Below are 113,158 nucleotides of genomic sequence, written 5' to 3'. Positions count from 1 at the left end.
GTCGTGATGGGGGTCGTATTCCAGGCTCGACAGGCCGCAATCGAAGCGGACCTCGGGATGCTGCCGTGGAGAGAAGCGATAGAACTCGCGTAGCTCGTCGACCAGCACCAGGTTGCCATGCTCGTTCACGGTGTAATGCGCGCCCACGACGCGGCACACGTATTCGAAATCCTCGTGCGAGCGCCCCTGCTCGCGGACACCGAAGAGCAACAGCCCGTCGCCACGCTCGCCGGGCACCGCCGCCAGCCCCTCGATCTTGTAATACGGCTCGCCGATGGCGCCGTCCAGCTTGTTGCGCAGCTCCAGCGAGCCTTCGACGCCATCCCGCGGGTCGGGGTCGACCACCTGCACTCGCTGCGGCTCGCCCAGCGGCCAGATCAACAGATGGTTGTACGCGTTGAGCGCGTGGCTTTCCATGTCGATGCGGTCGAATCCCGTGGTCGCGAGCACATGGCGCCCGTCGGCGGTCAGCGCGAAATCCTCGTACTTGACGGCGCGCTTGATGGCATCGGCGGTCAAGTAGTCGAGCTGGCTGTCGTCGGGACCGGCATCGGTCATGGGAACGGAGAACACCGCCGAGCGCGCCTCGCCGGGAATCGGCTTGTCGCTGGCCAGGATCAGGCGCCGGCCGTCGTAGACCACGGCGGACACCTCGACGTTGACCAGCTTGCCCGCCTCGTCGCGCAATCCGGCGGGGAAGCAGTGCAGGGTCCCTTCTTGCAGAATCTCGGCATGCGGCATGGGGCGACCTCCTCGATCGCGTGACTCATGAACGCATGCAGCGTAACCCGAAATCCGTCCGCGAGGCGACGCATGCGGATGGCTTGCGCCGCCGCGACTAGCCGCAGGTGAGCTCGACGATACGCTGTCGGTCGTCGAGCTTGACGTTGAGACGCTGGGCCCGGTAATCCATCGTCACCGCCTGGTTGGGACCGACGACGCGCACGCGCTCGGCGTCGCTCTCCTCCTCCAGCCGCGCCAGCGTGCTCTCGGTGGCACGCCGTCCCTGATAGTCGTTCAGCGCATCGGCGCCACAGGCATCGCGTTGCGACGTCGATGGCGGCGTGGGCGCCTCGTCCGGCGTCTGCCCGACGCTGCAACCCGCCAGCAAGAGCGTCAACAGGGCACCGCCCAAACCGATTCTGTACATGCTGCCTCCGTGTCGTCGCATATAGGGGAGCAGCGTATCCGAGGCCGACACTTGTCGCCAAGCGCATTCCCTCTCGCCGCGCAAGCCGAGAATGCTAGACTCAAGGTTCGAATCGTCGCGACCCGTCATTTCCAAGGAGCCAGGAATCATGCCCGGAACGTTTCAACACCTCGCCACCCGCGTGCTTGGCCTGGCGGCCGTCACCGCGCTGTCGATATCGCCGGTCTTCGCCGCCGACCCGGTACGGGTATCCTCGAAGATCGACACCGAGGGGGCCTTGCTGGGCAACATGATGGTCCAGCTCCTGGAGCATGCCGACATTCCCGTGGAGGAAAACCTCCAGCTCGGGCCCACCAACATCGTGCGCAGCGCCCTGCTGGAAGACGAGATCGACCTGTATCCCGAGTACACCGGCAACGGCGCCTTCTTCACCCAGACTACCGATGATCCGGCCTGGAAACAGTCCGAGGCGGGCTACGAGAAGATCCGTGCCTACGACAAGCAGCACAACGATCTCGTCTGGCTGACACCCGCACCGGCCAACAACACCTGGGCGATCGCCCTGCGTCGGGATATCGCCGACGAACACGATCTCTCCACCATGCAGGACTTCGCGGCCTGGGTACGCGACGGAGGCGAGGTGAAACTCGCCGGCTCGGCGGAGTTCGTGGAGAGCGATGCTGCCCTGCCCAGCTTCCAGCGTGCGTACGACTTCACGCTCGACCAGGAGCAACTGCTGGTGCTCTCCGGCGGCAACACGGCCGCCACCATCCGCGCGGCGGCCAACAACACCAGCGGCACCAACGCGGCGATGGTCTACGGCACCGATGGCGCGATCGCCGCGGCCGACCTCAAGGTCATGGACGATACCCAGGGCGTACAGATGGTCTATGCGCCGGCGCCGGTGATCCGCCAGGCGACGCTCGACGCCTACCCCGAGATTCCGGAGCTGCTCGGCCCCTTGTTCGAGGGACTCGACCGCGAGACGCTGCAGACCCTCAACAGCCGCATTCAGGTGGATGGCATGCCGGCGAGTGACGTCGCACGCGATTATCTCGAATCGCAAGACCTGCTCGACTAAGCGCCGCGCGTGACGTCTCCCGCCGTTTCAACGATCGGCGCCGGCCGCCTGCTCGCCAACCGCGTGCTCGTCACGCTGTTGATCGCGGGGCTGGCCGCGGCGTGGCTGCTGCCCTTTGCGTCGATGTCGCCCAATCGCTTGGCCTCGGGCCAGTCGGTGGCGCTCGGCGGCGCCCTGACCATATGGCAAGCCGCCGGCATGCTCGTGCTGACCGTCATGCTGGGGCTGGCGGCGCTGCAGCGTCCATTGTCGCGCCGGTTAGCGCATGGCGTGACGCTCACGGCGAGCCTCGCGCTCCTGCTGATCACCTTGTACGCGCTGGGCGATTATGCCCAGCGCACGCTTGCCGAGCGCTCGCCATCGGCGCGCGTCTCGCAGGGGGCCGCTTTCTGGGTCATTGTGTTCTGCTGTGCGCTGGCGGCCATCGATACCTTGCAGCGCCACGCCAGCGGCTGGATCACACGCCTGGGATACGCCGCGCTGGCGGGCGGCGCAGTGGCATTCCTGCTGGCCAGCGGCCATTTTCGCGATCTCTCGATCATGCGCGAGTATGCCAACATCCGTGACACCTTCAGCGACCAGCTGCTCACGCACCTGGGGCTGGTGGGCGCCGCGCTGGGACCGGCCTTGGCGATCGGCGTGCCCCTGGGGCTGCTGGCGCACCGCAGCGCCCGGGTGCGGGGGACGCTGTTCAGCGTGCTGAACGTCTTCCAGACGATTCCTTCCATCGCGCTGTTCGCCCTGCTCGTCGCTCCCCTCTCGGCACTGGGCAATGCCTTTCCGTTCCTCGCCGAGCTGGGCATCAAGGGCATCGGCGCGGCACCGGCCATCATCGCCCTGGTGATGTACGCCCTGCTGCCCGTGGTGCGCAACACCCATGCCGGCCTCAAGGGCGTGCCGCCGGCGACCGTGGAAGCCGCGCGCGGCATGGGCATGACGCGGCGCCAGGTGCTGTGGCGCGTGGAAATCCCGCTGGCGCTGCCGGTCATGCTCTCGGGGCTGCGCATCGTCACCGTGCAGGCCATCGGCCTGACCGTGGTGGCGGCCCTGATCGGTGCCGGCGGGCTGGGTGCCTTCATCTTTCAGGGGCTCGGCCAATACGCCATCGACCTGGTCCTGCTCGGCGCGATCCCCACCATCGTGCTGGCGGTGATCGCCGATTTCATGCTGCAGATGCTGGTCGCGCTGAGTCAGCCGGCCGGTACTCGCTGACAGGTAGTACAGATGATCGAACTTCAGGGACTGACCAAGCGCTATGGGGACACGCGGGTCGTCGACGACATTTCCCTTACCGTCGAGCAGGGAGAGTTCTGCGTGCTCATCGGCCCCTCGGGATGCGGCAAATCGACCACGCTGAAGATGATCAACCGCCTGATCGCGCATAGCGAGGGGCGGATCCTGGTAGGCGGCGAGGATGTCACCACCCTCCCGCCGGAGCTTCTGCGTCGCCGAATCGGTTACGCCATCCAGTCGACCGGGCTGTTTCCCCATTGGCGCGTCGCCGAGAACATCGCGACCGTGCCCAGGTTGCTGAAGTGGACCACGTCACGGATCAACGCCCGTGTCGATGAATTGCTGGCGCTGTTTCAGCTCGACGCCGACGATCTGCGCGACAAGTACCCCCACCAGCTCTCGGGCGGGCAGGCACAACGCGTCGGCGTGGCCCGTGCGCTGGCCGCCGACCCCGATGTGCTGCTGATGGACGAGCCCTTCGGCGCCGTCGACCCGCTGACGCGCGACGCCTTGCAGGTCGAGCTGGCCCGCGTGCACCGTCAGACCGGCAAGACCATCGTCTTCGTCACCCACGACATGGACGAGGCCCTGCGCCTGGCTTCCCGCGTGGCCCTGCTCAATGGCGGCCGGCTCGTGCAATACGATCGCCCCGCGGAACTCCTCGTCGACCCCGCCAACGATTTCGTCCGCGACTTCATCGGGCGCGCCGACCTGGGGCTCAAGCTGCTCTCGCGGCGCCGGGTCGAGCAGTACTATCAGCCCGCCCAGGGCACGCGCGATGCCACGATCACGCAAGCGGCCACCACCCACGCACGCCCCACCTGGCAGGTGGATGCCGACAATCGGCCCCTGGCGCTCATCGGCGGGCGGCTGGAAGAGCCCGCGACCGTACGCACCGACGTCAACGGCGAATGGACGGCCACGCCGGACATGTCCATGAAGGAAGCGCTGTCGCGCATGGTGTGGTTTCGCGTCACGGCCCTGCCGGTGCTCGACGACCAGGGACGCTTGCTGGGCGAGGTGACGATGGCCGGCGTCATGGGGCATCGCCCATGACACGCCGCACGATGCCACATCTGGCGCCGCGCAGCGTGCTGCTGATCGTTCTCGGCGTATTGCTGGTGACGCTGGTACTGGGCATGGAGCAGTTGGCGCCCTTGTTCCGCGCCTGGTTTCCCGACCAGAACCCGGCCATGTACGAGCGCGAGAGCTTCCTCAACCTGACGCTGGCCCATGTGGCACTGGTCCTGGTGTCCTCGCTCATTTCGGTGGGCGTGGGCGTCGGCGCGGGTCTGTTCGTCACGCGCCCGGCGGGGCGCGAGTTCGCTCCGCTGGTCTCGACGCTGGCGGCCATCGGCCAGACGTTTCCCCCGGCAGCGGTACTCGCCATCGTCGTGCCCCTGGCGGGTTTCGGCTTCGTACCCACGCTGGTGGCGCTGGTCCTCTACGGGCTGTTGCCCGTGGTGCAGAACACCGTTGCTGGTCTGGGCACGGTGCCGCCCCAGACCCTCGAAGCGGCACGCGGCAACGGCATGAGCGCCTGGCAGATTCTCTGGCACATCGAGCTGCCGCTGGCGATGCGCGTCATCGTCGCCGGCGTGCGTGTCTCGGTGATCATCAACATCGGCACGGCCACCATCGGGTCCACGGTGGGCGCCACCACGCTGGGTACCCCGATCATCGCCGGCCTGGTCGGCAACAACCTGCCGTACGTGATTCAAGGCGCGTTATTGGTGGGCTTGCTCGCCATCGTCACCGACCTGGCATTCGAACGCCTGGAACGACGTTTTTCGTTCGGCGCGAGTGGCGCGACACCGTAGCTCGGAAGAATGGGATAGACGGAAAGGCCAGCAAACGGCCTGGGAAGATCGCGAGGGAGGAATGGGGCAGAAGGACGGGAGCGCCTCGGGCACAGGCCAATCGCCGCCCCTGTCGGGGCGGCGATTGCAAGCATCAATCTGCGGCTTCTTGCACTTCTTCGCCGCCTTGCTCGATGTCTTCACCTGCACCCTCGAAAGTGTTGCAGCCGCTGATTGCGCCAGCGGTGAACATCAGCAGCAGGGAAAAAGCCAGCATCCGTTTCATTGTCGTGTCTCCTTCACGTCATCAAGCGGGAAAAAGTCCCGCCGGTCCATGTACCCGTTTGCTCGGGCAACGCTATCCGCCGACATGGCGGTTCGCCCACAACGTAGCAAAGCTGGCGCCGCCATGCACACTTTGAGCGACATCGGTTCAGGAAGCGGCATCCTGAACCGCTTCACCGCCACGCTCGATATCCTCACCCGCGCCCTGGATGGTATTGCATCCACTCAGCGCCACCAGCAACAGCAAACCCAAGATCGCAACCGTTGTACGCTTCATGCCTTTCTCCTGGAATCACCCTGATCTAGCGGAAACACGGCCTCTTGCCGTGTAACCTAACGTTAACATAGCCAGCACACTTTATGACGATTTTCAGGAGCGCTCGCATGACCGACTTCTCGCTGCACCCTCGCCTGGCGGCGGACTCTCACCATGTCGTCGACCTGCCGTTGTGCCAGGTACGCCTCAACGACGATGCCCGCTATCCCTGGCTGGTGCTGGTGCCACGTCGTGCCGATATCCGCGAGGTCTACGAGCTGTCCGGCGACGATCAGGCCGCGATGTGGCGCGAAGCCAGCGAGACCGGGCGCCGCCTGATGGCCCACTATCGCGGCGAAAAGCTCAACCTGGCCACGCTCGGCAACCAGGTCGCGCAGCTGCATCTGCACGTGATTGTACGCCATGCAGCCGATCCTGCCTGGCCGGGCCCGGTATGGGGGCACGCCGCACCGCATCCGTACACCGCCGACGCGCTTGCCTCGACGCTTGCCGAGCTGCGCGGCATGCTGGCCTCGCTCGATCCGGCGACGCCGTGATCCGGAGCGCGCCTCAGGGCGACTCGCCGAGTCGCGCCTGGATGTCGACGAGCAGCGTATCGAAGACGTATGGCGCCACCGGTTGCCCGCCACGCCGGCCCGACAGTGCGATACGCGTGCCCGCCGGCGTGGCTTCGAGGCGATAGCGCACCGTCAATGGAGGACGCGACGCCAGCACGGCCTCGACGTCGCCGAGTTCGGCATCGGCGCGTCGAATCACGAAACCACGCGACGCCAGCATCGCCACGCCGGCCTCGAGGGCCGCCTGCGGCTCGGCACGCACGACGATTTCCCGCGGCTGCGGCGGCTGCGGCGACGTCGCGCAGCCCACCAGCCCCAGCATGACGATCAGCGTTGCGATCAGTCGCATCATGACGTGGCTCCTTCTTCGCGCAGGCGCAGGTCGATGGCCTCGCGGAGCGAAGCGCAGAAGGCGGCACTGTTGTCCGGCCGGGCATCGATCAGGTACCCGTCGATATCGACCACGCGCGAGTCGCGCGTGACCCTCACGACGTCGTCGGCGGCCACCACCGAGACCCGCTGGATACGCACCGGATCGCCGCCGAAGCGCTGTGCATACCCCAGTGAATACCCGTGGCGACTCCCCATGCCGTAGTAGCCCCAGAACCCGCTGCGGCCCCAGAACGGGCGATCCACGGCCCCCAGCCCCGGCTGTGCCGCGCTGCGCTCGGCACTCACCAGCCCCAACGCGACCTCGGTGGTCTCGACCCGATAGCCCTGCGCCTCCAGGGCCTCGACCGTGGCCCGCACCCGGGCCGTGGCATCAGCCTCCGCCGGCCACTGACACGCTTCGGGCAATGGCGAACCGACATCGCGCCCCAAGGGGTCATAGGCCGCCATGTTTTGACAACCACCCAGCCCCGCTACCAGCAACAGCCACCAAGGTTTCATCTTCGCGTTCTCATCCGATGTGCCGCCATTCACCAGCCAAGACGCTGACGCGTCCGGCGCCTTCACTGCTTTCACACGCCCTCTCGAGAGCGTAGCCAACCCCATGGCTTGCGTCAGTGTGGCAGGTTCGGCGGATTCCCGCGTCGCTTCGCATGCGCTAGGCTGGCATCGCAGGGTGCAGCACGTTGCATCTTATCTTGTCATCCCCCGCCGCGGCGGAGACCACTGAAGAGGCCGACCCATGAAGATCGTCATTGCCCCGGATAGTTACAAGGATGCCCTGTCGGCCCGCGACGCCGCCGCCGCCATCGCCGCCGGCTGCGCCCGGGTCGTGTCCCGCGACAGTCTGGTGGAGTGCCCCATGGGTGACGGTGGCGAAGGGACCCTGGATGCCTTGCTGGCGGCCACGGGCGCCGAACGCCGCAGCGCCCAGGTCCACGATGCGCTGGGTCGGCCGACCGAGGCCGCCTGGGGATGGCACGCCGATAGCCGTACGGCCTATGTGGAACTCGCCGAAGCCAGCGGCCTGCAACCACTGCGCCAGGACGAACGCAGCGCGCTGCACAGCACGACGTTCGGGGTCGGCGAGCTGATCCGTGCCGCCCTCGACACCGGCGCCGAACGCTTGATTCTCACTCTCGGCGGCAGCGCCACCAACGACGCCGGTGCGGGCATGCTCGAGGCCCTGGGCGCCCGCCTGCTCGACAATGAGGGCCATCCCTTGCCGCCGGGCGGCGCGGCCCTGGCATCGCTCGCCCGGCTCGACCTGAGCGGACTGGACCCGCGTCTAGCCTCGCTGGCGGTGGATACCGCCGTGGATGTCGACAACCCCCTGCTCGGCGAGCGTGGCGCCAGCGCGGTCTTCGGCCCCCAGAAGGGCGCCACGCCCGAGGACGTGGCACGTCTCGACGCGGCCCTGGCGCATTTCGCCGAGCATGCCGCCGACGCGCTCGGCGAGGATCACCGCACACTGGCGGGTGCCGGCGCCGCCGGGGGCATGGGATTCGCGGCCGCCGCCTTCCTTGGCGCCCGCTTGAAACCCGGCATCGAACTGGTCATGGAACAGGTCGGCTTCGATCGCTTGCTGACGGAGGCCAGCCTGGTCATCACTGGCGAAGGCCAGCTCGACGGGCAGAGCCTGTCCGGCAAGACACCGGTGGGCATCGCCCGCCTGGCGCGCCGCCACGGCGTGCCCACCGTCGCGCTCGCGGGGCGTCTCGGCGACGGCTGGCGCGCCGTCCACGACGAGGGCATCGAAGCCGCCCTCGCCCTGGCCGACGGTCCCCTGTCCCTGCCGGACGCGCTCGCCCGCACCGCGTCATTGCTCGCCGACCGGGCCGAAACCCTCGTCCGGCTCTGGCAGCTCGGCTACCGACACGGGGTTCATGCCTCCCCGGACTAGCGGAATGCCGGACCAGGACACGATGCCGCACCCCCTGCCCTTGAAAAAACCGACCATCAGGGGCATTTCATGTACAGAGGCTATTCCGTCGATGGGAAAGATTCGTTACCCAATCCCAGGTCGACACTCTACACTTTGCCCATTGCCTACGAGGAGGTGCTTCATGTCCGACATCAACGCCATCGGTCTACACGAGAACAGTGCCAACCAGCTGGCCGAGAAGCTCAACGAGCTGCTGGCCAACTACCAGATCTTCTACATGAACGCCCGCGGCTATCACTGGAACGTGAAGGGCCCGAACTTCTTCGAACTGCACACCAAGTTCGAGGAAATCTACACCGATCTGCTGGCCAAGGTCGACGAAGTCGCCGAGCGCATCCTCACGCTGGGTCATCAGCCGCTGCATGCCTACAGCGACTACGCCAAGGTGTCGCGCATTCAGGAAGCCACCAACGTGCACGATGGCGCCGAATGCGTCCGCGGGCTGGTGCAAGGCTATCAGGCCCTGCTCGAGCTGCAGCGCGAGATCAACTCCATGGCCGCCGATGCCGACGACGAAGGCACCGCATCGCAGATGAGCGATTACATCCGCGAGCAGGAAAAGACCGTATGGATGCTCAGCGCCTATCTGGGCTGATGGCCCCGTTGACGGCACGACCCGCACGATGACGACGCCCGGCCTCGCGCCGGGCGTCGTGTTTCAGGGGTCGGCGGCCGTGTCGTCGCGCGCGGTCCCCGGCGCGCGCGCGTCATCCGCACCGCCCGGCTCCCCCGCCTCGTCTTCCGAGACAGCTTCCGGATCGTCGTCGTCGACGCCCTGCGTCAGGTGTTCGGGCAGGTCACGCTTCATGCGCACCCCCAGACGCTTGAGCATCAACGCCTGGCTGACCAGGCTGCCCTGCCCGGTGGAGAGACGTCCCATCGCTTGCCGGTAGCTGCCATCGGCACGTTCCAGGTGACGCCCGACTTCCTCGAGGCTGTCCACGAAACCGCGAAACTTGTCGAGCAGCTTGCCCGCTCGCTCGGCGATGACGCGGGCATTGTCGTTCTGACGCTCCAGCGTCCACAGGCTGGCCACGGTTCTCAGGCTCGCCAGCAGCGTGGTCGGCGTGACCACCACGATGTCGCGGGCAAAGGCATCGTGGAAGAGGGTTTCGTCATGCTGAAAGGCGACGGCAAACGCCGGTTCGACGGGCATGAACAGGAACACGAAATCCGGTGAATTGAGTCCCGGCAACCGTGGATAGTCACGCCCCGACAGGGCTTCGATATGCCCCCGCACGGCCTGCACATGGGCCCGCAGGGCCTGCGCGCGCGTGGCATCGTCCTCGGCGTTGACGTAACGCACGTAGGCATTGAGCGAGACCTTGGCATCGACGATCAGGTGGCGCTGGTCGGGCAGGTAGATGACGGCATCGGGACGCTGACGTCCCGCATCGCCCTCGATCGACACTTCGCGCTTGTATTCGATGTCGCGGCGCAGGCCGGAGCGCTCGAGCACCGATTCGAGCATCACTTCGCCCCAGTCGCCCTGCATCTTCTTGTCGCCCTTGAGAGCCCGCGTCAGATTCGAGGCCTCCTCGGTGATCTGGCGGTTCAAGGTTGCCAGATGCTCGATCTGCGTCTTGAGGGAAGAACGCTCGCGGAGCGACTGCCCGTGAATTTCCTCGAGACGCGCCCGAAAGTCGCCGACCTGTTCGCGAAACGGCGCCAGCAGGGTCTCGAGGCTTTCACGGCTCTGCGCGCTGAAGGCCTGCTGGCGCTCCTCGAAAATGCGTCCCGCCAGGGCCTCGAAATCCTGCGTGAGCCGTGTCCGCGCTTCCTCGAGCAGGGCGAGTTTTTCCGCATGGTGCGCGTGTTCCTGCTCGCGCTGTGTCTCCAGGCGACCATGGCGCTCGCGCAGCGCCGCCAGTTGCTCCTGGCGATCGCCGAGCTCTCGTTCGCACTGCGCCAGACGGCGCTGGGTCTCCAGTCCCTGTTCGCGTGCGGCATCCAGCTGGGCGTCGCTCTGGGCCAGCTCACGCTCCAGTCGGGCGCGGGTCGCGTCATCCTCATCGAGGCGGTGCCGCACGCTTTCGGCTTCTTGCTCCGCCGCCACGCGGCGCCCTCGCTCGCGCCGCCATGCCACGCCGAGCGTCAACGTGGCGAGCGCCATCAGCCCCGCGAGGGCCAGAAGGAAAGAAGGGGCAAGAACTGTGCTGGGCATGACATGATACCGACGGTTGCAGACGCGCGAGGAAAACGATCGATCAACGACTTCGCGCGTCACCTTCCCCCACTCGGCGCGACGACGCAAGCAATCGGGGCTTGAAGTCCCGCCTCGATGACCCAAACTGGTGAACTGAGGCCGTCGATGCCGGACCGGGAATGTCCGGGGGCGGTCGCCCACTCATGGAGCATCACGACCAGGAGGTCACGATGAGTCAAGCACAGTCAGGCAAGCGCGTCGCCATTCTCGCCACTCACGGTTTCGAAGAGTCCGAACTCTCCGCACCGCGTGCTGCCCTGCGCAGTCAAGGCGTCGAAGTACATGTGGTCTCCCCGGACGGCAAGGGCATTCGTGCCTGGGCAGAGACCGACTGGGGCGATACCTACGAGGCCGACAAGGCATTGAGCGATGTCGACTCGACCGACTATCACGCTCTGGTATTGCCCGGCGGGCTGTTCAACCCCGATGAACTGCGCCTCAACGACCAGGCTCTCGATTTCGTCCGCGGCTTCTTCGAAGCCGGCAAGCCGGTAGCGGCGATCTGCCACGCGCCGTGGATCCTGATCAATGCCGGCGTCGTCGAAGGACGTCGCATGACCTCGGTCGCCTCCGTCGCCCAGGATCTCAAGAATGCCGGGGCCGAGTGGGTCGACGAGAAGGTCGTGGTCGACAACGGGCTCGTCACCAGCCGGACGCCCAAGGACCTGGACGCCTTCAACGACAAACTGATCGAGGAGTTGGCCGAAGGTCGCCACAGCGGACAACACGCCTGATGGCAGCCCATCGACGCCAATCGACGCCCGCCTCGCAAGAGGCGGGCGCTTTGCGTGCGGCCTCCGCCGCGAGTGACGTCGGCTCCCGGGGTGGCATGGCGCGTGTCGGGCGACGCCTGCATGTCATCGCCAAGAGTCTGTTGCGTCTGTTCGCGCGTCCCATGAAGTCCGACCGGGGCGAAGGCGGGCCGGTCGTTCACCCGTACCGGGGGTACGGCTCGCACCATGAAGCCTTTCTGATGGGGCGCGTCTTTCGCCAGGTCGGTCTGGCACGGGTGATCCCACGACGCGGCGCGCTGCGCGATGCCGCCGACGTCACCCGCCGTCTCGCCCGGCGCGGCTTTGCCGACGCCGAGGTGCGCATCCGCCTGGGCGAGAACAGCGCCACCGTCACCACCGACCACGACGGATATTTCGATGTGCGCCTGCCACTCGATGTCCCGCTCGACGAGCATGTTTCCTGGCATCGCGCGGAACTGGAAGTGATCACGCCGGATCGGGAAAACGTGCGCACGCGTGCCGACGTCTACATCCCGCCGCCCAATACCGACCTCATGGTGATCAGCGATATCGACGACACGGTGATGCACACCGGCGTCGCCGACAAGCTGCGCATGCTGTATCGCCTGTTCGTGGAGAAGGCGCACCGACGCACGGCCTTTCCCGGTGTCGCCGAGTTCTACCAGGCCCTGCACGCCGGCACGGCGGGTGACGCACGCCGCCCGATCCTTTATGTCTCGCGAGGCCCCTGGAGCATCTACGAGGTCCTCGAAGCCTTCTTCCAGCTCAACCACATACCGGTCGGCCCGATCCTGTTTCTGCGCGAATGGGGCATTTCCTGGCGTCATCCCTGGCCGCGTCGCGCCGAGGACCACAAGTACGACCTGATCACGCAGATGATCACCCTGTTCGGCGACCTGCCCTGCGTGTTGATCGGCGACAGCGGCCAGCACGACCCGGAGGTCTACACCCGCATCGTCAAGGAAAACCCGGGGCGGGTGAAGGCGATCTACATTCGCCGGGTCGACCGCAAGACCGATCGCGAGACGGCCATCGCGCGCCTGCGCGACGAGATCGAGCATACCGACTGCGAACTGCTGCTGTCCGACGACAGCGCCGCCATGGCGGCGCATGCCCACGAGCGTGGCTATATCTCCGAGACGGGGCTCCACGCGGTGCGGCAGGCATCACGCTAGGCCTGCCGGATGCTCCTGTGGCTCACGCGGCCCGCGCCGATGCCAGATCCTCGATGATAGCGCGCAGCACTTGCCAGAACTCGGCCACCGAGTCGATCTCGACACGCTCCGCCGGCGAATGGGCGCCGCGAATCAAGGGGCCGAAGGAAATCATCTCCAGCTGAGGATACTTGCCACCGAGAATGCCGCATTCCAGTCCGGCATGGATGACCTTGACGTCCGGGTCGACGCCGGTGCGCTCGAGATGCAGGCGCCGAAAACGCGCCAGCAGGGTGCTCTCGGGCGCCGGTGTCCAGCCGGGATAGGCGTTTTCGACGCGCGTTTCCGCGCCGATCAACGAGAACAGTGCCCGAAAGCGATCGGCGAGATCCTGCGTGGCGCTGTCGCGCAGCGAACGCACCAGGGCACAGAGATGGAAACGCCCTTCGTCGAGCTTGACCACCCCCAGATTGTTGGAGGTTTCCACGACCCCGGGCACTTCCACGCTCATGCGTTCGACACCGCACGGCGCCACATGCAGGGCCGCGATCAAGAGACGGCTCGCGGCGCCGGTCAACGGCGCGGCGGACTCGGCAGGCTCCAGGGCAAGCTGCACGTCTTCGTCGACGCCCGCCAGTTCAGCGGCAAGCTCGGCCTGCAACTCGGCCAGGCGCGCGACGACGGCCGCCTCTTCGTCGGCGGGCAACGCGATGCTGGCGAAGGCTTCGCGCGGCAGCGCATTGCGCAACGTGCCGCCCTGATAGGCCACCAGGCAAGCGCCGAAGGGCTCCAGGGCACGGAGCACGCGCACCAGCAAGCGATTGGCGTTGCCACGCCCCTTGTGGATATCGATCCCCGAATGGCCGCCCACCAGGCCGGTCAGGGCGACCTGCCGAACCACTTCGTGCTCGCCGAGGTCCCGCGTCGGCAGGCGTGCCTCGACCACCACGTCGGCGCCGCCCGCACAGCCGATATACACCTGCCCCCGGTCCTCGGAATCGAGGTTGAGCAGATAACGCCCCTGCAGCCAGTCCGTGTCGAGCTCCAGAGCGCCACGCATCGAGGCTTCCTCCTCCAGCGTGAACAGTGCCTCCAGCGGACCATGGCGCAGCGTCTCGTCCTCGAGAATGGCCAATGCGGCGGCGACGCCGATGCCGTTGTCGGCACCCAGTGTCGTCTCGTGGGCATGCAGCCAGCCTTCCTCGACATAGGTCTGGATGGGGTCGCGGGTGAAATCGTGGGGATGCTCGGCGTTGGCCTGGGCCACCATGTCCAGATGGCCCTGCAGAATGACGCCGGGCAACGCCTCGCAGCCCGGCGTCGCCGCCTTGCGGATCAACAGGTTGCCGGCGGCGTCACGCTCGTGCGTCAAGCCGTGGGCGTCGGCCCAGGCCGTCAGCGTGGCGATCAGGGGCGCTTCGTGACCGGAGGGGCGCGGCGTGTTGCACAGCGTACGAAAATGGCGCCACAGCGGTTCGGGAGAAAGTTGCAGAAGATGATCGTTCATGAGAAATCGTCCTGTTGGGAGCCGCCGGCATCACGTGCCCCGTCTCCCGGTAACGACGCGCGATCAAGGGAGCGCGACGCGGCACGTGCCGGGCGTCATGACACCTTACGCGCTGCACCGTGCAACGCAAGTCCGCCAGTCGCGACACTCAGGCCGTCGCCGTCAGGCGACGGTGCAGCGCCGCGGCCATGTGACGCCAGTGCGCCAGCCGTGCCTGCCGGCCGCGCGAGGGCGTCGTCTCGGCATCGCGCCCCTGGAACAGCACGCTGGCCCACTCGCGCAGCGCCCGCGTCTCCTCGCAGGGCGTCTCGTCATCGACTGCCGGCCGTGCACGCCACCAGGCCAGCCACGCCTCGCACAGCCATGGGCGGGCGAGCGACAACTCTCCTGCGCCGCGCGCATAGTGCGCCAGCCGTGCGACGAGCGCCGCTGACACCACCGGTACCGGGCCTTCGCGCAGCAATGCCGTCGCCACCTCCCCTTCCAGCGCATTCAGCTCGAAGGCGAGCAACCCCGGCAAGGCGTCTTGCAAGGCATGCGCCCAGGTCTCGAGCGACCCATCGCCCGCCCCCGCTGGCGAACGCCCCATCATCAAGGCGTGCTCGCCGCTCGCCGCGTCGCGGGTCAGCCCCAGGCGCAGCGAGACGAAGCCCTGGCGGTGCCAGAAGGCGATCAACGACGCCTCGGCACCAAAGCTCACGCCCAGCCGATCGATGCCCGCCGCCGGCGCTGCCTCCGCCACCGCCTCGACCAAGGCGCGCCCGATGCCGCGACGTCGGGCGGCGGGGTGCACGGCGATGCGCATGATGCGCCACCAACGCGACGTCAGGGCCGCTTGCCAACCGCCGTGCGCCGCCAGCGACTGGGCCAGCAGATGCCCCCGCGGCCGACGCTCACCGAGGACCACGCGCTCGGCCAGGTCCTCGGGAAAACCACCTTCCGCCTGTACCTGGCACACGCCGAGACAGGTCGTGCCGGCGTAGGCCACCGCAAGGCGCACGTCGGGACCATCGAGCAATTGGCGCAGATCGCCGGGCGTGGTGCGGTAATGGGCCTGCACCAGCAGTCCGAACAGTGCCGCCAGCATCGACTCGTCCTCGGCCAGCGCCGCCCGGTCCAGCCAGCGAATGTGCACTGGCGAGGCCGCCAGCGCCGCCGTGGCCTCGGCATCGTCGGCCGGCGCGGCATCGAGCAGCAGCATGTCACGGGTCAGGCGCTCCAGAGGATCGCCCTCGGCCCAGCGCACCGGTGCCGCGAGACGAACCTCGCGCCAATCGGGTGTATCTCGGGACAGGCGTGCGTAGAACCGAATCTGAAAGCCACGCCCGGTGCCCTCGTATCCGTGCACGGTGGTGGCGAACGCGAGACGGGGAAAGGCCTCCAGCCAGCGAGCGAGAAGCGGTGTGGGAATGGCAGCGGCCTCGTCGACGAACAGGGTCGGCGGCGCGCGTCGGTCGACGTCCGGTGCGCTCAAGGCCTCGATCACGGCATCCGGGGCCAGAAAGCGCACTTCGCACGCCCGCGACGCCAGTGTGACCTGAAAGCGTCCTTCCGCCCGGTGTCCGTGCGGAAACAAGGCCGCCAACCGCGCGAACAGCGGCTCGACCGAGGCGCGACGCGGCGCGGTGACCCACAGCAGCGTCTCGCCCGCCTGCAAACGCCGGGCCGCGGCAATGCCCAGTGCCGCGGACTTGCCGCGGCCACGATCGGCACTCAACACCACGGGGCGCCGGCGACGCAGCCGTGTCAGGCGATGCACGGCGGCGGCCTGGTCGGCGGTCACGCAGGCTGTGTCGTCGGGTCGCGGCGGCGACGCCTCGCTCGAGGGCAACCGTCCGGGGCGCGGCATACGCCGCTCGGCGGGCCAGTACCAGACCCCGGCGTCGCGATGCAGCACGCGCGCCAGGCGGGTCAGGTAGTGCACGCTCAAGGAATGCGCATCGTGCGGCCAGTGCGCCAGGCGTGCGTAGTCGTTGTCGGGATGCGCCGTGCCGGTGGTCCATTCCGCGGGCGTCAGCACGACCAGCAACCCGCCGGCCCGCACGGTGCCGCTCAGCGCGCCGAAGGCATCGGGATCGAAGCCCGAGCCTGGCGTACGGGCATCGAAGATCAGCAAGTCGTGTTCCTGCCCCAGACGCGAGCGCGCCTGACTCATGGGCAGCCGGTCGATGGCCGGCATGTCCGCCCCGGGCTCGCCCTCCCCGACCCACAAGGGCGCATGCCACTCGCGCGAGCGGTGGATGGCGCAGGCCCTGGCCAGGGCCTGCTCGCCAGGCGCGGCGACCCACACCACGCCGCGATGATCCTGCGCCTGACAGGCCTCGACGAGCGTGGCGAGCCAGGTCATGGAGGCCGCCGCGTCATCGCGCGGAACACGCATGCATCACCTCCCGTCGGTTATCGCCCTCCCACACACGCCAACGCCCGCGAATCGCTTCGCGGGCGCGGTCGATGCCGGCATGTGCATGCGGCGAGCCGTGATCACTCCAGGCCGTCGAGATAACGCTCGGCATCGAGGGCCGCCATGCAGCCGGTCCCCGCGGAGGTGACCGCCTGGCGGTAGACGTGGTCCATGACGTCGCCGGCGGCGAAGACGCCCGGCACGCTGGTCATGGTGGCATTGCCCTCGAGGCCGGACTTGACCCGAATGTAGCCGTTGTTCATCTCCAGCTGCCCTTCGAAAATGCCGGTATTCGGCGAGTGGCCGATGGCGACGAACAAGCCCGGCGCCTGGATTTCCCGTGACGCCCCGTCGACGGTGGAGATCAGGCGCACGCCGGTCACGCCGGTGTTGTCGCCCAGCACCTCCTCGAGCGTGTGGTTCCAGATCACCTCCATGTTGCCGTTCTCGACCTTCTCGAACAGCTTGTCCTGGAGGATCTTCTCGGCACGCAGACTGTCGCGGCGATGCACCAGCGTCACCTTGGAGGCGATATTGGAAAGATACAGGGCTTCCTCGACGGCGGTGTTGCCCCCGCCGACGACCACGACTTCCTGGCCACGGTAGAAGAAGCCGTCGCAGGTCGCGCAGGCGGACACGCCCTGCCCCATGAACTTCTCTTCGGACGGCAGGCCCAGATAGCGCGCGCTGGCCCCGGTGGAAATGATCAGGGCATCGCAGGTATAGGTGCCGTTTTCGCCCTTGAGCACGAACGGGCGCTCGCGCAGCTCGACCTCGTTGATATGGTCGAACAGCACTTCGGTATCGAAACGCTCGGCATGGCTACGCATGCGCTCCATCAGCTCCGGTCCCTGCACGCCTTCGGCATCGCCCGGCCAGTTGTCCACATCGGTGGTGGTCGTCAACTGGCCGCCCGCCTGCATGCCCGTAATCAGCAGCGGCTTGAGATTGGCGCGTGCCGCATAGACGGCCGCCGTGTAGCCGGCGGGGCCGGAACCGAGAATGATCAGTCGTTCGTGACGCACGTCGCTCATGGAAAACCTCGCTTACTGGATACGCTGACCGGTGTGAGGGCCGAAAAAACGGGTTGTGGGATGAAGGCCTCGTCTGCATCCCACAAGCCGCTTGTCGCTACGGCAAAGGGCGGCCGTTTGGCCGCCCTTCGCTGCACAAGCGCCGGTACTTAGAGTTCGTCGGAGTGAGAACCCAGGTACTTGGCGACGCCTTCGGCGGTGTCCTTCATGCCTTCCTGGCCTTCGTCCCAGCCTGCCGGGCACACTTCGCCGTTCTTCTGGTGGAACTTGAGGGCCTTGACCATGCGCAGCATCTCGTCGACGTTGCGGCCCAGCGGCAGGTTGTTGACGACCTGGTGCTGGACGACGCCGTCTTCGTCGATCAGGAAGGACGCGCGCAGCGCGACGCCGGCTTCCGGATGCTCGATGCCGAAGGCCTGCGTGATCTCGTGCTTGACGTCGGCCACGATCGGGAAGCCGACTTCACCGATGCCGCCCTTGTCGTGGGGCGTCTTGCGCCATGCGTGGTGAGTGAACTGAGAGTCGATGGACACCCCGATCACCTCGACGCCCAGCTCGCGGAACTGCGCCAGACGGTTGTCGTGGGCGATGATCTCTGACGGGCAGACAAAGGTGAAGTCCAGCGGCCAGAAAAAGACGACACGCAGCTTGCCGTTGGTTTCGGACAGCTTGAAGTCTTCGACGATGGTGCCATCGCCCAGAACCGCTGCCGCTTCAAAATCGGGTACCTGACGTCCAACCAATACGCTCATTCATGTCTCCTGAAAAGTCGGGTGGATGACTGTAATGAAACCCTGCCAAGGCTAACGGCGGGTTCCCATTATGCCAATTTGATTGCCCCAATGGATGGTATAGGCACTTCCTATCGGGTCGATAACCTGACGCGTGCCCTGCACGGCCAGGGGCCGCGCATGACACCGAGATGCTCAAAAGACGTCGTCGTCGCGCCCCAGCGTGACATCCTCGAGTTCACCGCTGAACTCGGACACCGAGACCTGCACTTGAATCGGCGCACAGCACCGAGGACAGTCCTCCCATGTCTCGTGGCTGCCCGCGCTACTGTCGATCAGCAGATCGAACGCCGTATCGCAGTAGGGACAGGTCGCCGGCCAGGGAAACAGCATCTCTTCGTTCATCGCGACTCCTCGCGTGCGGCATACGCACCTGAACGTCTATGCTTCAGGCACGTCATGCTCATGAATGTCGGGACGATACATCGTCCTTTCAAGCCGCGCACCGAGATTCTTCGATATCACGGCCGGACGCCCGGTGCCGACCAGGCCTGTCGCCTGCCACCTTGGTGACATGGGAGTGCTTGAAATAAAGGCGTATCATGACCATGTCATCGCTATCGGCGAGTCTCGCGAGATCGCCGAAGGAACCTGACTCGCGGCGAACCGGGCCGCTGGATTGTCCCTCGGCCTATGCGGCACAAGAAGACGCAGGGTGGTTCGGCGTTCGCCATGTAAAATCGTCCAGCATGAGGAGGAGGGCCCCACATGTCCGAAGCTCCACAGAATACGTTATCGACACTCGATGTCGGCGATCGTACCTACCACTACTACAGTCTGGACAAGGCTGCCCAAGCATTCGGCGATGCCTCGCGGCTTCCCATGACGCTCAAGGTGTTGCTCGAGAACCAGCTGCGTTACAGCGATGATGAAAGCGTCTCCCCCGAGGACATGCAGGCGCTCGTCGATTGGCAGAAAGAGGCACGTTCCACCCGCGAGATCGGCTACCGCCCGGCCCGTGTTCTGATGCAGGATTTCACCGGTGTCCCCGGGGTCGTGGACCTGGCCGCCATGCGCGATGCCGTCAAGCGCCTCGGCGAGTCGGCCGACCGCATCAACCCGCTGTCGCCGGTGGATCTGGTCATCGACCACTCGGTCATGGTCGACCATTTCGGCGATCCGTCGTCGTTCAAGGACAACGTCGCCATCGAGATGGAGCGCAACCGGGAACGTTACGAATTCCTGCGCTGGGGCCAGCAGGCATTCGATAACTTCCGCGTCGTGCCGCCGGGGACCGGCATCTGCCACCAGGTCAACCTGGAATACCTGGGCAAGACGGTGTGGACGAAGGAAGAAGACGGCAAGACGTTCGCCTATCCGGACACCCTGGTCGGCACCGACTCCCACACCACCATGATCAACGGCCTGGGCGTACTCGGCTGGGGTGTCGGCGGCATCGAAGCCGAAGCCGCCATGCTCGGCCAGCCGGTCTCGATGCTGATTCCCGAGGTCGTCGGCTTCAAGCTCACCGGCAAGCTGCGTGAAGGCATCACCGCCACCGACCTGGTGCTGACGGTCACGCAGATGCTGCGTCAGAAGGGTGTGGTGGGCAAGTTCGTCGAATTCTACGGCGACGGCCTCAAGGACCTGCCGCTGGCGGACCGCGCCACCATCGGCAACATGGCGCCCGAGTACGGGGCCACCTGCGGGTTCTTCCCGGTCGACGAGGAAACGCTCAACTACATGCGCCTGACCGGCCGTGACGAGCACCAGATCGCGCTCGTCGAAGCCTATACCAAGGCCCAGGGCCTGTGGCGCGAACCCGGTGCCGAGCCGATCTTCAGCGACACGCTGCATCTCGACATGGGCGAGGTCGAGTCCAGCCTGGCCGGCCCCAAGCGGCCCCAGGACCGCGTCGCCCTGACCGACATGAAGTCCACCTTCGAGAAGATCCTCGAGGACCGCAAGCCGGATGCCGCCCCGACCGAACAGGGCAAGTGGCTCTCCGAGGGCGGCCAGACTGCCGTGGGCAACGAGGAAGGCGCCGAGAGCGGTGATAGCCAGGCGTGCGAAATCGACGGCGAGAACTTCCAGCTCGATCACGGCGCGGTGGTCATTGCCGCCATCACCTCGTGCACCAACACCTCCAACCCCAGCGTCATGCTGGCCGCCGGGCTGTTGGCGCAAAAGGCCGTGGAAAAAGGCCTCACCACCAAGCCCTGGGTCAAGACCTCGCTGGCGCCGGGTTCCAAGGTGGTCACCGATTACCTGGATGCCAGCGGCACCCAGAACGATCTCAACGAACTCGGCTTCAACCTGGTCGGCTACGGTTGCACCACCTGCATCGGCAACTCCGGTCCGCTGCCCGAGGCCATCGAGAAGGCCATCGACGACGGCGATCTGACCGTGGCCTCGGTGTTGTCCGGCAACCGCAACTTCGAAGGCCGCATCCATCCGCTGGTGCCCACCAACTGGCTGGCGTCACCGCCCCTGGTCGTGGCCTATGCCCTGGCCGGCAACATGCGCATCGACCTCTCCAAGGACCCGCTCGGCAACGACCGTGACGGCAACCCGGTCTATCTGAAGGACATCTGGCCGAGCCAGGCAGAAATCGCCACGGCCGTCGAGCAGGTCAGAACCGAGATGTACCGCAAGGAATACGGCGAGGTCTTCGAGGGCGACGAGATCTGGAAGTCGCTCGAAGTGCCGGAAAGCGATGTCTACGCGTGGAACAAGAATTCCACCTACATCCAGCACCCGCCATTCTTCGAAGGCATGGGCAAGGAGCCCGCACCGCTGGAAGACGTCAAGAACGCCAGCGTGCTGGCCATGCTCGGCGACTCGGTGACCACCGACCACATCTCGCCGGCCGGCGCGATCAAGCCGGATAGCCCTGCCGGTCGCTACCTGCAGGAAAACGGCGTGAAGCCCAAGGATTTCAACTCCTACGGCTCGCGTCGCGGCAATCACGAGGTGATGATGCGCGGCACCTTCGCCAACGTGCGCATCAAGAACGAGATGCTCGATGACGTCGAGGGCGGCTATACGCGCCACGTGCCGTCCGGCGAGCAGATGGCGATCTACGATGCGGCGATGAAGTACGCCGAGGAATCCACGCCGCTCGTGGTGGTCGCCGGCAAGGAGTACGGTACCGGCTCGTCGCGCGACTGGGCCGCCAAGGGCACCCGGCTGCTCGGCGTACGCGCGGTGATCGCCGAATCCTACGAACGTATCCACCGTTCCAACCTGATCGGCATGGGCGTGCTGCCCCTGCAGTTCCCCGAAGGCGAGGATCGCAAGTCGCTGGGCATGACCGGCGATGAAACGATCTCCATCGAGGGCATTGCCGATATCGAGCCCGGGGGCAAGGTCACGGTGACCATTGCATCCAGCAAGGGCGAGAAGAAGATAGAGGCGCTGTGCCGCATCGATACCGCCAACGAAATGGCCTATTACCGCCATGGCGGCATCCTGCACTACGTGCTGCGCAGCATGCTGTAATGTCGCGCTGAGCTGGCATCCGCCAGCGGCATGAAAAAACACCCCGCCGGCATTGCCGGCGGGGTGTTTTATTGTGCCTCGAGGCCACCCATGGCGCCACGTCAGGCTGGCACCCTTAGAAGGCGCGGCGACGATAGGCACGGTAACGCGGGTACCAGAAGTGGCGTTCGATGGCATCCCACAGCACCTCGTCGCTTGAGGCCAGGGCCACGTCTTCTTCCTGAGCCTGCTTCGCCACGGCGAAGGCGATTTCCTTGCTGATCTCGCGAATGTCCCCCAGCGAAGGCAGCAAGGCGCCCTTTCCGGTCTTGACGATGGGCGCGCCCTGGGCCAGGGCATTGGACGCCGCCATCAGCATCTTGTCGGTCACCCGGGAGGCGTTGGCCGCCACCACGCCCAGGCCGATGCCGGGGAAGATGTAGGCGTTGTTGCACTGGGCGATCGCGACCTCGCGTTCGCCGACACGTGCCGGCTTGAAGGGGCTGCCGGTGGCCACCAGCGCCTCGCCCCCGGTCCAGTCGAGGATATCCTGAGGCACCGCCTCGACCTTGGAGGTCGGATTGGATAGCGGCATCACCAGCGGCTGCGCGCAGCCCGCATGCAGGGTCTTGATCACCTCTTCGGAGAACAGGCCGCGCTGCCCGGACACCCCGATCAACACGCTCGGCTTGGCGTTACGCACCACATCCAGCAACTCGCGCGCCTGGGTGTCCCAGTCGCTCAGGCTGGCGGGGTCGTGGGCCAGGCGCTGCTGGAAGTCGTAGAGCGCTTGCATCTCGGTGGTCAACAACCCGTGACGATCCACCATGTAGACCCGGCGACGCGCTTCGGCTTCGCTCAAGCCCTCCATGGTCATCGCCACGACGATCTGCTCGGCGATGCCGCAGCCTGCCGAACCGGCGCCGAGGAAGGCGATGGTCTGGTCCTTGAGCGCCTCGCCCTTGGCCTTGCAGGCCGCCAGCAGCGTCGCGACGCAAACCGAGGCCGTGCCCTGGATATCGTCGTTGAAGCAGCACAGTTGATCGCGATAGCGCTCGAGCAACGGCATGGCGTTGGTCTGGGCGAAATCCTCGAACTGCAGCAGCACGTTCGGCCAGCGACGCTGCAACGCCGCCATGAACATGCCGATGAACTCATCGTATTCTTCCTGGCTCACCCGCGGATGACGCCAGCCCATGTACATCGGGTCGTCGAGCAGCGTCTGGTTGTTGGTTCCCACGTCGAGCACGATGGGCAGCGTGTAGGCGGGACTGATGCCGCCGCACGCGGTGTACAGCGAGAGCTTGCCGATGGGAATCCCCATGCCGCCGATGCCCTGATCGCCCAGTCCCAGGATGCGCTCGCCATCGGTGACCACGATCACCCGCACCTTGTCCTTGGTCGCACTGCGCAGGATATCGTCCATGCGGTGCCGGTCGGGATACGAGATGAAAAGCCCGCGATGGTTGCGATAGATCTTGGAAAATTCCTCGCACGCCTCGCCTACCGTGGGCGTGTAGATGATCGGCAGCATCTCTTCGAGGTGCTCTTCCAGCAGCCGGAAGAACAACGTCTCGTTATCGTCCTGGATGGCACGCAGATAGATATGCTTGTCGAGATTGGTGGCGCACTTGGCGTACTGCGCATAAGCGCGCTGCGCCTGCTCCTCGATGGTTTCCACGTTCTGCGGCAACAAGCCCAGCAGGTTGAAACTGACGCGCTCGTCGAGCGTGAAGGCGCTGCCCTTGTTGAGCAACGGCATCTCCAGCAGTGAAGGGCCGGCATAAGGGATATAGAGGGGACGCTTGGATGTTTCGCTCATCGTTTGCCTCGCGCGGGTGACGGTTCTCGGAGCCAGTGGCGGCTCCGCACGGCGCTCAAGGGAGCTACTATATCACGCCGATTTGACACCCACGCATACGCCATGACGACAAACGGCGCTCCAGGGAGCGCCGTCGATCATGGCGAGGGCAGCATGCCGCTCAGCAGCTGCGGGCCGCCGGACGCGCCGCCCCCGGGAAGAACAAGGGCCGCAAGCGCACACCCAGCATGTTGCCGGCGAAGGCCGCGACCAGCCATAGCCAGCCGTGCAGGCTGCCCGAGGCGATACCGCCGAAATAGGCGCCGATATTGCAGCCGAACGCCAGCCGCGCCCCGTACCCGAGCAGCAGTCCGCCGATGGCCGCCGCCACGGCCGAGCGCAACGGGATATTGAACTTGGGCGCGAAACGGCCCGCCAGCGCCGCGGCGGCCATCGCCCCCAGGATGATGCCGATGTTCATCACGGTGGTGATGTCGCTCCAGACGCTGGCCTTCAAGGCTGCCGCGTTGCCGGCCGCCTGCCAGTAGCCCCAGCCACTGACATCGCCGCCCAGCGCCTCGAACCCTTTGGCGCCCCACAGCGCGAAGGCCGAGGTGATCCCCCAGGGACGCCCGGCGAGTGCCAGGGTGATGAAGTTGAGTACCGCCAGTCCCACGGCACCGGCCAGCAACGGCCAGGGGCCCTGCAGCCACCGTGCGCGGCCGGCTTCGACCTGCGGGGCGCGCTCGAGCTGGCCGTGGCGACGCTTCTCCATGATGACCGTCAATGCCGCGATCGCGATGAACAGCCCCAGGCTCACGACGATCCCGCCGCCCACACCGAACAGGCCATGCAGCGATGTCGGCTGGAACGCCGGCAACGTCTGCCACCAGGCGAAATGCGCCGTACCGATCAACGAGCCGATGATGAAGAACGCCAGGGTGATCACCATGCGCGCATTGCCGCCGCCCACCGTGAACAAGGTCCCCGAGGCGCAACCGCCGCCCAGCTGCATGCCGAGTCCGAACAGGAACGCCCCGACCAGTACCGATACACCGATCGGCGCGATATAGCCGGCGACCGGCGTACCGAACAGGGAGCCCGCTCCCAGCGCCGGAAAGAACAGCACTACCGCCAGGGCCAGCATGACCATCTGCGCGCGCAGCCCACGCCCGCGCCACTCGGTGATGAAGACCCGCCAGGCCGAGGTGAAACCGAAGGCCGCATGGTAGAGCACCATGCCGAAGGCGCCCCCGACGACCATGAGCCACCCCTTGGCGGCACCGAATGCCACCCCGACGGCCAAGGCCGCCAGCAACAAGACCACCGCCGATGCCAGCGCCAGTGGCGGCAAGCCACGACGCGGTTCGGCGGTGGCAGATGAAACGCTGGACGCGTCACGCATCGCAACCTCCCGAAAAGTGTTCGAATGGAAATTGTTGGCTATCTTAGCGTCTGCCCGATCCTTTTAAAAATTCATAAAGACCATTTCTGCTATAGCTTATGGCAATATAAAAACATGGGGCCCGTGTCATCGCGACACGGGCCCCAGGGAAAACGGGCAGGCAAGGCGCCGGTTACACGAAACGGCCCAACCCGACGACTTCACGCAGACGCTCCATGAGAGGTTGCGCCTCGGCGCGGGCCTTGTCGGCCCCCTGCTGCAGCACGCGCTCGATATGCCCCGGATCCTCGAGCAGAGCGTTGTAGCGCTCGCGCGGTTCGCGCAGATGCTCGTTCACATACTCGAAGACCCGATTCTTGGCGTCGCCCCAGCCGATGCCGTTCTCGTAGTCGGCGCGCATGGCACGCGTCTCCTCCGGCGTGGCAAAGGCCGAAAAGATCTGGAACAGGGTGCAGGTGTCGGGATCCTTGGGCTCGCCCGGCTCCAGCGAGTTGGTCTTGATCTTGCGCACCAGTTTCTGGAGCTTCTTCTCGGAGACGAACAGCGGAATGGTGTTGTCGTAGCTCTTCGACATCTTGCGGCCGTCGAGCCCTCGCAGCACTTCGACGTTCTCGTCGACCACTGCTTCGGGCAACGTGAAATAGTCGCCCTTGTAGATGTGATTGAAGCGCCCCGCCATGTCGCGCGCCATCTCGATGTGCTGAATCTGGTCGCGGCCGACCGGCACCTTGTTGGCCTTGAACATCAGGATGTCCGCCGCCATCAGCACCGGATAGCCGAACAGCCCCATGCTCACGCCCTTGTCCATGTCCTGATTGCCGAGCGCCTCGTTGTCGGCCACCGCCGCCTTGTAGGCATGCGCGCGGTTCATCAGGCCCTTGGCGCACACGCACGACAGCAGCCACGTCAACTCGGGAATCTCGTGAATGTCCGACTGACGGTAGAAGACCGCGTTGTCGGTATCCAGCCCCAGGGCCAGCCAGGTCGCGGCGATCTCCAGGCGCGACTGCTGAACGCGTCTGGGGTCCTGGGCCTTGATCAGGGCATGCAGGTCGGCGAGGAAATAGAAGGATTCCACGTCGGGCGTCTGGCTGGCATGAATGGCAGGCTTGATGGCCCCGACATAATTGCCGAGATGCGGGGTGCCGGTCGTGGTAATACCGGTCAGAACGCGTGTCTTGGTCATGAAATTGGGCTGATCGCAACGAAATGTGAGAATTCGTCCAGTGTACAACGACGCCCCGGTCAAGGCGACCGGGGCGCGCGAGGTCCGCTGGTCACAGCGAAGTGACTATGACAGCAGTGTGCGCGGGTCGACGGCCTCCAGAGCGAAGGCCTTGGCCACCGCCGGGTGGGTGATGCGTCCGGCATGCACGTTGAGCCCCTCGAGGAAGTGAGGATCTTCCGCCAAGGCGCCCTGCCATCCCTTGTCGGCCAGGGCCAGCACGAACGGCAGGGTGGCATTGGTCAACGCCTGGGTCGAGGTGCGCGCCACGGCGCCCGGCATGTTGGCGACGCAGTAGTGCACCACGCCATCCACCACATAGGTGGGGTCGGCATGCGTCGTCGCGCGGCTGGTCTCGAAACAACCGCCCTGGTCGATGGCCACGTCCACCAGCACGCTGCCCGGACGCATGTCGGCGAGCATGTCGCGCGTGATCAGCTTGGGCGCCTGCGCACCGGGCACCAGCACCGCCCCGACGACGATGTCCGACTCGCGCACCGCCGTCTCCAGGGCATCCGCCGTCGAGTACACGGTATTCAGACGCCCCTGATAACGATGATCGAGCACTTCCAGACGCGCCAGCGACTTGTCGAGCACGGTCACCTCGGCACCCAGCCCCAGCGCCATGCGCGCGGCGTTCTCGCCGACCACGCCGCCACCGATCACCGTGACCTTGGCCGGCGCCACGCCGGGCACCCCGGGAATCAGAATGCCGGCACCGCCCTGGGCCTTTTCCAGGCTGTGCGCCCCGGCCTGGATCGCCATGCGGCCGGCAACGCGGCTCATCGGCGCCAGCAGCGGCAACCCGCCCTGGTCGTCGGTGATCGTCTCGTAGGCGATACAGGTGGCTTCACTGTCCATCAACCCCCGGGTCAACGACTCCTCGGCGGCCAGATGCAGGTAGGTGAACAGGGTATGCCCGGGCTTGAGGCGCTTGACCTCCTCGGGCTGGGGTTCCTTGACCTTGACGATCAACTCGGCGTTGTCCCACAGCGCATCCAGGTCCTGCTCGATACGCGCCCCCGCAGCGGCATACTCGGCATCCGGGAAGCCGGCACCCTCGCCCGCCGATGCCTGCACGGCCACGGTATGGCCGCGCGCCGCCAGCTCTCGCACCACACTCGGCGTCAGAGCGACGCGATACTCATGATTCTTGATTTCCTTGGGTACGGCGATTTTCATGGCGCCTCCGCTTCACGATGGGGTCAATGTAGGCTCGATGCCTACCCATTACAGCACACACACCGGAATCGAAGGGGCAACGCGGAAAAAACAAAACAACGTGCTGAACAGACCCCGCCGGACAGAAAACCTTGCGGTCACACGGCGCGATACCGAAAGATTTACGCCGACTAGCGCGGACGCTCCCGGTTGCACTGCCAGCAGGCATCGAACGCGCCCTCCAGCCATTCGCCGCACGCAGGGCAACGCCAGTCAGGCGCTGGCTCGGCAGGACCGTCGAGTGCCTCCTCGACCAATGCCTCGGCGCGCAGACGATGGCCGGCCGGCACCCAGACCTCCGGCTCGCATTCGCCTGGCGGCAACTCGCCGGCGCCACCGCCCAGGGTCATGTTGCGCAGCGTGGGAACCAGCCCCGCGCTAGCCAGCACGTTATGCACGTGGCTGACCAGTAACGCGTTGGGGTGTCGAAAGACACGTACGTCGTCGCCCGTCATGCCTGCCTCAGTTGCGGAAGACCCGCACGCCAAGCGCCTTGAGATAAGCGGTCTCGGGAATGGCCGGGTGCACCGGATGGTCCGGGCCCTGGCTACCCTGGTAGATGACCTGTCCGTGGCGATCCTGATGACGCACCGCGCCGCGCACGCATTCCATCAGGCGGTCGGGCGCCAGGTGCATCGAACAGGACGCCGAGAGCAGCAGGCCATCGCGCCCCAGCAGGCGGATCGCTTCACGGTTGAGCCGTGAATAGGCGCGCTCGCCGTTGGGAATGTCCTTGCGTCGCTTGATGAACGCCGGCGGATCGAGCACGATCACGTCGAACTGCTCGCCTTCCGCCTTGAGCGCCGCCAGTGCCTCGAAGGCATCGCCTTCACCGATGGCGACCTGTTCGGCCAGACCATTGAGCGCGGCGTTCTCGGCCACGTGCTCCAGCGCCTGGGCGGAACTGTCCACGCACAGGACGTCACTGGCGCCATGCGCCGCCGCCTGGATGCCCCAACTGCCCACGTAGCTGAAGACATCCAGCACGCGCTTGCCGGCGACCAGGCCGTTGAGCCATGCCCGGTTGGGACGGTGGTCGAAGAACCAGCCGGTTTTCTGTCCATCGAGCACCGGCGCCACGAAACGCACGCCATTCTCCTCCAGCAGGACCTGATCGGGCAGCTCGCCGTAAGCCACCTCGACTTCCTCGCCGAGCTGCTCCTGGCGACGACCGGACGAGTCGTTCTTGAAGACGATGGCGCGCGGCGCCAGCACCTTCTCGAGCGCGGCGACGATCTCGTCACGCAGCCGATCCATGCCCACGGTGTTGAGCTGCACGACCAGCACATCATCGAAGCGGTCGATGATCAGCCCCGGCAGCAGATCGCCCTCGCCATGCACCAGGCGATAGAAGGGCTTGGCGAACAGCCGCGCGCGCAAGCTCAGCGCCTGCTTGAAGCGATGCACCAGCAGTGAACGATCGAGACGCACGTCGACGTCGCGCGAGACGATACGCGCGCAGATCAATGAATGCGGATTGACGTAGGCAACCCCCATCGGCTTGCCGTTGGCCGCTTCGATGACCGCCTGGCCACCCGGCTCGAAATCTTTCAGCGGCGTGGCATCGGTATCGATTTCGTTGGAATAGAGCCACAGGTGACCCGCCTTGAGACGGCGATCGGCGTTTTTCTTGAGGCGTAGACGTTCGGTCACGGAAAACCTCTTGGCGATGACATGGCGTGGCGCGAGGCGCTCAACGCTGACAGTGAGGACAGAAGACGCTGGCACGCTGACCCAGCGTTACCAGGCGAAGAAGCTCGCCGCAACGCCGACAGGGGGCATCGTGCCGTCCATAGACGTTGAGGCGCTGAGCGAAGTAGCCGGGTTCGCCGGTGCCGCTGACGAAGTCGCGCAAGGTCGTGCCACCCTGGGTGATCGCCGCCGCCAGCACGTCGCGCGCCGCCTCGGCCAGACGTTCGTAGCGCTCGCGCGAGATACGCCCGGCCGCGCGCCGCGGATCGATGCCCGCGAGAAACAGCGCTTCGCTCGCGTAGATGTTGCCGACTCCCACCACCACCGCGTTATCCATCAGAAACGGCTTGACGGCAACGCGCCGCTTGCGCGACAGGCGGTAGAGACGCTCGCCGTCGAAGTCGGGCGACAACGGCTCGGGCCCCAGGCGCGCCAGGCGTGGATCGTCGAGGGGAGACCCCTGCAGCCAGTCCACGAATCCGAAACGGCGCGGATCGTGGTAGCGTAGTATCGCACCGCCTTCCAGCACCAGATCGACATGGTCGTGCTTCCTGGGCAGATCGCCGAGGCGCGCCAGGCGCAGACTGCCGGACATCCCCAGATGCCACAGCAAGGTGCCTGCGCCGACCGGCATCAACAGGTACTTGGCGCGCCGCCCGAGTTCACCGATGCGGTGGCCGACGAGGGTGTCCGCCAGATCGTCCGGCACCGGCGTGCGCAGGCGCGGCTGGCGCACGATGATCTCACGAATTTCACGCCCCTCGACATGCGGCGCGATGCCTCGGCGCGTCGTCTCGACTTCGGGAAGTTCAGGCATGCAGGCACCTCGCCACGTTCTTGCCGGCATAAAAAAACCCGGAGCGACCCGGGTTTTTCGAACAGGTGAACATCACCTGTGGCGCAGGAGGACCAAGATCACTTGATCTTGGCTTCCTTATACATCACGTGCTTGCGGACGACCGGGTCGAATTTCTTCATTTCGAGCTTATCCGGGGTGTTCCGCTTGTTCTTGTCGGTGGTGTAGAAATGGCCGGTACCGGCGCTTGACACCATCTTGATCTTGTCACGCATGACTCGTTACTCCCTGATTAAACGCGATCGCCGCGCTTGCGGATGTCGCTGAGCACTTCTTCAATGCCCTTCTTGTCGATGATGCGCATGCCCTTGGAGGAAACGCGCAGCTTGACGAAGCGCTTCTCGCCTTCCACCCAGAAACGATGGGTGTGCAGGTTCGGCACGAAGCGACGGCGGGTCTTCCGCTGGGAGTGAGAAACGTTGTTACCAGTCACCGGGCGCTTACCGGTAACCTGACATACTTGGGACATGGAAGCCTCCAACCACTGGCGAGTTGTTCAAAACCTGTCGGGCAAACCGGGAATGGCAGGCTACCGCCTTCTGCCCTGATTCAAAGGGCGTACTTTATACCAGACGTCAAGTATTGCCGCAAGCTCGCGGCAACATGACGGACGGGCAACCTGGCACGGCGGATACGACATTCAAAGCCATCCGCGTTCGGCGAACGATACTACCTCACCATCGCCGACGACGAAATGATCCAGCACGCGAATGTCGAAAAGTCCCAGCGCGTCGCTGAGACGCTGCGTGATGCGGCGGTCGGCGTCACTCGGCTCGGCCACCCCCGACGGGTGGTTGTGCGCGAAGATCAGCGCACCGGCATTCAGCGCCAGCGCCCGCCGCGAGACCTCGCGCGGATAGACGGACGCACTGTCGAGCGTGCCTTTCGAGAGCGTCTCGAAGCGAATCACGCGATGCTGCGTATCCAGAAACAGCGCAGCGAACGCCTCATGAGGCAAGTGACGCAATTGCGACGTCAAAAAACGCCGCACCAGCGTCGGCGAGGTCAGGGCCGCGCCGCGCTCCAGCAGGCTCCCCAGATGCCGCCGAGACAGCTCCAGCGACGCCTGCAGCTGCACGTACTTGGCCTCGCCCAGCCCATGCTCGGCGCAAAAGCGCGCCAGGTCCGCCTCCAGCAACGGCCGCAACCCACCGAACGCCAGCAGCAGGTCACGCGCGAGATCCACTGCCGAGCGCCCCTTCACGCCCACGCGCAGAAAAATCGCCAGCAACTCCGCATCCGAAAGCGCCGACGCCCCCAGGGCCAGCAGTTTTTCGCGCGGCCGCTCCCCTTCCGGCCATTCGTGGATCGCCATTCCCAACGGCTCCTCGTGCTCGTGTCTTGCGTGAATCCAGATTGATATCGGCAGGTCAATATAAGCCAATTCGAATAAAAGCGTAACATTTCGACCAAGGTCTGACCGACCAAAGTGTCATCGCGCACCACCCTGACCCAACTACCATACTAGTCAGACAACGAAACGAGGCAGGGTTTTCACATGACGCCATCGCTGCTCGCACTCTGGGAGGAACAGCCCGACGGCAACGTCCGCCAACGGCTTTATGCGGTCCTGCGCCAGTCGATCATCCGCATGACGCTGGCTCCGGGGCAGGCGCTGTCGGAGAAGGAGATCGCCGAAACCTTCGCGGTCAGCCGCCAGCCGGTCCGCGAAGCCTTCATTCGTCTCTCGGAGGCAGGCCTGGTCGAGGTGCGCCCCCAACGTGGCACCTACGTGGTGCATATTTCCCAGGCCGCCGTCATGGAAGCGCGCTTCGTGCGCGAGGCCATCGAGATCGCCGTGGCCCGCGACGCCGCCGAGCAGGGGCTCGACGCGGCCATCCACGACGAGCTGCATGAACTCATCGCCCGCCAGCAGCGCTGTATCGAATCCCAGGACCACGACCGTTTCTACCGGCTCGACGAGGACTTCCACCGCACCCTGGCGCTGGGCACCGGCCACGATGCCGCCTGGCGCGTGACCCAGGAAGTCAAGGCGCAGCTCGACCGGGTGCGTTACCTGAGCGTGCCGGACGCTACCCCCATCACCAAGCTGATCGACCAGCACACCCGCATTCTCGAGGGCATCGTCGCGCGCGATGCCGATGCCGCCGAACGGGCCGTGAAGGAACACCTGCGCGAGATCCTCAGCTCGCTGCCGGCCCTGGTCGAGCGCTTCCCCGACCTTTTCGAAGCCGCCGCGTCCAGCGGTCGTCGACCCCCGCTGCCCTCTGGAGTCAGTGCATGAAGATTCGCGACGCCTACACCATCGTCACCTGCCCCGGCCGTAACTTCGTGACGCTCAAGATCGTCACCGAGTCAGGCACCCACGGCATCGGCGATGCCACCCTGAACGGCCGCGAGATGGCGGTGGCCGCCTATCTCGACGAACACGTCGTGCCGGCACTGATCGGCCGCGATGCCGGCCGCATCGAGGACACCTGGCAGTACCTCTATCGCGGTGCCTACTGGCGGCGCGGCCCGGTGACCATGACCGCCATCGCCGCCGTCGACATGGCGCTGTGGGACATCAAGGCCAAGGCCGCGGGCATGCCGTTGTACCAGCTCCTCGGCGGCAAGAGCCGCGAGCGGGTGATGACCTACGCCCACTGCACCGGGCAGACGATCGAGGATTGTCTCGGGGAAGTCGCTCGCCACGTCGAGCTGGGCTACCGGGCGGTACGCGTCCAGGCCGGCGTGCCGGGCATCGAGACCACCTACGGTGTTGCCAAGACGCCCGGCGAGCGCTACGAGCCGGCCGACTCGTCGCTGCCCGCCGAGCACGTATGGAGCACCGAGAAATACCTCAATCACGTACCCAAGCTGTTCGCCGCGGTGCGCGAGCGTTTCGGTGACGACCTGCACGTCCTGCACGACGTCCACCATCGCCTGACGCCGATCGAAGCGGCACGACTGGGCAAGGCGGTCGAGCCCTATCACCTGTTCTGGCTGGAAGACTGCGTGCCGGCCGAAAACCAGGAGAGTCTGCGCCTGATCCGCGAGCACACCACCACGCCGCTGGCGATCGGCGAGGTGTTCAACTCGATCCACGACTGCCGCGAGCTGATCCAGAACCAGTGGATCGACTATATCCGCATGCCGCTGACCCACGGCGGCGGCATCACCGCGATGCGTCGCGTCGCCGACCTGGCGTCGCTGTATCACGTACGCACCGGCTTCCACGGCCCCACCGACCTGTCGCCGGTATGCCTGGGCGCGGCGATCCACTTCGATACCTGGGTGCCCAACTTCGGCATCCAGGAGCACATGCCGCACACCGACGAGACCGACGCGGTGTTCCCCCACGACTATCGCTTCGAGGATGGCCACTTCCTGGCCGGCGAGAGCCCGGGACACGGCGTCGACATCGACGAGGAGCTCGCTGCCAAGTATCCCTACGAACGCGCCAGCCTGCCGGTCAACCGTCTGCAAGACGGCACGCTCTGGCACTGGTGATCCCGTCTTCCCTTATCCAGAGCGGAGTCCGTCATGAAAGCATTCGAGGTTCGCGCCCCTCACGACTTCGGCATCGTCGACATCGATGCCCCGCAGGCCGCCGCCGGCGAGGTGCTGGTCGGCGTCGCCTTCGCCGGGATCTGTGGCTCGGACATGCACATCATCCACGGCGATAACGCCTTCGTGCGGTTCCCACGCATCACCGGCCACGAGTTCGCCGGCATCGTCGAGGACATCGGCGACGGCGTCGAGGGCCTCGCGGTGGGCGACCGGGTGTGCATCGACCCGGTCATCAGCTGCGGCGAGTGCTACCCGTGCCGCATCGGCCGTCCCAACGTCTGTACCCGGCTCGCCGTGATCGGCGTGCACCGCAACGGCGGCTTCGAGCAGCGCGTCAGCGTGCCGGCGGACAACGTGCACCGCCTGCCGGCGAACGTCGGTCTCGACCAGGCCGCGCTGGTCGAACCGTACACCATCGCGGCCAATGTGCTGGAGCGCATGCAGCCGCATGACGGCGACGCCCTGCTGATCCTCGGCGCCGGCGTGATCGGCCTGACCATCCTGCAGGTCGCCCGCGCCAAGGGGCTCACCGACATCACCGTCTGCGACGTCATCGACGACCGCCTGGATGTCGCCCGCTCGCTGGGCGCCAGCCACACCGTCAATGGACAACGACAGGACCTGGAGGCCGTGATGAGCGAGCGCAGCGACGGCGAGGGCATTCCGCTGATCGCCGACGCCGCCTGCGTGCCGGCCCTGTTCCCGCAGCTGGCGCGCATCGCCTCGCCGGCCGGGCGCATCGGGCTGCTGGGTTTCAACGCCACGCCCAGCGACCTGGTTCAGCTCGAGGTGATCAAGAAGGAGCTGACGATCGTCGGCTCGCGCCTCAACAACCGCAAGTTTCCCGACGTCATCGAGATGCTCGCCAGCGGGCGGCTCGATGCCTCGGCGCTGGTCAGCCACCGGCTGCCCTTCGCCGAGATGGGTGAGGCGATCCACATGATCGACCATCACCCGGAACGGGTGCGCAAGGTGCTCATCGAGCTCGGTGCCTGACGCATCGCGCGATGCGCCTCGCGCTCCACAACGCTGGATTGCCGGACACTTCAATGCTCGACAACAACAGCCATCAATCGAAGTCAGGAGCAACGTCATGTTCAAACAGCTACTCGCCAGCGCCGTCATCGGCTCGAGCCTGCTTGCGGCACCGTTCGCCACGGCGGCGGACTACACCCTCAAGTTCGGTCACCTGGCCAACGAGGAACATATCTGGAACAAGGCCGCCGAACGCTTCAAGGAGGTCGTCGAGAAACGCTCGGACGGCCGGATCGAGGTACAGATCTTTCCCAACGAACAGTTGGGGAACGAAATGGACGTCATCAACAGTATTCAGCTCGGCACCGCCGACATGACCATTACCGGTGAAAGCCTGCAGAACTGGGCCCCCAAGGCGGCGATGATGGCCGTGCCTTATGCCTTCAGCGATTCGGGGCAGATGCGCAAGGCGGTCGAGGGCGACATCGGTGAGCAGATCGAAGCGCAGATCGAGGAGAAGACCGGCCTGGTCCCGATCGCCTGGTTCGAGCGCGGTCCGCGTGAGCTGACCTCCAACCGGCCGATCAAGGAACCCGCCGATCTCGACGGCCTGCGGCTGCGCGTACCCAACGTGCCGCTTTTCGTCGATACCTGGCAGGCGCTCGGCGCCAAGCCCACGCCGATGGCCTTCAGCGAGGTATTCACGTCGCTGCAGCAGGGCACCATCGATGCCCAGGAGAATCCCCTGTCGCTGATCGAAAGTGCCAGCTTCGACGAGGTGCAGGATTACGTGAACCTGACCGACCACGTGCGCAGCTGGATCTACGTGGTAATCGGCAAGCAGAAGCTCGAATCGATGCCCGATGACCTGCAGAAGGTCGTTCTTGACGCCGCCGACAAGATGCAGAGCTACGAGGAAGAGCTGTTCGCCGAAGATCAGAAGCGACTGCGCAAGACGCTCGAGGAAGCCGGCATGGAATTCGTCGAGGTCGACCAGCAAGCCTTCGCCGAAAAGGCCCGGCCCGCCGTCGAGGCCTCGTTGAACGAAGAACAACAGGCCCTCTACCAGGCCATTCAGGACCTCTGAATCGAGGCGCTCCGGGTCGGCGATACCCCGCCGCCCCGGAGACTTCGCTCATTCACCGCAGGCTTTCAAGCAAGGGATTCCCATGCGTGAACCCGATTCAGCCTCTCCCGACGCCCTGCACGACATTGCCGCGATTCCGCCCATGGGCGGTGCGTTCGGCCGCCTGGTCACCGGACTGGACAGACTGTTCGCCCTGCTCGCCTCGCTGGCGCTGGTCGGCATCGCCGCGGTAGTGATCCTGCAGATCGTCGCCCGCACGGCACTGCCCAGCTCTCCCGCCTGGACCGAAGAGCTGTCGCGCTACCTTTTCATCTACATGGTGGCGCTGTCCGCCGGCCTGGTATTGCGTCGCGACCGCCACGTCAACGTCGAGCTCTTTCAACAATACCTCGGGCGTCGCGGTCAGTGGCTGTATCGCGCCCTGATCTGTCTCGCGGTAGGCAGCTTCGCCGCGATGATGCTGCCCTACGCCTGGCAGTATGCGCAGATCGGCGCCTTCCAGACCTCGCCGACCCTGCGCCTGCCCATGCGCTACGTGTTCTTCTCCACCGTCGTTCTCTTTGGCTTGACCGCCCTCTATGCGGTGATCGGCGTCATCGAAGCCGGCGTGGCGATCAAGCGCGATGCATCCGCCCAGCGTCAGGAGCCTCACTGATGGAAGTCTTCATTCTCTTCAGCGTATTCATCGTGCTGCTGCTGATCGGCATCCCCATCGCCTTTTCCCTGGGCATCGCCTCGCTCTCCTATCTCCTGCTCGCGGACATCTCGCTGACCATCATCCCGCAGCGAATGTACGGCGGCATCGACACGTTCGTGCTGCTGTGCATCCCCGGCTTCGTGCTGGCAGGCAACCTGATGAACGTCGGCAACATCACCGACCATATCGTGCGTTTCTCGAACGCGCTGGTGGGGCACATCCGTGGCGGCCTGGGGCTGGCCAACGTGGGGGGCTCGATGATCTTCGGCGGGATCTCCGGCACCGCCGTGGCCGACGCGGCGAGCATCGGCTCGGTGATGATCCCCGGCATGTCCCGCGCCGGGTACGACAAGCCCTTCGCCGCCGCGGTGACCGCCGCCTCCTCGACGGTGGGCCCGATCATCCCGCCCAGCGTGCCGATGATCATCGCCGGCTCGCTGTCCGGCGTCTCGGTGGGACGCATGTTCCTGGCCGGCGCCATCCCCGGCCTGCTGCTGGGCCTGGCGATGATGATCACCGTGTACATCCTGGCGGTGAAACGCGGGTACCCGCGCGAGAAACGCTCCACGTTCCGGCAACTGGTGCTGGAAGGACGCAGTGCCTTCTGGGCATTGCTGATGACCTTCATCATTCTCTACGGGATCGTCGGCGGCGTTTTCACCCCCACCGAAGCCTCGATCGTCGCCAGCCTGTATGCCCTGGTGATCGGCATGTTCGTCTACAAGGGCATCACCTGGCGCAATCTGCCGCAGATCGTCATCGACACCGTCCTGACCTCGGGGTCGCTGATGATCCTGGTCGGCCTGGCCAACCTGTTCGGCTGGATCCTCACCAGCCAGCAGATTCCGCAGATGATCGCCGACCAGATCCTGGCCATCAGCGACAACCCGCTGGTCGTGATCCTGATCCTCAATCTGATCCTGCTGGTGGTGGGTACCTTCATGGAAACCATCGCTGCCCTGATCATCCTGTTCCCGGCGCTGCTGGGCGTCGCCACCGGGGTCGGCATGGATCCCGTGCACTTCGGCCTGATGGCGGTGCTCAACCTGATGATCGGACTGACCACACCGCCGCTCGGGGTCTGCCTGTTCGTGGTCGCCGGCATCGGCAAGCTGCCCATGCTGCGCGTGGCCCGTGCCATCGTGCCGTTTCTGATCTGCAATCTCGTGGTGCTGCTGCTGGTCGCATACATCCCCGCCCTGTCGCTCTGGCTACCCAACCTGCTGCTCGGGGAGTGATCGTTCATGACACCGACATCGATACCCAGCGTCCATGCGCCAGCCGAGGTGGGCATCGTGCATCTCGGCCTGGGTGCCTTCCACCGCGCCCACCAGGCGGTCTACCTTGAGCGCAACCTGGCCCGCCACGCTGGCGGCCCGTGGGGCATCGCCAGTGCCAACCTCCGCTCCAACCGCCGTCTCGTCGAGCTGATGCGCGAACGCGGTCAGCACTATCACGTCGCCGAGTACGCCGACAGCGACACCCTGACGCTGCGGGAAATCACGGCGATCCGCGAAACCTACTATGCCGGCCCCGACGGCGAGGACCTCGACGCCCTGCTGGAGCGCATGAGCGAACCCGATGTACGCATCGTCACGCTGACCGTGACGGAGAAGGGCTACCACCTTGATCCGGCCGACGGCCGACTGCGGCTCGATGCCGAGCCGATTCGCCACGATATCGCCTCGCCCGCGCGGCCCTGGACCGCCCCGGGCATGCTGGTCGAGGCGCTGGCCCGGCGCCGGGCGGCCGGTACGCCACCTTTCGCGGTACTCAGTTGCGACAACATGCCGGACAACGGCAAGCGCGTCCGTCGCGCGGCAATCGAGCTGGCGCGCCATCGCGACGAGCGGCTCGCCGAATGGATCGCCGATGCCGTCGCCTTCCCCTGCAGCATGGTCGATCGCATCGTCCCGGCGATGAGCGACGATGCGTTCCAGCGCCTGAGCGCCCTCGGCATCGACGATCCAGCAGCGGTGGTCTGCGAGGCCTTCAGCCAGTGGGTGATCGAGGACGACTTCCCACAGGGTCGCCCCGACTGGGAGCACGACGGGGTACAGATGGTCGCCGATGTCGCGCCCTTCGAGACCATGAAGCTGCGCATGCTCAACGGCAGCCACTCGCTGCTCGCCTATCTCGGCGCGCTGGCCGGCATCGAGACGGTGGCAGAAGCCGTCGAGCGCCCTGAATTCGTCGCTCTGCTGCGCCGCTACATGCGGGGTGAAGCCGCACCGACACTCGCCATGCCGGCCGGCATCGATCTCGAAGCCTATGCCGACCGCCTGATCGAACGCTTCGCCAACGACAGCCTGCATCATCGCCTGCAGCAGATCGCCATGGACGGGTCTCAGAAACTGCCCCAGCGCTGGCTCGCCGGCGCCCGGAAACAGCTCGACACCGGCGGCGAGATCGGCTGCACGGCGCTCGGCGTGGCGGCCTGGATCCGCTATACCGCCGGCAACGACCTGGCAGGCGCGCGCCACCCGGTCGACGATCCGATGGCCGACACCCTCGCCACCCTGCATGCCGACCATCGCGAGAGCGAGGCGCTGATCGCCGCCTTTCTCGGTCTCGACAGCGTTTTTCCGCGCGACCTGACCGACGATGCCCGCTTCTCACATGCAGTGCTCGAGGCCTACCGCACACTGGACGAAGGTGGCGTCGAGAGGTCGCTGACCGACCTTGACGCACGCACACGATAGGAGACGACCATGGAACACACCTGGCGCTGGTTCGGGCCCGACGACCCGATCACCCTCGACGAGATTCGCCAGACCGGAGCCACCGGTATCGTCACCGCCCTGCACGAGATCCCCAACGGCGAAATCTGGCCGGAAGCGGCGATCACCGAACGCAAGCGCCTGATCGAGGCCTCGGGTCTTGCCTGGTCGGTCGTCGAAAGCGTCCCCGTGCATGAAGACATCAAGCAGGGGCGCGGCGACTGCGAGACCCATATCGCCCGCTACCAGCAAACGCTGCGCAACCTGGCGGCCTGCGGCATCGACGTGGTCTGCTACAACTTCATGCCGGTGCTCGACTGGACGCGCACCGATCTGGCCTGGCCACTGCCCGGCGGGGGCACGGCGCTGCGTTTCGATCAGACCGCCTTCGCCGCCTTCGACCTCTATCTGCTCGAGCGTCCAGGCGCCGAGGCCGACTACGACGCCACCGAGCGCGACGCCGCACGCGCCTATCTCGACGGCCTCGACGAGAGTGCCCGCCAGCGGTTGACCGATACCATCATCGCCGGACTGCCCGGCGCCGAGGAGCACTACAGCCTGGCACGTTTCCGCGAGGTCATTGCCGAGTATGCCGAGATCGATGCCGAGCGCTTGCGCGACAACCTCGGCCACTTCCTGCGTGCGGTGGTGCCGGTGGCCGAGGAGGTCGGCATCCGCCTGGCGATCCATCCCGACGATCCCCCGCGGCCGCTGCTGGGTCTGCCGCGGGTGGTCTCGACCCCCCGTGACGTGCAATGGATTCTCGATGCCGCGCCCAGCCCGGCCAACGGCCTGACCTTCTGCACCGGCTCCTACGGTGTCAGCGCGTCAATCGATCTGGTGGCGATGGGCGAGCGTTTTGCCGAGCGCATCTACTTCGCCCACCTGCGCGCCACGCAGCGCGAGGACGACCCCCGGAGCTTCCACGAAGCGGCCCATCTCGACGGCGACGTGGACATGGTCGGCGTGATCAAGGCCCTGGTCGGCGAGGAACGTCGCCGCGAACGCGACGGCGGCCCGCGACTGCCCCTGCGTCCCGATCACGGTCATCACCTGCTCGACGACCTGAGTCGCGACACCCGCCCCGGTTACCCCCTGATCGGTCGGCTCAAGGGGCTGGCAGAATTGCGCGGGGTCGAGACCGCGATCAAACAACTCGCGATCTAGCGCTCCCAGGAGAGGGACGGGTCATACGCAGCTAGCTGACAGAATGGTAGTATCATCGCTGGAGCCTCCCAGGGATGAGCCACCATGTCACAGTTGAGTCCCATGCCACTGGCGGGCAAGCGCGTCTTGCTCGGTATCAGCGCGGGTATCGCCGCTTATAAAAGCGCCCATCTCGCACGCCTGCTGAAAAAGGCGGGCTGCGAGGTGCGGGTGGTCATGACCGAAGGGGCGCAGGCCTTCATCACGCCGCTGACGCTGCAGGCGCTGACCGGAGAGGCGGTACGCACGTCACTGCTCGACCCCGAGGCCGAAGCCGGCATGGGCCATATCGAGCTGGCGCGCTGGGCCGAACTGATCCTCGTCGCGCCGGCCACCGCCGACGTGATGGCACGCCTGGCCCACGGCCATGCCGACGATCTGTTGACCACGCTGTGTCTGGCCAGCGACGCCGAGTGCATCATGGCACCGGCGATGAACCAGGCGATGTGGGCCCATCCGGCGACCCAGGCCAACGTCGCGACACTCCACCGCCTGGGCTGGCGCTTGCTGGGCCCCGACGGCGGCGAACAGGCATGCGGCGATGTCGGCCCCGGCCGCATGCGCGAGCCGGAGGCGCTGCTCGCCGAGCTGACGGAGGCACCGGTCGTGCGCGATGCCGAGGCGTTGCGGGTGACGATCACCGCCGGGCCTACCCGGGAGGCGCTCGACCCGGTGCGTTACCTCTCCAATCACAGTTCCGGCAAGATGGGCTACGCCCTGGCCGAGGCCTGGGCCCGGCGCGGTGCCCAGGTACGCTTGATCAGCGGACCGGTCAGCCTGGCGGCGCCCACGAATGTCGAGCGCGTCGATGTCACATCAGCCAGCGAGATGCTGAGCGCCGCCGAGAAATCCGCCGCCGAGAGCGACATCTTCATCGGCTGCGCGGCGGTCGCCGACTACCGTGCCGACACGGTGGCCGAGCACAAGCTCAAGAAGGCCGACGCGAGCGATACCATGACGCTCACCCTGGTCAAGAATCCCGACATCGTGGCGACCATCGCCGCCCGTTCCCCGCGTCCGCTGGTGGTGGGATTTGCCGCCGAGACACGGGACCTGGAGCGTTACGCTCGCGACAAGCTCACACGCAAGGGCATGGACATGATCGTCGCCAACGATGTCTCGAGCGCGGGGCTCGGCTTCGGTGCCGACGACAACGCCGCGCTCTTGCTCTGGCACGCCGACGACACCATCGAGCGTCAGGCGCTGCCCGCGCAAGCCAAGACCGACCTGGCCGACGCCATCGTCGACCGGGTCTTGAGCCTTTACGCCAACCGCGCCGCCACGGCGCACGACTGACGGACCGATTTCCCATGTCAGAAGCTTCGTTGTCCGCCGACACACGCCTGTCGGTGAAGATACTGGACGAACGCGTACGCGACTTCCCCCTGCCCAGCTACGCCACCGCCGGCAGTGCCGGCCTGGATCTGCGCGCCCTGCTCGACGGCCCGCTCACCCTGGCGCCCGGCGACTGCGAGCTGGTACGGACCGGCCTGGCCGTGCACATCGGCGACCCGGGGCTGGCCGGCATGATCCTGCCGCGCTCCGGTCTGGGGCACAAGCACGGCATCGTGCTGGGCAATCTCGTCGGCCTGATCGATTCCGACTACCAGGGCGAGCTGATGGTGTCGGTCTGGAACCGGGGACGCGACGCCTTCGTCCTCGAGCCGGGCGAACGCCTGGCACAGTACGTGCTTGTACCTGTGGTACAAGCGACCCTCGACATCGTCGAGGATTTCGCGGTCAGCGAACGCGCCGCCGGTGGCTTTGGCCATTCCGGCCGCCACTGAGTGCGGGCTGGGCGGCCAACGCCCCCGTCCCGATGTTCACGGCCACACGGCCACCGACTTGAAGGGATTCAATCATGAGTCAGCAAGCTTCCATCAGCGCTTCCATCTTCCGCGCCTATGACATCCGCGGCATCGTCGACGACACCCTGACCGAGGAAGGCGTCGAGCTGATCGGTCGCGCCATCGGTGCCGAAGCCGCCAGCCGCGGCGAGTCCACGGTGGTCGTCGCACGCGATGGCCGGCATTCGGGCCAGCGCCTGCAGGCCGCCTTGATGCGCGGCCTGCGCCGCGCGGGGCGCGACGTCGTCGATATCGGCATGGTGCCCACGCCGGTTCTCTACTTCGCCACCCACACGCTGGACGGCACGCGCTCCGGCGTCATGGTCACCGGCAGCCACAACCCGCCCGACTACAATGGCTTCAAGATCGTGCTGGGCGGCGAAACCCTGTCCGGCGAGGCGATCACCGCACTCTACCAGCGCATCCAGGACGACGCGCTCGGCGATGGCGACGGCGGCCTGCGGGAGATGGATGTACGCGATGCCTATCTGGAACGCATCCTCGGTGATGTCGTCCTGAACGGACGCATCAAGGCCGTGGTCGACTGTGGCAACGGCGTGGCCGGCGAGCTGGGGCCCAAGCTGATCGAGCGCCTGGGCGCCGAGACCGTACCGCTGTTCGCCGAGATCGACGGCGACTTCCCCAACCACCATCCCGACCCCGGCAAGCTCGAAAACCTCGAGGACCTGATCCGCACCGTCAAGGAAACCGGCGCGGACATCGGCCTGGCCTTCGACGGCGACGGCGACCGCCTCGGCGTGGTGACGCCCGCCGGCGAGGTGATCTATCCCGACCGTCTGATGATGGCCTTCGCCGAGGACATGCTCGAGCGCAATCCCGGCGCCCGCGTGATCTTCGACGTCAAGTGCACCGGCAACCTGGCCCAGGTGATCGAAAACGCCGGCGGCACGCCCGAGATGTGGCGCACCGGCCACTCGCTGATCAAGGCGCGCATGAAGGAAACCGGCGCGGCATTGGCCGGCGAGATGAGCGGCCACATCTTCTTCAAGGAACGCTGGTACGGTTTCGACGATGGCCTGTACGGCGCCGCGCGGCTGCTGGAGATTCTTGCCAGGCAGCGCGCCGAGCACGACCTGGACGCCGATGCCTTCTTCGCTCGCTTTCCGCAGGACCTGGGCACGCCGGAAATCAACGTCAAGGTGACCGACGACAACAAGTTCGACATCGTCGAGAAACTGGCCCGCGACGGCGATTTCGGCGACGACGGCGTCAAGACCACGCTCGACGGTATCCGTGTCGACTTCGCGGATGGCTGGGGGCTGTGCCGCGCCTCCAACACCACGCCGATGCTGGTGCTGCGTTTCGAAGGCAAGAACCAGGACGCCTTGTCGCGCATCCAGGCCCAGTTTCGCGCCGCCCTCAAGCAGGTCGCCCCCGAGGCCGATCTCCCGTTCTGACCCCCGCGGCCGGCGCTACGCGCCGGCCGTAGCCAATGGAGACAGCGCTCATGAGCGAAAACGCACGCGACCCGCGTCTAGTGGTCGAGATCCTGTCCGAGGCGCTGCCCTACATCCAGCGCTTTTCCGGCAAGACCGTCGTGGTCAAGTACGGCGGCAACGCCATGACCGAGGACACCCTGATCGACTCCTTCGCCCGCGACATGGTGTTGATGAAGGAAGTCGGCATCAATCCGGTGGTCGTCCATGGCGGCGGGCCGCAGATCGGCGAGCTGCTCGAACGCTTGAACATCGAGTCGCGCTTCGTCGGCGGCATGCGCGTCACCGACGCCGAGACCATGGATGTGGTCGAGATGGTGCTCGGCGGCCTCGTCAACAAGAGCATCGTCAACCTGATCAACCGCAGCGGCGGCAAGGCCATCGGCCTGACCGGCAAGGATGGCGCGCAGATCACCGCGCGGCAGCTGCGTGTCGAACACCAGACGCCGGAGATGACCGCGCCGGAGATCATCGACATCGGCCATGTCGGCGAAGTCGAGCATATCGCCACGGATCTCATCGAGATGCTCGCCGCCCGCGACTTCATTCCGGTGATCGCGCCGATCGGCGTCGATGCCGAGGGTCACAGCTACAACATCAACGCCGACCTGGTGGCCGGCAAGGTCGCCGAGGCCCTGGGCGCCGAGAAGCTGATGCTGCTGACCAACGTCGCCGGGTTGATGAACGCCGAGGGCGAGGTCATGACCGGCCTCTCCACCGCGCAGGTGGACGCCATGATCGGCGACGGCACCATTCATGGCGGCATGCTGCCCAAGATTCGCTGTGCCCTGGAAGCCGTCAAGGGCGGCGTGGCCAGCTCGCACATCATCGACGGACGCGTCCCCCACGCCACGCTGCTGGAGATCTTCACCAACGCCGGTGTCGGTACCCTGATCACCGACACTGCCAGCGACGTGAGCCCCGAGGACTGACATTTTCTCGCACCCGGGACGGTGCACCGGGAGTGCCGACGATTTGTCGGTATCCCGGCTGCCCATTAGGATGGGCTAACACGATTCCAATAGAAGAATATCGATGACGCAGGAAACACCCAAGCAAACACGCCGGGAGCAGATCCTCCAGGCGCTGGCGCTGATGCTTCAGGAGGATAGCGGCAAACGAATCACCACCGCCGCGCTGGCGCGTCAGGTCGGCGTCAGTGAAGCCGCTCTCTATCGACACTTCCCCAGCAAGGCCAGGATGTTCGAAGGGCTGATCGAATTCATCGAGGAGACCCTGTTCGAGCGCATTCGCCGCATTCTCGAGGAAGAGGAACACGCCCAGGCACGCTGCCATCATATCCTGACGCTGCTGCTGGGCTTCGCCGAGAAGAACCCGGGGCTGTGCCGGCTGCTCGGCGGCGACGCCCTCACCGGGGAGACGGCGCGTCTGCGCGTGCGCATGACGCAGCTCTTCGACCGCCTGGAAACCCAGCTCAAGCAGATCCTGCGCGAGGCCGAGATCCGCGAGGGACTGCGCACCACGCTGCAGGTCTCGGCCGCCGCCAACCTGCTGCTGGCAGCGGCCGACGGCCGCATCACCCAGTACGTGCGCAGCGACTTCCGCCGTCTGCCCACCGAACACTGGGAAGACCAGTGGCAAATGCTGTCCGCGCGTCTGCTGGTCGCAGCCCCGCACCCCGCTCAGGTCTGAACGCACCAACGAAAACGCCCGGCACAAGGCCGGGCGTTCGCGTGTTCCACTTCTGAATCTGTCTCAAGCAGCCAGGGTATCGCCCAGTTGCTGCTTGATCTTCTTCATGGCGTTCTTTTCGAGCTGACGAATGCGCTCGGCGGAAACGCCATACACATCGGCAAGCTCGTGCAGGGTCGCCTTCGACTCGGCGAGCCAGCGCCGCTGCAGGATGTCCCGCGAACGCTCGTCGAGTTCGCCGAGCGCCGCTTGCAGACGGTGCGTGGAATCCTCTTCCCAGTCGGCGGCCTCGAGCTGCGCGGCGGGATCGAAACGTTCGTCGTCGAGGTAGTGTGCCGGCGCCTGGTACCCCTGGTCTTCTTCCTCGGACGGCGTGGCATCATAGCCAGCATCGAAGGCCGACAGGCGCCCTTCCATTTCGCGCACGACCTGCGGCTTGACGTCGAGATCCTTGGCGATGGCATCGACCTCGTCGTTGTTGAGCCAGGCCAGACGCTTCTTGGCGCCCCGCAGGTTGAAGAACAGCTTGCGCTGCGCCTTGGTGGTGGCGATCTTGACGATGCGCCAGTTACGCAGCACGTACTCGTGAATCTCGGCCTTGATCCAGTGCACGGCAAACGACACGAGGCGCACGCCCTGCGTCGGATCGAAACGCTTGACGGCCTTCATCAGGCCGACGTTGCCTTCCTGGATCAAATCGGCCTGGGGCAGCCCATAGCCGGAATAACTGCGGGCGATATGCACCACGAAGCGCAAATGCGACATGACCAGACGCCGCGCGGCTTCGAGATCACCTTGTTCGTAGAGGCGGAACCCCAACTCGCGCTCCTCCTCGGAGGACAGCACGGCAATGCGATTGACGGCCTGAATGTAGCCATTCAGGTCATGACCGGGAGAAAGATGACCCACGGACTGAAGACTGGTGCTCATGCAGATGTCTCCATCGGTTGTTCGCCCTGCGTGCGGTACGACGACCGGCACGGCGAAGGAATCAATGTGCCTGAAGACACGGATGACCCATTAGATTGCTAACCTGAACGAAAGTTCAATACATGTCTTCAGGCTTGTCAAGCCTAGCGGGGCTTGATGTCGGCGAGATGACGGCCGACGGCTAACCAGGCACCCGCCAAGCCGAGTAGTGTACTACAAAGGCACAACAATGCCGATCCCCCGAGCCCCAGCCGGGGCATGCTGAAATGCGCACCATAGCTCTCCGCCAGCGCGCTCACCGGCGCCGACAGCCATTGTCCGCCCAGGGTCAGCAGGAGAATCGCCAGGATCCCGCCCCCGAGACCGTACCAGGCGCCGCTGTACAAGAAAGGGCGTCGCACGAACGCATGCGTGGCACCGATCAGCGTCACCACTTCGATTTCCTGACGACGGCTTTCCACCGCCAGGCGAATGGTGTTGCCGACCACCAGCAGGACCCCGAGGCCGAACAGGCCGGCCAGCGCCAGTGCCATGCGCTGCCCGAGCTCGGCCAGACGGCGCAGGCGCTCCAGCCAGGCGAGGTCGACGCGCGCCTCGGCGACACCATCGACCGCTTCGAGATTGCTCGCCAGCACGCGGACCGCCTCGGGCCGCGTATCGTCGGGCGTCACCACCACGGCGGCGGGCAGCGGATTGTCCTGAAGCTCCGACAACGCATCCTCGAGGCCCAGGCCTTGCTGGAACTCGGCCAGCCCCTCGGCAGCGGTCACCAGGCGCGCCCCTGCCACGGGGGACTGCTCCCGCAGGCGCGCGGCGACATCCATGGCCTGACGCTCGTCGAGACGTGTGTCGAGATAGACGGTCACGGTCGCGCTCTCGTCGAGTTCGGCATCCAGCAGGCGGGCGCTGTCCAGTGCCAGCCACAGGCCGCTGGGCAGCACCAGGGCGATGGCGATGGCCAGCATGGTCAGCAGGCTGCCCATCGGACGCTTCGCCAAGCGCCAGGCACTGTCGACGCACATGGCACGGTGGTGGCGCAGCCACGCCCGCGTGCGACTCTCCAGCCCCACCTGGGACGTCCTGGCGCCGCGCCGCGTCGGACGCTGGCGCGCCTGGGTGGCCGTGCGTCGCGTCATGCCGCCTCCTCGTCGCCGACCAGGCGCCCCTGGCGCAGGCGCAACACGCGGTGATGCAGACGCGCGATCAATGCCAGGTCGTGGCTGGCGACCATGACGGTGGTGCCGATGCGGTTGAAGTCCTCGAACAGACGCATGATGTCGGTGGAAAGCTGGGGGTCGAGATTGCCGGTGGGCTCGTCGGCCAGCAGCAGCGACGGCTTGTTGACCACCGCGCGGGCGATGCCGACCCGTTGACGCTCGCCGCTCGAGAGCTCGATGGGCAGCGCCTTCTCGCGATGCAGCAAGCCCACCTTGTCCAGTGCGGCGCGAACGCGACGCGCCGACTCGCGCGGTTCCACGCCCTGAATGTCGAGCGGCAACGCCACGTTGGCGAACACGCTGCGGTCGAACAACAGCTGGTGGTCCTGGAACACCACCCCGATCTGGCGACGGTAGTAGGGAATCTGGCTGAGATGCAGACGGTCGAGGTCATGACCGGCGACCAGAACCCGCCCCCGCGAGGGCTTTTCCAGCCGCATGATCAGGCGCAGCAGCGAGCTCTTGCCGGCACCGGAATGCCCGGTGAGGAACAGCATTTCGCCCCGCCCCACGCGGAAATTGACATCCGCCAGGGCCTCGAAACGTCCGCCGTAGCGCTTGCCGACATGCTCGAAAGCAATCATGACGCTATGCGTCTCCGCCGGTATCGCGTTCGAACAAGGCCGAGACGAAATCCTCGGCGGCGAAGGGCCGCAAGTCGTCGAGCGTCTCGCCGACGCCGATGAAACGAATCGGCGTGCCCAACTGCTTGGCCAGGGCGAAGATGATGCCGCCCTTGGCGGTGCCATCCAGCTTGGTCAGGGTGATGCCGGTCACCGGCACCGCCTCGTTGAAGGTCGAGGCCTGGGAAAGCGCGTTCTGCCCGGTGCCGGCGTCCAGTACCAGCATCACCTCGTGGGGCGCCTGCTCATCGAGCTTGGCCATCACGCGGCGCACCTTCTTGAGCTCCTCCATGAGGTGGCTCTTGTTGTGCAGGCGGCCGGCGGTATCGGCGATCAGCACGTCGACGCCACGTGCCTTGGCGGCCGAGAGAGCGTCGTAGATGACCGAGGCGCTGTCGGCCCCGGTATGCTGCGCGACGACCGGCACATGGTTGCGCTCGCCCCATACCTTGAGCTGCTCCACGGCGGCCGCGCGGAAGGTGTCCCCCGCCGCCAGCATCACGCTGCGCCCTTCGCGCTGGAAGCGCTGCGTCAACTTGCCGATGGTGGTGGTCTTGCCGACGCCGTTGACGCCGACCATGAGGATCACGAAAGGCCCCTGACCCTTGGGCGGCAACGCCAGCGGCTGGGCGACGGGATCGAGCAGATCCTGGAGCTCTTCCTGCAGGGCCGAATACAGCGCCTGGGGATCCTTCAGTTCCTTGCGCGACACCCGCTCGGTCAGGCGATCGATGATCTCGGTGGTCGCCTCGATGCCCACATCCGCCATCAGCAACTGGGTCTCGAGGTCTTCCATCAGATCGTCGTCGATCTGCTTCTTGCCCAGGAACAGCCCCGCCAACCCTTCGGTGAAATTGGCGCGCGTCTTGCCGAGCCCCGCCTTGATGCGCGCGAACCAGCCCGCCTTCTTGGGACGCTCCTGAGGCTGCTCCCGAGGCGCGGCAGCGGCGGCGTCATCCTCGGCACGGGCATCGTCCTGCGCGGCGGGCGCTTCAGGCGGCACGTCGCGCGTGTCGTCAGCGACAGCGTCGGGGCGAGGCTCGGGCTCGGGCTCGGGCTCGGGCTCGGGCTCGGGCTCGGCAAGCGTCGTCTCCTCGCCGGCGGCCGGAGAAGATGCCCCCTCGGAAGAAGGCGACGCGGTTTCCTCGCGGGGCGGCGCGGCATCCTCGGCCAGCGCCTCGGCATTGGGGTCGAGCGGATACGCCTCGCCCATGGCGCCGTCTCGCGGCGTCGCTTCGGGCGTGTCCAGGGCCTCGCGGGCTGCCTCGGTCTCGTGCGGTGCCGGGTCGAATTCGGCCGCCTGGCTCGACTCGGGGTCGACCGTTTCGACGGCACGGCGCGCCTCCTCTGCGGACGGCTCAGCACCGTCGCCGGTGGTGTCTTCATGATCGAGCGCGGCATCCTGACGCGACTCGTCGACCTCCTGGGCGGGAGACTCTTGCTTCTTCTTGCGCTTTAAAAAACCGAACATGGGCGTGATCTACGTCGCGATACACGGACGGCGCGCGCCGCACCTCCCCGACCGTGTCGAGGACGACGCCCGGCGTCCTGAAGTGTCTGATGCGCCACATCCTATCACTGTGCGACGGGTGGCGGTACAATCCGCCGATCATGAATCGACGACGCTCCTCTTCCACCCGGCGCCCGGCTCGCGGCACTCGCCGCCGCGAAAGCGCGCCGCGCGCGACCGGACGCCTGCGCCTCATCGCCGGGACCTATCGCCGCCGCCAGTTGCCCGTCCTCGACCGTCCCGGCTTGCGTCCCACGCCGGATCGCATTCGCGAGACGCTCTTCAACTGGCTGACCGGCGAGCTCAGCGGTGCACGGGTGCTGGACCTCTACGCCGGGACCGGCGCCCTGGGGCTGGAGGCTTTGTCGCGAGGCGCCCGGCAGGCCTGCTTCGTCGAAGCCGACAGTGACGTGGCTGCCTGCCTGGGCACCAACCTCGACACCCTGGGCGCCAACGGCCGCGTCCACCGGCAAGCCGCGCTGGACTTTCTCGCCGGCGCTCCCGAGACGCCCTTCGACCTGGTCTTCCTCGACCCGCCGTTTCGCCAGGGGCATGCCGACGACGCCTGTCGGGCACTGGAGGCACGCGGCTGGCTCGGTGAGCAGGCGTGGATCTACCTGGAAGTCGAACACGAGCTGACCCCGGCGGTTCCCGACCACTGGCAACTTCATCGCGAGGTGCGTGCCGGTGACGGTATCGGCCGTCTCTATCGCCGCCACGCCAGCGCTCGGCCCTGATGCCTGTCGGCGCCCGGCGACGCTTGTCGCGCGCGCGCCGCGCGCGTACGCTGACCGCCAGCGGGCTCGGTCGACCGCATGCCGACCGCACCGTCCCATCCACCGTGTAGGAGAAGTCCATGAGCCTCGAACTCTTCAACCAGCTCGAGCAAAAGGTGCAGAACGCCGTCGAGACCATCGAGATGCTGAAAATGGAGGCGGAAGAGCTGCGCGAGGAGAACACGCGCCTCAAGCAGGAGCGTGACGAGTGGGAGCGCCGCCTGAACGGGCTCCTCGGCAAGTTCCAGGAAATCGAAGACGGCAACGGCGAGACGTCCCAGACGCCTTGACGCCGCGGGGCGCGTCGCTAGGTGGACGCGCCCTCGGCCAGCGGATACGACATCAACACGGCCGTTTCCCGCTTCCCGGCGCTGGCGTCGGCCGGCGGATAATAGCCGGGGCGCCGTCCGTCCTCGCGAAAGCCGAGCTGGCGATAGAGGGCCAGCGCCGGGGCATTGCCTTCCCGTACCTCCAGCAACAGTCGCTCGGCAGCGAGGGCCTCGGCACGCGTCACGAGATGTCTCAGCAGGTCATGGCCGACGCCCTGACGACGCGCCTCGGGCCTGACGGTCAATGCCTGCAGCTCGACCTCGAAGGGCAGGCGCGCCAGCACCGCAAAGCCCAGCAAGGTCTGCGCTCGCCACGCCCCCCAGACTTCCAGCATGGCATCATCGAGCGCCCGGGCCAGCGTGTCGCGCGTCCAGGGATGTGTCTGCCCGAGACGTTCCACCTCCGCCACGGCCTCGAGATGCGTCGCTCCCAGGCGCTCAAGATGCATCGCCGCTTCCGTTCCAGGCATTGCGCCAGGCGACCAGGCGTGGCCAGAGGGCCCGCTTGGCGTCGGCGGACGTCATCAGTGTCGCGAGCGACGGCAACCGCCAGCAAGGCAGGTCCAGTGTCTCGCTGTGCGCTTCGTCGACCGCCAGTACGGTGGTCAGCGTTTCATCCTCGCCGAACACCATCAGGCGCTCGGGACGCCAGCCGCGTCGCGCCTGGCCATTGAGATAGGCCCGCAGGCCATCGCGCGCTTCATCCAGCGGCGCGGCGACCGGCGCGTTGTCGACGAGTGGCCATTGAAAGCTCTGGAAGGCGGGCTCCGTCGCCGCCTCGATTCCGGCCGTGCGCAGCAGATTGACGAGCAACTGACGCATTCGCGGGTCAGGGGCCTGAGCCTCGGGCAGCAGCAGCAACCAGCGCCCGTCGAGCGCCGCGACCTGCACGGCATAGCGCAGTGCTTCGCGGGGAGCCTGACCGGTCGTTTCGGACGCCGGCGCGGCGGGTGCGGCCTCGGACGGCGTCTCGCTGGCTGCCTCGCCCAGCAGCAAGGCACGAGCGCGCGACCCCGCAGGCTTGTCGGCGGGCCCCTTCTCGGGGGCTGGCGCCGGCTCGCGCGCGGGCGACGTCGATGGCGCGGCAGGCGCCGCCACGTCGTCGAGCAGGGCCTGCAGCCGCGCACCGTGATTCGGGGTCGTATCGGGTTGCGCCGGCATGTCCCACTCGCACTGCGGCGTGGGCCGCGCATTGGGCAACCGGTAACGGCTGGTCCAGGCGCCCAGCCCCATGGCCTCGAGATATTGCAGCCGCTGAACGTCGCCTGCCATATCAGTGCGCGCCGCCGCCTCGGCAATTGGGGGAGTCGGGACGCGCCGCGCTACGCTGGCGCCACTCATCGGGGGTATAGAGGTGCAGGGCCAGGGCGTGCACCGGGCCGGAAAGCTCGTCTGCCAGCAGTGCGTAGACCTGTTGATGGCGTTTCACCGGCATCAGCCCCGCGAAGCGCTCGGCGACCAGCGTCACCTTGAAATGCGTGGCGGAGTCCGGCGGCACATTGTGCATGTGGCTTTCGTTCTCGACCGCCACATGCTCGGGGTCAAGTGACTGCAGCTTCTCTTCGATACGGGCCTGAACACTCATGGCGCCTTCCTCCTATGTCGGATGCGCTTCATTGTAACGTTTTCCCGCGAGGGGGAATAAGCCTCGGTCAGGCGCGGACGCGGGCCAGCGGGATGCGCCACACGCTGAGCGCCAACGCCGCCACCACGCTGACACAGCCGAGCCATAGCGCATGCGTCAGGGACGCCGCCGGGAGCGCCAGCATCAGGCCCACGGAGGCCGTGCCCAGCGCCTGCCCGAAGGTGCGAACCGATGCCAGCACCCCCGAGGCATTGGCACTATGGGCCAGTGTCACGCTGCCGATCATCTCGCGATTGTTGGGCGCCTGGAACAGCCCGTAGCCGACACCGCACAGCACCGCACGCCAGCCGATCGCCAGCGCGTCGGCGTCGGCGGTCAAGGTGGCCAGGCTCGACATCCCCAGCAGGAAGATCATCAAGCCCAACGACGAGATCAGCGTCGGGTTGAAGCGGTCGGCGAGGCGCCCGGAGAGCGGCCCCACCAGCATCAACGCCATGGGCCAGGGGGTGAACAACAAGGCCGCCTCGAGCGGCGACGCCCCCATCACGGTCTGGAACATGAACGGCAACCCGACGAAAGCGATGCCCTGGGCCACGAAGGCCAGCAACGACACCGTCGCGGCGATGCTGAAACGTGCCTGACGAAACATGCCAAGCGGTACCAGCGGCGCGGCCGCCCGGCGCTGACGCCACACGAACAGCACCAGGCAGAGCGTGCTGATCAGCAGGGGCAGCCAGGCACTCATGCCACGCGCGCCATGACCGATATGGTCGAGGGAGAACACGAACCCGCTCAGCATCACGACCGACAACACCGCGCCCGTCCAGTCGAAACCATGCGACTGGGCGGGCTCGCCGGGCAAGGCTCGCAGCCCCAGAACCAGTGCCAGCAGTCCCAGCGGCACATTGATGGCGAACAGCCAGGGCCAGCTGGCGAAGTGCAGGATGATGCCGCCGAGCGACGGTCCGAAGGCAATGCCGAAGGCCACCACCAGGGCCCCCATGCCGATCGCCGATCCCAGCAGACGCGACGGGAAGATCAATCGGTACATGGAAGGCCCGATGCTCAGCATCGCGGCGGCACCGACACCCTGCAACATGCGCGACGCCACCAGCCACTCGAAACTGCGCGACAGGGCGCAGCACAGCGAGGCCACCACGAACAGCGCCAGACCGCCGAGATAAAGGCGTCGCCGCCCGACCAGACGACTCAGGGCGGCAAACCCCAGCAGCAGGGCCGCGCACACCAGTTGATAGATATTGGTGATCCAGACCGCGCGGGACTCGCTCACCGCCAGCTCGCTGGCCAGGGTGGGCAAGGCGATGTTGACGATGCCGTTGTCGAGCACCGACATCAGCGTGCCCAGCACCATCACCAGCATGGCGTGGCGGCGCTGCGGGCCGGGCAAACCTTCGTCGCCCGGGCGTGTCACGAACAGGCGCCGGATCAGCATGTCGCCTCACCTTTCACCCGAGGCGGCATGAGAATGGGGCGAGCCCCGAGGGGGCTCGTGTGGATCAACGATCGGTCACTTGCAACGCTCACCGACGATTCAGTCCTCGTCGGTTTCCAGGAGGAGTTCGTCGTCGATCTCGGATATCTCCATGGGCACCTCGTCGTCGAGGTCCAGGGCCAGATAACTGTGCTCGACGATGAGGAATTGCTCGAAGAGCGCCCAGTCGAGAGGCTCGGGCCATTGGCGCGAGTCTTCTTCCCAGCCGCGCAGCTCGGTCTCGAGCAGGTCAAGGTGACGCTCGCGAACGTAGGCAGCCAAGGCCTCGGGCGTGTCCATTTCCGGGATGAGGTAGACGGTGCTTTCCCGCTCGACGTCGTCGAGGGTCAGATCGTCCTCACCGACGGTGGGCTCCAGCGAGTTGATCCAGTCCACGAACGCCTGGGTCGGCTTGACGCTCAGCGCGGAGCGGTTGAGCAGTTTCATCGTACGATCCTCGATTCGGGTGGCAGCCATTATGGGCGTAGGTCACGCCCCCTTGCCAACATTTTCGCCCGATCGGCGGCCTCGTGCCGATACGGACGCCGCCGGGCCGTTGCACGGCCCGACGGCACGCCACGTTCGTGCGGCGTCAGTCGGCCGAGGGACGCATCGCCGGGAACAACAACACATCCCGGATCGACGGGCTATCGGTGAGCAGCATGACCAGCCGGTCGATGCCGATCCCCTCACCCGCGGTCGGCGGCATGCCGTATTCCAGCGCGCGTACGTAGTCGGCATCGTAGTACATCGCCTCGAGGTCGCCGGCATCCTTCTCCGCCGCCTGGGCGGCGAAGCGTTCGGCCTGGTCCTCGGCGTCGTTGAGCTCCGAGAAGCCATTGGCGAGCTCGCGGCCGCCGACGAAGAACTCGAAGCGATCGGTCACATGGGGATTGGTATCGTTGCGCCGCGCCAGCGGACTGACCTCGGCCGGGTATTCGGTAATGAACGTCGGGCGGTCGAGCTTGTCTTCGGCGACGGCCTCGAAGATCTCGGTCTGCAACTTGCCCAGCCCCCAGCTCGGCTTGACGGGGACGCCCAGACGCTCGCAGGTGGCACGCGCGCCATCGAACGTGTCGATGTCGCTTTCGCCGAGCCCCTCGCCGTACTCGAGGATCGACTGCCGCAGCGTGAGCCGCTGGAACGGCTCGCCGAGTTCGTAGCGCGCCCCCTGATACTCGACCGTGGTCGTGCCAAGCACCTCGTGCGCGACGTCGCGAACCATCGCTTCGGTGAGATCCAGCAGGTCACGGTAATCGGCGTAGGCCCAGTAGAACTCGAGCATCGTGAACTCGGGATTGTGACGGGTCGACAATCCCTCGTTGCGGAAATTGCGGTTGATTTCGAAGACCCGCTCGAAGCCACCGACGACCAGGCGCTTGAGATACAGCTCGGGGGCGACGCGCAGGTACATGTCGATATCCAGCGCGTTGTGGTGCGTGACGAAGGGCCTTGCCGTGGCGCCGCCGGGAATCTGCTGCAGCATCGGCGTCTCGACTTCCATGAAGCCGCGCTCGACCAGAAAACGCCGAATGCCGCTGATCACCCGCGAACGCACCTCGAAGACGCGACGCGACTCGGGGTTCATGATCAGGTCGACATAGCGCTGGCGGTAGCGGGCCTCGGTATCGGTCAGGCCGTGGTACTTGTCGGGCAGGGGACGCAGGCTCTTGGTCAGCAGTTGCGCCTCGCCCATCATGACGTAGAGGTCACCCTTGCCTGACTTGTGCACCGGCCCGCGGGCCGCGACGATGTCGCCGATATCCCAGCTCTTGATGTCGTCGAGGGTCTCCGCGGGCAGCCCTTTCTTGTCGACGTAGAGCTGGATCTGGTCGGAGACGTCCTGAATGACGATGAAGGGCCCACGCTTGCGCATGATGCGCCCGGCCACCGAGGCCCGGCGGTCGAGCGCTTCCAGCTCGGCCTTGTCCTTGTCGCCCAGCTCGGCCTGAAGTTCGGCGGCGAGGCTGTCGCGGCGAAAGTCGTTGGGAAAGGCGCTGCCCCCGGCTTCCGCGGCTTGGTCGCGGCGCGCCGCCAGCTTGGCACGGCGTTCCGCGATCAGATGATTCTCGTCGTGTTGAGCGGCGTCTTGGTTGGCCATGTCGTTACCTGTGAAGATGTGACTGCGGGCTGCGAGCGACGCGTCATGGGCGCCAAGCGACCGTCATGTCGCTCGCGCGCCATGCTGCGGTACCGAGGTTACAGCCCTTGTTTCAGGCTCGCCTCGATGAACTGATCCAGATCGCCGTCGAGCACTTTCTCGCAATTGCTGGATTGCACGCCGGTGCGCAGATCCTTGATGCGCTGATCGTCGAGCACGTAGGAGCGTATCTGGCTGCCCCAGCCGATATCCGACTTGCTGTCCTCGGCCTCCTGCTTGGCGGCGTTGCGCTTGTCCATTTCCAGTTCCCACAATTTCGCGCGCAGTTGCTTCATGGCGAAATCGCGGTTGGCGTGCTGACTGCGCTGGCTCTGACAGGCGACCACGATCCCCGTGGGCTCGTGGGTGATGCGCACCGCCGAGTCGGTGGTGTTGACGTGCTGACCGCCCGCACCGCTAGAGCGGTAGGTATCGACGCGCAGATCGGACGGATTGACCTCGATCTCGAAGTTGTCGTCGATCTCCGGCGACAGGAACACCGAGGCGAACGACGTATGCCGGCGGCCACCGGAGTCGAACGGGCTCTTGCGCACCAGGCGGTGAACGCCGGTTTCGGTGCGCAGCCAGCCGAAGGCATGATCGCCCTGGATATGCAGCGTCGCCGACTTGATGCCCGCCACGTCACCGCTGGACAGCTCGGTGATGTCGGCCTTGAAGCCGTGATGCTCGCTCCAGCGCAGGTACATGCGCAGCAGCATGTTGGCCCAATCCTGGGCCTCGGTGCCGCCGGAACCCGCCTGGATGTCGAGATAGGCGTTGTTGGCATCCATCTCGCCGGAAAACATGCGCCGGAACTCGAGCTTGGCGAGCTGGGATTCGAGCTTCTCCAGTTCGCTTCTGACTTCCTCGACGGTGGCCTCGTCTTCCTCCATCGCCGCCAGCTCGAGCAGTTCCTGGTTGTCCACCAGCCCCCGCTCCAGGGTGTCGAAGGTCTCGACGACGGTCTCCAGGGAGGCACGCTCCTTGCCGAGCTTCTGGGCATGGGCCGGATCGCTCCACACGTCCGGGTTTTCCAGCTCGCGGGTGACTTCCTCTAGCCGATCCTTCTTTTCGGCATAGTCAAAGATACCCCCTCAGGACGTCTGTCCGTTCGGACAGGTCCTTGATGAGGTGGTTGATCGGGTTGATCTCTTGCATGGGAATCCTTCGCAGGCTGATTCGCACCGCGAGGCGACACGCATGCCGCCTCGCGGTGAAGAAAAGAGACACATTGTAGCCAATGCACCCGCGAGCGGCTATCCCATGCGCCACCTCGACCTCACTCATGAGCTCCCTATCGAATATCTGAAACGGTATATACGAAATTTGCAATGGACAGCTTTCGTCGCACGGAGAGATGGTAACGACACGTTATGTCGCCACTCGCGGCATCCGACACAACAACAAGCGGAACAGACGACATGCTTCGACACTCGCACACTCGGCTTGCCACGACACTGCTATCCTCCCTGTCGCTGGCGTCACTGGCCCTGGCGGCGCCGGCCCAGGCCGACACGCTGAACATCGGCGTCATGGGGGAGCTGGCCTCGTTCGATACCTCGCAGGTTTCCGGCGGTGTCTGGGAATCGCAGATCCTCATGGACGTCTACGAAGGCCTGCTCAAGGAAAACCCCGAGGGCGAGGTGATGCCCGGCATGGCCACCGACTGGGACATCTCCGAGGACGGCAGGACCTATACCTTTCATCTGCGCGAAGGCGCCAAATGGTCCGACGGCGCGCCAGTCACCGCCGAAGACTTCGTGTTCGGCTGGCAGCATCTGCTCGACCCGGCCAGCGCCTCGAAATACGCCTACCTGCTCTATCCGATAAAGAATGCCGAAGCCGTCAACACGGGCGACAGGCCGCTCGACGCACTCGGCGTCGAATCGCTGGACGATGGCAAGACGCTCAAGGTGACACTCGATGCCCCCACGCCCTACTTCCTGCAGCTGCTGACCCACTACACGGCCTACCCGGTCCCCAAGCACGCCGTCGAGAAATACGGCAAGCAGTGGGTCAAGATGGACAACATCGTCACCAACGGCGCCTTCACGCCCGTCGAGTGGGTCTCGCAATCGCGCATCAGCGTCGAGAAGAATCCCGACTACTACGAGGCCGACGAGGTCGAACTCGACGGCGTCAACTACTTCAACACCGAGGATCGCAATGCCGCCATCTCGCGCTTCCGCGCCGGCGAGCTGGACATCGTCCGCGATTACCCCTCGAGCCGTTACCAGTGGCTCGAGGACAACCTCCCCGAGGCCACCCACCTGAGCCCGATGCTGGGGTCCTACTACTACGTGCTCAATACCCGCGAGGGGCGCCCGACCGCCGACAAGCGGGTCCGCGAGGCCCTGAACCTGGTCGCGCGCCGCAAGGTACTTTCCGAGCAGATCATGGCCGGCAGTTTCAAGGATGCCTACTCGCTGGTCCCGCCGGGCACCAGCCATTACGACGTCCAGCGCATGGACGGTGTCGATGGCGACTACCAGGAGCGCCTGGCCAGGGCCAAGCAACTGATCGAGGAGGCCGGCTACGGCCCCGACAACCCGCTGCACCTGCAACTGCGCTACAACACGTCCGATGAGCACAAGAAGATCGCCATCGCCCTGGCCGCGATGTGGAAGCCGCTGGGTGTCGACGTCGAGATGACCAATGCCGAGGCCACCGTGCACTACCAGACCATCCAGCAAGGCGACTTCGATATCGCCCGTGCCGGCTGGATCGCCGACTACAACGATGCCGAGAACTTCCTGACCTTGCTGCGCAGCGGCGTCGGCAACAACTACGGCGGCTACGCCAATCCCGAGTACGACGCGCTGCTCGCTCAAGCCGCCACCGTTCGGGACCTCGACGAGCGCGAGGCACTGCTCGAAAAAGCCGAGAACGTCGCCCTCGACGACTACGCTCTCGTGCCGCTGCTCTATTACGTCACTCGCAATCTGGTCAATCCCGATATCAGCGGCTGGCAGGACAACGCCGAGGACGACCACCCATCGCGCTGGGTGACGTTCACCGAGTAACGAAACGCCTTTTCACGACATAAAGCGATGGGGGACGCCGGCAGCAGGCAAAAGCGAGGGCCATTCGTCACGGGCGACGAATGTCGCACCCGGAGAGGGGCCACGGAGCCCTCGCGCAGACTTGCCAGCGGAACGCCCCATCCCTGTAACGCTCGGCCCGAGGGCTGCACCCGGACGATCCCATGCTGACCTATACCCTTAAGCGGCTGCTCATGGCGGTCCCCACCCTGCTGATCGTGATCACGATCTCGTTTTTCCTGATGCGCATCGCGCCGGGAGGCCCGTTCGACGGCGAGCGCCAGCTCCCCCCGGAAATCGAGGCCAACCTCAAGGCGGCCTATCACCTGGACGAACCCCTGCCGCAGCAATACCTGCGCTACATGGGCAACCTGCTGCAGGGCGACTTCGGGCCATCGTTCAAGTACAAGGACTTCTCGGTGACCGAGCTGATCGCCCAGGGCTTTCCCGTGAGCCTCGAGATCGGCGGCCTGGCGATCCTGCTCGCTCTCCTGGTGGGCCTGCCGCTGGGTGTCGTCGCCGCCTTGCGACGCAACTCGGGCCTGGACTATGCGGTCATGGGGGCGGCCTTGGCCGGCATCGCGGTTCCCAACTTCGTGATCGCGCCGATCCTGGCACTGGTCTTCGGGGTGTTGCTGGCCTGGCTGCCGGCCGGCGGCTGGAACGGCGGCGCGCTGCCCAACCTGATATTGCCGGTGATCGCGCTTTCGATTCAGCAAATCGCCTATATCGCACGCATGATGCGCGCCAGCATGATCGAGGTGCTGGGCAGCCATTACATTCGCACCGCGCGAGCCAAGGGGCTCTCCGAGCGCCAGGTGATCTGGCGCCACGCCATTCGCCCCGCCCTGCTGCCGGTGACCTCCTACCTGGGGCCGGCGATCGCAGGCATCATCACCGGCTCGGTGGTGATCGAACAGATCTTCGGCATTCCCGGCATTGGCCGCTACTTCGTGCAGGCCGCCCTCAACCGCGACTACACCCTGGTGATGGGCACGGTGGTGTTCTACGGGGCACTGATCGTGCTGATGAACCTGCTCGTCGACCTGCTCTATTCCGCGCTCGATCCGCAAATCCGCTACGACGACTGACCGGACCTCATGCCATGACCACCGATACGCTCCCCGACAACCGGCTTTCCCTGTCCGACGCCACGGCCGGCGAGAGTCTCGGCCGCGACGCCTGGCGCCGACTCAAGCAGAACAGGGCAGCGATGGTCAGCCTGATCCTGCTGGTCGTGATCGCCGTCACCTGCCTGATCGGTCCCTACCTGCTCCCCTGGGGACTCGCCGAAGTGGACTGGAACGCCTTCAGCGCCGCTCCCGGTCTCGATAGCGGCCATTTTCTGGGGACCGATGCCAACGGCCGCGACCTGCTCACCCGCACGCTCTACGGCGGCCGCGTGTCGCTGTCGGTGGCGCTGGTGGCCACGCTCGTCAGCCTGGTGATCGGGGTGCTCTACGGCGCCATCTCCGGCTACGTGGGCGGACGCCTGGACAACCTCATGATGCGCTTCGTCGACATCATGTATTCGCTGCCGTTCATGTTCCTGGTGATCCTGCTGATGGTCGTGTTCGGGCGCAACATCTTCCTGATCTATGCCGCCATCGGCGCGGTCGAATGGCTCGACATGGCACGCATCGTGCGCGGCCAGACACTGGCCCTCAAGCAGCGCGAGTTCATCGAGGCCGCTCACGCGCTGGGCGTGCGCGATCGCAAGATCGTCACCCGCCACCTGATCCCCAACGCCATCGGCCCGGTGATCGTCTATGTCACGCTGACGGTGCCCAAGGTCATCCTGCTCGAGAGCTTTCTGTCGTTTCTCGGCCTCGGGGTGCAGGAGCCGCTGACCAGTTGGGGCGTGCTGATCTCCGAAGGGACCGACATGATGCAGAGCGCGCCATGGTTGCTGCTGGTGCCGTCGCTGTTCCTCGCCACGACGCTGTTCTGTCTCAACTTCCTGGGCGACGGACTGCGCGATGCCCTGGATCCCAAGACCCGTTAGGAAAACACCATGTCCGACACGTTACTCGAAATCGACAACCTGACGGTCGACTTCCAACTGCCCACCGGCACGGTCTCGGCGGTCAAGCACGTGAGCTTCTCGCTCCAGCCCGGCGAGACGCTGGCGCTGGTCGGCGAATCGGGCTCCGGCAAGTCGGTGTCCTCGACCGCCGCGATGCGGCTGCTGCCGGAACTGGCCCGGACATCCGGCGCCATCCGCTTCAAGGGCGAGGACCTCTTGCGCGCCACGCCCAGGCGCATGCGCCACATTCGCGGCAATGCCATCTCGATGATCTTCCAGGAACCGATGACCTCGCTCAATCCGCTGCATCGCATCGGTCGCCAGGTCGCCGAGGTGCTGGAAAAGCACCGCGGGCTTAAGGGTAGGCAGGCCCGCGCCAAGGTCGTCGAGCTGCTCGAACAGGTGGGCATCCCCGACCCCGCTCGGCGCATCGACAGCTATCCTCACGAGCTCTCGGGCGGCCAGCGTCAGCGCGTCATGATCGCCATGGCCCTGGCCTGCGAACCGGAACTGCTGATCGCCGACGAACCCACCACCGCGCTCGACGTCACGGTCCAGGCACAGATCCTGGCGCTGCTCAAGGACCTGCAGGCGCGCTACGGCATGGCGATTCTGTTCATCACCCACGACTTAGGGATAGTGCGCCATTTCGCCGACCGGGTATGCGTGATGCGCCGCGGAGAACTGATCGAGAGCGGCCCCACCGCCGAGGTATTCGACACACCGCGCGACGACTACACGCGCATGCTGATCGACGCCGACCCGCGTGGATGCAAGGCGCCGGTGGATCCCTCGATGCCGGTATTGTTCGAGGCGAAGAACCTGCAGGTACGCTTCACGTTGAAGAAACGCCTGTTCCGTGCAAGCGAGTATTTCGAGGCGGTACGCGGCATCGGCCTGACCATCCGCCGCGGCCAGACCGTGGGCATCGTCGGCGAATCCGGCTCGGGCAAGTCGACACTCGGCCGGGCGCTGCTGCGCCTGCTCGACAGCCGTGGCGAGATTCGTTTCGACGGGCAGGACATCGCCGCACTGGATACCGCCGGCATGCGTCCGCTGCGCTCGCGCCTCCAGGTGGTCTTTCAGGATCCCTTCGGCTCGCTGTCGCCACGCATGACCGTCGGCGAGGTCATCAGCGAAGGGTTGCGCGTCCACCACCCGACGCTCGACCGACGCCAGCGCGAGGCCCGGGTCATCGAAGCGCTGGAAGACGTCGCACTGGACCCGGCGATGCGCAACCGCTACCCCCACGAGTTTTCCGGCGGCCAACGCCAGCGTATCGCCATCGCCCGGGCGCTGGTGCTCAAGCCGGAATTCCTGCTGCTCGACGAGCCCACCTCGGCGCTGGACCGTTCGGTGCAGGTCACGGTGATCGACCTGCTGCGCGATCTGCAGCAGAAACACGGCCTGACCTACCTGTTCATCAGTCACGACCTGTCGGTGGTGCGCGCGCTGGCCGATACTGTACTGGTGATGAAAGCCGGGCAGATCGTCGAGCAGGGCGCAACCGAAGAAATCTTCGCCAACCCGCGCGAGCACTACACCCGGGAGCTGATGCGGGCCGCCTTCGTCGATGCGGCCTGACGCCGTCACCGACTCTCCTCCCCCTCGTAACGCCGCAACGGACAGCGCTTGTCGGTGACGGCGACCTGGAATGGGCCCGCCTTAACATAGGCTAAATACACATCCTCGGCTGTGACGTAGCCTCGGCGGTTCGCCTCAAGCGGGCCTGACAAGGCAGGCGAGCTACAAAGGCATACACGGCAGTGTTTGTCGGCGTCGACCTCTCCGACTACGTTTATGCGGGGATCGGCGGCAACACCGTTCCAAGCAGACTAATGGAGGAGTTTGCAATGAAAGAGACACAAGACCTGTTTCCGACGCGCCTGGAACGCAAACTGGGAATGTTCGAGCGCATCGATCCGGTCGTGCACAGTGAAGGCGAGCAGCGCAAGGGACCGCTCAGCGAAGCCGAGCTCGACGAGTTCGACCGCAAGGGGTTCCTGTCTTTCGAGGGGTTCTTCGACGAGGACGAAATGGAAGCGTTCCTCCAGGAGCTCCGCGATTACGAGAGCGATGAAGACCTCAAGCTCTCGGAAGGCACCATTCTCGAGCCCGGCAAGCAGGAAATACGTTCGATCTTCGGCATCCACGAGGTGTCCGAACGTTTCAGTCGTCTGACGCGCGATCCACGCCTATTGGCCATGGTGCAACAGATTCTCGGTGGCGATGCCTACATTCACCAGTCGCGGATCAACTACAAGCCGGGCTTCAAGGGCAAGGGCTTCGACTGGCATTCGGATTTCGAGACCTGGCACAGCGAGGACGGCATGCCGCGCATGCGCTCGGTGAGCTGCTCGATCATTCTCACCGAAAACGGCGAGTTCAACGGTCCGCTGATGCTGGTGCCCGGTTCGCACCATTATTTCGTGCCCTGCGTGGGGCGCACGCCGGAGGACAACTACAAGGAGTCGCTGAAGAGCCAGGACATCGGCGTGCCGGACGACGCCAGTCTGCGCGACCTGATGCTCAAGGGCGATATCGAAGCCCCCAAGGGCCCCGTCGGTTCGCTGGTGATGTTCGAGTGCAACACCCTGCACGGCTCCAACATCAACATGTCGTGCTGGCCGCGCAGCAACCTGTTCTTCGTCTACAACAGTGTCGAGAACACGCTGCACGACCCGTATTGCGGCAACCGTCCGCGGCCCGAGTTCCTCGCCAACCGCAAGGACTGGCGGCCGCTGACACCGGCCGAGTAAGCAGGTGCCCGATAATGAGATGAAGTGACGACCGCCTTCATCCACGACATCGGCTAACTCGCAGGCCAAGGCGAAACGACGAACCCCGGCACATCGCCGGGGTTCGTCGTCATGCGTCCCTACCGCGCGGAACGCTCAGAAGCGATAATCCATCGACAGCGCGAACACATCGGCCTCGACTTCATAGGTCCCGGACAGGTTGCCGCGGCTGGCATTCTCGTTGGTCGGCGTGGCGTTCTGATCGATATCGCCATCGTCACCGAACACGTGCATGTAGCCCGCCGTCACGCCCAGGTTCGAAGTCGGCATCCAGGTGGCCCCGAGCGTCGCCCAGCGGCGGTCGGCATCGGGCACACGCGGCGTACGGTGTTCGCTGTCCGGCACCGGCGATTCGTCGATGCCCAGGCCGGCGCGCAGCAGCCACTGCCGGTTGAGCTGATAATTCGCCCCCACCGAGAAAGCCCAGGTATCGTCCCAGTTCTCGGTCGTGGTGCTCTGCCCTCCATTATCGAACTCGACGGTCAGCTCCTCGAAGCTGCTCCACTCCGTCCATTCGGCATTGGCCATCAAGGCGAGCCGGTCGGTCAACTGATGATAGATCCCCAGATTGAGGTTGGCCGGCGTGGTGATCTCCGCCTTGCCGCCACCGTCCTGCAGCTGACCGGTGGCCTGCGCCCCGGCCAGTACCGCCTGCGCCGTGGGGCCGTCGGCACTGTAATCGACGTCGCCGTCCAGCGTCAGCTCGACCTCCGAGCGGTAGCTGATGCCCAGACGGGTCCGCTCGGTGGCCTGGAACAGCGCCCCCAGGGTGTAGCCGTAGCCCCAGTCGTCACCGGTCACCTCGGCCATGCCATCGGCATTGCCGATCGCCGAGGGCGGCAACTGACCCGCGCCGGCTCCCACCGCGCCCAGATCGATGGCGTTGGAGAGCGTGGCATCGGCATACTGAGCACGCAGCCCCACGGCGAGGTTGAGGCGGTCGGTGGCGCGATAATTCAGCGTCGGCTGGATGTCGATGGTCTTGAGCTCGGTTTCGATGGCGTGATAGCGCCCGATCCATTCCTTGTCATACTTGGTCGAAAGGCCGTACGGCGCGGAGACCGCCAGGCCAAGATCGAAGCGCTCGTCGAGACGGGTCTTGAAGGCAAAACTGGGTACCCAGGCCTCCTCGCCCCCTTCGTTATTGCCATTTCCCGTGTAACTGGCCCCGGTAACGGAGCTCGCCGACGCGTCGGTCAACTCGAAGCTGGCATCGATGTAGGAAATGCCGCCGGCCACCTGAGTGCCCTCGACGTTACCGATGGCCGCCGGGTTGTAGGTCATGTAGCTGACGTCCTCGGCACCGGCCGCCGCCCCGGCCATGGCGTTGCCGAGTGCCTTGGCGCTCTGTTCGCGGACCTGGAAGCCAGACGCAGCGGCATGGCCGGAGGCGATCACGGTAGAGGCCAGCGTCACGGCGAGTGTGAGCTTGTTGATGTTGTTATGCATGAAAAACGTCCTCTTCTACGGCGACGTGGAGGCGAAAATTGTTTAGGTCTTTTACCCTTGCCCGAATAATGGCGTGCCTCTTCGTTTTGGCCGATGGTCGTTTTCAAGTCAAGAGCAAACGTTTGTTTTAATCCGGTAATCGCTCATTCTTTAGTCTTACCCGATTTCTCCGCGCCACCCCCTGCCCATGCGACCTCACTCTTTCCTCAAGCATTTCATAAAGTTGCCACTCCATCGTCGACGCTTGCAGACATTTCCTTGACCTTTGTGTTACCCACAGGTTTTAGACTTTTCCCATCGCACAGGAGACCGCCATGAAAGTCAGCGACCTGGCTCGCGCCGCCGGCGTGACCGGCGAAACGGTTCGCCACTACACCCGTGAAGGATTGCTCCATCCGCGTCGCGACCCCGGCAACGGTTATCAGCTCTTTGACCCCGATGATCTCAATCGGCTGCGTTTCATCCAGCGGGCCCGCACGCTGGGCTTCAGCCTGCGCGAGGTGCGCGAAATTCTCGAGCATGCCGACCACGGCGATTCACCGTGCCCCATGGTCCGCGACCTGCTCGCCGCGCGCCTGCCGGACATTCATGCGCGCATTCGCGAGTTGCAGGCCCTGGCGACACGCATGGAACGTGCCCTGGAGACCTGGCGCGACATGCCCGACGGCACGCCCGATGGACACAGCCTGTGCCGGTTGATCGAAAGCCTGCCGATGGAAGACGACGGCACGCCCGCCCACACCCCTTGAACGCGGGCCACGCAAAACGGAGGAACGCGCCCATGGCATCGCACGACGAACACCGCTTCCACGTCCCCGGCATGAACTGCCAGGGCTGCGTCAAGCGCATGCGCGAGGCGATCCAGGCCGAGGACGACCAGGCCCGGGTAACGGGCGAACCCGACGAAAAGCGTCTGACCGTCGTCTCTGCGCTCGACGATGCGCGGCTGTCGGCCCTGCTCGAGACCGCCGGCTATCCGCCCGCGACGGATGCTGACCGCGACGCCGCCTCCCCCGCGCCGACACCGGCCGCGGCCTCCGGCGGTGCCGAGGCCCGCGATGTCGCGAACACCTCGCTGCGTCTGTCGTTGTCCGGCATGACCTGTGCCGGTTGCGTCAACACCATCACCCGCGCCCTGGAAGCCACTCCCGGCGTGAGCGCGGCGAGCGTCAACTTCGGCTCGCACACCGCCCAGGTCGAGGGCACCGCTACGGCCCGGCAGCTCATCGACGCCGTGAAAGACGTCGGCTATGGCGCCGAGCTGATCGAAGACCTCGGACAGGCCGCCCGCACGCGGGAGCACAACGAGGCCCGCGAATATCGTCAGCGTCTGCGCGACACCGCACTGGGCCTGATTCCCGGCGTGCTGCTGATGGGCAGCATGCTGCTGCACCATCCCCAACTCACCGGCACGGAACGCGGGTTCTGGCTGCTGGTCGGGCTGGGCACCCTGGGCGTCCTGGCCACCGCGGGTCGGCGCTTCTTCGTCAATGCCTGGAAGACGTTCCGCCATCACCAGGCCAACATGGACACCTTGATCGCCGTGGGCACGGGCACGGCCTGGCTGTACTCGATGGTCGTGGTGCTCGTCCCCGACGCCATTCCCGACGCCGCCCGCGGGCTCTACTTCGAGGCATCGGTGATGATCATCGGCCTGATCAGCCTGGGACAGGCCATGGAACTGAAGGCACGCGGGCGCACCTCCCGCGCGCTCAATCGACTGCTCGATCTGCAAGCGCCCACCGCGCGGGTGATCCGTGACGGTGCGGAGCGGGACGTCCCCCTCGAGGAGGTCGTCGTCGAGGACCGGATCCGCGTGCGGCCCGGCGAGCGCTTGGCGGTGGACGGGGTCGTCGAGGCAGGTGAAAGCCACGTCGACGAGTCGATGCTGACCGGCGAGCCCCTGCCCGTCGCCAAGCAACCCGGCGACGAGGTCAGCGCGGGCACCGTCAACGCCCAGGGCACCCTGACGTACCGGGCCACCCACATCGGTGCCGACAGCCGCCTGGGGCGTATCGTCGAACAGGTCGCCAAGGCCCAGAACTCGCGCCCTCCCATCGGTGCGCTCGCCGACCGCATCGCGGCCGTGTTCGTGCCCGGCGTGCTGCTGATCGCCGTGCTGACCGCCCTGGTATGGTTCAACCTTGGGCCCGAGCCGCGCCTGATCCACATGCTGGTCACCGCCACCACCGTGCTGATCATCGCCTGCCCCTGCGCCCTGGGCCTGGCGACGCCGATGTCGACGATGATCGGCGTGGGCAAGGCCGCCGAACACGGCATTCTGGTGCGTGACGGCGATGCCCTGCAGACCGCCAGCCGCCTGACCACGCTCGTGGTCGACAAGACCGGCACGCTGACCGAAGGGCGCCCACGGGTCACCGATACCGAGTGGCTCGAGGGCGACGCCGCCGAGGGCATGGCACTCGTCGCGGCGCTGGAGCGCGGCTCCGAGCATCCGCTGGCCAAGGCCCTGCTCGAGCATGCCCAGCAGACGCTGGGCGACAAGCAGCCGCCCGAGGTGCACGACTTCCAGGCGCTGAGCGGGCGCGGCGTCGTCGCGACGCATGCCTCGGGGCACCGGCTACGCCTGGGCAACGCCGCCCTGATGCGCGATGGCAACGTCGCACTGGGCGATGCCGAGCATCACGGGGCTGCCCTGGAAGCACGCGCCCGCACGCCGCTGTACCTGGCCCGGGACGAACGGGTGCTGGCGGTCTTCGGCATCAGCGATCCCTTGCGTGACGACAGCCGCGAGGCCATCGAGCGGCTGCGCGGGGACGGCATCGAGGTGGTCATGCTCACCGGCGACAACGCGCATACCGCCGCCGCCGTGGCACATGAGCTGGGCATCGAGCGCTTCGACGCCGAACTGATGCCAGGAGACAAGCGCGACGCCGTCGCCCGGCTACAGCGCGAGGGCCATGTCGTGGGCATGACCGGCGATGGCATCAACGACGCGCCGGCCCTGGCCCAGGCCGATGTGGGCTTCGCCATCGGCCAGGGCACCGACGTGGCGATCGAGTCGGCCGGCATCACGCTGATGCGCAACTCCCTGCATGGCGTGGCCGACGCCATCGAGATCAGCCGCGCGACCCTGCGCAACATCAAGCAGAACCTGTGGGGGGCCTTCGGCTACAACGGGCTGGGGATTCCCATCGCCGCCGGCGTCTTCTATCCGCTGACCGGCATGCTGCTGTCCCCGGTGGTGGCCGCCGTCGCCATGTCGCTGTCCTCGGTCACCGTGGTCAGCAATGCCAATCGACTGCGGCTGTTCAAGCCCTCGACACGCCCGTCCAGGGCACCCGCATCCGAGCATCATCGGGAGGCCGCATGAGCATCTTCGTCAATCTGGTCGGCATCGCTCTGATGGCAGGCATCGTCTGGTGGTTCTGGGTGGCGCGTTGAGCACCACCGCTCACACGCCTAGGCTGTAAGAACATGCCAACGCAGGAGGCAGCATGCCCAGGCTACGCGGCGTTCTCGAAACCGCACTCTACGTCACCGACATGGCGCGGGCACGCGCCTTCTTCGAGGACGTGATGACTCTCACCCCCTTTACCGCCGATCACCGTTTCACCGCCTACGCGGCCGGCCCGGGCAGCGTGCTGCTGCTCTTTCAGCAAGGCAGTACGCAGGAGACCGTGACCCTTCCGCAGGGCATGGGCACCATCCCGCCCCACGACGGGGCCGGGCGCGTGCATCTGGCGCTGGCCATCGACCGCGATGAGCTGGAGGAATGGGAAACCCAACTCGCCGCCCACGACATTCCCATCGAGGGGCGCACGCATTGGCCGAAAGGCGGCGAGAGCCTCTACTTCCGCGATCCCGACGAGCATCTGCTGGAGCTGGCGACCCCCGGCGTCTGGCCGAACTATTAAGCATCGAAGGAAGCGGGGAGACGCTGCCCCCAGGTCGAGCGCGCAGCAGCGGTTCAGCGTACCGGTTCGGCGTGCTCGATCATCAACTGCAACGACTCACGCCCTTTCCAGCGGTTGCGTGCCAGCTTGTAGGCACAGTGCAGGCGGTCGCCAGGTCCGAATGCCGGGACTTCACCGGGCGTCAGGGCGCGAAACCAGATCGCGCGATGACTGACCGGCCCCATCGACAGCTCCAGCATCAGGTGGTTGCCATCGGCGCCCACGGCGCGAAGCTGTTCGATGCGGAATTCGCCCTCGAACAACGGCGCGTCGAATTCCCGGCCGTAGGGGGCCAGGCGCGCCAGCTCATCCACCGAGGCCAACGACAGCTGCGCCGGCTCCAGGGCACCATCGGTGAGCACGTAGGGAAACAGGTCGCGGCCACCGAGTTGTTCCTCGACCGCCGTGAGGAAGGCATCGCGGAACGCCGTCAGCCGCTCGCGCGGCACGCCGACCCCTGCCGCACCACGATGCCCCCCGAAGCGCGGCAGTGCCTCGGGGGCCAGCTCGTGCGCGCGCTGCAATGCATCGCGCAGATGCAGCCCCTCGATGGAGCGCCCCGAACCGGTCAACATCCCCGCCGCGGCGGCGGGCGTGAGGACCAGCGTGGGACGCCCGAACGCCTGGACCAGGCGCGAGGCGACGATGCCCTGCACGCCGGCATGACCGTCCTCCAGGAAGACCACGATGGCCGAGGCCCCCTCGGCCAGGGCCTCGAGGGCCAGGCTGCGGGCACGTTCGACCATGTCCGACTCGATGGCCTTGCGCGACTGGTTGTCGGTATCCAGCACCTCGAGATGACGCCGCGCCGTGGCGTCATCGGCGGCCAGCATGAAATGCAGCGCCGCGTAGGGGTCGTCGAGACGCGAGCGGGCATTGATGCGCGGGCCCATCTGAAAGGCCAGGGTCTCGGCATCGAAAGGCACGCTGTCCGTCCCCAGGCGTTCGGCCATGACGCGCCAGCAGGCGGCTTCCATGCGGTTGATCAATGTCAGCCCGTGACTGACCACCGCCCGGTTGGCCGGGCTACCGCCCAGCGACACGCAATCCGCCACGGTGCCGAGCGCCACGTACGACAGCCATGGCGACAGCTTGGGAGTCGAGGGCGAGGCCACGCCCTGCTCGATGAGCACCGAGCGCGTCAGTGACATGGTCAGCCACGCCACCATGCAGCCGGCGATGGTCGGGTCGGGGTAATCGCAGTCGGCACGCGTGGGATTGACCGTGGCATAGGCGGAAGCCGGCGGTCCCGACGCCGGCAAGGCGTGATGATCGGTGACCACGACGTCGAGCCCGGCCTCGCGAAGGCGCGCGATACGCGGCTCGTCGGAGCTGCCGCAGTCGGCGGTGATCACCAGGCTGGGACGCGGCGACAGCGCCAACGTCCGCTCCACCAGCGGCAGGCTGATGCCATAGCCATCGAAGATCCGGTGCCCGATCAGGCTGTGCAGCTTGTGCAGGGGCACGCCGAACAGCTCGTTGAGCGTGCGCAGGATCACCACGTGCGAGGTGATTCCGTCGACATCGTAGTCGGTGAGAATGCCGATGTGCTCGCCCTCGGCCACCGCTTGGGCGATGCGCTCGGCGGCGCGACGCGCATCCTGCAGGCGCTCGGGGTGGGTCAGATAGCGCAGGCTGGGATCGACCAGCGGCGCGATATCGCCCGCATAGGCGTTCAGACGTCCGGCCAGCACGCGTGCCTGGAGCTCGCTGAGGCCTGCCGCCTGCGCGCGGCGATAGACGCCTTCGTCACGCGGACGGGGCAGCATGCGACGGCGCAGGAGACCCTCAAGGTCGACCTCGGCTACGGACACGGTCAAGCTCCTCGGAAAACGGCGGGTGGCAATGCCCGACGCCGGGTCATCCCCGGCGTCGTGAGGTTCAGCGGCGCTGTTCGGCGACGAAGGCCTGCACGGCTTCCAGGTCGGCAGGCAGTACCTGGTAGCGCTCCTCGCGCTCCAGCAAGCCATCCATGTGAGACGGCAACGGCACTTCGTCGATGCCCGCCTTGATCACGGCATCGGCGAACTTGGCCGGATGCGCGGTCGCCAGGGTGATCATCGGGGTGACCTCGTCGGCACGCACGCGCTCGGCCGCGCGATACCCGGTGGCAGTGTGCGGATCGAGCAGTTCCTTGGTGCGGGCATGCGCCTCGCGAATCACCTCGAGGATGGTCGCGTCGTCGACGCTGAAGCTGGAGAACTGCTCGCGCAGTCGCGCCAGGGGCGCCTCGGCAAGCACCGTGGGTTCGTGCTGGAATCGCTCGAGCAGGTCACGCACCGCCGCGCCGTCGCGATCATAGGCCTCGAACAGCAAGCGCTCGAAATTCGACGACACGACGATATCCATCGACGGCGCCAGCGTCGCCTTGAGCGCCTGCTTGGAGAAGTCGTTGGCGGCCAGGGTGCGATGCAGGATGTCGTTGGCGTTGGTGGCGACGATGAATTGCTTGACCGGCAACCCCATGCGCGATGCCACGTAGCCGGCGAAGACATTGCCGAAGTTGGCGGACGGCACGCAGAAGCTCACCTCGCGGCGCGGCGCGCCCAACGCCACGGCAGAAGCCACGTAGTAGACCACCTGCGCCATGATGCGCGCCCAGTTGATGGAGTTCACCGCCACCAGGCGCGTGCCCTTCAAGAAACGCTGGTCGGCGAAGCTCGCCTTGACCATCGCCTGGGCGTCATCGAAGTTGCCCTCGATGGCGATGTTGAAGACGTTGTCGGCAAGCACGGTGGTCATCTGCCGGCGCTGGACCTCGGACACCCGGTTGTGCGGATGCAGAATGAAGATGTCCAGATTGTCGCAATGCCGGCAGCCTTCGATCGCCGCCGAGCCGGTATCCCCGGACGTGGCGCCCATGATCACCGCGCGCTCGCCACGCTTGGCCAGGAAGTGATCGAGGATGCGTCCCAGCAGCTGCAGGGCGACGTCCTTGAACGCCAGGGTCGGGCCATGGAACAGCTCGAGCAGGAAATGATTGCTCGACAGCTGGTTGAGGGGCACCACCGCTTCGTGGCTGAAGGTCGCGTAGGCGTCTTCCACCAGGTGCCGGAAGGTCGCGTCATCGATCTCCCCGCCCACGAACGGCTTCATCACCCGAAACGCGATCTCGGCATAGGACAGCCCGGCCATCGCCTCGAGCTCCGCCTGCGAGAAGGTGGGGATCGTTTCCGGCACGTACAGACCACCGTCGGCGGCCATGCCGGTCAGCACGACATCCTCGAAACTCAGCGCCGGCGCCTCGCCGCGCGTACTGATATAGCGCATGCTTCACTCCATGAGTGGCGAGCGGCGATGCCGGACCGCAAGCGAATATGCTCGCGGCCCGAGGCTCGCGGCTCGAAGCTTGGATTATTCGTTCTCGTCGAGCGACTCGACCCGGATGCGGTTCACCGGTCCGGCGATATCGGCCAGCGACTCGAGCTGGCGGATCGCCTCGTTCATGTGCTGCTCGCGCGTGCGATGCGTCATCAGGATGATGGGGACCAGCTCTCCCTCGATGGCCTCCTTCTGGATGATCGCCTCGATGGAGATCCCCTGCTCGGAGAGAATCGTCGCCACCCGTGCCAGCACGCCCGGGCGGTCCACCGCCAGCAGACGCAGGTAATAGGCGGTGACGATGTCTTCCATGGGCAGGATCGGCAACGAACCATCGGCTTCGTCGATGCCGCTGAAGGCCAGGTACGGCACGCGGTAATGATGCTCGGTGGTGATGTCGCGGGCCACGTCGAGCAGGTCGGCGACCACCGCCGAGGCCGTGGGTTCGGCTCCTGCGCCGGCACCATAGTACAGGGTCGGGCCCACGGCATCGCCCATCACGGCAATGGCGTTCTTCACGCCATGCACGCTGGCCAGCAGACGTTCCTTGGGAATCAACGTCGGGTGCACGCGCAGCTCGAGGCCATTGTCGGTGCGCTTGGAAATCCCCAGGTGCTTGATGACGTAACCCAGCTGGTCGGCCTGCTCGACATCCTCGGCGGTGACCCGCGAAATGCCTTCGGTGTAGGCCTTGTCGAACTGCAGCGGCACACCGAAGGCGATCGAGGCGAGAATCGTCAGCTTGTGCGCGGCGTCGATGCCTTCGACGTCGAAGGTGGGATCGCTCTCGGCATAGCCCAGGGCCTGCGCTTCGGCGAGCACGTCGTCGAAGGCACGGCCCTCGTCGCGCATGTGAGTGAGGATGTAGTTGCCGGTACCGTTGATGATGCCGGCCAGCCACTGGATGCGGTTGGCACCCAGTCCCTCGCGCAGGGACTTGATCACCGGAATGCCGCCCGCCACGGCCGCCTCGAAGGCCACGATCACGCCCTTTTCGTGCGCCGCCTGGAAGATCTCGTTGCCGTGAACGGCGATCAGTGCCTTGTTGGCGGTGACCACGTGCTTGCCATGCTCGATGGCGGTCATCACCAGTTCGCGTGCCACGTCATAGCCGCCGATCAGTTCGACCAGCACATCGACATCCGGGTTGCGGGCCACTTCGAAGACGTCACGGGTGACCTTGACCCCGGCGGTCTCGCATTGCGGGTTGTCGCGACGCGCGCCAACCTGCTCGACCACGATCGGCCGGCTGGCGCGACGCGCGATGTCGTCCGCGTTGCGCGTCAACACATTGAAGGTACCGCCACCCACGGTCCCTAGCCCACAGATACCTACTCTCACCGGTTTCAACGTCACGCTCCCCTTGTTCAGTGTATGTGTCCAGCGGCCTCCGGCACCGGGCCGGAGGCGGAATCGTCTTGTCGTTCGTCGTTCACTCGTCGATGCCCAGCATCGCGGCCAGCCGCTCCGGCGGCACGTATCCCGGCAGCATGCGGCCATCCGGCAGCACGATGGCGGGCGTGCCCTGAATGCCCAGCTCGATGCCCAGGGCATGCTGCTCGGCCACCGGCGCATCGCACTGCGCCGCGGAGGTCGGTGCGTCGTCGCCGCGCATGGCGGCACTCAATGCCTCGCTGGCATTGTCGGCACACCAGGCGTGGCGCATCACCCGCGCCGCCTCGGAGTCGACACCGGCACGCGGGAAGGCCAGATAGTCTACCTCGATTCCCATCTGATTGAGACGGGGTACGGCTTCATGCAGCTTCTGGCAATAAGGGCACGAGGTATCGGTGAACACGGTCACGCGTGCCTTGACCTCGCCGGCGGGCTTGTAAATCACGCGTTGCTCGTCGGGAATCGCATCGAGCCGCTCGACCCGGCGCTCGTTGGCGGCACGCTCGGTGAGGTTGATCATCTGCCCATCGCGGTTTCGATAGAGGTCGCCGACCACCATGTACTCGCCATTCGCATCGGTATAGAGAGTCTGACCACCCTTGAGATGCACCTCATAGAGCCCCGACAGTGGTGAATCATCGATCGAGATCACCGGCAGCGGCTGGCCATTGTGGTTCAGCTTGTCGGCCAGCCCCTCGGGAGGAGCGGCGAGCGTCAGCGGTGCGATCAGGAGGGCCAGGGCACCTCCCAGGACGGACAACGGGACTCTTGGCATGATCAACCTCTGGGATGATGTTGGGCGTGCAGCGCTTCCAGCCGCGCCTGGGCCACTTGGGTATAGATTTGCGTGGTCGACAGGTCGCTATGACCCAGCAACATCTGTACGACACGCAAGTTGGCGCCATGATTCAACAGGTGCGTCGCGAACGCATGACGCAACGTATGCGGCGACAGCGGCTTGTCGATGCCCGCCGACACGGCATGTCGCTTGATGCGGTGCCAGAACGTCTGACGCGTCATGAAGCCATCGTGTCGGCCGGGAAACAAGGGCGGCCGGGTAGGATCCTGCATCAAGTCGCCGCGTCCCTGGCGCAAGTAGCGCGCCAGCCATGCGGTCGCCTCCTCGCCCAGCGGCACCAGGCGCTCCTTGTCGCCCTTGCCGAGCACGCGCAGCACTCCCTGGCGCAGATTGACCGCGTCCACCGTCAGGCCCACCAGCTCGGAAACGCGCAAGCCGCACCCATAGAGCACCTCGAGCATGGTGCGGTCCCGCAGACCCAGCGGCAGCTCGACATCGGGCGCCGCGAGCAGCCGTTCCACCTCGGCCTCGTCCAGGGTATCGGGCAATTTGGTGACGGCCCTGGGGGCACGTGCGTCGGCCAGCGGGTCGACGCTGACGTGCCCCTCGGCCAGCGCCCAACGGTAGAAACGCCGCAAGCAGGACAGCAGACGGGCCACCGAGCGAGGGTGGTAGTGCTCGCGACGCGCCGCCAGGAACGTCTCCAGCGCCTGTTCGTCGGGCGCCATCAGGCAGGCGCCACGCGCCGCGAGATGCGCGAGCCAGGCATCCAGGTCACGCCGGTAGGCCGCCAGCGTATGCTGGCTCAACCCTCGCTCCAGCCATAACCCATCGAGAAAGGCATCGCGCCATTCGAGATCGTTCACCGTCTCCCTCCCCGGTACCGCCCACGGCCGCCCAATATGCAAGAACCCCGCGAGCCGCAGGCCCGCAGGGTTCTCGTCGAGCGCCCAACGGGGCGTTCGTGGCGCCTGGCCGGCGCCGAAAGCCGCTTATCGAGCCAGCTTTTCCTTGATGCGTGCGGACTTGCCGCTGCGCTCGCGGAGGTAGTACAGCTTGGCCTGGCGGACGTCACCGCGGCGCTTGACCTCGATGGAATCGACCAGCGGGCTGTACGTCTGGAACGTACGCTCGACGCCGACACCGTGAGAAATCTTGCGCACGGTGAAGGCGGAGTTGAGCCCGCGATTGCGCTTGCCGATCACCACGCCTTCGAAAGCCTGCAGGCGCTCGCGGTTGCCTTCGACGACCTTGACCTGAACGGTCACGGTGTCACCGGGGGCGAACTCGGGAACGTCCTTGCCCATCTGCTCGGTTTCGAGCGCCTGGATCACCTTGTTCTTGCTGCTCATGACTGACTCCTAACTGTTTGAATGACCGATGCTGCCTGAAGCGAGTTTCGGTCGTGATCCCGGCGTCGCGAAAACGCGGGAATCGACGTTGTGGGTGACGCGCGCCCCTCACTCTTCGAGGGGTCGTCGCTCCTCCGTCCTGCCGACGTTCTGGCTCGTGGCTTGTTCCGCGATGAACTCGTCGAGCAAGCGCTGCTGCTCACGGTCCAGAGCGCGACCCTCGAGCAACTCGGGCCGCCTGAGCCAGGTGCGTCCGAGGGACTGCTTCAGTCGCCAGCGGCGGATCGCCGCATGATTGCCACTGAGCAGGATATCCGGCACCTGGCGTCCGTCGATGGTTTCGGGACGCGTATAGTGCGGACAATCCAGCAGCCCCTCGCTGAAGGAATCCTCGAGTGCCGAATCGCCGTGGCCGAGCACCCCCGGCACCAGCCGGGATACCGCATCGACCATCACCATGGCCGGGAGCTCGCCGCCGCTCAGCACGTAGTCGCCGATCGACCATTCTTCGTCGATGTCGGCCTCGACGACTCGCTCGTCGATGCCTTCGTAGCGACCGGCGACGACGATCAGTGCCTCCAGATCGGCCAGCTCACGCACGCCGCGCTGGTCGAGCCGCCGCCCCTGGGGCGACAGATAGACCACCCGCGTGCGCGCCGGCGCACAGCCACGGCGTTCGGCGTCACGCCGCGCCTCGGCAATGGCGGGTCGCAGCGTCGCGACCTTCATCAGCATGCCGGGGCCACCGCCGTATGGGCGATCATCCACCGTGCGGTGCTTATCCGTGGCGTAATCCCGGGGATTCCAGAAATCCACCTCTAGCAACCCCTGGTCGACGGCACGCCCCGTTACGCCGTAACGGGTGATCGCCTCGAACATCTCCGGGAACAGGGAGACAACACCAATCCACACGGCTTCATCACTCGGCCAACGACACCGCCCGAAGCGGCGTCAGAATTCGGGATCCCAATCCACTATCATTCGCCCGGCGTCGAGATCCACTTGACGGATCACGTCGTCGGGCAGAAACGGCAACAGCCGTTCCCGCTCATCGAGACTCGCCTCGCTGGGCCGGATCACCAGTACATCGTTGGCGCCCGTCTCGAAGAGGTAGTTCACTTGCCCCAGGCATTCACCGTCCAGCGTCTCGACCCGCAGGCCTTCGAGCTGGTACCAGTAATAGTCTCCCGGCGCGAGCGCCGGCAACGCCTGCTTGGGCAGGAGAATGTCCGCGCCGGCCCATTGCTCGGCCAGTTCACGGCTCGAGATGCCTTCCAGGCTGGCGACCAGCCCTTTGCCATGGGGGCGTCCCTGGCTCAGCTTGCACGCTCGGCGCTCGCCTCGCTTCGACAACACCCATTCGGCATGCTCGAAGATGCCCTCGATGGGGCTGGTGTACGAATACACCTTCAGCCACCCTTTCACGCCGTAGGGACTGGTCAGGCGGCCGAGCACCACGTGCTCGTCGTCTTGCGCCGTGTCGGCGCCACCGGTCTCGTGCGACATGTCGGGCAGCGCACTCACGCTTGCTGCTTGCGTGCTTCTTTCAGCAGCTCGGCGACGCGATCGGAGACCTGCGCGCCCAGTTCCTGCCAATGCGCGGCACGCTCGAGATCGACGCGCAGACGCTCTTCCTGACCACGGGCCACCGGGTTGAAGAAGCCGATGCGCTCGATGAAGCGGCCGTCGCGAGACTTGCGCGAGTCGCTGACGGTCAGGTGATAGAAGGGACGCTTCTTGGCGCCACCACGGGCCAAACGGATGGTAACCATGCGCTAAAATCCTACGGTTGAAGTTTTACGTTACGCCACGGACTGTCGCGGCGGGCATACCCACCTGCGAAGACGCAGCATTCTACGGAAAAAGGCACGTATTGGAAACCTTTTTCCTTGACAAGCAGACGCCGCACTCAGCGGCGCGGAAAGCCGCCGGGACCACCGCCCATGCCGGGGCCGCCCATTCCCGGGCCACCCATGCCGGGCCCGCCGGGGCCACCGCCCATGCCGGCCATCCCGCGCATCATTTTCTGCATGCCGCCTTTCTTGCCGACCTTCTTCATCATCTTCTGCATCTGCTTGTGCTGCTTGAGCAGACGATTGAGATCGGGCACCTGCAGCCCCGCCCCCGCCGCGATGCGGCGCTTGCGCGAGCCATTGATGATCTCCGGCTTGCGGCGCTCCTTCGGCGTCATCGAGTTGATCAGCGACTCGAGCTTGCCCAGTTCCTTCTCGGCACCGGGGCTTTGCGCGGCCTCGGCCATCTGCCCCATGCCCGGCAACTTGCCCATCAAGCCGCCCATGCCGCCCATCTTCTTGAGCTGCTGCAGCTGGTCACGGAAGTCCTCGAGGTCGAAGCCGTCGCCCTTCTTGACCTTCTTGGCCAGCTTCGCCGCCTTGTCCTCGTCGACGCTGCGCTCGGCCTCCTCGATCAGCGACAGCATGTCGCCCATGCCGAGAATCCGCGACGCCACGCGATCCGGATGGAAGGGCTCCAGGGCGTCGACCTTCTCGCCCATGCCCATGAACTTGATCGGCTTGCCGGTGACGTGGCGCACGGAGAGCGCCGCCCCGCCACGCGCATCGCCGTCCGCCTTGGTGAGAATCACCCCGGTCAGCGGCAGCGCTTCGTGGAAGGCCTGGGCGGTGTTCGCCGCATCCTGGCCGGTCATCGCATCGACCACGAACAGCGTCTCGTCCGGCGTGGTCGCGCCATGCAGCGCCTGAATCTCTTCCATCATGGCCTGATCGACGGACAACCGGCCGGCGGTGTCCACGATCACGACGTCATGAAACTGGATTTTGGCGTGCTTGATCGCCGCCTGGGCAATCTCCACCGGCCGCTGCGCGCTGGTCGACGGGAAGAAGTCGACCTCCACCTCGTTGGCCAGCGTCTCGAGCTGATCGATGGCCGCGGGACGATAGACGTCGGCGGAGACCACCAGCACTTTTTTCTTTTCCCGCTCGCGCAGGAAGCGCGCCAGCTTGGCAACCGAGGTCGTCTTGCCCGCGCCCTGCAAGCCGGCCATCAGAATGACCGAGGGCGAACTCTTGAGCGACAACGCTTCGTTGGCTTCGCCCATGATCGCTTCCAGCTCCTGCTGGACGATCTTGACGAACTGCTGGCCCGGCGACAGGCTGCGGGAAACTTCCTGTCCCACGGCACGCTCGCGCACCCGCTCGACGAACGCCTTGACCACCGGCAGGGCCACATCGGCCTCCAGCAGTGCACGACGCACCTCGCGCAGGGTATCCTTGATGTTGTCCTCGGTCAGCTTGGCCTGACCGGTGATCGACTTGAGCGTGCCCGACAGGCGCTCGGTCAAACTTTCAAACATGGCGCTCTCCGGCAGGAATTGCCTAGGCATGAAACGGCGATTATACGCGTTCGTAGCGATGGTCTCCATGCACCCGTGGCAATGCCCGGATGACGCAGGGGATTCGCTATGGCGCGGGGATTCGCTATAGTAACGCTCCCGAGCCCACGTGGCACGGCCACAATGGGGTACTTCAATTTATCTTCGACGCCGACCGGCGCAGGGATTGGCCACCGATGCAGGCGCTGCCTTTTGCGATTCTCGCCATTGTCTGTTATCTCGCCGCAGGAAGCTGGCAAGCACTGGCGCTCGCCAGGCGCGTGGCGCCCCGAGCGGCGCTCGTGCGCTCGCTGGGCCTGCTTGCGGTCAGCGCGCACGCCGTGGTCGTGGCCCACAGCGTCTTTCTCGGTCACGGGCTGCATCTGGGGCTGTTCGAGAGCGCGTCGCTGTTCAGCTGGCTGATCGCGGCGCTGTTGATCGCCGTCAGCCTGCTCAAGCCGTTATTGAGCGTCGGAGCCGGTCTCTTTCCACTGGCGGCGCTGACCCTGATCGCGCTGATGCTGTTCCCCAGCCACATGGTCGAGGCCAACGTCTCGCCCGGCATCGTCTTTCATATCCTGACGTCGAGCGTGGCCTCGGCATTGCTCAGCATCGCCGCCGTGCAAGCCATGCTGGTCGCGCTGCAGAATCACGCACTCAAGCGCCGGCATACGCGCGGCATCGTCCAGGTGCTGCCTGCCCTGACCAGCATGGAACGCCTGCTGTTCGAGCTGATCGGCGCCGGCCTGCTGCTGCTCACCGCGGCGATCGTCAGCGGCTTCATCTTCATCGACAACCTGTTCGCGCAGCATCTCGTGCACAAGACGGTGTTCTCGCTGGCCGCCTGGATGGTCTTCACCGGCCTGCTCATCGGGCGTCACTGGCTGGGCTGGCGCGGCGCGCGCGCCGTGCGCTGGACGCTGGGCGGCTGCCTGCTGCTGGTGCTCGGCTACTTCGGCACCAAGGTCGCGCTGCAGCTCGTCTTCCACGACGTGTGATAGCCCAGAGGTCGCCTTGACACCCCCGGGGGGAATCCCTACAAACGACGTTGGCTTTCAAGCGAGGACCTCTCCACCTTGAGCGATGACATACCCTTGGGGCTGCTGCTGACGCTGCTGCTCGTGCTCATTTGCCTATCCGCCTTCTTCTCCAGCTCGGAAACCGGGATGATGTCGATCAACCGCTACCGCCTGTCGCATCAGGCCAATAGCGGCGAGCGCGCGGCCAAGCGCGTGCTGCGACTGCTCAGTCGCCCCGACCGCCTCATCGGCGTCATCCTCATCGGCAACAACTTCGTCAACAATCTCGCGGCGTCGATTGCCACGATCATCGCCATTCACTTCTTCGGCGATGTCTCCGGGCCGGCCATCGCCACGGCGGCGTTGACCATCGTGATCCTGATCTTCGCCGAGGTCACGCCCAAGACCTTCGCCGCCGTCAAGCCCGAACGCATCGCGTACCCCGCGTCGGTGGCCCTCGAACCGCTGCTCAAGCTGTTCTATCCGTTCGTGTGGCTGGTCAACGCCATTTCCAACGGCCTGCTGCGCCTGCTGGGCATCCGCGACATCGATGGCAGCGCCGACAACCTGACCCGCGACGAACTGCGTACGGTAGTGCACGAAGCCGGCACCATGATTCCACGTCGCCACCAGACGATGCTGCTGTCGATCCTCGACCTGGAGAACGTCACCGTCAACGACATCATGGTGCCGCGTCAGGAAATCGCCGGCATCGACCTCGACGACGACCTCGAGACGATTCTCGCCCAGATCCGCTCCAGCCAGCACACGCGGGTGCCGGTGTACAAAGGCGACATCAACAACATCATCGGCATTCTGCACTTGCGCAACGCCGCCCGTTTCCTCTCCAAGCCCGAGGTCACCAAGGCCGCCATCGTGCAGGAGGCCCGGGAGCCCTACTTCATTCCGGAATCGACCCCGCTGCACACGCAACTGCTCAACTTTCAGCAGCACAAGCGGCGCATCGGCATCGTGGTCGACGAATATGGCGACGTGGAAGGGCTGGCGACGCTGGAAGACATCCTCGAGGAGATCGTCGGCGAATTCACCACCGACGAAGCCGCCACCCATCGCGAGATCCACCCGCAGGACGACGGCAGCTACATCATCGAGGGCACGACCAACATTCGCGATATCAACAAGGTGCTCGCCTGGCAGTTGCCTACCGATGGGCCCAAGACCCTCAACGGCCTGATCCTCGAGCACCTGGAGGCCTTCCCCGACGCGCCCGCCTGCCTGCAGCTGGGCGCGATCCGCATGGAAATCCTGCAGATCAAGGACAACCTGATCACCTCGGCGCGGTGCTGGCAGTCCGCACGCCGCACCCGATCCCTGGGCTAGGCCACCCCGATCTCGGCCTCCGCCCTAGCCTTGAGCGCCACGACATGCCGCGTCATCTCGTCGCGTGTCGCCCGCTCCGCGGGAATGGGGTCGCCGAAGTACAGCGCCACGCGGGCCCGGAAACGGCGCGGCCACTTGGTCAGCGCCTTGCCGCCACGGTTCGAGGTCCATGACCCCCACAGGCCGGCCAGACCGGCAGGCACCACGGGGACCGGGTCGCGGGCCAGGATGATGTCGATGCCGCGCCGGAACCGATGCACCTTGCCATCGGGCGTCAGCCGCCCTTCCGGAAACAGCATGACGACCTCGCCCTGGCGCAGGGCATGGCTCACCTCGTCCAGGGCCCGGCGCACGCCGCCCGGGTCGCAGCGCTCCGAATCCACCGGAATCGCACCGGCGATGCGGAAGAACCAGTTGAGCCAGCGGGACTCGTAGATCGGGCGATCCATCAAGAACCGCAGCGGACGCGGACAACCTCCACCCAGGATCAATGCGTCCATGAAGCTGACATGGTTGCACACCACGAGCGCCGCGCCCCGGGCGGGGACGGCCTGGCGCCCGCGAAAGCGCAGCCGGTAGAGCACACGGATCAGCACGAAGATCGACAGGCGCAGCACGGGGCGTGGCACGCAGCACAAGATCGCCGCCGCCAGGGTCAGCGAGATTGCCGAAAGCGCCAGCATGAAGGCGTTGAGCGACGCACCGACCAGGGTCAGCATCACCACCCCGAAGGCCGCCGCCAGCACCATGAACAAGGCATTGAGGATATTGTTGGCGGCGATCATGCGAGCACGATGGTCATCGCGGCTTTCCAGCTGGATCAGCGTGTACAGCGGGACGATGTAGAGGCCACCGCCCAGGCCGATCGCCGCGAGATCGAGCATCTGGTGCCAGAATGCCGGCACCAGGCTCAAGGCCGCCAGGCCCGAGTCGTTGCCCGCCAGCGGCTGGCTCAGCCCCAGGTCCAGCCCGGCCAGACCAAAGATCATGGCCCCCGCCGGTACCAGACCGACTTCCAGTCGCCCGGCCGACAGGCGCGCACACAGCAGCGCACCGGCCCCCACCCCGAGCGCGAATGCCGCCAGCAAGGCGCTGACGACGGCCTCGTTGCCGTGCACGACATCCCGCGTCCAGGCCGGCAGCTGCGTCAGGTAACAGGCCCCCAGGAACCAGAACAGGCTGATACCCAGCAAGGCACGAAACACTCGCGGCTCGCGCCAGGCATCGCGCATGACCTCGCACGCTCCGCGCCAGGGTCGCCACTGGATCGCTCCTTCCTGACTGGAGGGGGCACTGGGCACCCACAGGCTGGCAAGGCAGCCGAGCAACGCCAGCGACACCAGGGTGACGGCGATCGCGCCACGCGCCCAGGCGCCGTCCAGGGCGGCCAGCAGGCCGGCCAGCAGCGTTCCCAGCAATATCGACAGGAAGGTGCCCAGACTGACCCAGGCATTGCCCTTGACCAGCTCGGTCGCCGACAGATGCTGCGGCAGGATGGCGTACTTGACCGGGCCGAAGAGCGCCGACTGGGTGCCCATCATGAACAGCAGCGCCAGCAGCAGGAGATAGGCCTCGTACCACACGGCGGCGGCCGCCACGCACATGGTGACGAGCTCGAGCAGCTTGAGGCGACGAATCAGGCGCTGCTTGTCGAGACGGTCGGCCAGCAGGCCGCCCCACGCGGAAAACAGCAGGAAGGGCAGAATGAAAAGGCCTGCAGCAAGGTTGTTGAGCAGCCCCGTGTCCCAGCCGTAACGCGGCACGGCCACGAAGGTGAGCAGCAGCAGCAGCACGTTCTTGAAGACATTGTCGTTGAACGCGCCCAGAGCCTGGGTCCAGAAGAAGGGAGCGAAACGCCGTTGGGTAAGCAGTTGCGGGATCACGGCTCTCTCGGACCGTACTTGAGCCCCATCAAGGTCGTGGTCAGCAATTGATCGAGCAGCGCCGTGACCTCCAGCGACTGCCCCTGCCAGACTCCCAGGCGCTCGCTGAGGCCCAGTTGCACCAGACCATGCACGCTGCCCCACAGGGTGCGCGCCATGCGTCGGGCCTCGAGCTCGCCCATGCGGGGCTGGTACTCGGTCAGGGCCGCCTCGACACGCACGAACAGCCCTTCGATCATGTCGTTCTGGCGCTGATCCAGTTCGCCTTCCTGAGCCAGCGGATAGTCGAACAGCATCTGCCAGCGGTAGGGCTCGTGCTGCGCGTACATCCAGTACGCGGTGGCCAGCGCCTTGAGACGCGGCTCGGGGTCGGTGCCCTCGAGCCCTTCCATGGCCGCCCGCAAACGTCCCAGCGTCTCGACGTTGACGTATTGCAGCAGGTTGCCGAAGCTGCCGTAGAGCTTGAGCAAGGTGCTCGGCGCGCATCCCACTTCGCGCGCCAGGGAGCGCAACGACAGCGTATGCACGGGATTATCGCGCAGCCAGGCGTCACACACCGCCATGACCTGGCCATGCAGCACCTCGGGTGCATGCTGTCTGGGACGAGCCATCGGATTCCTCATGATGAGCAGGCGCGATCTCGTCTCCCGTCGAGTGCAAGAGTTCGAGCCGCGCATGGTCGAACAGCGTTTCCCCCAGCATATCGGGAACGCACGCAAACGCAAGTCACAAGCTTGCCGGATATCAAAAGCAGCGCTGGCAAGCCCCCGTCGGCTTGGCTTACCCTGACGCGCCCAACCGCGAGGAGAGCGCATGGCCGGCCGTCTCTATATCAAGCCCTGGACAACGCCGCCGCTCGACGCATTGCGTCAGGAGGTCACGCCGATCGTGGGGCCCAATCTGGCGCCGCGCCGTCCCCTGTCGATCATTCGACATGGGCAGGGCGAGGCGCATTGGGCCACGGCATTCTGGGGGCTGACACCGCCCTGGCTCAAGGTGCTGGACCATGCCCCCCACTGCGCACGCGCCGAGTCGCTCGAACAACGCCCCATGTTCCGCGAGGCGTTCCAGGCACGTCGCTGCCTGATCCCGGTCGCCGGGGTCTATGTATGGAAGCCGCAGCCACGCATGAAACAGCCGTTCCTGGTCACTCGCGTCGATCGTGCACCGCTGTTGCTGGCCGGGGTCTGGTGCCGTTACCACACCACGCTGACCGAATTCACGGATTCCGCGGCCCTGGTCACGGTCCCCGCCAACCTCATGCTGACGCCCTTGAGCGACCGCTTTCCGGCAGTCATCGACGCCCGGGATGCGCCCCGCTGGCTAGACCCCGCGACGCCGCTCGATGACGCGCGTGCCATGCTCACTCCCGCGCCCTTGGAACTGTTGGGCGCTTTTCCTGTATCAAGACGTGTCAACGATCCATCGCACCAGGATTGGGCCTGCGGTCATCCCACCGGTCCGATGACCTACTGGCATCACTGAACAAGGAGCCATCATCGTGCTTTCATCCCGTTCCCGTGCCGGCCGCTGGCTGCTCGGCATGTGCCTTTTTCTCCTCGCCGTCTCTCAGACGGCGTACGCCAGCGACCCGGTGGCCAAGGTCGTCGATCCCATCGCCAGCCCCAACGATGCGCGCGACTACCGGGCGCTGACGCTCGATAACGGCCTCGAGATCCTGCTGGTCAGCGACCCGGAAGCCGACGAGGCCGCCGCCGCCATGAACGTGGACGTCGGCAGCAGCGACGATCCCGACGCCACGCCCGGCCTGGCACACTTTCTCGAGCACATGCTGTTTCTCGGCACCGACCGTTATCCCGAGGCCGATGCCTATCAGAATTTCATTTCGGCGCACGGCGGCGACCACAACGCCTTCACCGCCTCACGCGATACCAATTACTACTTCGACATCGAACCGACGGCCCTGCCCGAAGCCCTGGACCGTTTCAGTCGCTTCTTCGTCGCCCCGCGCTTCAACCCCGAGTATGTCGAGCGCGAGCGCAACGCCGTGCACTCCGAATACCAGGCCCGCCTGCGCGACGACGGGCGCCGCATCAACGAAGCCACCGATCGCGCCCTCAACCCCGAACACCCGGCGACGAGGTTTGCAGTAGGCAGCCTGGAGACGCTCCAGGGCGGGGAGCGCTCACTGCGCGAGAAACTGATCGACTTCTACGAATCCCACTACGGGGCCAATGTCATGCACTTGACGGTCATCGGCCCCCAGTCTCTCGACACCCTCGAGTCCATGGTCCGCGATCGCTTTGCCGAGATTCCCGATCGAGGCCTGACACGCACCGCGATCGAGACACCCCTGGTCACCGACGCCGAGCTTCCTGCCCGCCTGGCGGTCAAGAGCCTGTCCCGGGACCGGGAGGTTCGCTTTTTGTTCCCGATTCCCGACCCGCAGCAGGACTACCGCACCAAGCCTGCCGAGTACCTGGCCAATCTACTCGGCCACGAAGGCGAGGGCAGCCTGCTGGCGGCCCTGCGCCGCGAAGGGTGGGCCGATGGCCTCTCGGCGGGTACCACGAACGGCGACGGCCGGCATGCCTTGTTCGCCGTCTCGATCAGCCTCACGCCGGAAGGCGCCAAGCATCTCTCGCGCATTCAGGCCAGCCTGTTCGACCAGATCGAGCGCATCCGCGAGCAAGGGCTCCAGGCCTGGCGTTACGACGAGCAGGCCCGCCTCAATGAGCAGGCCTTTCGCTTCCAGCAACGTGGCGAGCCGATCGAGCAGGCGAGCCAGCTGGCCATGCGCCTGGCCCACGTGCCGCTCGAGGATGTGCAGTACGCTCCCTACCGCATGGACGGATTCGACGCCGCCCGCATTCGCGACTATCTGGCCGACATGACGCCCGCGCACCTGTTGCGCGTGTACAGCGGGCCGGACGTGGAGGGCGAGACCACCTCGCCCTACTTCGACGCCCCCTATACGCTGACCCGGGTCGAGACCTGGCCGGAGGCCAGCGCCCTGGACGGCCTCGAGCTCCCTTCACGCAATCCTTTCATCGCCGAGGACCTCGAGGTGCACGCCTTGAGCGGCGATCGGCCCCAGGCCATCGTCGACGCACCCAGCGTCGAACTCTGGCACCTGGCCAACGACCGCTTCGGCACACCACGCGTGGAGTGGCGCTTCAGCCTGCAGTCTCCCGACACCTCCGCCAGCGCCCGCAATGCCGCCCTGACGCGACTGCTCGCGGGCTGGATCACCGACAGCCTCAATGCACGCTTCTACCCCGCTCGCCTGGCCGGACAATCCTTCGATGCCTATGCCCACGCACGGGGCATCACGCTGACCTTCTCCGGCTGGCGCGACCGTCAGTCAAGGTTGATGAACGATGTCGTCGAACGCCTGAAACGAGGCGACATCAGCGAGGCGAGTTTCTCGCGCGTCAAGTACCGGCTGTCGCAGCAGTGGCGCAACGCCGCCCAGGCGCCTCTTCACCAGCAGATGTACCGGTCGCTCGGCGAAGCGCTGCTGCGTCCCCAATGGTCGACATCGGCGATGCTCGACGCCTTGTCGTCCCTCGACGTCGAGGATCTGCGCGACTACCGTGCCACGTTCCTCGGCGACCTCTACGTGCAGGCCATGGCGGTGGGCAACCTGAGCGACGAACTGGCGCGTCGCGAGGGACTGCAGATCGCCAACGCCCTCGCCCCTCGTCTGCATGCCGAGGACATACCGCCCCTGGCGCCGCTGGCGATCCCCGAGACGCCGCCGACCCTGCACCCCCGCAGCACGCGCAACGACGCCGCCGTACTGCGCTATCTGCAAGGCCCCGACCGCAGCCTGGAAAGCCAGGCTCGGCTGGCGGTCATCGGCAAGCTGATCGAGGCACCGTTCTACACCCGATTGCGCACCGAGGAGCAACTGGGCTATATCGTCACGGCCGGCTACTCCCCGATACTGGATGCGCCAGGCCTGGCCATGCTGGTGCAGTCCCCCGACACCGGAAAACAGCGCATCGCCCAGCGCATGGAGGCCTTCCTGGAGGACTTCGACGCGCGCATGGCCTCCCTCGACGACAGTGCCCTCGCGCCCTATCGCGCGGCCGTCAGCAGCCGCTTGCGGGAGCGTGACAATAGCCTGGGCGAACTGACCGACCGGCTCTGGCAGACGCTGGCCTTCGCCGAGCCGGACTTCGCGCGCCGCGACAAACTGGCCGACACGGTCGACGCCCTGGACGCCGAAGCGGTGCGTCAGGCCTGGCAGCGTCTGCGTCGCTCGCAGCCGCTCACGGTCAACTACGACGCTCGGACCACTGCCAGCGACATCCCGTCCCTCGTCGACACCTTCCGTCCCCTGCCGGCAACGCGGGACTGAGCGTACGCGGCTCGAAACGACATGCGCCCGGGCCTGATGTGGCCCGGGCGCATGTCGTCATGACGTGAGCGTCGCATCGCGACGAAATCGTGTCAGCCGAACGCCTGCGGCGGCATCATCGCCTCGACGTGCATGACCAGCTCTTCGAGCACCTGGCGCTGCGCGTCGTCCAGCGGCACCTGGTTGAGACGTTCGATCTCGCGCGCGAACCCCGTCAACGTCAGGCTGGCCACCTCGGCGTCGTTCATGCGCGCCCAGCGATAGGCCTCCCACTGCGCCTGCTCCTCGCTGCTCAGGGTGTCGGGATAGTTGCGCGCGCGCAGACGAAACAGCATTTCCTCCAGACGCGGATCCTGAAAGGCGAAGCTCGCCTCGGCCAGGTCCCAGGCCGGCATCTCGCGTGCGCGCTGCATCTCGCGCCGGTCCGCGGGCGAGAAAAAGCCCCCCGAATACAGCATCAGATCCGGGTCGCTGGGTGGTGCTCCGGGGCCCTCGGCGAATACTTCGGCAGCCTTGGCCGCCACGTCCGGCGCCGCCTGGAGCTGCTTCCAGTGGCGGCGGCAGGCTGCCATGTCCAGGCCCAGCCGGGCCACGAGGGCACCGTATTCGCCCCGCTGCGGACCATCGACGTCCTTGAGCGAGGCCGCCGGCATAATCACCGGACTCTTGTTGATGTGAATCACCTTGAGAGGAATGCGCGCCTCGCCCTCGGCCAGCTCATCGGCACTGGCGAACACCCGCTCGCGGATCTGCGCCGCCTCCATCGACAGCAGCGGCGAGGGATCCACCGACAGGTCATAGACGATCACCCCGTTGGGATTGCTGGGATGCTCGGCGAGCGGCACCACCAGGGCACTGCAGCCACGACTGGCGGGGTAACGCCGCGACACGTGCAGCATCGGCTTGCGCGCCTGGATGTCCAGCATCCTGGCCACCGTGCGCTTGTCGCGCAGCTTGAGCAGGTACTCGAACAACTGGGCGTTGCGGGCCTTGAGCAGACGCGCCAGCTCGATGGTCGCACGGACGTCGGCCAATGCATCGTGGGCACCGGCATGCTCGATGCCGTTGGCGGCGGTCAAGTCCTCGAGACGAAAGCTCGGCGCGCCGTCGTCGCGCGTCGGCCACTCGATGCCGTCGGGACGCAGGGCATGATAGGTACGCACCACATCGATCAGGTCCCATCGCGAGTTGCCGTTCTGCCATTCGCGCGAGTACGGATCGATGAAGTTGCGGTAGAAGAGATGACGGCTGACTTCGTCGTCGAAACGCAGCGTGTTGTAGCCCAGCGAGCAGGTGCCGGGGACGCTCATCTCGGCGTGGATGCGCGCGGCGAACTCGATCTCGGCCAGGCCACGACGGCGAGCCGCCTGGGGCGTGATGCCCGTGATCAGACAGGCCTGGGGATGAGGCAGGAAATCGTCCGCCGGCTTGCAATAGAACGTCATTGGTTCGCCGACGGGATTGAAGTCGCTGTCGGTGCGGATCGCGGCGAACTGCGCGGGGCGGTCGCGCCGAGGATCGGCACCGAAGGTCTCGTAATCATGCCAAAGAAAGGTCGGCTCGGTCTTGCCCTGCGCCATGGCCGCAGTCTCCCCCACTGCCAAAAGCGCTCAGCCTAGCATACCCGGCCGCCCGACTCAGCCGACGGGCTTTCACTCATCGCGCGGCAACGTGACGTTGAGCTCGAGCACCGAGCAATCGTTATCGCGGTCCAGACTGATGTTGATCGCATCCTGGTCCACCTGCACGTAGCGCCGAATCACCTCGAGCAGCTCTTTTTCCAGCATCGGCATGTAGTCGGGCTGATCGCGCTGTCCCCGCTGGTGCGCCACGATGATCTGAAGGCGCTCCTTGGCAACCGATGCCGACTTCTTGCGTTCGCGTTTCAGAAATTCGAGCAGTTTCACCGGCGGCCTCCTCCAAACATACGGGAGAGCAGTCCTTTCTTCTGGAATTCATGAAAGCGCAGCGGCACGTCTTCGCCGAGGAGCCGCGACACGGTGTCCGCATAGGCCTGACCCGCGTCGCTGTCCATGTCGTGCACCACGGGCACGCCCTGGTTGGACGCACGCAGCACCGCCTCGGATTCGGGGATCAGGCCCACCAGATTGATGGCCAGGATCTCGCGCACGTCGTCGAGCGTCAGCATGTCGCCCGAGGTCACGCGATTGGGGTCATAGCGGGTGATCAGCAAATGCTCCTTCACCGGCGGCTCGCTGCGTTCGGCGCGCCGCGTCTTGGACGCCAGCAAGCCCAGAATGCGGTCGGAATCGCGTACCGACGACACCTCGGGATTGGTCACCACGATGGCCTCGTCGGCGAAGTACATCGCCAACTGCGCACCGTGCTCGATACCCGCCGGCGAATCGCAGACGATGAAATCGTATTCCTGGGACAGGGCCTCGAGCACCTTTTCCACGCCATCGGCGGTCAGGGCCTCCTTGTCGCGCGTCTGAGACGCCGGCAGGATATGCAGGTTCTCGGTCCGCTTGTCGCGGATCAAGGCCTGGTTGAGGCCCGCCTCGCCCTGGATGACGTTGATCAGGTCATAGACCACGCGACGCTCGCACCCCATGATGAGGTCGAGGTTGCGAAGCCCCACGTCGAAATCGATCACGACGGTCTTGTTGCCACGCAGCGCCAGTCCCGTGGCGATGGCCGCTGCGCTGGTGGTTTTACCGACTCCGCCCTTGCCGGAGGTCACTACAATGATCTTGGCCAAGATGAGCTTCCTGTTGCTATTGAGTCGTTCGTACTAGCCATCCCCGCTGGCGCGACATGGCGCCCTGACATCCCGGCTAGCCGAGCGATGAAATGTTCAATTGGTCGTCGCGCAACTGTACCTGCACGGGCTGGCTCAACAGGCGCGGATCGATGTCTTCAAGGCGCTTGTAATTGCCGGCCAGCGACAGCAGCTCGGCGTGCAGTTCCTGGCAGAAGATACCCGCCTGACGATCGCCGTGAATGCCGCCGAGCGCCCGTCCGCGCAGCGGGCCATAGACATGCACGCTGCCGGCGGCGAGTACTTCGGCGCCGGGGTTGACCGCCCCCACGACGACCAGGTCGCCCTCGGGCGCGCTGATCTGCTGTCCCGAACGGACCGTGCCACGATAGATACGCCCCACGGTGGGCGACGCCGTCGCCTCGACCTCGGGAGACGGCGCGTCGGCGAGCGGCACTTCCTCCACCGCCCGTGGGCGCGCCTCCTGCGGCGGAAACCACCCCAGCCCCAGCGCCCAGGCGGACTGCTTCACGGGGTCGGTTCCGCCGCGCACCGCCACCGGCAGCAATTTATGCGCGCGGCACACGGCACAAATGCGCTCCAGCGCGAGATGCGGCTCATCGAGACGTTCTACGCTGAGGACCACCGGCGTATGTTGAAAGAACGCGGGCGACTGGCTCACCTTGCCGGCCAGTTGGGCGCGAATCTGCTCGGGGTCGGCGCTCGTCAGTTCCATGACCGTCATGGGCAGCATGCCACCCTTGAAGGTGAACGCCGATGCTGCCCGATCCATGTTGAGGCTCATGGCCGCACTCCACAGCTGATGTCTGGTGTAAGGATAAAGCTAAGCGAGGGTCGTGATGGCTGCAACTGATGATAAGACCAGCGCTACGCTGTTGTCAGGTGTCTCCACACACCGACGCCCTTGCCTTCGTCGTCTTTTCCCGGTATCGACGCGCATGCTTTGATAGGCTGTGGCAAACGATACTCAATCATACGACGTACTTCACTGACGTACTTTGCTAATATCGTAGCGAATGGGACGATAGGAGCGTCGTCGCATTCGCTTTGCCACGCATTCAATACGTCAAGAACAGGGATGCATGCCGGGTCATGTCTGGATTCTTCCGCCGTTTTTTCGCGCCACGCTGGCGACATCGCGACCCCCGCGTTCGCCACATGGCCATCGCCCAACTCGATAAGCGCAAGCCTGCCGACTACCAAGCCCTCGAACAATTGGCACGCGACGAGGATGCCACGGTCCGGCGCGAGGCACTCGCCCAGTTCGACGATCCCGCCTTGCTTCTTGCGTGGCTGGAGGCGCACGACAGTGCCGAACTCCGGGCCCGGCTCAGCCAGTTGCTGTGTGGCAGCGTCCCCGACGCTCCGCCCCTGAATCAGCGCCTCACCCTGGTCGACACGCTGGAAGACCATGACCTGCTCGTGACGCTCACCGAGGCGGGCGACAACCAGCAATTGCGCCTGGCCGCCCTGGCCCGGCTCGACGACGAAGCGGCCTTGATCCGCCAGGCCTGCGACAACGGCATCGCCGCGGTGCGTCACGCCGCCGCCGAACGCGTCACGAGCCACGCAGGACTGCAACGTCTGGCGCGCGAGGCGCGACGCGACAAGGCCGTCATCCGCCAGGCGCGCGAACGCCTGCAGCGCCTGCGGGCCGACGCCGAGGAAACCCAGGCCCAGCAAGCCGCCCGGCAACGCATTCTGGAGGCCCTGGAGGCACATGCACTGCATGCCTGGGAACCGCTCTACGGCGCCCGCTACCGCCACCTGATCCGCGAGTGGGAGGCACTCGGCGATACGCCCAGCGACGAGCAGGAGCGTCGTTTCCAGGAAGCCAGCCAGCGGTGCCACAAGACGCTCTCCGATCACGAGACCGAGGGACACGCCCAGCATCAGGCGCTGCAGCGGCAGGAAGAAGCCGCACATACCCGCGCCATCCTGGTCGAAGCCCTCGAGGACGCCGTTGCCAGCCTCGCCCAGGCCTCGAGCCTGACCCATCAGGACATCGACAGCCTGCGCGCTCAGCAGCGCCTGCATGGCGAGCGCTGGCTTGCGCTCTCCGATCACTATCCGCCGGATGACGACATCCAGGCCCGCTATGCCGCGGCACAAGCCGCCTGCCAGCGCGTCAACGATGCCTGGGATCGCGCCACGACCCATGCCAAGGCGCTCGAGGATGCCTTGCGCGACGATCATGCCGCCATCGACGCTTGCCTGGCACGCATCGACTGGCCCAACGATCTGCCGCCGACACCGCTGATTCAGGAGGCACGCCGGTTGCGTCAGGCCGAAACGGCCGACGGCGATGCGCCCGTCGACCTGGCGGCACTGCAGGAAGAGCTCGACGCACTCGAACATCACCTCGACCGCGGCACCCTGAAAACCGCCAGTCGCTCGTATCGACAATTGCGCCAGCGCCTCGACGCCCTGCCCAGAGCATCGCGCGGCGAGCTTGAAGCACGACTCAAGCGCCTCGGCGCGCGCCTGGCTGAGCTGCGCGATTGGCGAGGCTTCGTGGCGGGCCCCAAGCGCACCCAGCTCATCGACAGCATCGAGGCACTGGCCGAGGACGACACCCTGCCCGATGCCGACCGTGATCGCCGTCACCGGCAGTTGATCAAGGAGTGGGCGGCCCTCGGCGACGCCGCCGCCACCGCGGAGCTGTCGCAGCGCTTCCGGAGCGCATCGCAACGCATTCACGACGCGTTGGCCGACTGGTACCAACGCCGTGACGACGAACGCAAGCGCAATCTCGAAGCGCGCGAAGCGCTCTGCGAACAGCTGGAAGAGCTCATCGCGCATCCCGATTCCCGGGCCGACCCGGATATCCTGCGCCAGATCCGCGACCGCGCGCGGGAGCAGTGGCAACAGTTCTCTCCGGTGCCTCGCGAGCGGGCCAAGCCGCTCGGCCAACGCTTCGGCCGTGTACGTCACGAGCTGCAGGCGCTGATCGATCGCCGTGCCGGAGAAATCGGCGAGGCCAAGCGACAGTTGATCGCCGAGGCCGAAGCCCTGGTGGAAGCCGACATGCCCGCCACCCAACGCAGCGAAGATGCCAAGGCGCTGCAGGCGCGATGGCGCGCCCTGGGACGGGCCGCCAAGGGCGAGGAACAAATGCTGTGGCGCCAGTTCCGGGGGCTCTGCGATCGCATTTTTGCCGCACGCGAGGCCGAGCGTGAAAATCGCGCGCAACAAGCCCAGGCACGCCTGGACAGCATGCAGGCCCTGATCGATCGCTTCGATGCCTGGCAGCCCGAGCGGGCCAACGAGAGCGCCACGCTGGATGCAGGCATTCGCGAAGCCGAGGCGCTGGAGCCCCTGCCCGGTGGACGTCGCAGCGAAGGCATGCGCCGTCGCTGGCAGGGTATCGTGCGGACACGTCGGGAACGCCTCGTGCATTTGGCGCTCGCCGAACAGGCCGACCGTTGGCAGGTCTTGCGGCCCTTGGTCGACGCCCATGCCGCGGCGGACGCCAAGATGCTCCAGGGTGAAGACGCCGGGGACGTCGCCGCCCCCGAGGCCCTGCCGCGCGACTGGCAACAGGCCCATGCGGCGCGTAACGCATCACGCCGGGAAGGGACAACCGATACGGCAGAGCACCTGCTGGCGCGACTCGTCGTTCAGGTGGCGTTGCTCGCCGACGAACCGGTCGCGGCGGAGGACGAGCCACTACGCCTCGAGGTTCAGGTCGCGCGACTCAACAACGGCCTGGGACAGGCACCGCAACCCGATCAGGAACTCGCCGAGGTCTTGCGGCAGCTGTTGGCCACGGGCCCGGTGACGCCGACCGCCTGGACCACCCTGGTTGCGCGCTTCGACACGCTGTTCGACGCTCTCGCCCGTCGCGTGGCATAAACCTCAGTCACCGCTTTGCGGGCGCGGCCCGATGATACCGGGCCGCGCCCGCCTCAGCCCATGAACTGCCCGCCGTTGATGTCGAGGTTGGCACCGGTGATGAACCCCGACTCACGATCGGCCAGGAACACCACCGCGCGGGCAATCTCCTCGGGCTTGCCGAAACGCTTGACCGGGATGGTTTCCCGGATCGACTCACGGATCTTCTCGGGAATTGACATGATCATGTCGGTGGCGATGTATCCCGGCGACAGGGTATTGACGGTGATTCCCTTGGTCGCCGTTTCCTGGGCCAACGCCATGGTCAAGCCATGCATGCCCGCCTTGGCGGCAGAGTAATTGGCCTGACCGAACTGGCCCTTGCGACCATTGATCGACGAGATGTTGACGATACGCCCATAGCCCGCCTCGAGCATGTCCTCGATCACGCAACGGCAGGTATTGAAGACGCTGTTGAGGTTGCAGTCGATGACCTCGCGCCACTGCTGGGGAGACATCTTCTTGAGCGTGCTGTCGCGCGTGATGCCAGCGCAGTTGACCAGCAGTTCGACAGGGCCGTATTGACGACGAATGTCGTCGACGCCGGCATGACAGGCATCGAAGTCGGTCAGATTGATCCCTGCCAGGGCCAGGTTCTCGAAGCCCTCGTCGCGGCGTGCCGCCAGCCAGGCCTGGGCTTTTTCCCGATTGTGATAACTTGCCACGACGAAATAACCGGCCTCGGCCAGCGCCTGACAAATCGCGGTTCCAATGCCACCGGTACCGCCGGTGACCCACGCTACGGGTGCTGTCTGCGTCGTCATATCCATTCCCCAGGTAGTGTCGAAATGTGCCCGCCCCATGACGGAGTCACGTTGACTCGCCTCCTTGGCGCATGCCTCTCTTCAGTATGATCGAGTTTGGTCAGGCTGCACGCCCGAGTGAATCCGTGCTTGACCTATGCCATGAAAAACGTAGAATGCGTCTCAGCTGATGCGGGGTGGAGCAGCCTGGTAGCTCGTCGGGCTCATAACCCGAAGGTCGTCGGTTCAAATCCGGCCCCCGCTACCAAACAGACGAAAAGCGGTGTCCTCACGGACACCGCTTTTTTCGTTCTGGCATCTGCGTTCCCAGGTCTCGTTTCCCACATGCCGGCGAGGCAGGCTCCGGGCCACAGACGAGGTGTACTATGTCGGGAAAGGCACCAGCCCCAGGCGGATGGCTTCCTTCACCAACCCGGCACTGTTCTGCTTGCCCACGCGCCGCATGATTTCCCGGCGATGGGCCTCCACGGTCTTGACGCTCAAGTCCAGCTGCTCCGCGATCGTCCGGCTGCGGCAGCCATCCACGATAAGCTTGAGAATCTCCTGCTGGCGTCGAGTCAAAGCAGGCACGGGAGACGGTGCCTGTTCAGTGGCGGCGATGCCCGAGATGTCGATCCCCGGATAGAGCACGCGTCGATTCGCCGCCGCCTGACGGATGGCGGTCTCGAGCTCATTGACGGCAGCATTCTTGTGCACGAAGCCACAGGCACCGGCCTCCATCAGGCGCTCGACATAGCGGTCGCTGCGATAACTGGAGGTGACCAGAATATTGATGCCGGGTCGCATCGTCTTGAGCTGGAGAATCAGGTCCCAGTCCTGAACGGGAAGCAACGCGGCATCGATCAGGGCCACGTCCACGGGATGGATACGAGCGGCATCCAGAATCTCGTGTCCGCACGCCCCTTCCGCGACAACGTGAATGTCTTGAAAGGAATTGATGAGGTGAGCGAGAGCAGCGCGGACCAGCAAGTGATCTTCTGCGAGGAGGAGGTTGATCATGTCATCCGTTTATTCTTGTTCGTCCTTCCCGAGCCGTTCGCGACGATGGTGGGTAGTCCGGCTTGACCCTGGCGACAGAACGCCTTGAGAGACCGCGTCCTGCAGGGCCTCGCGACCGTTCCTTCCGTAAAGCCGAGCCAAACGCTCGATAGCGGTTTCGGCATCGCCGAGCGACGCGTCCAGCAGCTTGGCGACATGTTTCAACGACTTGCCTTCGCTAAGCAATTTTTCCGAGTAGTGATCATCAGTTGCCAGATCGTCACATCCGAAGGTGACATGTTCCGGGATAGCCGCTTCGGCCCATCCATCAGCAAGAATACTACGAAAAATGGAGGGGCAAAGAAACGTACCGCCTGACACGGCAAGCATCATAGCATCTTCCAAATCCTCTGACGTTGCTTTACCCAGAAGGAATCCGGATGCCCCCGTGGCAAGGACGCTTTCAATGGCGCCGAGACGTTCCGGAACGGAAAGCACGACGACCGGTATCTGACTGCAAAGGACGTCAATGCTCTCTTCTTGTCGAGCCGACAACTCGTAGTCAAGAAGTATGACATCCACCGGGGTGGCACGCATGACGTCCTGGATATCCCGTACGCTGGCTACCTCGCAGACCATGTCGATCCAGGGCCGCTCGCTCAGGAACATCTGCATGCCCTTGCGTACCAATAGACGATCATCAGCGATCAGGACCCGTAGAGAGCGACGAAGCTCTGTTTCTTTCAACGTTTCCATGCTCTGGGCACCTCCCGGTGTCAATGAATGATGGCTACTGCGTGGTACTGCCGCTGGTCGGGTTCCCCCGCCAAACGCCGAGCGGGACGCCTTGCAACTTATAGATAAAAACACTTACAGTCATGTTGCCACAAACCTATTTATCGGAGTGATTGGCGTAACATTCGGTTAATTTTTTAAGTATTTACATCTATAACTTCATATCAACCTCGAACGAATCGCCAGCGCCTGGCCATGTGTTCCTCGGCGGCACATCGTCCATGACGTGCCACGCTCAGGTGAATGAACGCCCCAGGGACAAGAAGCAGTAGGCGAGATCGGTCGTTGCATAGGGAGATCATGGCGTGAACGAGCCGCATGAAGAACGCATCAGCGTTGAGATCCCTGGGCTGGAAAGGATACTCAGAGGCGGGTTTCTGCCCGGACGCTCCTACCTGGTATCGGGTGGGCCGGGTACCGGGAAAACCACGCTGGGACTTCAGTACCTGGCCTCTTCGTCCGATGGAAACGGATTGCTGATCAGCCTCGGCGAGTCGGAACGCAATCTGCGTGCGGACGCCCACCGCATCGGCCTGTCCCTCGACGGCACCAGCGTGATCGACCTGTCCCCGGGAGCCGATGCCGAACCGGAGGCGGCGTACACACTGCTGGAGCCTTGGGAAGCGGAGGGCGTGGATATACGCTCGCGGATCGGCGCCCTGTTTCCCGATGGCCCTCCCGAGCGCGTATTCATCGACGCGCTGAGCCAATTGCGTCAGCTCATGCCGGATGCCTACCAATTCCGCAAACAGGTGATGGGGCTACTCGAATACCTCAACAGCGCCGGGACAACGGTGCTCTATACAGCAGAGCAAGGGTCCTCGGCGGATGCCGACCTGCGCTACCTCGGTGACGGTATCCTGGAGCTGGAGCATCGGGAGAACCGGCGCATATTGCGCGTTCTCAAGTTCCGAGGCTCCGGGTTTTCCGAGGGCGAGCACACGCTACGACTCGGCGATCATGGCATGCAGGTCTTCGAGCGCCTGATGCCTGGCGAGCACCGACGCACGTATGTGGCGGAAGAACTGCCTTGCGGCATCGGTGAACTGGACCGCCTCTCGGGCGGCGGCATCACACGCGGGACCGTCACCATCATTTCCGGTCCTACCGGAGTCGGCAAGACCTCGCTCGGGCTTCAATACATGCACGAGGCGGCGCGGCGCGGCGAACGATCCGTGGTCTACACGTTCGAAGAGAGCATCGGAACGCTGCGCACACGCTGTGAGGCGATCGGCATTCCCGTTTCGGACATGATGGAGAAAGGCTCGCTGAGCATCGATGAAGTCGAGCCGCTGCACTACTCACCGGATGAGTTCGCCTGGCGGGTCAGGACCGAGGTCGAGCAGCAAGGGGCCCGCATGGTCATGCTCGATAGCCTCGCGGGTTTTCGCCAATCCGTCAGGGGTGACGACATCACGGCGCACGCCCATGCGCTGTGTCATTACCTCTCCAACATGGGCGTCACGGTCCTGCTGGTGAATGAACAGTCGGCGATCGCGGGCGAGGAACTGCGCCCGTCGGAAGACGATATCAACTACCTGGCGGACACGATCGTTCTGCTGCGCTACATGGAACTGGACGGCGGGCTGCGCAAGGCCATCGGTATCCTGAAAAAACGCACGGGGGATTTCGAGAAGACATTGCGGGAGTTCCAGATAACCCGCGAGGGTCTGCGCGTCGGTGCACCGCTTTACGGCCTGCAGGGAATCCTGCAGGGAATCCCTTCCAAGATAGCGACCCTTGATGCCACCGAGTAGATTTCCTGCGCTTTTCTCCCAGCCGTCGGGGGAATCCCAGAACCTGCTGCATGTGCAGGTCGCGTTGAGAGCCCGCGCAGATCAACGATTGCTGGTGCGGACGCTGCGAGACGCCGGGTTGACGCCGGAAAGCGTGACTCTTCCGGATGGCAAGGCCGACCTGGTCATCGTGGACGCCTGGGCGTGGGAGCACTCCCGCGAGCGACTGCGAAGCGTTCGTGAAAACGCCTATCCGCTAGTGTTTCCGATCCTGGCGATTGCCGGCAAGGAAACGGCGTCCGCCGCCTGGGCCTATCGCGAACTCGGCGCCGACATCGACGACCTGTTGGAGCTGCCCACCTCCAGGGCCGTGCTGCTGTCCCGTGTGGGCAATTTGCTGCGCCTGCGCCGACTCTCTCTGACACAGGCCGACCACCACCGATCGACCCAGCAAAAGCTGAATGCCGTCAATCGCGCCCTGCAGACCCTGCATGCCTGCAACGAAATGATGGTGCGTGAATCCACGGAAGAGGGGCTGTTGCAATCCGTGTGCGAGGTCATCGCGCAATTTGAAGGATACGCGCTGGCCTGGGTCGGGTTTGCCGACGACAGCACGCAGAAGAAGGTGGCCAAATGCTACATTGCCGGGGACGCCGCCGATTACGCGCGCGCCATCGACGTGAATGCCGATGGCTCGCCACTGGGGCAGGGCCCCATCGGCAAGGCCATTGCGACCGGGAGCACCCAGATCGTTTCCGACATGGCTGCCGAGCCGTGCATGGCGCCCTGGAAAGAGCAGATCGCTGCCTGGGGGCTGGGCGCGGAGATCGCGCTGCCCTTGAATGTCTCGGTGGGATCGAGAGGTGTGCTGGCGGTTTATTCGCAACAGTCGGGAGACTTCGCCAGCGATGAACGGGCACTGCTCGAGCGCCTCGCCGACAACCTCGCCTTTGGTCTGGACCGCCTGCGACTGCAGAACGAGCGCAAGGCACAGAACCAGGAAATAAAACGACTCGCCTATGAGGACCCGGTGACCGGCATGGCGAACCGTCGCTCCTTGCTGGCCCGTCTGCATGAACTGGTGGGACGAGCCAACCATGAGCAGGCCGCGGCAATACTGTTCATCGATCTCGACGACTTCAAGCTGGTGAACGATGCCCTCGGGCACAAGGTCGGCGACCGCGTCCTCCAGAACGTCGCCTGGCGCATCAACAATACGCTGCGGGAAGGCGACCTGGTGGCACGCCAGGGAGGTGACGAATTCATCGTGGTCATGATGGACGACCCGCGATATTCGCCGTCAGTGGCGGAAGACGTCCGACAACGCCTGGCCCGGGGCGCCGAGGAGATGGCGCGGCGTATCAGCCGAACGCTGCGTCAGCCCTTCGAGATCAACGGATACGCCCATCGGCTCGGTGCCAGCATCGGCGTCAGCCTCTTTCCCTTTCTGAGCGACGACCCCGAGTCCGTCATCGACCAGGCCGACATGGCGATGTATGCCGCCAAGCGCTCGGGTCAGCACACGGTTTTCTTCTCGCCGGAGCTTGCCACCGACCGCCAGCAACGCCTGTCGCTGGAAACCAAGCTGAATCATGCGCTGGCAGAAGGCGAGCTGCAGTTGCATTACCAACCCGTCTGGGAACTCGACAGCGGCCGAATCGTAGCCGTGGAAGCGCTTCTGCGCTGGCAGGATGCCGAGGGCGAGATGATTTCCCCGGCGACGTTCATTCCCGTTGCCGAAGAAATCGGCTTGATGGGTGCTCTCAGCGAATGGGTCATCGACGAGGCGGCTCGACAGCTCGAATCCTGGCGCGGAACCGGGCTCGAACTCACCATGGGCGTCAACTTGTCGGTATCGCAGCTTCAAGGGGCTGACGCGGCGCGCAAGATCCATGATCAGGTGGTGTCTTCCGGCAGCGACCCGCAATGGTGGCTACTCGAGTTGACCGAAGAAGCCGTCATGCAGTCCCCCGAGGCCGTCATGGAGGCGATGCGCCTGCTCGACGGTGCCGGCTTCCGGCTGGCCCTGGATGACTTCGGACGGGGCTACTCATCGCTTGCACGCTTGCAGGCCATGCCACTGCACACCCTGAAAATCGACAAGCTGTTCGTCGACAGCCTGCGGGAAGATACGCCCGATGACCGGGTCGTGCGCACGGTGGTCGAACTGGCCCGGCAATTTTCCCTGCGTGTCGTGGCCGAAGGGATCGAGCATGCGGAACAGGCTCGACAATTGGCCGCGATGGGATGCAGCTTCGGACAAGGGTTCTGGGTCAGCCCCGCCGTGGCCGCCAGCGAGATCCCCAGCTTGATACGCCGGGCCGCGCCGCCCGCGCTCTGAACGCCCCGCCGGCGCGGTGACGTGCGGATCAATGATCTCCCTCTGCGTCGAGAGCCGCCATCCCCAGGCGCCCGACGCCTGGCAACTTGAGCGCCGGACGCGCGATATCCACCCCCAGCGTCAGCCCCATCAGTTGCCATTCGACGCCTTCGTCATAGGCCACCGTCAGCCCGAACAACCCGCCACCCAGCGAGACTTGATAGCCCGTACCGCTCGGTGCCCGAGCCCACCAGCCATCCAGCAGATAATCCTTGCCCACGGCGGTGGGCGGAAAGTCGACCTGCAGCTCCGGCACACGCCTCACCACCCAGGCCACGAAGGTATTGCTGTTCGGCCCCGGCCAGACGCGATAGCGCTGGGGTTCAGGATATGCCGCCACGGCATCGCGAATCGCGGGAATGGCCCGCTCGGCCGCCGTGCCGCTTACCTGGGCGATCAAGGTCGGCGCGCTACCGTACCAAGCACGGTCGGGCTGATCCGGGCGCGACGACACCGTGGGGCGTCGCCAGCCCAGCACCTGATGGACACGATAGTGCGTCGCGCCGGCCGCTTTCGTGGCGATCCAGGTATGTACGCCGAAGGCGCCCCGCCAGTCGAAGGCGCGGGCCGCATAGACCTGCACCAGGGCCTCCGGGTGCGCTTGCGGGGACGGCGCCAGCCCTGCCGACGAGCGATCCGCATGCGACCATGAGGCGCCCAGGTCGATGCGCTGGCTGGCCAGCATGTAGGCCGGCCCGGCCAGCAATAGCACCAGGATCACCAGCAGACTCACCGCCAGCCACACGCCCTTCTTGATCACTGGATGCATACACCTCTCCCGTTCGCTTGCAACGACCGCTCACTCTCCATCTCGCCCGATGCCGGCCGGGGCTTGAATCCTCATCGCGTGACCCGCATAAACGTGTGCAGTCACAACACGACCTCACGTTCATACGATACTACCGAAAGGCCATTGTCATGCCGATCATCGACCCTCGCACTGGCGAACCCCTCACGTCGTCTCAAGACGGTGATACCGGCGCCGACGCCGGCCGACCCAATGCTGGCGCACAGGACGCTTCGCAATTCATCGTCGATGTCGACATGTCCAACTTCCAGCAGGTCGTGCTGGAAGGCTCGATGCAAGGCCCGGTGCTGCTCGACAGCTGGGCGCCGTGGTGCGAACCGTGCAAGAACCTGATGCCGGTGCTCGAAAAGCTGGCCCGCGAGTATGGTGGTGCTTTCACCCTGGCCAAGCTGAACATCGAGGACAACCAAGAAATCGCCACGCAACTGGGGATTCGCTCGGTCCCCGACGTCAAGTTGATCGTGCAGGGCCAGCTCTACGACCAGTTTCAGGGAGCGCTCCCCGAGTCGCAGATCCGCGAGTGGCTGTCGCAGTACCTCAAGGCCCCCGAGGCGGCCGAGGCCACGCCCGAGGAAAAAGCGCAGCAGGCACTGGAGGCAGGGGACGCCACCACCGCACGCGGCATCTACGAGACACTGGTTCGGGAGTGGCCCGACCACCACGACTATCAGGTCGATCTCGCCGGCGCGCTGCTGGCGGAAGGCAAACCCGATGAGGCTCGTGCACTGCTCGACAACCTGCCGCCGGAGCATCGCGATGCCGCCAAGGCACGCGGTGTCCGTGCGCGACTCGATTTCGGCGAGGAGGCGCCCAGCGCCGCGGAAGTCGCCGAGCTGGGCGAGCGCGACGACAGCGAGGCACGCTTCAAGCGGGCCCTGCGGCAAGTCGCCGACGGCCAGTACGAAGCCGGCCTGGACGCCCTGCTGGCCCTGATGAAATCCGACCGCGCCTATGGCGACGACGTGGCCCGCAAGACACTGCTGCGGGTCTTCGATGCCCTGGGGGCCGACCACCCCTTGACGGTGGCCTATCGGCGCAAGATGTTCGCGCTGCTGTACTGAGCCCCGGGCGTACTTGCCCTGACAACCGCTTCACGACACGCGGGAGGCCCGATCGCAGGTCTCCCGCCTTTATCTGATGGTGTGCCTCATCCGTCGGCAGCAAGCCGGACGTCGAGCCGCTCCAGAGCTTGTTCGAGAAGGCTCGTGGGGGTGCCGAAATTGAGGCGCGCGAATCCCGGGCACCCGAAGTCGGCACCGTCGGAGAGCGCAACGCGTGCGGTTTCCAGCAGGTCTCGCTGCGGCGATGCGCCGAGGCCGGCATTGCGCAGGTCGAGCCAGGCCAGATAGGTCGCCTCGGGAGGCGACATCGCCACGCCGGGCCAGCGCGCCACGTGCTCGCGCAGGCACTGCAGGTTGGCATTGAGCGTGGTCAGCAGCTCGCGCCGCCAGGGCTCGCCATGCGCATAGGCCGCCTGGGTGGCGGTCATTCCCAGCACATTGACGTCGGGCAGCAGGCCGGCGGCCGCCTCACGGAAGCGACGCCGCAGCCCGGGATCGGGGATCACCGCACAGGCGCTGGACAACCCGGCGATGTTGAAGGTCTTGGACGGCGCCCACAGCGTCACGGTACGCTCGGCCAGGGCCGGCGACAGCGATGCCAGCGGCCGGTGCTTGCGCGAGGGGTCGAGGATCAGGTCGCAATGCAGCTCGTCGGAGACGACCAGCAGGTCATGGCGCTCGGCCAGTTCCCCCAAGGCCTGCAGTTCGCGCTCGTCCCAGACGCGGCCCGTGGGGTTGTGCGGATGGCACCATAGCAGCAGGCGCGTTTGAGGCGTGATGGCGGCTTCCAGCGCCTCGAGGTCGAGACACCAGGGGCCGCCCGCCACCTCGGGCTCGGCCAGCATCACGCGCTCGGCGACTCGCCCGCTGCGCTCGGCCACGCGCAAAAAAGGTGGATAGATCGGCGTGGCGGTCATCACCCCCTGCCCGGGACTGCAAAATGCCTGGGCCGCCAGGTGCAGAGCCGGCACCACGCCGGGCACCCAGACCTGCCAGTCGGGCTCGATCGACCAGCCGTAGTGGGTGGCGCTCCATTCGCACAGCGTCTCGTGCAAGGCATCGGTCACCCTGCCGTATCCGAAGACACCGTGCGCCACGCGAGACTGAAGCGCCGACACGACCTCCGGCGGCGACACGAAGTCCATGTCCGCCACCCACAGGGGCAGGACGTCATCGGCGTAACGCTGCCATTTCTGGGAAGGGTACTGCCGCCGATCCAGCGGCGTGGCAAAATCGTAATGCATGCTAGGACTCATCGACTCGGACGGAGAATACCTTCGAACATGCCTGAAACGCCGTTCTATGCCAAGGCCATGCGCGGCACCCCGCGTCTGGTGCGACACTGGCTGATGCTGGGGCAAGCCGACCCCGACCGCCTGGCGATGATTCTCGCCGATACCGCTCGCCTGGCGGGCCTGGGCGAGCCGGAAAGCGACCCCGACGGACAGACGCTCAGCGAATGGAGTGGCCCCCGCCAACCACCGCTATGGGCAGCGCGTACCGCGGTCTTCCTGCTCGTTCAGATGCCGGCCTGCCCGACGCCCGAGGACGAGGAAGATGCCTGCGCCTGGGCCTATTGCTGGTTGCGCAACCGAGAGTTCCACGATATCGACGCGGCTCGCAACGCGCTGCCCGCCCACCTGCGCGAACCGCTCGCCGGGGCGCTGGATGCCGCCTGGGCCGATCGCGAGGCCCAGCGCCTGATCTAGCCGAAGGTGCCAGCCGCCCCGGCACGACTTGACCGCTCGGCGCCACGCCTCGATGCTAGTTAGCCTGCAAACGCCCTTTTCCGACTGCGATGCCCGGGGGAAACACCATGTTCACACGCCGCGTGGAGCCGGCTTTCTATGACACCGATGCCCTCGGGCACATCAACAACACCCGCCTGCCCGCCTGGTTCGAGCTCGCCCGAAACGACGTGTTTCGTCTGTTCGTGCCCGATCTGGACCCACGCAAGTGGCCGTTGATCATGGCCAAGCTGGAAGTCGAGTTCCACGCCGAACTGTTCTATGGTCAGGAAGTCGAGATACGTACCTGGATTTCGCGTCTGGGCAACAGCTCCTTCACCGTGACCCAGGACGCGTGGCAGGACGAGCGTCTGGGCGCCCGGGGCCGGGTGGTGCTGGTGCATTACGATCATGCCGCGCGCGCGTCCGTGGCATTGACGGGCGAGTTGCGCGACGCCCTGGCCGCGCATCTGGTCAACGACGAGGAGGTCCACGCATGACGCCGGCCATCCGCCTGCTGGAGCGCCATGCCACGCCCCACGAGGTACTGCAGTACCCACACGACCCCAAGAACTCCGCCTATGGCGAGGAAGCGGCACACGCTCTGGGGCTGGCCCCGGAAAGCGTGTTCAAGACCCTGCTCGCGCAGCTCGATGACGGCCGCCTCGTCGTCGCCCTGGTGCCGGTCACGGCAACGCTCGACCTGAAACGACTGGCAAGCGCCGCGGGGGCGCGCAAGGCGAAGATGGCCGACCCCACCCTGGCCGAGCGCACCACGGGATACGTCGTGGGCGGCATCAGTCCGCTGGGGCAACGCAAGCGACTGCCCACCTTCGTCGACGAAAGCGCCGATACCCTGGCCGCGATGCATGTCAGCGGTGGCCGGCGCGGGCTGGAAATCCGCCTGGCCCCGAGCGCCCTGATCGGTCTGCTCGAGGCACGCACCGCGCCTCTGGCGCGGCACTGACGCCCACGCGAGGAACGCGCCATGGCGATTCGTTATGACTTGTGGCTCACGCCCGACGACCGACAGCGGCATCGCACGGTCGAAACGGCGCTGGAGCGCTTCTTCATCGCACGCTTCGCCGACTATCCTCACCTGCGGTTGCCCGGCGCTGATCCCTACGATTATGATGCTCCGTTCAATCGCCTGTATGACACGCTACTCGCCCGGGCACGCGACTACTGCGAACGTGAATGGCATTACGCACCGACGCCCGCGCAGCTCAATACGGCGTTCTTTCGAGCCGTTGCCCACTCGCCGAAATTCGTACTGGACCCCCACGATGGTGATTCGCCCTGAACAGGCGCCGGACGCGCGCCAACTGGCCATCATTACCCAGCAGCTGGGCCGTGCACCGCGCGGCATCCAGACCGTGGCCGCCGCCACGCAAGATGGCACACCGCTGGTGCTGCGCATGCACGCCATCGTCGACGACAAGCCCTTTCCCACCCTGTTCTGGCTGTGTTCCGAACGCCTGAAGATCGCCATTTCGCGCATCGAAGCCCAGGGCGTGATCAAGGCCCTCGAGGCACGCCTGCAGGAAGATCCCGAGTTTCTGGCCGACTACCGGCGTAGCCACGAGGATTATGTGGCGCAACGCTGGCGCTCGATGAGCGCGGCGGAGCGCGACATCGTCGAACATCGCGGCTATCGCGACCTCTTCACCCAGCGCGGCATCGGCGGCATCGCCAACTGGGAACAGGTGCGCTGTCTGCACACCCAATATGCCCATCATCTGTGCGGCGACAACGCCATCGGCCGCTGGATGGATGCCGAGCACGACGTGCTCGCCTGTCTGCGCTAGTCATCCTGTCATCTCGCTCAAGGAGGGAATCGTGCGCATCTGCATTTACATGGGATCCCGTGAAGGACACGACGACAGCTTCCGCCTCGCCGCCGAAACCCTCGGCCGGAGCATCGCCCGGCGTGGCTGGGGACTGGTCTATGGCGGCGCCCGGGTGGGGCTGATGGGCGCCGTGGCCGATGCCGCGCTGCGCGAGGGCGGCGAAGTCATCGGCGTCATTCCCCACCATCTGGTCGAGCGCGAAATGGCCCACGAGGGACTGACCCGGCTGCTGCGCGTCGATGACATGCACGCACGCAAGGCGGCCATGGCCGAGCACGCCGATGCCTTCATCGCGCTGCCAGGCGGGATCGGCACGCTCGAGGAACTGTTCGAGACCTGGACCTGGCAATATCTGGGGCTCCATGACAAGCCCATCGGCGTACTCGACGTGAACGGCTTCTATCGCCCATTATTGACATTCCTCGACCACACCGTCGAACACGGGTTTCTCAACCCCGAGACGCGGTCGCGATTGTTCGCTGCCGCCGATCCCGACCTGCTGCTCGAGCGCCTGGTGAGCGCGTATCACGCACAACCCGCGACCTCGTGAGAGGAGCGTTCGACACTGTCGGGAGCATGCCGCTCAGCCGTGGATCAACCGTTCAGGAGGAGACGCTCGATGTACGCCATTGCGATCGAAGACCAGAGGCTCGTCTGGCGGGAGCATGAAGCGCCGTCGAGCATTGCCGCCGACGCCGTGCGCATCGACGTCGCCTGGGCCGGCATGAACCGCGCGGATGCCATGCAGCGTGCGGGGCACTACCCGCCTCCCGAGGGCGAAAGCGAGATTCCCGGCCTGGAGGTCAGCGGCACGATCGCCGAAGTGGGTCGCGGCGTGGAACGCTTCAAGCCCGGCGACAAGGTCTGCGCCTTGCTCGCCGGGGGCGGCTATGCCGAGCAGGTCGTGGTCGCCGAGGCACAGGTGTTGCCCATTCCGACGAGCCTAGGCCTGCGTGAAGCCGCCGCCCTGCCGGAAGTCTTCGCCACGGCATGGCTCAACCTGTACATGGAAGGCGCCGTGCAACGCGGTGAGCGGGTGGTGCTGCACGCGGGAGCCAGCGGCGTGGGCACGGCGGCCATTCAACTGTGCCGAGCCTTCGGCAATCCCTGCTTCGTGACCGCCGGCAGCCAGACCAAGCTGGAGGCCTGTCAGCGCCTGGGCGCCGACGCCGGCTGGAACCGACACGACGGCAGCTTCGTCGAGCCCGTCAACGCCTGGGGCGGAGCCGACATGATCCTCGATCCGGTGGGCGGCGAATACATCGCGCAGGATCTGCAGATCCTCAATGCCGAGGGACGCCTGGTGGTGATCGGCCTGATGGCAGGCCGCGACGCGCAGGTCGACCTCGCCCGGCTGCTCATGAAGCGTCAGCGCATCATCGGCTCGACGCTCCGCTCGCGTTCGCCCCGTGCCAAGGGCGCCATTCTCGATGCGCTTCACGCCCACGTCTGGCCCAAGTTCGCCAGCGGCGAGATCACCCCGTTGATCGATCGTGTCTGGCCCATTCAGGAAGCCGACACGGCGATGCGCCACCTGACCGACAACGCCAACACGGGCAAGATACTGCTCAGCGTGAGCGGGGAAGGCTAGTCGACATAGCGGCCGATCGGCGACAGAGCGTATGGGCCAGCGTCAGGCGAGCCCCGCGGCGTCGCGGGTACGCTGGTAGGTCAGTTGCAGCAGCCGCGCATCCTCGCCGGCGCGATGGCGCTGGATGCCACGTTCGCGAATGATCGTTTCCTTCATGGCCCCCCAGCGCTCGAGCTGCGACTCATCGAGCAACCGGCGCAAGGCCTCGAGCCGAAAACGCGGCAGCATGCCGGCGTGATGGAACAATAGCGACAGCCAGGTGTTGTCATAGCCCCAGCTGTCGCTGTAGGCGATGCCTGCACTCGCCAGTTCGTCATTGAGCCAGCGCGCGACCTCGATGACGGGATGCCCCTCGCGATGCAGGCGCCCGCGCGAGATGCCATGCAGCAACTCCGCTTTCGGGTCCCAGTGGGTCCATTCTTCCAGGGGCTGGATGAGGAAGGCACAGGTACTGCCATCGGCCCGGGCCAAGCCGACTTCTATCGGATAGCTGCCACGCCCGAAACCGGACGCTTCGATATCGAGCAGGATCGGCAACACGTGGCGGCATTCCTCTTCAAAGCGATATCACGAACAGGCCATGACCCGCGGGCACGTGCGCGGGCATGACGCTCAGACTACGTGAACGCGGGATATGATGCGAGCCTCGGCGCCCTCGCTCAGTGCGTCAGCGAGGCAACCGGCTCCCCCGCTTCGCTTCGCTGGGCGCGCTCGGCGAGCGCCTCCCATTGTGCGGCGCGCCGGGAATCGACGGGCAGGCCGAGTTGCGCATGGCGATAGGCGTTGGCCATGCGTTCGGCGGCGAGTTCGTGACCGGCCTCGGCGGCACGCGCGTACCATGTCACGGCTTTCTCTTCACGACGCGCATACTGTGCACAGCCGTGCTCGTAGATGCGACCGGCCTGGTACTGGGCATGGACGTCACCGGCGTGCGCGGCCTGGAGCACATAACGTGCACCCTTGGCCTTGTCCTGGGGTGAGTTGCCACGGTGAAACAGCATATGGCCGTAAAACGACAGTGCAGCGGTGTGGCCGGCTTCGGCACAGCGCTGAAACAAACGCATCGTCAAACGATGCTTGCCGGGAGAGCGTGTCATCCAGCGGGCATGAAACAGTTGGGCTGCGAGACGGTATTCGAGCCGAATCAGCAGAGAGGATGCCTGTTGCATAACCATCGACCTTGAAGTCGTCGTAACCGAAAAGGTAAATAAACGATTGCGTCGGCTCGGGCTCTCCCTGCACGTGCCAACACCCCGGTTCAAACATCGTCGTTGCGCCGAACTACCTCTTGGATAACCCCTATCCCGGCCAACGGGGCGCCAAGCATACGCCTACCCCCGGGACGACTCAACCCCCCGGTTTGCCGCCCGCACGCCGCCCCGCTACCATGCCGATTCCACCCATCTTGTGAACCCGTGCGGAGACTCCGATGCAGACACGTCCTCTCGGCCAGACCGGCATGCATGTCAGCCGACTTTGCCTCGGCACCATGACCTTTGGCGAGCAGAACAGCGAGGCCGAAGCACACGCTCAGCTCGATCGCGCCACGGCCGCGGGCATCAATTTCATCGACACCGCCGAAATGTATCCCGTCCCGCCCAAGGCGGAAACGCAAGGACGCACCGAGGCGTACATCGGGAGCTGGCTCAAGGCACGTGGCAAGCGCGACGATCTGATTCTCGCGACCAAGGCAGCAGGGCCGGGGCTCGACCACATACGGGGCGGACCGCGCCTGACCCGCGACCATCTGCACCGCGCCGTCGACGACAGTCTGACGCGACTGCAGACCGACTATATCGACCTGTACCAGCTTCACTGGCCCGACCGTAACGCCAACTTCTTCGGCAAGCTGGGTTATCAGCATGACGAGAGCGAGAACGCCACTCCCCTGGCCGAATCCCTCCAGGCCTTGAAGGAGCTCGTCGACGCCGGCAAGATCCGCGCCATCGGCCTGTCCAACGAGACCCCCTGGGGCGTGATGCAGAGTCTGCGACTCGCCGACACCCTGGGCGTGCCGCGCGTGGCCAGCGTGCAGAACCCCTACAACCTGCTCAACCGCAGCTTCGAGGTGGGCCTGGCGGAAATCGCCCATCGCGAGGATGTCGGCTTGCTGGCTTATTCACCGCTGGCATTCGGCGCGCTGACCGGCAAATACCTCGATGGCGCACGGCCGCCCCAGGGACGCCTGACGTTGTTCGAACGCTTCCAGCGCTACACGTCGGACCTCGCCGAGAAGGCGATCCACGCCTATGTCGATATCGCCCGGGAGCACGGACTCGATCCCGCCCAGATGGCACTGGCCTACGTCAATTCACGCTCGTTCTTGACCAGCAACATCATCGGCGCGACCACGCTCGACCAGCTCGAGTCCAATCTGGCCAGCGAGACACTGACGCTGGATGACAGCGTGCTGGAAGCCATCGAAAACGTGCACCGTCAGCACCCCAACCCCTGCCCCTGATGCATGTCGAGCGTGTCTATCGAAACGATAGACACGCTGTCATCGGCCCCACCGGGACAGCTTGTTATACTGTTTGTAACGAGTCACACGATTTTGACGCGAGGACCGTGCATGCTGAGCGTGATATCACCGGCCAAGACGCTGGATTTCGAGACACCGCCGACGACGGCGACCTATACCCAACCCCAGTACCTCGAGCAAAGCGCCGAGCTGATCGAGATCCTGCGCGATTATTCGCCCCAGCGACTGTCCGAGCTGATGGGCATCAGCGACAAGCTGGCAGGACTGAACGCTGCGCGCTTCGCCGAGTGGGCTCCTCCCTTTTCGCCGGAGAACGCCAAGCCGGCCGTGCAGGCTTTCCAGGGCGACGTCTATCAGGGGCTGGATGCGGCCGCGTTCAGCGAGGCGGACAACGAAGTGGCACAGCGACGCCTGCGAATTCTCTCGGGTCTATATGGACTGCTGCGCCCCCTCGACTTGATCCAGCCCTATCGGCTCGAAATGGGCACCAAGCTGGCCAACCGGGCCGGCAAGGATCTTTACGCCTTCTGGCGCGAACGGCTCACTCAGGATCTTTCCAGGGCCGTGGAAGACAGCGGCACCCCTGTCCTGGTCAACCTGGCCTCCAACGAGTATTTCAAGGCCATCGATGCCAAGCGCTTGACCTGTCGTGTCATCACGCCAGTCTTCAAGGACGAGAAGAACGGCCAGTTCAAGATCGTCAGCTTCTATGCCAAGAAGGCACGCGGCCTCATGAGCGCCTGGATGATCAAGGAGCGCATCGATACCCCCGACGACCTGAAGGGCTTCGACGTTGCCGGTTATGCCTTCAATGCGGGCCTTTCCGAGGGCGATACCTGGGTCTTCACGCGCCGCGAGAGCGACGTGGCGGGCGCCTGATCGTGGCGGCGGGATCGCGGCATATCCCCGATATCCCCTCCGACCCACAGCGCTGATATCTTCAACGATGAATCCCCGCTAGAATCGAGAATCCGGGTTCACCCCCTTTCTCATTCTGCGGGAGATGCGCATGCGCAACCTTTTCGTAATGCTCGTGGTCGGCTTGCTGGGCTTCGGCCTGGCAGTCGACCATGCCGACGCCAGGCGGCTCGGCGGTGGCAAGAGCTTTGGCAGCTATTCACGTTCCGCGGATAGTCCTGCCGCAACGAGCCGCACGAATGCGGCAACTCCTCAGCGCCAGCCCAGCGCGGGTTTGTCGCGTTTCGCCGGTCCCTTTGCCGGCTTGCTCGCGGGAGGCTTGCTGGCCTCTCTGTTCTTCGGCGGTGCCTTCGATGGCATTCGCTTTCTCGATATCCTGCTGGTCGCGCTGATTGCCTGGTTCGCGTTCCGCCTGTTGCGGGCCCGTCGTGTGGCGACCAGCGAGGGACCACAGCATCAGGCACGCCAACCGCATCAAGAGGCGACTACCACGTCACCCTTCTCCAGTGCCGGCGCGTCCATGCCGAGCAGCGGCGCCACCCCAGAATGGTTCGACAAGGAACGTTTTCTGGGCGGAGCCAAGGAACACTTCATGACGCTTCAGCGTGCCTGGGACAATAACGACCTGGCTCGCATTCAAGAGTACGTCACGCCAACTCTCTACAACCTGCTGCGCGAGGAGCGGGCACAACAACCCGCAAACAATCGCACCGAAATCGTGCGCCTGTTCGCCGAGCTTGGCGACGTCAGGGAAATCGGTCAACAAGCCGAAGCCAGCGTGTTGTTTCACGGCGTTCTCGACGAAAATGGGGAACGCAACGAATTCAATGAAACCTGGCACCTGATTCGCGATTTACGCGAAGGCGCGCCCTGGTACGTCCAGGGAATCGAGCAGAACCCCGGCACCTGAACGCCAGCGCTCTTCAACGGCGTTCTACCCTACCCACCATGAAAAAGGCCGGACATCTGTCCGGCCTTTTCGGTATTACACGACTCAGGATAGCATCAGTTCTGGGCGTCTTCGGCAGCGTCCTGAATGTCCTCACCCGCATCTTCCATGCTGTCACCCGCGTTGTCCATGGCATCATCCACGGACTCGCCGGCTTCTTCGGCCGGCCCTTCATCGTTGTCGCAGGCAACGACACCGAAGGCGGTCATTCCAATCACCAGCATCAGCGCCAGCTTCTTGAGCCATTCACTACGCATCGGTTCTCTCTCCTTTGAGGTGGGTGCTTACTCCATGTACGCCTTTACTAAAGCACAGGCCCCGCTCACAGGCAAACGCTGCTCCACCCGCCCACGAAAAAACCCCCGCTGGCCTGGGCCAACGGGGGTTTCCGGAATAAGTGCCTGACGATGACCTACTCTCGCATGGGGAGGCCCCACACTACCATCGGCGCTGAGCGGTTTCACTGCTGAGTTCGGCATGGGGTCAGGTGGGACCCGCTCGCTATGGTCGTCAGGCGGAA

The 113,158-nt window shown here is 65.6% G+C and carries 109 protein-coding genes, 1 tRNA gene and 1 rRNA gene (1 of these 111 cut by a window edge); 52 read left to right on the top strand and 59 right to left on the bottom strand.

Annotated elements, in window-relative coordinates; all coding sequences use genetic code 11:
• Together ABGX75_RS05705 and ABGX75_RS05700 are read right to left on the bottom strand one after the other, a co-directional pair.
• Positions 1-741 carry the 5' portion of a hypothetical protein gene (locus ABGX75_RS05705; RefSeq protein ID WP_011508232.1) on the bottom strand. It extends 297 nt beyond the left edge of the window, so the window shows 741 of its 1,038 coding nt (coding positions 1-741); it begins with the start codon at positions 739-741; its stop codon lies off the left edge, out of view.
• 97 nt (positions 742-838) lie between these two features.
• Positions 839-1,150: an I78 family peptidase inhibitor gene (locus ABGX75_RS05700; protein ID WP_179153024.1), complete on the bottom strand. Its 312-nt coding sequence runs from the start codon at positions 1,148-1,150 to the stop codon at positions 839-841.
• A gap of 148 nt (positions 1,151-1,298) precedes the next feature.
• Between ABGX75_RS05700 and ABGX75_RS05695 the strand changes: the two genes are divergently transcribed.
• Genes ABGX75_RS05695 through ABGX75_RS05680 form a run of 4 tightly spaced genes read left to right on the top strand, consistent with a single transcriptional unit; the run spans position 1,299 to position 5,284 of the window.
• A complete protein-coding gene (locus ABGX75_RS05695) occupies positions 1,299-2,231 on the top strand; it encodes an ABC transporter substrate-binding protein (RefSeq protein WP_110062016.1) in 933 nt (310 codons plus the stop codon).
• Between the two features lie 9 nt (positions 2,232-2,240).
• Entirely contained in the window at positions 2,241-3,443 is a 1,203-nt protein-coding gene (locus ABGX75_RS05690) for an ABC transporter permease (RefSeq protein ID WP_347411241.1), read from the top strand.
• A 12-nt stretch (positions 3,444-3,455) separates the two neighbouring features.
• Complete coding sequence (locus ABGX75_RS05685) at positions 3,456-4,520, top strand: ABC transporter ATP-binding protein (RefSeq protein WP_347411240.1); 1,065 nt, start codon at positions 3,456-3,458, stop codon at positions 4,518-4,520.
• Positions 4,517-5,284 carry an ABC transporter permease gene (locus ABGX75_RS05680; protein WP_347411239.1) on the top strand — a complete coding sequence of 256 codons (768 nt, stop codon included), beginning with the start codon at positions 4,517-4,519 and terminating at the stop codon, positions 5,282-5,284. The genes ABGX75_RS05685 and ABGX75_RS05680 overlap by 4 nt, the downstream gene beginning before the upstream one ends.
• Positions 5,285-5,417: 133 nt before the next feature.
• Here ABGX75_RS05680 and ABGX75_RS05675 read toward each other — a convergent pair whose 3' ends face one another.
• The gene (locus ABGX75_RS05675) at positions 5,418-5,549 is read right to left on the bottom strand and encodes an entericidin A/B family lipoprotein (RefSeq protein WP_011508238.1); all 132 of its coding nucleotides are present in this window, start codon (positions 5,547-5,549) and stop codon (positions 5,418-5,420) included.
• A 147-nt stretch (positions 5,550-5,696) separates the two neighbouring features.
• Positions 5,697-5,825, bottom strand: coding sequence for an entericidin A/B family lipoprotein (locus ABGX75_RS05670; protein ID WP_050934549.1), 129 nt, complete (start codon positions 5,823-5,825; stop codon positions 5,697-5,699).
• Positions 5,826-5,932: 107 nt separating this feature from the next.
• Here ABGX75_RS05670 and ABGX75_RS05665 point away from each other — a divergent pair, with 107 nt between their 5' ends.
• The gene (locus ABGX75_RS05665; protein WP_224114128.1) at positions 5,933-6,361 is read left to right on the top strand and encodes an HIT family protein; all 429 of its coding nucleotides are present in this window, start codon (positions 5,933-5,935) and stop codon (positions 6,359-6,361) included.
• Positions 6,362-6,374: 13 nt separating this feature from the next.
• On the opposite strand, the gene ABGX75_RS05660 is transcribed toward ABGX75_RS05665, so the two are convergent.
• The gene (locus ABGX75_RS05660; protein ID WP_110062012.1) at positions 6,375-6,734 is read right to left on the bottom strand and encodes a hypothetical protein; all 360 of its coding nucleotides are present in this window, start codon (positions 6,732-6,734) and stop codon (positions 6,375-6,377) included.
• A complete protein-coding gene (locus tag ABGX75_RS05655; protein ID WP_347411238.1) occupies positions 6,731-7,273 on the bottom strand; it encodes a hypothetical protein in 543 nt (180 codons plus the stop codon). The genes ABGX75_RS05660 and ABGX75_RS05655 overlap by 4 nt, the downstream gene beginning before the upstream one ends.
• A 241-nt stretch (positions 7,274-7,514) precedes the next feature.
• Between ABGX75_RS05655 and ABGX75_RS05650 the strand changes: the two genes are divergently transcribed.
• Complete coding sequence (locus ABGX75_RS05650) at positions 7,515-8,675, top strand: glycerate kinase (protein WP_347411237.1); 1,161 nt, start codon at positions 7,515-7,517, stop codon at positions 8,673-8,675.
• Between the two features lie 163 nt (positions 8,676-8,838).
• The gene (locus ABGX75_RS05645; protein WP_035413301.1) at positions 8,839-9,312 is read left to right on the top strand and encodes a Dps family protein; all 474 of its coding nucleotides are present in this window, start codon (positions 8,839-8,841) and stop codon (positions 9,310-9,312) included.
• Positions 9,313-9,375: 63 nt separating this feature from the next.
• Here ABGX75_RS05645 and rmuC read toward each other — a convergent pair whose 3' ends face one another.
• The gene (gene rmuC, locus ABGX75_RS05640) at positions 9,376-10,881 is read right to left on the bottom strand and encodes a DNA recombination protein RmuC (RefSeq protein WP_110062037.1); all 1,506 of its coding nucleotides are present in this window, start codon (positions 10,879-10,881) and stop codon (positions 9,376-9,378) included.
• A 212-nt stretch (positions 10,882-11,093) separates the two neighbouring features.
• On the opposite strand from rmuC, the gene ABGX75_RS05635 reads away from it, so the two are divergent.
• Positions 11,094-11,657, top strand: a complete 564-nt coding sequence (locus ABGX75_RS05635; protein WP_035413300.1) for a type 1 glutamine amidotransferase domain-containing protein — start codon at positions 11,094-11,096, stop codon at positions 11,655-11,657.
• 161 nt (positions 11,658-11,818) lie between these two features.
• The gene (locus ABGX75_RS05630; protein WP_148266904.1) at positions 11,819-12,853 is read left to right on the top strand and encodes a phosphatase domain-containing protein; all 1,035 of its coding nucleotides are present in this window, start codon (positions 11,819-11,821) and stop codon (positions 12,851-12,853) included.
• A gap of 22 nt (positions 12,854-12,875) precedes the next feature.
• Here ABGX75_RS05630 and ABGX75_RS05625 read toward each other — a convergent pair whose 3' ends face one another.
• From ABGX75_RS05625 to ABGX75_RS05605, 5 genes are all read right to left on the bottom strand, one after another.
• Positions 12,876-14,339 carry an aminoacyl-histidine dipeptidase gene (locus ABGX75_RS05625; protein ID WP_011508248.1) on the bottom strand — a complete coding sequence of 488 codons (1,464 nt, stop codon included), beginning with the start codon at positions 14,337-14,339 and terminating at the stop codon, positions 12,876-12,878.
• A gap of 148 nt (positions 14,340-14,487) precedes the next feature.
• Positions 14,488-16,719 (bottom strand): GNAT family N-acetyltransferase, encoded by a 2,232-nt coding sequence (locus ABGX75_RS05620; RefSeq protein ID WP_110062008.1) that lies wholly within the window; start codon positions 16,717-16,719, stop codon positions 14,488-14,490.
• A 101-nt stretch (positions 16,720-16,820) separates the two neighbouring features.
• Positions 16,821-17,774: a thioredoxin-disulfide reductase gene (gene trxB, locus ABGX75_RS05615; protein WP_035413294.1), complete on the bottom strand. Its 954-nt coding sequence runs from the start codon at positions 17,772-17,774 to the stop codon at positions 16,821-16,823.
• Between the two features lie 149 nt (positions 17,775-17,923).
• Complete coding sequence (locus tag ABGX75_RS05610) at positions 17,924-18,526, bottom strand: peroxiredoxin (RefSeq protein WP_011508251.1); 603 nt, start codon at positions 18,524-18,526, stop codon at positions 17,924-17,926.
• A gap of 174 nt (positions 18,527-18,700) precedes the next feature.
• The gene (locus ABGX75_RS05605) at positions 18,701-18,910 is read right to left on the bottom strand and encodes a CPXCG motif-containing cysteine-rich protein (RefSeq protein ID WP_011508252.1); all 210 of its coding nucleotides are present in this window, start codon (positions 18,908-18,910) and stop codon (positions 18,701-18,703) included.
• A gap of 363 nt (positions 18,911-19,273) precedes the next feature.
• Between ABGX75_RS05605 and acnA the strand changes: the two genes are divergently transcribed.
• Positions 19,274-22,006, top strand: coding sequence for an aconitate hydratase AcnA (acnA, locus tag ABGX75_RS05600; RefSeq protein ID WP_011508253.1), 2,733 nt, complete (start codon positions 19,274-19,276; stop codon positions 22,004-22,006).
• 115 nt (positions 22,007-22,121) lie between these two features.
• Here the strand turns inward: acnA and ABGX75_RS05595 are convergent, their stop codons facing one another.
• The 10 genes from ABGX75_RS05595 to radC form a co-directional block, all read right to left on the bottom strand.
• On the bottom strand, positions 22,122-23,807 hold the full coding sequence (locus ABGX75_RS05595; protein WP_011508254.1) for an NAD-dependent malic enzyme: 1,686 nt from the start codon (positions 23,805-23,807) through the stop codon (positions 22,122-22,124).
• A 160-nt stretch (positions 23,808-23,967) separates the two neighbouring features.
• Positions 23,968-25,191 (bottom strand): YeeE/YedE family protein, encoded by a 1,224-nt coding sequence (locus ABGX75_RS05590; protein WP_347411236.1) that lies wholly within the window; start codon positions 25,189-25,191, stop codon positions 23,968-23,970.
• A gap of 172 nt (positions 25,192-25,363) precedes the next feature.
• On the bottom strand, positions 25,364-26,377 hold the full coding sequence (locus tag ABGX75_RS05585) for a tryptophan--tRNA ligase (RefSeq protein WP_011508256.1): 1,014 nt from the start codon (positions 26,375-26,377) through the stop codon (positions 25,364-25,366).
• A gap of 105 nt (positions 26,378-26,482) precedes the next feature.
• Positions 26,483-27,598 carry an alanine dehydrogenase gene (gene ald, locus ABGX75_RS05580; protein WP_011508257.1) on the bottom strand — a complete coding sequence of 372 codons (1,116 nt, stop codon included), beginning with the start codon at positions 27,596-27,598 and terminating at the stop codon, positions 26,483-26,485.
• A gap of 170 nt (positions 27,599-27,768) precedes the next feature.
• Positions 27,769-28,092, bottom strand: coding sequence for a DUF2007 domain-containing protein (locus ABGX75_RS05575; protein ID WP_110062006.1), 324 nt, complete (start codon positions 28,090-28,092; stop codon positions 27,769-27,771).
• Positions 28,093-28,099: 7 nt separating this feature from the next.
• Positions 28,100-29,290, bottom strand: a complete 1,191-nt coding sequence (locus ABGX75_RS05570; RefSeq protein ID WP_011508259.1) for a class I SAM-dependent rRNA methyltransferase — start codon at positions 29,288-29,290, stop codon at positions 28,100-28,102.
• A 40-nt stretch (positions 29,291-29,330) separates the two neighbouring features.
• Positions 29,331-30,146: a bifunctional DNA-formamidopyrimidine glycosylase/DNA-(apurinic or apyrimidinic site) lyase gene (mutM, locus tag ABGX75_RS05565; protein WP_043558643.1), complete on the bottom strand. Its 816-nt coding sequence runs from the start codon at positions 30,144-30,146 to the stop codon at positions 29,331-29,333.
• 98 nt (positions 30,147-30,244) lie between these two features.
• Complete coding sequence (gene rpmG, locus ABGX75_RS05560) at positions 30,245-30,400, bottom strand: 50S ribosomal protein L33 (protein WP_011508261.1); 156 nt, start codon at positions 30,398-30,400, stop codon at positions 30,245-30,247.
• Positions 30,401-30,417: 17 nt separating this feature from the next.
• Positions 30,418-30,654 carry a 50S ribosomal protein L28 gene (gene rpmB, locus ABGX75_RS05555; protein WP_011508262.1) on the bottom strand — a complete coding sequence of 79 codons (237 nt, stop codon included), beginning with the start codon at positions 30,652-30,654 and terminating at the stop codon, positions 30,418-30,420.
• 171 nt (positions 30,655-30,825) lie between these two features.
• Positions 30,826-31,500 (bottom strand): DNA repair protein RadC, encoded by a 675-nt coding sequence (gene radC, locus ABGX75_RS05550; RefSeq protein WP_011508263.1) that lies wholly within the window; start codon positions 31,498-31,500, stop codon positions 30,826-30,828.
• Between the two features lie 183 nt (positions 31,501-31,683).
• Here radC and ABGX75_RS05545 point away from each other — a divergent pair, with 183 nt between their 5' ends.
• The 13 genes from ABGX75_RS05545 (at position 31,684) to slmA (ending at position 45,340) form a co-directional block, all read left to right on the top strand.
• Positions 31,684-32,430, top strand: a complete 747-nt coding sequence (locus tag ABGX75_RS05545; protein WP_347411235.1) for a GntR family transcriptional regulator — start codon at positions 31,684-31,686, stop codon at positions 32,428-32,430.
• Entirely contained in the window at positions 32,427-33,638 is a 1,212-nt protein-coding gene (gene manD, locus ABGX75_RS05540) for a D-mannonate dehydratase ManD (protein WP_347411234.1), read from the top strand. Before ABGX75_RS05545 ends, manD begins: the two co-directional genes overlap by 4 nt.
• 33 nt (positions 33,639-33,671) lie before the next feature.
• Complete coding sequence (locus ABGX75_RS05535; protein ID WP_347411233.1) at positions 33,672-34,694, top strand: Zn-dependent oxidoreductase; 1,023 nt, start codon at positions 33,672-33,674, stop codon at positions 34,692-34,694.
• A gap of 97 nt (positions 34,695-34,791) precedes the next feature.
• Positions 34,792-35,760 carry a TRAP transporter substrate-binding protein gene (locus ABGX75_RS05530; protein WP_347411232.1) on the top strand — a complete coding sequence of 323 codons (969 nt, stop codon included), beginning with the start codon at positions 34,792-34,794 and terminating at the stop codon, positions 35,758-35,760.
• An 82-nt stretch (positions 35,761-35,842) separates the two neighbouring features.
• On the top strand, positions 35,843-36,415 hold the full coding sequence (locus tag ABGX75_RS05525) for a TRAP transporter small permease (RefSeq protein WP_035413264.1): 573 nt from the start codon (positions 35,843-35,845) through the stop codon (positions 36,413-36,415).
• Positions 36,415-37,695 carry a TRAP transporter large permease gene (locus tag ABGX75_RS05520; RefSeq protein WP_011508269.1) on the top strand — a complete coding sequence of 427 codons (1,281 nt, stop codon included), beginning with the start codon at positions 36,415-36,417 and terminating at the stop codon, positions 37,693-37,695. The genes ABGX75_RS05525 and ABGX75_RS05520 overlap by 1 nt, the downstream gene beginning before the upstream one ends.
• 6 nt (positions 37,696-37,701) lie before the next feature.
• Positions 37,702-39,159, top strand: a complete 1,458-nt coding sequence (locus ABGX75_RS05515; RefSeq protein ID WP_347411231.1) for a mannitol dehydrogenase family protein — start codon at positions 37,702-37,704, stop codon at positions 39,157-39,159.
• A 9-nt stretch (positions 39,160-39,168) separates the two neighbouring features.
• Positions 39,169-40,344: a mannonate dehydratase gene (gene uxuA / locus ABGX75_RS05510; RefSeq protein ID WP_347411230.1), complete on the top strand. Its 1,176-nt coding sequence runs from the start codon at positions 39,169-39,171 to the stop codon at positions 40,342-40,344.
• 84 nt (positions 40,345-40,428) lie between these two features.
• The gene (coaBC, locus tag ABGX75_RS05505) at positions 40,429-41,679 is read left to right on the top strand and encodes a bifunctional phosphopantothenoylcysteine decarboxylase/phosphopantothenate--cysteine ligase CoaBC (RefSeq protein ID WP_347411229.1); all 1,251 of its coding nucleotides are present in this window, start codon (positions 40,429-40,431) and stop codon (positions 41,677-41,679) included.
• A 14-nt stretch (positions 41,680-41,693) separates the two neighbouring features.
• Positions 41,694-42,170, top strand: coding sequence for a dUTP diphosphatase (gene dut / locus ABGX75_RS05500; RefSeq protein ID WP_011508273.1), 477 nt, complete (start codon positions 41,694-41,696; stop codon positions 42,168-42,170).
• A 74-nt stretch (positions 42,171-42,244) separates the two neighbouring features.
• Positions 42,245-43,648, top strand: coding sequence for a phosphomannomutase/phosphoglucomutase (locus tag ABGX75_RS05495; RefSeq protein WP_011508274.1), 1,404 nt, complete (start codon positions 42,245-42,247; stop codon positions 43,646-43,648).
• A 50-nt stretch (positions 43,649-43,698) separates the two neighbouring features.
• Positions 43,699-44,619 carry an acetylglutamate kinase gene (gene argB / locus ABGX75_RS05490; protein WP_011508275.1) on the top strand — a complete coding sequence of 307 codons (921 nt, stop codon included), beginning with the start codon at positions 43,699-43,701 and terminating at the stop codon, positions 44,617-44,619.
• Positions 44,620-44,722: 103 nt separating this feature from the next.
• On the top strand, positions 44,723-45,340 hold the full coding sequence (slmA, locus tag ABGX75_RS05485; RefSeq protein ID WP_011508276.1) for a nucleoid occlusion factor SlmA: 618 nt from the start codon (positions 44,723-44,725) through the stop codon (positions 45,338-45,340).
• A gap of 63 nt (positions 45,341-45,403) precedes the next feature.
• Here the strand turns inward: slmA and rpoH are convergent, their stop codons facing one another.
• From rpoH to ftsY, 4 genes are all read right to left on the bottom strand, one after another.
• The gene (gene rpoH, locus ABGX75_RS05480; RefSeq protein WP_035413239.1) at positions 45,404-46,270 is read right to left on the bottom strand and encodes an RNA polymerase sigma factor RpoH; all 867 of its coding nucleotides are present in this window, start codon (positions 46,268-46,270) and stop codon (positions 45,404-45,406) included.
• Positions 46,271-46,413: 143 nt separating this feature from the next.
• Positions 46,414-47,406: a permease-like cell division protein FtsX gene (gene ftsX / locus ABGX75_RS05475; protein ID WP_011508278.1), complete on the bottom strand. Its 993-nt coding sequence runs from the start codon at positions 47,404-47,406 to the stop codon at positions 46,414-46,416.
• Complete coding sequence (gene ftsE / locus ABGX75_RS05470; RefSeq protein ID WP_011508279.1) at positions 47,403-48,071, bottom strand: cell division ATP-binding protein FtsE; 669 nt, start codon at positions 48,069-48,071, stop codon at positions 47,403-47,405. Before ftsE ends, ftsX begins: the two co-directional genes overlap by 4 nt.
• A 4-nt stretch (positions 48,072-48,075) precedes the next feature.
• Positions 48,076-49,581 (bottom strand): signal recognition particle-docking protein FtsY, encoded by a 1,506-nt coding sequence (gene ftsY, locus ABGX75_RS05465; RefSeq protein ID WP_347411228.1) that lies wholly within the window; start codon positions 49,579-49,581, stop codon positions 48,076-48,078.
• A 140-nt stretch (positions 49,582-49,721) separates the two neighbouring features.
• On the opposite strand from ftsY, the gene rsmD reads away from it, so the two are divergent.
• Entirely contained in the window at positions 49,722-50,357 is a 636-nt protein-coding gene (gene rsmD / locus ABGX75_RS05460; RefSeq protein WP_035413849.1) for a 16S rRNA (guanine(966)-N(2))-methyltransferase RsmD, read from the top strand.
• 119 nt (positions 50,358-50,476) lie between these two features.
• Positions 50,477-50,686 carry a cell division protein ZapB gene (locus ABGX75_RS05455; RefSeq protein ID WP_011508282.1) on the top strand — a complete coding sequence of 70 codons (210 nt, stop codon included), beginning with the start codon at positions 50,477-50,479 and terminating at the stop codon, positions 50,684-50,686.
• 17 nt (positions 50,687-50,703) lie between these two features.
• Here the strand turns inward: ABGX75_RS05455 and rimI are convergent, their stop codons facing one another.
• The 7 genes from rimI to prfB form a co-directional block, all read right to left on the bottom strand.
• Positions 50,704-51,174: a ribosomal protein S18-alanine N-acetyltransferase gene (rimI, locus tag ABGX75_RS05450; protein ID WP_011508283.1), complete on the bottom strand. Its 471-nt coding sequence runs from the start codon at positions 51,172-51,174 to the stop codon at positions 50,704-50,706.
• Entirely contained in the window at positions 51,164-51,997 is an 834-nt protein-coding gene (locus ABGX75_RS05445; RefSeq protein ID WP_110062301.1) for a hypothetical protein, read from the bottom strand. Before ABGX75_RS05445 ends, rimI begins: the two co-directional genes overlap by 11 nt.
• A 1-nt stretch (position 51,998) precedes the next feature.
• Positions 51,999-52,310: a BolA/IbaG family iron-sulfur metabolism protein gene (locus ABGX75_RS05440; protein ID WP_110062302.1), complete on the bottom strand. Its 312-nt coding sequence runs from the start codon at positions 52,308-52,310 to the stop codon at positions 51,999-52,001.
• A 67-nt stretch (positions 52,311-52,377) separates the two neighbouring features.
• A complete protein-coding gene (locus tag ABGX75_RS05435) occupies positions 52,378-53,763 on the bottom strand; it encodes an MFS transporter (protein WP_011508286.1) in 1,386 nt (461 codons plus the stop codon).
• 99 nt (positions 53,764-53,862) lie between these two features.
• Complete coding sequence (locus ABGX75_RS05430; protein ID WP_011508287.1) at positions 53,863-54,249, bottom strand: hypothetical protein; 387 nt, start codon at positions 54,247-54,249, stop codon at positions 53,863-53,865.
• 145 nt (positions 54,250-54,394) lie between these two features.
• Positions 54,395-55,903 (bottom strand): lysine--tRNA ligase, encoded by a 1,509-nt coding sequence (gene lysS, locus ABGX75_RS05425; RefSeq protein ID WP_347411227.1) that lies wholly within the window; start codon positions 55,901-55,903, stop codon positions 54,395-54,397.
• 98 nt (positions 55,904-56,001) lie between these two features.
• A protein-coding gene (gene prfB, locus ABGX75_RS05420; RefSeq protein ID WP_347411226.1) for a peptide chain release factor 2 occupies positions 56,002-57,100 on the bottom strand; the annotation gives its coding sequence in 2 pieces (ribosomal slippage) (positions 56,002-57,024 and positions 57,026-57,100; 1,098 coding nt in all).
• Between the two features lie 263 nt (positions 57,101-57,363).
• On the opposite strand from prfB, the gene ABGX75_RS05415 reads away from it, so the two are divergent.
• From ABGX75_RS05415 to thpD, 5 genes are all read left to right on the top strand, one after another.
• Positions 57,364-58,965, top strand: coding sequence for a peptide ABC transporter substrate-binding protein (locus ABGX75_RS05415; RefSeq protein WP_110062305.1), 1,602 nt, complete (start codon positions 57,364-57,366; stop codon positions 58,963-58,965).
• 182 nt (positions 58,966-59,147) lie between these two features.
• Complete coding sequence (oppB, locus tag ABGX75_RS05410) at positions 59,148-60,074, top strand: oligopeptide ABC transporter permease OppB (protein ID WP_287124352.1); 927 nt, start codon at positions 59,148-59,150, stop codon at positions 60,072-60,074.
• Between the two features lie 14 nt (positions 60,075-60,088).
• Positions 60,089-60,988 carry an ABC transporter permease subunit gene (locus ABGX75_RS05405; protein WP_011508291.1) on the top strand — a complete coding sequence of 300 codons (900 nt, stop codon included), beginning with the start codon at positions 60,089-60,091 and terminating at the stop codon, positions 60,986-60,988.
• Between the two features lie 9 nt (positions 60,989-60,997).
• Positions 60,998-62,593 (top strand): ABC transporter ATP-binding protein, encoded by a 1,596-nt coding sequence (locus ABGX75_RS05400; RefSeq protein WP_287124354.1) that lies wholly within the window; start codon positions 60,998-61,000, stop codon positions 62,591-62,593.
• A 269-nt stretch (positions 62,594-62,862) separates the two neighbouring features.
• Positions 62,863-63,768 carry an ectoine hydroxylase gene (thpD, locus tag ABGX75_RS05395; protein WP_035413199.1) on the top strand — a complete coding sequence of 302 codons (906 nt, stop codon included), beginning with the start codon at positions 62,863-62,865 and terminating at the stop codon, positions 63,766-63,768.
• 135 nt (positions 63,769-63,903) lie between these two features.
• Here the strand turns inward: thpD and ABGX75_RS05390 are convergent, their stop codons facing one another.
• Positions 63,904-65,256, bottom strand: a complete 1,353-nt coding sequence (locus ABGX75_RS05390; RefSeq protein WP_287124355.1) for an outer membrane protein transport protein — start codon at positions 65,254-65,256, stop codon at positions 63,904-63,906.
• A 314-nt stretch (positions 65,257-65,570) separates the two neighbouring features.
• On the opposite strand from ABGX75_RS05390, the gene ABGX75_RS05385 reads away from it, so the two are divergent.
• The 3 genes from ABGX75_RS05385 to ABGX75_RS05375 all read left to right on the top strand — a co-directional run bounded on the left by ABGX75_RS05385 (position 65,571) and on the right by ABGX75_RS05375 (position 69,134).
• Positions 65,571-66,005, top strand: coding sequence for a MerR family transcriptional regulator (locus ABGX75_RS05385; RefSeq protein WP_110062311.1), 435 nt, complete (start codon positions 65,571-65,573; stop codon positions 66,003-66,005).
• A 32-nt stretch (positions 66,006-66,037) separates the two neighbouring features.
• Positions 66,038-68,590, top strand: a complete 2,553-nt coding sequence (locus ABGX75_RS05380) for a heavy metal translocating P-type ATPase (RefSeq protein ID WP_179153049.1) — start codon at positions 66,038-66,040, stop codon at positions 68,588-68,590.
• A 124-nt stretch (positions 68,591-68,714) separates the two neighbouring features.
• On the top strand, positions 68,715-69,134 hold the full coding sequence (locus ABGX75_RS05375; protein WP_011508297.1) for a VOC family protein: 420 nt from the start codon (positions 68,715-68,717) through the stop codon (positions 69,132-69,134).
• A gap of 53 nt (positions 69,135-69,187) precedes the next feature.
• Here ABGX75_RS05375 and ABGX75_RS05370 read toward each other — a convergent pair whose 3' ends face one another.
• The 10 genes from ABGX75_RS05370 to ffh form a co-directional block, all read right to left on the bottom strand.
• Positions 69,188-70,942 (bottom strand): DHH family phosphoesterase, encoded by a 1,755-nt coding sequence (locus ABGX75_RS05370; protein ID WP_287124373.1) that lies wholly within the window; start codon positions 70,940-70,942, stop codon positions 69,188-69,190.
• A 112-nt stretch (positions 70,943-71,054) separates the two neighbouring features.
• Positions 71,055-72,443, bottom strand: a complete 1,389-nt coding sequence (gene thrC / locus ABGX75_RS05365) for a threonine synthase (protein WP_011508299.1) — start codon at positions 72,441-72,443, stop codon at positions 71,055-71,057.
• Between the two features lie 84 nt (positions 72,444-72,527).
• Positions 72,528-73,844, bottom strand: a complete 1,317-nt coding sequence (locus ABGX75_RS05360) for a homoserine dehydrogenase (RefSeq protein ID WP_035413187.1) — start codon at positions 73,842-73,844, stop codon at positions 72,528-72,530.
• Positions 73,845-73,926: 82 nt separating this feature from the next.
• On the bottom strand, positions 73,927-74,649 hold the full coding sequence (locus ABGX75_RS05355; protein ID WP_244846402.1) for a DsbC family protein: 723 nt from the start codon (positions 74,647-74,649) through the stop codon (positions 73,927-73,929).
• A gap of 17 nt (positions 74,650-74,666) precedes the next feature.
• Positions 74,667-75,554 (bottom strand): site-specific tyrosine recombinase XerD, encoded by an 888-nt coding sequence (gene xerD, locus ABGX75_RS05350; RefSeq protein WP_011508302.1) that lies wholly within the window; start codon positions 75,552-75,554, stop codon positions 74,667-74,669.
• Positions 75,555-75,680: 126 nt separating this feature from the next.
• Positions 75,681-76,040, bottom strand: a complete 360-nt coding sequence (gene rplS / locus ABGX75_RS05345; RefSeq protein ID WP_011508303.1) for a 50S ribosomal protein L19 — start codon at positions 76,038-76,040, stop codon at positions 75,681-75,683.
• A gap of 108 nt (positions 76,041-76,148) precedes the next feature.
• Positions 76,149-76,952, bottom strand: coding sequence for a tRNA (guanosine(37)-N1)-methyltransferase TrmD (gene trmD / locus ABGX75_RS05340; protein ID WP_011508304.1), 804 nt, complete (start codon positions 76,950-76,952; stop codon positions 76,149-76,151).
• Between the two features lie 39 nt (positions 76,953-76,991).
• Positions 76,992-77,546, bottom strand: a complete 555-nt coding sequence (rimM, locus tag ABGX75_RS05335) for a ribosome maturation factor RimM (RefSeq protein ID WP_011508305.1) — start codon at positions 77,544-77,546, stop codon at positions 76,992-76,994.
• Between the two features lie 14 nt (positions 77,547-77,560).
• Positions 77,561-77,812, bottom strand: coding sequence for a 30S ribosomal protein S16 (gene rpsP, locus ABGX75_RS05330; protein ID WP_011508306.1), 252 nt, complete (start codon positions 77,810-77,812; stop codon positions 77,561-77,563).
• Between the two features lie 137 nt (positions 77,813-77,949).
• Positions 77,950-79,374, bottom strand: coding sequence for a signal recognition particle protein (ffh, locus tag ABGX75_RS05325; RefSeq protein WP_035413181.1), 1,425 nt, complete (start codon positions 79,372-79,374; stop codon positions 77,950-77,952).
• Between the two features lie 215 nt (positions 79,375-79,589).
• On the opposite strand from ffh, the gene ccsA reads away from it, so the two are divergent.
• Positions 79,590-80,390 (top strand): cytochrome c biogenesis protein CcsA, encoded by an 801-nt coding sequence (gene ccsA, locus ABGX75_RS05320; RefSeq protein ID WP_011508308.1) that lies wholly within the window; start codon positions 79,590-79,592, stop codon positions 80,388-80,390.
• Between the two features lie 78 nt (positions 80,391-80,468).
• A complete protein-coding gene (locus ABGX75_RS05315; protein WP_035413175.1) occupies positions 80,469-81,752 on the top strand; it encodes an HlyC/CorC family transporter in 1,284 nt (427 codons plus the stop codon).
• On the opposite strand, the gene ABGX75_RS05310 is transcribed toward ABGX75_RS05315, so the two are convergent.
• A complete protein-coding gene (locus tag ABGX75_RS05310) occupies positions 81,749-83,635 on the bottom strand; it encodes an MFS transporter (protein ID WP_035413172.1) in 1,887 nt (628 codons plus the stop codon). The two genes, ABGX75_RS05315 and ABGX75_RS05310, sit on opposite strands and share 4 nt — an antisense overlap.
• Positions 83,632-84,246 carry a TetR-like C-terminal domain-containing protein gene (locus tag ABGX75_RS05305; protein ID WP_035413170.1) on the bottom strand — a complete coding sequence of 205 codons (615 nt, stop codon included), beginning with the start codon at positions 84,244-84,246 and terminating at the stop codon, positions 83,632-83,634. Before ABGX75_RS05305 ends, ABGX75_RS05310 begins: the two co-directional genes overlap by 4 nt.
• A 202-nt stretch (positions 84,247-84,448) precedes the next feature.
• On the opposite strand from ABGX75_RS05305, the gene ABGX75_RS05300 reads away from it, so the two are divergent.
• Complete coding sequence (locus tag ABGX75_RS05300) at positions 84,449-85,120, top strand: SOS response-associated peptidase (protein ID WP_011508312.1); 672 nt, start codon at positions 84,449-84,451, stop codon at positions 85,118-85,120.
• A 16-nt stretch (positions 85,121-85,136) separates the two neighbouring features.
• Positions 85,137-87,962, top strand: coding sequence for an insulinase family protein (locus tag ABGX75_RS05295; protein WP_035413166.1), 2,826 nt, complete (start codon positions 85,137-85,139; stop codon positions 87,960-87,962).
• A gap of 92 nt (positions 87,963-88,054) precedes the next feature.
• Here ABGX75_RS05295 and sbcB read toward each other — a convergent pair whose 3' ends face one another.
• The 4 genes from sbcB to minC form a co-directional block, all read right to left on the bottom strand.
• Positions 88,055-89,542, bottom strand: coding sequence for an exodeoxyribonuclease I (sbcB, locus tag ABGX75_RS05290; RefSeq protein ID WP_035413162.1), 1,488 nt, complete (start codon positions 89,540-89,542; stop codon positions 88,055-88,057).
• A 72-nt stretch (positions 89,543-89,614) separates the two neighbouring features.
• On the bottom strand, positions 89,615-89,869 hold the full coding sequence (minE, locus tag ABGX75_RS05285) for a cell division topological specificity factor MinE (protein ID WP_011508315.1): 255 nt from the start codon (positions 89,867-89,869) through the stop codon (positions 89,615-89,617).
• The gene (gene minD / locus ABGX75_RS05280) at positions 89,866-90,684 is read right to left on the bottom strand and encodes a septum site-determining protein MinD (RefSeq protein ID WP_011508316.1); all 819 of its coding nucleotides are present in this window, start codon (positions 90,682-90,684) and stop codon (positions 89,866-89,868) included. Before minD ends, minE begins: the two co-directional genes overlap by 4 nt.
• 76 nt (positions 90,685-90,760) lie before the next feature.
• Positions 90,761-91,489 carry a septum site-determining protein MinC gene (minC, locus tag ABGX75_RS05275; RefSeq protein ID WP_035413160.1) on the bottom strand — a complete coding sequence of 243 codons (729 nt, stop codon included), beginning with the start codon at positions 91,487-91,489 and terminating at the stop codon, positions 90,761-90,763.
• A 308-nt stretch (positions 91,490-91,797) separates the two neighbouring features.
• On the opposite strand from minC, the gene ABGX75_RS05270 reads away from it, so the two are divergent.
• Positions 91,798-94,560, top strand: coding sequence for a DUF349 domain-containing protein (locus ABGX75_RS05270; RefSeq protein WP_347411225.1), 2,763 nt, complete (start codon positions 91,798-91,800; stop codon positions 94,558-94,560).
• Positions 94,561-94,613: 53 nt separating this feature from the next.
• On the opposite strand, the gene phbB is transcribed toward ABGX75_RS05270, so the two are convergent.
• On the bottom strand, positions 94,614-95,363 hold the full coding sequence (phbB, locus tag ABGX75_RS05265) for an acetoacetyl-CoA reductase (RefSeq protein ID WP_035413155.1): 750 nt from the start codon (positions 95,361-95,363) through the stop codon (positions 94,614-94,616).
• 170 nt (positions 95,364-95,533) lie between these two features.
• Between phbB and ABGX75_RS05260 the strand changes: the two genes are divergently transcribed.
• A tRNA-Met gene (locus ABGX75_RS05260) sits at positions 95,534-95,610 on the top strand.
• Between the two features lie 116 nt (positions 95,611-95,726).
• Here the strand turns inward: ABGX75_RS05260 and ABGX75_RS05255 are convergent.
• Positions 95,727-96,362: a response regulator transcription factor gene (locus tag ABGX75_RS05255; RefSeq protein WP_347411224.1), complete on the bottom strand. Its 636-nt coding sequence runs from the start codon at positions 96,360-96,362 to the stop codon at positions 95,727-95,729.
• A 9-nt stretch (positions 96,363-96,371) separates the two neighbouring features.
• Positions 96,372-97,097 (bottom strand): response regulator, encoded by a 726-nt coding sequence (locus tag ABGX75_RS05250; RefSeq protein WP_347411223.1) that lies wholly within the window; start codon positions 97,095-97,097, stop codon positions 96,372-96,374.
• Between the two features lie 344 nt (positions 97,098-97,441).
• Between ABGX75_RS05250 and ABGX75_RS05245 the strand changes: the two genes are divergently transcribed.
• Both ABGX75_RS05245 and ABGX75_RS05240 read left to right on the top strand, forming a co-directional pair.
• Positions 97,442-98,893: an ATPase domain-containing protein gene (locus ABGX75_RS05245; protein ID WP_287124362.1), complete on the top strand. Its 1,452-nt coding sequence runs from the start codon at positions 97,442-97,444 to the stop codon at positions 98,891-98,893.
• A complete protein-coding gene (locus ABGX75_RS05240; protein WP_347411222.1) occupies positions 98,880-101,213 on the top strand; it encodes an EAL domain-containing protein in 2,334 nt (777 codons plus the stop codon). Before ABGX75_RS05245 ends, ABGX75_RS05240 begins: the two co-directional genes overlap by 14 nt.
• A gap of 28 nt (positions 101,214-101,241) precedes the next feature.
• Here the strand turns inward: ABGX75_RS05240 and ABGX75_RS05235 are convergent, their stop codons facing one another.
• A complete protein-coding gene (locus ABGX75_RS05235) occupies positions 101,242-102,021 on the bottom strand; it encodes a DUF3750 domain-containing protein (protein WP_347411221.1) in 780 nt (259 codons plus the stop codon).
• Between the two features lie 149 nt (positions 102,022-102,170).
• Here ABGX75_RS05235 and ABGX75_RS05230 point away from each other — a divergent pair, with 149 nt between their 5' ends.
• Positions 102,171-103,121, top strand: a complete 951-nt coding sequence (locus tag ABGX75_RS05230) for a co-chaperone YbbN (protein WP_347411220.1) — start codon at positions 102,171-102,173, stop codon at positions 103,119-103,121.
• 86 nt (positions 103,122-103,207) lie between these two features.
• On the opposite strand, the gene ABGX75_RS05225 is transcribed toward ABGX75_RS05230, so the two are convergent.
• Complete coding sequence (locus ABGX75_RS05225; RefSeq protein WP_347411219.1) at positions 103,208-104,365, bottom strand: PatB family C-S lyase; 1,158 nt, start codon at positions 104,363-104,365, stop codon at positions 103,208-103,210.
• Positions 104,366-104,404: 39 nt separating this feature from the next.
• On the opposite strand from ABGX75_RS05225, the gene ABGX75_RS05220 reads away from it, so the two are divergent.
• From ABGX75_RS05220 to ABGX75_RS05190, 7 genes are all read left to right on the top strand, one after another.
• The gene (locus ABGX75_RS05220; RefSeq protein ID WP_224114166.1) at positions 104,405-104,830 is read left to right on the top strand and encodes a hypothetical protein; all 426 of its coding nucleotides are present in this window, start codon (positions 104,405-104,407) and stop codon (positions 104,828-104,830) included.
• Between the two features lie 107 nt (positions 104,831-104,937).
• Positions 104,938-105,348: a thioesterase family protein gene (locus ABGX75_RS05215; protein WP_035413127.1), complete on the top strand. Its 411-nt coding sequence runs from the start codon at positions 104,938-104,940 to the stop codon at positions 105,346-105,348.
• Positions 105,345-105,815, top strand: a complete 471-nt coding sequence (ybaK, locus tag ABGX75_RS05210; protein ID WP_110062579.1) for a Cys-tRNA(Pro) deacylase — start codon at positions 105,345-105,347, stop codon at positions 105,813-105,815. Before ABGX75_RS05215 ends, ybaK begins: the two co-directional genes overlap by 4 nt.
• Before the next feature lie 21 nt (positions 105,816-105,836).
• Positions 105,837-106,151 carry a hypothetical protein gene (locus ABGX75_RS05205; protein WP_043558666.1) on the top strand — a complete coding sequence of 105 codons (315 nt, stop codon included), beginning with the start codon at positions 105,837-105,839 and terminating at the stop codon, positions 106,149-106,151.
• A complete protein-coding gene (locus tag ABGX75_RS05200) occupies positions 106,135-106,656 on the top strand; it encodes a DUF501 domain-containing protein (RefSeq protein ID WP_011508330.1) in 522 nt (173 codons plus the stop codon). The genes ABGX75_RS05205 and ABGX75_RS05200 overlap by 17 nt, the downstream gene beginning before the upstream one ends.
• 28 nt (positions 106,657-106,684) lie before the next feature.
• Positions 106,685-107,248: a TIGR00730 family Rossman fold protein gene (locus tag ABGX75_RS05195; protein ID WP_287124374.1), complete on the top strand. Its 564-nt coding sequence runs from the start codon at positions 106,685-106,687 to the stop codon at positions 107,246-107,248.
• A 69-nt stretch (positions 107,249-107,317) separates the two neighbouring features.
• Entirely contained in the window at positions 107,318-108,289 is a 972-nt protein-coding gene (locus ABGX75_RS05190) for an NAD(P)H-quinone oxidoreductase (RefSeq protein WP_347411218.1), read from the top strand.
• A 42-nt stretch (positions 108,290-108,331) separates the two neighbouring features.
• Here ABGX75_RS05190 and ABGX75_RS05185 read toward each other — a convergent pair whose 3' ends face one another.
• A complete protein-coding gene (locus tag ABGX75_RS05185; protein WP_011508333.1) occupies positions 108,332-108,829 on the bottom strand; it encodes a hypothetical protein in 498 nt (165 codons plus the stop codon).
• 119 nt (positions 108,830-108,948) lie between these two features.
• Positions 108,949-109,458 carry a tetratricopeptide repeat protein gene (locus ABGX75_RS05180; protein WP_011508334.1) on the bottom strand — a complete coding sequence of 170 codons (510 nt, stop codon included), beginning with the start codon at positions 109,456-109,458 and terminating at the stop codon, positions 108,949-108,951.
• Positions 109,459-109,718: 260 nt separating this feature from the next.
• Between ABGX75_RS05180 and ABGX75_RS05175 the strand changes: the two genes are divergently transcribed.
• The 3 genes from ABGX75_RS05175 to ABGX75_RS05165 all read left to right on the top strand — a co-directional run bounded on the left by ABGX75_RS05175 (position 109,719) and on the right by ABGX75_RS05165 (position 112,599).
• Complete coding sequence (locus ABGX75_RS05175; RefSeq protein ID WP_347411217.1) at positions 109,719-110,750, top strand: NADP(H)-dependent aldo-keto reductase; 1,032 nt, start codon at positions 109,719-109,721, stop codon at positions 110,748-110,750.
• 111 nt (positions 110,751-110,861) lie between these two features.
• Entirely contained in the window at positions 110,862-111,650 is a 789-nt protein-coding gene (yaaA, locus tag ABGX75_RS05170; RefSeq protein WP_110062581.1) for a peroxide stress protein YaaA, read from the top strand.
• Positions 111,651-111,780: 130 nt separating this feature from the next.
• Positions 111,781-112,599, top strand: a complete 819-nt coding sequence (locus ABGX75_RS05165; protein WP_179153064.1) for a TIM44-like domain-containing protein — start codon at positions 111,781-111,783, stop codon at positions 112,597-112,599.
• Positions 112,600-112,694: 95 nt separating this feature from the next.
• Here ABGX75_RS05165 and ABGX75_RS05160 read toward each other — a convergent pair whose 3' ends face one another.
• Together ABGX75_RS05160 and rrf are read right to left on the bottom strand one after the other, a co-directional pair.
• Positions 112,695-112,895 carry a hypothetical protein gene (locus ABGX75_RS05160; RefSeq protein ID WP_011508338.1) on the bottom strand — a complete coding sequence of 67 codons (201 nt, stop codon included), beginning with the start codon at positions 112,893-112,895 and terminating at the stop codon, positions 112,695-112,697.
• A 142-nt stretch (positions 112,896-113,037) separates the two neighbouring features.
• A 5S ribosomal RNA gene (rrf, locus tag ABGX75_RS05155) occupies positions 113,038-113,153 on the bottom strand.
• Between the last annotated feature and the right edge of the window lie 5 nt (positions 113,154-113,158).

The organism is Chromohalobacter sp., from assembly GCF_039830575.1.
GTDB classification, from domain to species: Bacteria; Pseudomonadota; Gammaproteobacteria; order Pseudomonadales; family Halomonadaceae; genus Chromohalobacter; species Chromohalobacter israelensis.
The sequence above is the reverse complement of the archived record's forward strand: the minus strand, read 5'-3'. Positions and strand labels throughout refer to the sequence as shown.

What these genes read in the sequence shown, in the direction of transcription:
- ABGX75_RS05700 (WP_179153024.1), bottom strand. Translation starts at nt 1,150, where the DNA reads ATGTACAGAATCGGTTTGGGCGGTGCCCTGTTGACGCTCTTGCTGGCG.
- ABGX75_RS05695 (WP_110062016.1), top strand. Translation starts at nt 1,299, where the DNA reads ATGCCCGGAACGTTTCAACACCTCGCCACCCGCGTGCTTGGCCTGGCG.
- ABGX75_RS05685 (WP_347411240.1), top strand. Translation starts at nt 3,456, where the DNA reads ATGATCGAACTTCAGGGACTGACCAAGCGCTATGGGGACACGCGGGTC.
- ABGX75_RS05680 (WP_347411239.1), top strand. Translation starts at nt 4,517, where the DNA reads ATGACACGCCGCACGATGCCACATCTGGCGCCGCGCAGCGTGCTGCTG.
- ABGX75_RS05675 (WP_011508238.1), bottom strand. Translation starts at nt 5,549, where the DNA reads ATGAAACGGATGCTGGCTTTTTCCCTGCTGCTGATGTTCACCGCTGGC.
- ABGX75_RS05670 (WP_050934549.1), bottom strand. Translation starts at nt 5,825, where the DNA reads ATGAAGCGTACAACGGTTGCGATCTTGGGTTTGCTGTTGCTGGTGGCG.
- ABGX75_RS05665 (WP_224114128.1), top strand. Translation starts at nt 5,933, where the DNA reads ATGACCGACTTCTCGCTGCACCCTCGCCTGGCGGCGGACTCTCACCAT.
- ABGX75_RS05660 (WP_110062012.1), bottom strand. Translation starts at nt 6,734, where the DNA reads ATGATGCGACTGATCGCAACGCTGATCGTCATGCTGGGGCTGGTGGGC.
- ABGX75_RS05655 (WP_347411238.1), bottom strand. Translation starts at nt 7,273, where the DNA reads ATGAAACCTTGGTGGCTGTTGCTGGTAGCGGGGCTGGGTGGTTGTCAA.
- ABGX75_RS05650 (WP_347411237.1), top strand. Translation starts at nt 7,515, where the DNA reads ATGAAGATCGTCATTGCCCCGGATAGTTACAAGGATGCCCTGTCGGCC.
- ABGX75_RS05645 (WP_035413301.1), top strand. Translation starts at nt 8,839, where the DNA reads ATGTCCGACATCAACGCCATCGGTCTACACGAGAACAGTGCCAACCAG.
- rmuC (WP_110062037.1), bottom strand. Translation starts at nt 10,881, where the DNA reads ATGCCCAGCACAGTTCTTGCCCCTTCTTTCCTTCTGGCCCTCGCGGGG.
- ABGX75_RS05635 (WP_035413300.1), top strand. Translation starts at nt 11,094, where the DNA reads ATGAGTCAAGCACAGTCAGGCAAGCGCGTCGCCATTCTCGCCACTCAC.
- ABGX75_RS05630 (WP_148266904.1), top strand. Translation starts at nt 11,819, where the DNA reads ATGAAGTCCGACCGGGGCGAAGGCGGGCCGGTCGTTCACCCGTACCGG.
- ABGX75_RS05625 (WP_011508248.1), bottom strand. Translation starts at nt 14,339, where the DNA reads ATGAACGATCATCTTCTGCAACTTTCTCCCGAACCGCTGTGGCGCCAT.
- ABGX75_RS05620 (WP_110062008.1), bottom strand. Translation starts at nt 16,719, where the DNA reads ATGCGTGTTCCGCGCGATGACGCGGCGGCCTCCATGACCTGGCTCGCC.
- trxB (WP_035413294.1), bottom strand. Translation starts at nt 17,774, where the DNA reads ATGAGCGACGTGCGTCACGAACGACTGATCATTCTCGGTTCCGGCCCC.
- ABGX75_RS05610 (WP_011508251.1), bottom strand. Translation starts at nt 18,526, where the DNA reads ATGAGCGTATTGGTTGGACGTCAGGTACCCGATTTTGAAGCGGCAGCG.
- ABGX75_RS05605 (WP_011508252.1), bottom strand. Translation starts at nt 18,910, where the DNA reads ATGAACGAAGAGATGCTGTTTCCCTGGCCGGCGACCTGTCCCTACTGC.
- acnA (WP_011508253.1), top strand. Translation starts at nt 19,274, where the DNA reads ATGTCCGAAGCTCCACAGAATACGTTATCGACACTCGATGTCGGCGAT.
- ABGX75_RS05595 (WP_011508254.1), bottom strand. Translation starts at nt 23,807, where the DNA reads ATGAGCGAAACATCCAAGCGTCCCCTCTATATCCCTTATGCCGGCCCT.
- ABGX75_RS05590 (WP_347411236.1), bottom strand. Translation starts at nt 25,191, where the DNA reads ATGCGTGACGCGTCCAGCGTTTCATCTGCCACCGCCGAACCGCGTCGT.
- ABGX75_RS05585 (WP_011508256.1), bottom strand. Translation starts at nt 26,377, where the DNA reads ATGACCAAGACACGCGTTCTGACCGGTATTACCACGACCGGCACCCCG.
- ald (WP_011508257.1), bottom strand. Translation starts at nt 27,598, where the DNA reads ATGAAAATCGCCGTACCCAAGGAAATCAAGAATCATGAGTATCGCGTC.
- ABGX75_RS05575 (WP_110062006.1), bottom strand. Translation starts at nt 28,092, where the DNA reads ATGACGGGCGACGACGTACGTGTCTTTCGACACCCCAACGCGTTACTG.
- mutM (WP_043558643.1), bottom strand. Translation starts at nt 30,146, where the DNA reads ATGCCTGAACTTCCCGAAGTCGAGACGACGCGCCGAGGCATCGCGCCG.
- rpmG (WP_011508261.1), bottom strand. Translation starts at nt 30,400, where the DNA reads ATGCGTGACAAGATCAAGATGGTGTCAAGCGCCGGTACCGGCCATTTC.
- rpmB (WP_011508262.1), bottom strand. Translation starts at nt 30,654, where the DNA reads ATGTCCCAAGTATGTCAGGTTACCGGTAAGCGCCCGGTGACTGGTAAC.
- radC (WP_011508263.1), bottom strand. Translation starts at nt 31,500, where the DNA reads ATGGCGATCCACGAATGGCCGGAAGGGGAGCGGCCGCGCGAAAAACTG.
- ABGX75_RS05545 (WP_347411235.1), top strand. Translation starts at nt 31,684, where the DNA reads ATGACGCCATCGCTGCTCGCACTCTGGGAGGAACAGCCCGACGGCAAC.
- manD (WP_347411234.1), top strand. Translation starts at nt 32,427, where the DNA reads ATGAAGATTCGCGACGCCTACACCATCGTCACCTGCCCCGGCCGTAAC.
- ABGX75_RS05535 (WP_347411233.1), top strand. Translation starts at nt 33,672, where the DNA reads ATGAAAGCATTCGAGGTTCGCGCCCCTCACGACTTCGGCATCGTCGAC.
- ABGX75_RS05530 (WP_347411232.1), top strand. Translation starts at nt 34,792, where the DNA reads ATGTTCAAACAGCTACTCGCCAGCGCCGTCATCGGCTCGAGCCTGCTT.
- ABGX75_RS05525 (WP_035413264.1), top strand. Translation starts at nt 35,843, where the DNA reads ATGCGTGAACCCGATTCAGCCTCTCCCGACGCCCTGCACGACATTGCC.
- ABGX75_RS05520 (WP_011508269.1), top strand. Translation starts at nt 36,415, where the DNA reads ATGGAAGTCTTCATTCTCTTCAGCGTATTCATCGTGCTGCTGCTGATC.
- ABGX75_RS05515 (WP_347411231.1), top strand. Translation starts at nt 37,702, where the DNA reads ATGACACCGACATCGATACCCAGCGTCCATGCGCCAGCCGAGGTGGGC.
- uxuA (WP_347411230.1), top strand. Translation starts at nt 39,169, where the DNA reads ATGGAACACACCTGGCGCTGGTTCGGGCCCGACGACCCGATCACCCTC.
- coaBC (WP_347411229.1), top strand. Translation starts at nt 40,429, where the DNA reads ATGTCACAGTTGAGTCCCATGCCACTGGCGGGCAAGCGCGTCTTGCTC.
- dut (WP_011508273.1), top strand. Translation starts at nt 41,694, where the DNA reads ATGTCAGAAGCTTCGTTGTCCGCCGACACACGCCTGTCGGTGAAGATA.
- ABGX75_RS05495 (WP_011508274.1), top strand. Translation starts at nt 42,245, where the DNA reads ATGAGTCAGCAAGCTTCCATCAGCGCTTCCATCTTCCGCGCCTATGAC.
- argB (WP_011508275.1), top strand. Translation starts at nt 43,699, where the DNA reads ATGAGCGAAAACGCACGCGACCCGCGTCTAGTGGTCGAGATCCTGTCC.
- slmA (WP_011508276.1), top strand. Translation starts at nt 44,723, where the DNA reads ATGACGCAGGAAACACCCAAGCAAACACGCCGGGAGCAGATCCTCCAG.
- rpoH (WP_035413239.1), bottom strand. Translation starts at nt 46,270, where the DNA reads ATGAGCACCAGTCTTCAGTCCGTGGGTCATCTTTCTCCCGGTCATGAC.
- ftsX (WP_011508278.1), bottom strand. Translation starts at nt 47,406, where the DNA reads ATGACGCGACGCACGGCCACCCAGGCGCGCCAGCGTCCGACGCGGCGC.
- ftsE (WP_011508279.1), bottom strand. Translation starts at nt 48,071, where the DNA reads ATGATTGCTTTCGAGCATGTCGGCAAGCGCTACGGCGGACGTTTCGAG.
- ftsY (WP_347411228.1), bottom strand. Translation starts at nt 49,581, where the DNA reads ATGTTCGGTTTTTTAAAGCGCAAGAAGAAGCAAGAGTCTCCCGCCCAG.
- rsmD (WP_035413849.1), top strand. Translation starts at nt 49,722, where the DNA reads ATGAATCGACGACGCTCCTCTTCCACCCGGCGCCCGGCTCGCGGCACT.
- ABGX75_RS05455 (WP_011508282.1), top strand. Translation starts at nt 50,477, where the DNA reads ATGAGCCTCGAACTCTTCAACCAGCTCGAGCAAAAGGTGCAGAACGCC.
- rimI (WP_011508283.1), bottom strand. Translation starts at nt 51,174, where the DNA reads ATGCATCTTGAGCGCCTGGGAGCGACGCATCTCGAGGCCGTGGCGGAG.
- ABGX75_RS05445 (WP_110062301.1), bottom strand. Translation starts at nt 51,997, where the DNA reads ATGGCAGGCGACGTTCAGCGGCTGCAATATCTCGAGGCCATGGGGCTG.
- ABGX75_RS05440 (WP_110062302.1), bottom strand. Translation starts at nt 52,310, where the DNA reads ATGAGTGTTCAGGCCCGTATCGAAGAGAAGCTGCAGTCACTTGACCCC.
- ABGX75_RS05435 (WP_011508286.1), bottom strand. Translation starts at nt 53,763, where the DNA reads ATGCTGATCCGGCGCCTGTTCGTGACACGCCCGGGCGACGAAGGTTTG.
- ABGX75_RS05430 (WP_011508287.1), bottom strand. Translation starts at nt 54,249, where the DNA reads ATGAAACTGCTCAACCGCTCCGCGCTGAGCGTCAAGCCGACCCAGGCG.
- lysS (WP_347411227.1), bottom strand. Translation starts at nt 55,903, where the DNA reads ATGGCCAACCAAGACGCCGCTCAACACGACGAGAATCATCTGATCGCG.
- ABGX75_RS05415 (WP_110062305.1), top strand. Translation starts at nt 57,364, where the DNA reads ATGCTTCGACACTCGCACACTCGGCTTGCCACGACACTGCTATCCTCC.
- oppB (WP_287124352.1), top strand. Translation starts at nt 59,148, where the DNA reads ATGCTGACCTATACCCTTAAGCGGCTGCTCATGGCGGTCCCCACCCTG.
- ABGX75_RS05405 (WP_011508291.1), top strand. Translation starts at nt 60,089, where the DNA reads ATGACCACCGATACGCTCCCCGACAACCGGCTTTCCCTGTCCGACGCC.
- ABGX75_RS05400 (WP_287124354.1), top strand. Translation starts at nt 60,998, where the DNA reads ATGTCCGACACGTTACTCGAAATCGACAACCTGACGGTCGACTTCCAA.
- thpD (WP_035413199.1), top strand. Translation starts at nt 62,863, where the DNA reads ATGAAAGAGACACAAGACCTGTTTCCGACGCGCCTGGAACGCAAACTG.
- ABGX75_RS05390 (WP_287124355.1), bottom strand. Translation starts at nt 65,256, where the DNA reads ATGCATAACAACATCAACAAGCTCACACTCGCCGTGACGCTGGCCTCT.
- ABGX75_RS05385 (WP_110062311.1), top strand. Translation starts at nt 65,571, where the DNA reads ATGAAAGTCAGCGACCTGGCTCGCGCCGCCGGCGTGACCGGCGAAACG.
- ABGX75_RS05380 (WP_179153049.1), top strand. Translation starts at nt 66,038, where the DNA reads ATGGCATCGCACGACGAACACCGCTTCCACGTCCCCGGCATGAACTGC.
- ABGX75_RS05375 (WP_011508297.1), top strand. Translation starts at nt 68,715, where the DNA reads ATGCCCAGGCTACGCGGCGTTCTCGAAACCGCACTCTACGTCACCGAC.
- ABGX75_RS05370 (WP_287124373.1), bottom strand. Translation starts at nt 70,942, where the DNA reads ATGCTGCCCCGTCCGCGTGACGAAGGCGTCTATCGCCGCGCGCAGGCG.
- thrC (WP_011508299.1), bottom strand. Translation starts at nt 72,443, where the DNA reads ATGCGCTATATCAGTACGCGCGGCGAGGCGCCGGCGCTGAGTTTCGAG.
- rplS (WP_011508303.1), bottom strand. Translation starts at nt 76,040, where the DNA reads ATGAGCAGCAAGAACAAGGTGATCCAGGCGCTCGAAACCGAGCAGATG.
- rimM (WP_011508305.1), bottom strand. Translation starts at nt 77,546, where the DNA reads ATGTCGCACGAGACCGGTGGCGCCGACACGGCGCAAGACGACGAGCAC.
- rpsP (WP_011508306.1), bottom strand. Translation starts at nt 77,812, where the DNA reads ATGGTTACCATCCGTTTGGCCCGTGGTGGCGCCAAGAAGCGTCCCTTC.
- ffh (WP_035413181.1), bottom strand. Translation starts at nt 79,374, where the DNA reads ATGTTTGAAAGTTTGACCGAGCGCCTGTCGGGCACGCTCAAGTCGATC.
- ccsA (WP_011508308.1), top strand. Translation starts at nt 79,590, where the DNA reads ATGCAGGCGCTGCCTTTTGCGATTCTCGCCATTGTCTGTTATCTCGCC.
- ABGX75_RS05305 (WP_035413170.1), bottom strand. Translation starts at nt 84,246, where the DNA reads ATGGCTCGTCCCAGACAGCATGCACCCGAGGTGCTGCATGGCCAGGTC.
- ABGX75_RS05300 (WP_011508312.1), top strand. Translation starts at nt 84,449, where the DNA reads ATGGCCGGCCGTCTCTATATCAAGCCCTGGACAACGCCGCCGCTCGAC.
- sbcB (WP_035413162.1), bottom strand. Translation starts at nt 89,542, where the DNA reads ATGGCGCAGGGCAAGACCGAGCCGACCTTTCTTTGGCATGATTACGAG.
- minC (WP_035413160.1), bottom strand. Translation starts at nt 91,489, where the DNA reads ATGAGCCTCAACATGGATCGGGCAGCATCGGCGTTCACCTTCAAGGGT.
- ABGX75_RS05270 (WP_347411225.1), top strand. Translation starts at nt 91,798, where the DNA reads ATGTCTGGATTCTTCCGCCGTTTTTTCGCGCCACGCTGGCGACATCGC.
- phbB (WP_035413155.1), bottom strand. Translation starts at nt 95,363, where the DNA reads ATGACGACGCAGACAGCACCCGTAGCGTGGGTCACCGGCGGTACCGGT.
- ABGX75_RS05255 (WP_347411224.1), bottom strand. Translation starts at nt 96,362, where the DNA reads ATGATCAACCTCCTCCTCGCAGAAGATCACTTGCTGGTCCGCGCTGCT.
- ABGX75_RS05250 (WP_347411223.1), bottom strand. Translation starts at nt 97,097, where the DNA reads ATGGAAACGTTGAAAGAAACAGAGCTTCGTCGCTCTCTACGGGTCCTG.
- ABGX75_RS05240 (WP_347411222.1), top strand. Translation starts at nt 98,880, where the DNA reads ATGCCACCGAGTAGATTTCCTGCGCTTTTCTCCCAGCCGTCGGGGGAA.
- ABGX75_RS05235 (WP_347411221.1), bottom strand. Translation starts at nt 102,021, where the DNA reads ATGCATCCAGTGATCAAGAAGGGCGTGTGGCTGGCGGTGAGTCTGCTG.
- ABGX75_RS05230 (WP_347411220.1), top strand. Translation starts at nt 102,171, where the DNA reads ATGCCGATCATCGACCCTCGCACTGGCGAACCCCTCACGTCGTCTCAA.
- ABGX75_RS05225 (WP_347411219.1), bottom strand. Translation starts at nt 104,365, where the DNA reads ATGCATTACGATTTTGCCACGCCGCTGGATCGGCGGCAGTACCCTTCC.
- ABGX75_RS05220 (WP_224114166.1), top strand. Translation starts at nt 104,405, where the DNA reads ATGCCTGAAACGCCGTTCTATGCCAAGGCCATGCGCGGCACCCCGCGT.
- ABGX75_RS05215 (WP_035413127.1), top strand. Translation starts at nt 104,938, where the DNA reads ATGTTCACACGCCGCGTGGAGCCGGCTTTCTATGACACCGATGCCCTC.
- ybaK (WP_110062579.1), top strand. Translation starts at nt 105,345, where the DNA reads ATGACGCCGGCCATCCGCCTGCTGGAGCGCCATGCCACGCCCCACGAG.
- ABGX75_RS05205 (WP_043558666.1), top strand. Translation starts at nt 105,837, where the DNA reads ATGGCGATTCGTTATGACTTGTGGCTCACGCCCGACGACCGACAGCGG.
- ABGX75_RS05200 (WP_011508330.1), top strand. Translation starts at nt 106,135, where the DNA reads ATGGTGATTCGCCCTGAACAGGCGCCGGACGCGCGCCAACTGGCCATC.
- ABGX75_RS05190 (WP_347411218.1), top strand. Translation starts at nt 107,318, where the DNA reads ATGTACGCCATTGCGATCGAAGACCAGAGGCTCGTCTGGCGGGAGCAT.
- ABGX75_RS05180 (WP_011508334.1), bottom strand. Translation starts at nt 109,458, where the DNA reads ATGCAACAGGCATCCTCTCTGCTGATTCGGCTCGAATACCGTCTCGCA.
- ABGX75_RS05175 (WP_347411217.1), top strand. Translation starts at nt 109,719, where the DNA reads ATGCAGACACGTCCTCTCGGCCAGACCGGCATGCATGTCAGCCGACTT.
- yaaA (WP_110062581.1), top strand. Translation starts at nt 110,862, where the DNA reads ATGCTGAGCGTGATATCACCGGCCAAGACGCTGGATTTCGAGACACCG.
- ABGX75_RS05165 (WP_179153064.1), top strand. Translation starts at nt 111,781, where the DNA reads ATGCGCAACCTTTTCGTAATGCTCGTGGTCGGCTTGCTGGGCTTCGGC.
- ABGX75_RS05160 (WP_011508338.1), bottom strand. Translation starts at nt 112,895, where the DNA reads ATGCGTAGTGAATGGCTCAAGAAGCTGGCGCTGATGCTGGTGATTGGA.